The organism is Sulfurimonas sp. hsl 1-7 (genome assembly GCF_030577135.1).
In the GTDB taxonomy this organism is placed as follows: Bacteria; Campylobacterota; Campylobacteria; order Campylobacterales; family Sulfurimonadaceae; genus Sulfurimonas; species Sulfurimonas microaerophilus.
On the sequence record NZ_JAUIRR010000001.1, the window covers coordinates 634,387 to 749,634 of the forward strand.

103 protein-coding genes and 1 pseudogene (1 of these 104 only partly in view) are annotated in these 115,248 nt (G+C 34.8%); 23 read left to right on the top strand and 81 right to left on the bottom strand.

What is annotated here, in order from left to right:
• Nucleotides 1–816, top strand: partial view of a hypothetical protein gene (locus QWY88_RS03070; protein WP_304543936.1) — the 3' portion only. It extends 147 nt beyond the left edge of the window; the window shows 816 of its 963 coding nt (coding positions 148–963); the start codon falls outside the window, past its left edge; the stop codon is at nt 814–816.
• On the opposite strand, the gene QWY88_RS03075 is transcribed toward QWY88_RS03070, so the two are convergent.
• From QWY88_RS03075 to hypF, 4 genes are read right to left on the bottom strand one after another with little or no spacing between them, the layout of a single operon-like run.
• Nucleotides 813–2,495, bottom strand: coding sequence for a nickel-dependent hydrogenase large subunit (locus QWY88_RS03075; protein ID WP_304543938.1), 1,683 nt, complete (start codon nt 2,493–2,495; stop codon nt 813–815). The two genes, QWY88_RS03070 and QWY88_RS03075, sit on opposite strands and share 4 nt — an antisense overlap.
• A complete protein-coding gene (locus QWY88_RS03080; protein ID WP_304543940.1) occupies nt 2,485–4,911 on the bottom strand; it encodes a hydrogenase small subunit in 2,427 nt (808 codons plus the stop codon). The genes QWY88_RS03075 and QWY88_RS03080 overlap by 11 nt, the downstream gene beginning before the upstream one ends.
• Before the next feature lie 37 nt (nt 4,912–4,948).
• Nucleotides 4,949–5,482, bottom strand: a complete 534-nt coding sequence (locus tag QWY88_RS03085) for a hydrogenase maturation protease (protein WP_304543942.1) — start codon at nt 5,480–5,482, stop codon at nt 4,949–4,951.
• A 1-nt stretch (nt 5,483) separates the two neighbouring features.
• Nucleotides 5,484–7,715, bottom strand: a complete 2,232-nt coding sequence (gene hypF, locus QWY88_RS03090; RefSeq protein WP_304543944.1) for a carbamoyltransferase HypF — start codon at nt 7,713–7,715, stop codon at nt 5,484–5,486.
• Between the two features lie 37 nt (nt 7,716–7,752).
• Here hypF and QWY88_RS03095 point away from each other — a divergent pair, with 37 nt between their 5' ends.
• Nucleotides 7,753–8,289 carry an MOSC domain-containing protein gene (locus QWY88_RS03095; RefSeq protein WP_304543946.1) on the top strand — a complete coding sequence of 179 codons (537 nt, stop codon included), beginning with the start codon at nt 7,753–7,755 and terminating at the stop codon, nt 8,287–8,289.
• Nucleotides 8,290–8,310: 21 nt separating this feature from the next.
• On the opposite strand, the gene QWY88_RS03100 is transcribed toward QWY88_RS03095, so the two are convergent.
• From QWY88_RS03100 to QWY88_RS03135, 8 genes are all read right to left on the bottom strand, one after another.
• On the bottom strand, nt 8,311–8,757 hold the full coding sequence (locus QWY88_RS03100) for a hypothetical protein (protein ID WP_304543947.1): 447 nt from the start codon (nt 8,755–8,757) through the stop codon (nt 8,311–8,313).
• 61 nt (nt 8,758–8,818) lie between these two features.
• Nucleotides 8,819–10,477, bottom strand: a complete 1,659-nt coding sequence (locus QWY88_RS03105) for a hypothetical protein (protein ID WP_304543948.1) — start codon at nt 10,475–10,477, stop codon at nt 8,819–8,821.
• Nucleotides 10,478–10,678: 201 nt separating this feature from the next.
• Entirely contained in the window at nt 10,679–11,422 is a 744-nt protein-coding gene (locus QWY88_RS03110) for a TIGR02757 family protein (RefSeq protein WP_304543949.1), read from the bottom strand.
• A complete protein-coding gene (locus QWY88_RS03115; RefSeq protein WP_304543951.1) occupies nt 11,419–12,696 on the bottom strand; it encodes an RNA polymerase factor sigma-54 in 1,278 nt (425 codons plus the stop codon). The genes QWY88_RS03110 and QWY88_RS03115 overlap by 4 nt, the downstream gene beginning before the upstream one ends.
• A gap of 8 nt (nt 12,697–12,704) precedes the next feature.
• A complete protein-coding gene (gene lptB, locus QWY88_RS03120) occupies nt 12,705–13,427 on the bottom strand; it encodes an LPS export ABC transporter ATP-binding protein (protein WP_304543953.1) in 723 nt (240 codons plus the stop codon).
• The gene (gene tsaE, locus QWY88_RS03125) at nt 13,415–13,834 is read right to left on the bottom strand and encodes a tRNA (adenosine(37)-N6)-threonylcarbamoyltransferase complex ATPase subunit type 1 TsaE (protein ID WP_304543955.1); all 420 of its coding nucleotides are present in this window, start codon (nt 13,832–13,834) and stop codon (nt 13,415–13,417) included. Before tsaE ends, lptB begins: the two co-directional genes overlap by 13 nt.
• 11 nt (nt 13,835–13,845) lie before the next feature.
• Nucleotides 13,846–14,832, bottom strand: coding sequence for an anthranilate phosphoribosyltransferase (gene trpD / locus QWY88_RS03130; protein WP_304543957.1), 987 nt, complete (start codon nt 14,830–14,832; stop codon nt 13,846–13,848).
• A 1-nt stretch (nt 14,833) separates the two neighbouring features.
• Entirely contained in the window at nt 14,834–15,079 is a 246-nt protein-coding gene (locus QWY88_RS03135; RefSeq protein WP_304543959.1) for an RNA-binding S4 domain-containing protein, read from the bottom strand.
• Nucleotides 15,080–15,310: 231 nt separating this feature from the next.
• Between QWY88_RS03135 and QWY88_RS03140 the strand changes: the two genes are divergently transcribed.
• From QWY88_RS03140 to QWY88_RS03170, 7 genes are read left to right on the top strand one after another with little or no spacing between them, the layout of a single operon-like run.
• Nucleotides 15,311–15,622 carry an ArsR/SmtB family transcription factor gene (locus QWY88_RS03140; protein WP_193112686.1) on the top strand — a complete coding sequence of 104 codons (312 nt, stop codon included), beginning with the start codon at nt 15,311–15,313 and terminating at the stop codon, nt 15,620–15,622.
• Nucleotides 15,615–16,019 carry an arsenate reductase ArsC gene (locus QWY88_RS03145; RefSeq protein WP_369811205.1) on the top strand — a complete coding sequence of 135 codons (405 nt, stop codon included), beginning with the start codon at nt 15,615–15,617 and terminating at the stop codon, nt 16,017–16,019. The genes QWY88_RS03140 and QWY88_RS03145 overlap by 8 nt, the downstream gene beginning before the upstream one ends.
• The gene (locus tag QWY88_RS03150; protein WP_304543966.1) at nt 16,020–16,964 is read left to right on the top strand and encodes a permease; all 945 of its coding nucleotides are present in this window, start codon (nt 16,020–16,022) and stop codon (nt 16,962–16,964) included.
• A 10-nt stretch (nt 16,965–16,974) separates the two neighbouring features.
• Nucleotides 16,975–17,220, top strand: a complete 246-nt coding sequence (locus QWY88_RS03155; RefSeq protein WP_304543968.1) for a hypothetical protein — start codon at nt 16,975–16,977, stop codon at nt 17,218–17,220.
• Nucleotides 17,217–17,450 carry a thioredoxin family protein gene (locus tag QWY88_RS03160; protein WP_304543970.1) on the top strand — a complete coding sequence of 78 codons (234 nt, stop codon included), beginning with the start codon at nt 17,217–17,219 and terminating at the stop codon, nt 17,448–17,450. Before QWY88_RS03155 ends, QWY88_RS03160 begins: the two co-directional genes overlap by 4 nt.
• A 2-nt stretch (nt 17,451–17,452) precedes the next feature.
• Entirely contained in the window at nt 17,453–18,154 is a 702-nt protein-coding gene (locus QWY88_RS03165; protein WP_304543973.1) for a cytochrome c biogenesis CcdA family protein, read from the top strand.
• Nucleotides 18,155–18,162: 8 nt separating this feature from the next.
• Nucleotides 18,163–18,540 carry a thioredoxin family protein gene (locus QWY88_RS03170; protein WP_304543975.1) on the top strand — a complete coding sequence of 126 codons (378 nt, stop codon included), beginning with the start codon at nt 18,163–18,165 and terminating at the stop codon, nt 18,538–18,540.
• Between the two features lie 14 nt (nt 18,541–18,554).
• Here the strand turns inward: QWY88_RS03170 and QWY88_RS03175 are convergent, their stop codons facing one another.
• Nucleotides 18,555–20,390 carry an EAL domain-containing protein gene (locus QWY88_RS03175; protein ID WP_304543977.1) on the bottom strand — a complete coding sequence of 612 codons (1,836 nt, stop codon included), beginning with the start codon at nt 20,388–20,390 and terminating at the stop codon, nt 18,555–18,557.
• An 82-nt stretch (nt 20,391–20,472) separates the two neighbouring features.
• Between QWY88_RS03175 and QWY88_RS03180 the strand changes: the two genes are divergently transcribed.
• Nucleotides 20,473–21,387, top strand: coding sequence for a methyltransferase domain-containing protein (locus QWY88_RS03180; RefSeq protein WP_304543979.1), 915 nt, complete (start codon nt 20,473–20,475; stop codon nt 21,385–21,387).
• 1 nt (nt 21,388) lies between these two features.
• Entirely contained in the window at nt 21,389–22,492 is a 1,104-nt protein-coding gene (locus QWY88_RS03185) for a metallophosphoesterase (protein ID WP_304543981.1), read from the top strand.
• A gap of 8 nt (nt 22,493–22,500) precedes the next feature.
• On the opposite strand, the gene QWY88_RS03190 is transcribed toward QWY88_RS03185, so the two are convergent.
• The 6 genes from QWY88_RS03190 to QWY88_RS03215 form a co-directional block, all read right to left on the bottom strand.
• A complete protein-coding gene (locus QWY88_RS03190; protein WP_304543983.1) occupies nt 22,501–24,933 on the bottom strand; it encodes an ABC transporter substrate-binding protein in 2,433 nt (810 codons plus the stop codon).
• Nucleotides 24,934–25,002: 69 nt separating this feature from the next.
• On the bottom strand, nt 25,003–28,044 hold the full coding sequence (locus QWY88_RS03195; RefSeq protein ID WP_304543985.1) for an efflux RND transporter permease subunit: 3,042 nt from the start codon (nt 28,042–28,044) through the stop codon (nt 25,003–25,005).
• A 10-nt stretch (nt 28,045–28,054) separates the two neighbouring features.
• A complete protein-coding gene (locus QWY88_RS03200; protein ID WP_304543987.1) occupies nt 28,055–28,762 on the bottom strand; it encodes an efflux RND transporter periplasmic adaptor subunit in 708 nt (235 codons plus the stop codon).
• Entirely contained in the window at nt 28,755–29,993 is a 1,239-nt protein-coding gene (locus QWY88_RS03205) for a TolC family protein (protein WP_304543989.1), read from the bottom strand. Before QWY88_RS03205 ends, QWY88_RS03200 begins: the two co-directional genes overlap by 8 nt.
• Nucleotides 29,994–30,587 (bottom strand): TetR/AcrR family transcriptional regulator, encoded by a 594-nt coding sequence (locus tag QWY88_RS03210; protein WP_304543991.1) that lies wholly within the window; start codon nt 30,585–30,587, stop codon nt 29,994–29,996.
• A 107-nt stretch (nt 30,588–30,694) separates the two neighbouring features.
• Nucleotides 30,695–31,765, bottom strand: a complete 1,071-nt coding sequence (locus tag QWY88_RS03215; protein ID WP_304543993.1) for an ADP-ribosylglycohydrolase family protein — start codon at nt 31,763–31,765, stop codon at nt 30,695–30,697.
• Between the two features lie 158 nt (nt 31,766–31,923).
• On the opposite strand from QWY88_RS03215, the gene QWY88_RS03220 reads away from it, so the two are divergent.
• Complete coding sequence (locus QWY88_RS03220; protein WP_304543995.1) at nt 31,924–32,133, top strand: hypothetical protein; 210 nt, start codon at nt 31,924–31,926, stop codon at nt 32,131–32,133.
• A 12-nt stretch (nt 32,134–32,145) separates the two neighbouring features.
• On the opposite strand, the gene QWY88_RS03225 is transcribed toward QWY88_RS03220, so the two are convergent.
• Both QWY88_RS03225 and QWY88_RS03230 read right to left on the bottom strand, forming a co-directional pair.
• The gene (locus tag QWY88_RS03225; protein ID WP_193112704.1) at nt 32,146–32,340 is read right to left on the bottom strand and encodes a YwbE family protein; all 195 of its coding nucleotides are present in this window, start codon (nt 32,338–32,340) and stop codon (nt 32,146–32,148) included.
• Between the two features lie 2 nt (nt 32,341–32,342).
• Nucleotides 32,343–33,197 (bottom strand): hypothetical protein, encoded by an 855-nt coding sequence (locus QWY88_RS03230; protein ID WP_304543998.1) that lies wholly within the window; start codon nt 33,195–33,197, stop codon nt 32,343–32,345.
• Nucleotides 33,198–33,358: 161 nt separating this feature from the next.
• Between QWY88_RS03230 and QWY88_RS03235 the strand changes: the two genes are divergently transcribed.
• The 3 genes from QWY88_RS03235 to QWY88_RS03245 all read left to right on the top strand — a co-directional run bounded on the left by QWY88_RS03235 (nt 33,359) and on the right by QWY88_RS03245 (nt 36,815).
• Nucleotides 33,359–33,985, top strand: a complete 627-nt coding sequence (locus tag QWY88_RS03235; RefSeq protein ID WP_304544000.1) for an arylesterase — start codon at nt 33,359–33,361, stop codon at nt 33,983–33,985.
• 477 nt (nt 33,986–34,462) lie between these two features.
• On the top strand, nt 34,463–35,308 hold the full coding sequence (locus QWY88_RS03240; protein ID WP_304544002.1) for a hypothetical protein: 846 nt from the start codon (nt 34,463–34,465) through the stop codon (nt 35,306–35,308).
• Between the two features lie 106 nt (nt 35,309–35,414).
• Nucleotides 35,415–36,815, top strand: a complete 1,401-nt coding sequence (locus tag QWY88_RS03245) for an MBL fold metallo-hydrolase RNA specificity domain-containing protein (protein WP_304544004.1) — start codon at nt 35,415–35,417, stop codon at nt 36,813–36,815.
• Here the strand turns inward: QWY88_RS03245 and QWY88_RS03250 are convergent.
• The gene (locus QWY88_RS03250) at nt 36,790–37,311 is read right to left on the bottom strand and encodes a tyrosine-type recombinase/integrase (RefSeq protein ID WP_369811211.1); all 522 of its coding nucleotides are present in this window, start codon (nt 37,309–37,311) and stop codon (nt 36,790–36,792) included. The genes QWY88_RS03245 and QWY88_RS03250 overlap by 26 nt on opposite strands.
• Entirely contained in the window at nt 37,284–37,721 is a 438-nt protein-coding gene (locus tag QWY88_RS03255) for a phage integrase N-terminal SAM-like domain-containing protein (RefSeq protein WP_304544006.1), read from the bottom strand. The genes QWY88_RS03250 and QWY88_RS03255 overlap by 28 nt, the downstream gene beginning before the upstream one ends.
• Before the next feature lie 314 nt (nt 37,722–38,035).
• On the opposite strand from QWY88_RS03255, the gene QWY88_RS03260 reads away from it, so the two are divergent.
• The 3 genes from QWY88_RS03260 to blaOXA all read left to right on the top strand — a co-directional run bounded on the left by QWY88_RS03260 (nt 38,036) and on the right by blaOXA (nt 40,370).
• A complete protein-coding gene (locus QWY88_RS03260; protein WP_304544008.1) occupies nt 38,036–39,058 on the top strand; it encodes a hypothetical protein in 1,023 nt (340 codons plus the stop codon).
• Between the two features lie 104 nt (nt 39,059–39,162).
• Nucleotides 39,163–39,546: a hypothetical protein gene (locus QWY88_RS03265; protein WP_304544010.1), complete on the top strand. Its 384-nt coding sequence runs from the start codon at nt 39,163–39,165 to the stop codon at nt 39,544–39,546.
• Nucleotides 39,547–39,611: 65 nt separating this feature from the next.
• Entirely contained in the window at nt 39,612–40,370 is a 759-nt protein-coding gene (gene blaOXA / locus QWY88_RS03270) for a class D beta-lactamase (RefSeq protein ID WP_304544012.1), read from the top strand.
• 135 nt (nt 40,371–40,505) lie between these two features.
• Here the strand turns inward: blaOXA and QWY88_RS03275 are convergent, their stop codons facing one another.
• Nucleotides 40,506–42,290, bottom strand: coding sequence for a YgiQ family radical SAM protein (locus QWY88_RS03275; RefSeq protein ID WP_304544014.1), 1,785 nt, complete (start codon nt 42,288–42,290; stop codon nt 40,506–40,508).
• Between the two features lie 91 nt (nt 42,291–42,381).
• Entirely contained in the window at nt 42,382–44,160 is a 1,779-nt protein-coding gene (locus tag QWY88_RS03280; RefSeq protein WP_304544016.1) for a cation:proton antiporter domain-containing protein, read from the bottom strand.
• Between the two features lie 133 nt (nt 44,161–44,293).
• Here QWY88_RS03280 and QWY88_RS03285 point away from each other — a divergent pair, with 133 nt between their 5' ends.
• Nucleotides 44,294–45,964, top strand: a complete 1,671-nt coding sequence (locus QWY88_RS03285) for an AMP-binding protein (RefSeq protein ID WP_304544020.1) — start codon at nt 44,294–44,296, stop codon at nt 45,962–45,964.
• Between the two features lie 12 nt (nt 45,965–45,976).
• On the opposite strand, the gene QWY88_RS03290 is transcribed toward QWY88_RS03285, so the two are convergent.
• The 5 genes from QWY88_RS03290 to QWY88_RS03310 are packed head-to-tail and all read right to left on the bottom strand — an operon-like array spanning nt 45,977 to nt 52,984.
• The gene (locus tag QWY88_RS03290; RefSeq protein WP_304544022.1) at nt 45,977–46,906 is read right to left on the bottom strand and encodes a manganese-dependent inorganic pyrophosphatase; all 930 of its coding nucleotides are present in this window, start codon (nt 46,904–46,906) and stop codon (nt 45,977–45,979) included.
• A 27-nt stretch (nt 46,907–46,933) separates the two neighbouring features.
• Nucleotides 46,934–48,358 (bottom strand): ATP-binding response regulator, encoded by a 1,425-nt coding sequence (locus QWY88_RS03295; RefSeq protein WP_304544024.1) that lies wholly within the window; start codon nt 48,356–48,358, stop codon nt 46,934–46,936.
• A gap of 2 nt (nt 48,359–48,360) precedes the next feature.
• Nucleotides 48,361–49,383, bottom strand: a complete 1,023-nt coding sequence (locus QWY88_RS03300) for an HD-GYP domain-containing protein (RefSeq protein ID WP_304544026.1) — start codon at nt 49,381–49,383, stop codon at nt 48,361–48,363.
• Between the two features lie 45 nt (nt 49,384–49,428).
• A complete protein-coding gene (uvrA, locus tag QWY88_RS03305; protein WP_304544028.1) occupies nt 49,429–52,254 on the bottom strand; it encodes an excinuclease ABC subunit UvrA in 2,826 nt (941 codons plus the stop codon).
• Nucleotides 52,247–52,984, bottom strand: a complete 738-nt coding sequence (locus QWY88_RS03310; RefSeq protein WP_304544030.1) for a sulfite exporter TauE/SafE family protein — start codon at nt 52,982–52,984, stop codon at nt 52,247–52,249. Before QWY88_RS03310 ends, uvrA begins: the two co-directional genes overlap by 8 nt.
• A 93-nt stretch (nt 52,985–53,077) precedes the next feature.
• Between QWY88_RS03310 and QWY88_RS03315 the strand changes: the two genes are divergently transcribed.
• The 3 genes from QWY88_RS03315 to QWY88_RS03325 are packed head-to-tail and all read left to right on the top strand — an operon-like array spanning nt 53,078 to nt 54,730.
• A complete protein-coding gene (locus tag QWY88_RS03315) occupies nt 53,078–53,506 on the top strand; it encodes a chemotaxis protein CheX (protein WP_304544033.1) in 429 nt (142 codons plus the stop codon).
• Complete coding sequence (gene fliN / locus QWY88_RS03320) at nt 53,499–53,810, top strand: flagellar motor switch protein FliN (RefSeq protein ID WP_304544035.1); 312 nt, start codon at nt 53,499–53,501, stop codon at nt 53,808–53,810. Before QWY88_RS03315 ends, fliN begins: the two co-directional genes overlap by 8 nt.
• A complete protein-coding gene (locus tag QWY88_RS03325; protein ID WP_304544037.1) occupies nt 53,807–54,730 on the top strand; it encodes a hypothetical protein in 924 nt (307 codons plus the stop codon). The genes fliN and QWY88_RS03325 overlap by 4 nt, the downstream gene beginning before the upstream one ends.
• 1 nt (nt 54,731) lies before the next feature.
• Here QWY88_RS03325 and QWY88_RS03330 read toward each other — a convergent pair whose 3' ends face one another.
• From QWY88_RS03330 to gltB, 13 genes are all read right to left on the bottom strand, one after another.
• Complete coding sequence (locus QWY88_RS03330; RefSeq protein WP_304544039.1) at nt 54,732–56,462, bottom strand: sugar phosphorylase; 1,731 nt, start codon at nt 56,460–56,462, stop codon at nt 54,732–54,734.
• A 9-nt stretch (nt 56,463–56,471) separates the two neighbouring features.
• A complete protein-coding gene (locus QWY88_RS03335; protein ID WP_304544041.1) occupies nt 56,472–57,692 on the bottom strand; it encodes a glycosyl transferase in 1,221 nt (406 codons plus the stop codon).
• Between the two features lie 2 nt (nt 57,693–57,694).
• On the bottom strand, nt 57,695–58,861 hold the full coding sequence (locus QWY88_RS03340) for a glycerate kinase type-2 family protein (RefSeq protein WP_304544043.1): 1,167 nt from the start codon (nt 58,859–58,861) through the stop codon (nt 57,695–57,697).
• Nucleotides 58,851–59,648, bottom strand: coding sequence for an HAD-IIB family hydrolase (locus QWY88_RS03345; protein WP_304544045.1), 798 nt, complete (start codon nt 59,646–59,648; stop codon nt 58,851–58,853). The genes QWY88_RS03340 and QWY88_RS03345 overlap by 11 nt, the downstream gene beginning before the upstream one ends.
• Before the next feature lie 65 nt (nt 59,649–59,713).
• Nucleotides 59,714–60,853, bottom strand: a complete 1,140-nt coding sequence (locus QWY88_RS03350; RefSeq protein ID WP_304544047.1) for a hypothetical protein — start codon at nt 60,851–60,853, stop codon at nt 59,714–59,716.
• The gene (dusB, locus tag QWY88_RS03355; RefSeq protein WP_304544049.1) at nt 60,853–61,806 is read right to left on the bottom strand and encodes a tRNA dihydrouridine synthase DusB; all 954 of its coding nucleotides are present in this window, start codon (nt 61,804–61,806) and stop codon (nt 60,853–60,855) included. Before dusB ends, QWY88_RS03350 begins: the two co-directional genes overlap by 1 nt.
• 6 nt (nt 61,807–61,812) lie before the next feature.
• On the bottom strand, nt 61,813–62,835 hold the full coding sequence (locus QWY88_RS03360; RefSeq protein WP_304544051.1) for a hypothetical protein: 1,023 nt from the start codon (nt 62,833–62,835) through the stop codon (nt 61,813–61,815).
• Nucleotides 62,836–62,846: 11 nt separating this feature from the next.
• Nucleotides 62,847–63,200 (bottom strand): RNA polymerase-binding protein DksA, encoded by a 354-nt coding sequence (dksA, locus tag QWY88_RS03365; protein WP_304544053.1) that lies wholly within the window; start codon nt 63,198–63,200, stop codon nt 62,847–62,849.
• A 13-nt stretch (nt 63,201–63,213) separates the two neighbouring features.
• The gene (locus tag QWY88_RS03370) at nt 63,214–63,672 is read right to left on the bottom strand and encodes a 23S rRNA (pseudouridine(1915)-N(3))-methyltransferase RlmH (protein WP_304544055.1); all 459 of its coding nucleotides are present in this window, start codon (nt 63,670–63,672) and stop codon (nt 63,214–63,216) included.
• The gene (locus tag QWY88_RS03375) at nt 63,669–64,232 is read right to left on the bottom strand and encodes a thiamine phosphate synthase (protein ID WP_304544057.1); all 564 of its coding nucleotides are present in this window, start codon (nt 64,230–64,232) and stop codon (nt 63,669–63,671) included. Before QWY88_RS03375 ends, QWY88_RS03370 begins: the two co-directional genes overlap by 4 nt.
• 1 nt (nt 64,233) lies before the next feature.
• Nucleotides 64,234–65,079: an acetyl-CoA carboxylase, carboxyltransferase subunit beta gene (accD, locus tag QWY88_RS03380; protein ID WP_304544060.1), complete on the bottom strand. Its 846-nt coding sequence runs from the start codon at nt 65,077–65,079 to the stop codon at nt 64,234–64,236.
• 114 nt (nt 65,080–65,193) lie between these two features.
• Nucleotides 65,194–66,579 (bottom strand): glutamate synthase subunit beta, encoded by a 1,386-nt coding sequence (locus tag QWY88_RS03385; RefSeq protein ID WP_304544062.1) that lies wholly within the window; start codon nt 66,577–66,579, stop codon nt 65,194–65,196.
• A 2-nt stretch (nt 66,580–66,581) separates the two neighbouring features.
• Entirely contained in the window at nt 66,582–71,021 is a 4,440-nt protein-coding gene (gene gltB / locus QWY88_RS03390) for a glutamate synthase large subunit (RefSeq protein WP_304544064.1), read from the bottom strand.
• Between the two features lie 182 nt (nt 71,022–71,203).
• Here gltB and recO point away from each other — a divergent pair, with 182 nt between their 5' ends.
• A complete protein-coding gene (gene recO, locus QWY88_RS03395) occupies nt 71,204–71,821 on the top strand; it encodes a recombination protein RecO (protein ID WP_304544066.1) in 618 nt (205 codons plus the stop codon).
• Here the strand turns inward: recO and QWY88_RS03400 are convergent.
• The 38 genes and pseudogenes from QWY88_RS03400 to QWY88_RS03590 form a co-directional block, all read right to left on the bottom strand.
• On the bottom strand, nt 71,816–73,012 hold the full coding sequence (locus QWY88_RS03400; protein ID WP_304544068.1) for a capsule biosynthesis protein: 1,197 nt from the start codon (nt 73,010–73,012) through the stop codon (nt 71,816–71,818). The genes recO and QWY88_RS03400 overlap by 6 nt on opposite strands.
• A 2-nt stretch (nt 73,013–73,014) precedes the next feature.
• Nucleotides 73,015–75,072, bottom strand: a complete 2,058-nt coding sequence (locus QWY88_RS03405; RefSeq protein ID WP_304544070.1) for a capsular polysaccharide biosynthesis protein — start codon at nt 75,070–75,072, stop codon at nt 73,015–73,017.
• Entirely contained in the window at nt 75,073–76,095 is a 1,023-nt protein-coding gene (galE, locus tag QWY88_RS03410) for a UDP-glucose 4-epimerase GalE (RefSeq protein WP_304544073.1), read from the bottom strand. It lies immediately after the preceding gene.
• Between the two features lie 85 nt (nt 76,096–76,180).
• A complete protein-coding gene (locus QWY88_RS03415; protein ID WP_304544075.1) occupies nt 76,181–77,185 on the bottom strand; it encodes a glycosyltransferase family 2 protein in 1,005 nt (334 codons plus the stop codon).
• On the bottom strand, nt 77,151–77,744 hold the full coding sequence (locus tag QWY88_RS03420; RefSeq protein ID WP_304544077.1) for a hypothetical protein: 594 nt from the start codon (nt 77,742–77,744) through the stop codon (nt 77,151–77,153). Before QWY88_RS03420 ends, QWY88_RS03415 begins: the two co-directional genes overlap by 35 nt.
• Nucleotides 77,744–78,727: an NAD-dependent epimerase/dehydratase family protein gene (locus tag QWY88_RS03425; protein ID WP_304544079.1), complete on the bottom strand. Its 984-nt coding sequence runs from the start codon at nt 78,725–78,727 to the stop codon at nt 77,744–77,746. The genes QWY88_RS03420 and QWY88_RS03425 overlap by 1 nt, the downstream gene beginning before the upstream one ends.
• Nucleotide 78,728: 1 nt before the next feature.
• The gene (locus tag QWY88_RS03430) at nt 78,729–81,035 is read right to left on the bottom strand and encodes a glycosyltransferase (RefSeq protein WP_304544081.1); all 2,307 of its coding nucleotides are present in this window, start codon (nt 81,033–81,035) and stop codon (nt 78,729–78,731) included.
• Nucleotide 81,036: 1 nt separating this feature from the next.
• Nucleotides 81,037–82,452: a CgeB family protein gene (locus tag QWY88_RS03435; RefSeq protein WP_304544083.1), complete on the bottom strand. Its 1,416-nt coding sequence runs from the start codon at nt 82,450–82,452 to the stop codon at nt 81,037–81,039.
• Nucleotides 82,445–82,810: a hypothetical protein gene (locus QWY88_RS03440; protein WP_304544085.1), complete on the bottom strand. Its 366-nt coding sequence runs from the start codon at nt 82,808–82,810 to the stop codon at nt 82,445–82,447. The genes QWY88_RS03435 and QWY88_RS03440 overlap by 8 nt, the downstream gene beginning before the upstream one ends.
• Entirely contained in the window at nt 82,807–85,659 is a 2,853-nt protein-coding gene (locus tag QWY88_RS03445) for a glycosyltransferase (protein ID WP_304544087.1), read from the bottom strand. Before QWY88_RS03445 ends, QWY88_RS03440 begins: the two co-directional genes overlap by 4 nt.
• Nucleotides 85,659–86,522 carry a hypothetical protein gene (locus tag QWY88_RS03450; RefSeq protein ID WP_304544089.1) on the bottom strand — a complete coding sequence of 288 codons (864 nt, stop codon included), beginning with the start codon at nt 86,520–86,522 and terminating at the stop codon, nt 85,659–85,661. Before QWY88_RS03450 ends, QWY88_RS03445 begins: the two co-directional genes overlap by 1 nt.
• The gene (locus QWY88_RS03455) at nt 86,523–87,710 is read right to left on the bottom strand and encodes an NAD-dependent epimerase/dehydratase family protein (RefSeq protein WP_304544090.1); all 1,188 of its coding nucleotides are present in this window, start codon (nt 87,708–87,710) and stop codon (nt 86,523–86,525) included.
• Nucleotides 87,711–87,723: 13 nt separating this feature from the next.
• A complete protein-coding gene (locus tag QWY88_RS03460; RefSeq protein ID WP_304544091.1) occupies nt 87,724–88,773 on the bottom strand; it encodes an SDR family NAD(P)-dependent oxidoreductase in 1,050 nt (349 codons plus the stop codon).
• On the bottom strand, nt 88,770–89,420 hold the full coding sequence (locus QWY88_RS03465) for a glycosyltransferase family 2 protein (RefSeq protein WP_304544093.1): 651 nt from the start codon (nt 89,418–89,420) through the stop codon (nt 88,770–88,772). The genes QWY88_RS03460 and QWY88_RS03465 overlap by 4 nt, the downstream gene beginning before the upstream one ends.
• 2 nt (nt 89,421–89,422) lie before the next feature.
• The gene (gene glmS, locus QWY88_RS03470; RefSeq protein WP_304544095.1) at nt 89,423–91,231 is read right to left on the bottom strand and encodes a glutamine--fructose-6-phosphate transaminase (isomerizing); all 1,809 of its coding nucleotides are present in this window, start codon (nt 91,229–91,231) and stop codon (nt 89,423–89,425) included.
• A 208-nt stretch (nt 91,232–91,439) separates the two neighbouring features.
• Entirely contained in the window at nt 91,440–93,053 is a 1,614-nt protein-coding gene (locus tag QWY88_RS03475; protein WP_304544097.1) for a polysaccharide biosynthesis/export family protein, read from the bottom strand.
• Between the two features lie 3 nt (nt 93,054–93,056).
• Nucleotides 93,057–94,322 (bottom strand): KpsE/RkpR family capsule polysaccharide export protein, encoded by a 1,266-nt coding sequence (locus QWY88_RS03480; protein ID WP_304544100.1) that lies wholly within the window; start codon nt 94,320–94,322, stop codon nt 93,057–93,059.
• A gap of 10 nt (nt 94,323–94,332) precedes the next feature.
• Nucleotides 94,333–94,995: an ABC transporter ATP-binding protein gene (locus tag QWY88_RS03485; RefSeq protein WP_304544102.1), complete on the bottom strand. Its 663-nt coding sequence runs from the start codon at nt 94,993–94,995 to the stop codon at nt 94,333–94,335.
• Nucleotides 94,992–95,771, bottom strand: coding sequence for an ABC transporter permease (locus QWY88_RS03490; RefSeq protein ID WP_304544104.1), 780 nt, complete (start codon nt 95,769–95,771; stop codon nt 94,992–94,994). Before QWY88_RS03490 ends, QWY88_RS03485 begins: the two co-directional genes overlap by 4 nt.
• Nucleotides 95,772–95,821: 50 nt before the next feature.
• Nucleotides 95,822–96,373 (bottom strand): class I SAM-dependent methyltransferase, encoded by a 552-nt coding sequence (locus QWY88_RS03495; RefSeq protein WP_304544106.1) that lies wholly within the window; start codon nt 96,371–96,373, stop codon nt 95,822–95,824.
• Nucleotides 96,360–98,633 (bottom strand): bifunctional diguanylate cyclase/phosphodiesterase, encoded by a 2,274-nt coding sequence (locus QWY88_RS03500; RefSeq protein ID WP_304544107.1) that lies wholly within the window; start codon nt 98,631–98,633, stop codon nt 96,360–96,362. Before QWY88_RS03500 ends, QWY88_RS03495 begins: the two co-directional genes overlap by 14 nt.
• A gap of 22 nt (nt 98,634–98,655) precedes the next feature.
• The gene (gene nspC, locus QWY88_RS03505) at nt 98,656–99,798 is read right to left on the bottom strand and encodes a carboxynorspermidine decarboxylase (protein ID WP_304544109.1); all 1,143 of its coding nucleotides are present in this window, start codon (nt 99,796–99,798) and stop codon (nt 98,656–98,658) included.
• 13 nt (nt 99,799–99,811) lie between these two features.
• Nucleotides 99,812–100,657, bottom strand: a complete 846-nt coding sequence (locus QWY88_RS03510) for an HDOD domain-containing protein (protein ID WP_304544111.1) — start codon at nt 100,655–100,657, stop codon at nt 99,812–99,814.
• A gap of 3 nt (nt 100,658–100,660) precedes the next feature.
• Nucleotides 100,661–101,845 (bottom strand): saccharopine dehydrogenase family protein, encoded by a 1,185-nt coding sequence (locus tag QWY88_RS03515; RefSeq protein ID WP_304544113.1) that lies wholly within the window; start codon nt 101,843–101,845, stop codon nt 100,661–100,663.
• 53 nt (nt 101,846–101,898) lie between these two features.
• Nucleotides 101,899–102,270 carry a diacylglycerol kinase gene (locus QWY88_RS03520; RefSeq protein WP_304544115.1) on the bottom strand — a complete coding sequence of 124 codons (372 nt, stop codon included), beginning with the start codon at nt 102,268–102,270 and terminating at the stop codon, nt 101,899–101,901.
• Complete coding sequence (locus QWY88_RS03525; protein ID WP_304544117.1) at nt 102,257–104,101, bottom strand: MFS transporter; 1,845 nt, start codon at nt 104,099–104,101, stop codon at nt 102,257–102,259. Before QWY88_RS03525 ends, QWY88_RS03520 begins: the two co-directional genes overlap by 14 nt.
• Entirely contained in the window at nt 104,101–104,826 is a 726-nt protein-coding gene (locus tag QWY88_RS03530) for a DUF695 domain-containing protein (protein ID WP_304544119.1), read from the bottom strand. The genes QWY88_RS03525 and QWY88_RS03530 overlap by 1 nt, the downstream gene beginning before the upstream one ends.
• The gene (locus tag QWY88_RS03535; protein ID WP_304544120.1) at nt 104,826–105,848 is read right to left on the bottom strand and encodes a glycosyltransferase family 4 protein; all 1,023 of its coding nucleotides are present in this window, start codon (nt 105,846–105,848) and stop codon (nt 104,826–104,828) included. Before QWY88_RS03535 ends, QWY88_RS03530 begins: the two co-directional genes overlap by 1 nt.
• Nucleotides 105,849–105,885: 37 nt before the next feature.
• Nucleotides 105,886–106,713: a glycosyltransferase family 2 protein gene (locus QWY88_RS03540; protein ID WP_304544122.1), complete on the bottom strand. Its 828-nt coding sequence runs from the start codon at nt 106,711–106,713 to the stop codon at nt 105,886–105,888.
• Nucleotide 106,714: 1 nt separating this feature from the next.
• Complete coding sequence (locus tag QWY88_RS03545) at nt 106,715–107,539, bottom strand: glycosyltransferase family 2 protein (RefSeq protein ID WP_304544124.1); 825 nt, start codon at nt 107,537–107,539, stop codon at nt 106,715–106,717.
• Entirely contained in the window at nt 107,532–108,608 is a 1,077-nt protein-coding gene (locus QWY88_RS03550; protein WP_304544126.1) for a glycosyltransferase WbsX family protein, read from the bottom strand. The genes QWY88_RS03545 and QWY88_RS03550 overlap by 8 nt, the downstream gene beginning before the upstream one ends.
• Nucleotides 108,609–109,571: a glycosyltransferase family 2 protein gene (locus tag QWY88_RS03555; protein WP_304544128.1), complete on the bottom strand. Its 963-nt coding sequence runs from the start codon at nt 109,569–109,571 to the stop codon at nt 108,609–108,611.
• Nucleotides 109,550–110,518, bottom strand: coding sequence for a glycosyltransferase (locus QWY88_RS03560; protein WP_304544130.1), 969 nt, complete (start codon nt 110,516–110,518; stop codon nt 109,550–109,552). The genes QWY88_RS03555 and QWY88_RS03560 overlap by 22 nt, the downstream gene beginning before the upstream one ends.
• Nucleotides 110,515–111,807 (bottom strand): flippase, encoded by a 1,293-nt coding sequence (locus QWY88_RS03565; protein ID WP_304544132.1) that lies wholly within the window; start codon nt 111,805–111,807, stop codon nt 110,515–110,517. The genes QWY88_RS03560 and QWY88_RS03565 overlap by 4 nt, the downstream gene beginning before the upstream one ends.
• Nucleotides 111,804–112,568 carry a class I SAM-dependent methyltransferase gene (locus QWY88_RS03570; RefSeq protein WP_304544134.1) on the bottom strand — a complete coding sequence of 255 codons (765 nt, stop codon included), beginning with the start codon at nt 112,566–112,568 and terminating at the stop codon, nt 111,804–111,806. The genes QWY88_RS03565 and QWY88_RS03570 overlap by 4 nt, the downstream gene beginning before the upstream one ends.
• Nucleotides 112,558–113,667, bottom strand: coding sequence for a hypothetical protein (locus QWY88_RS03575; RefSeq protein ID WP_304544138.1), 1,110 nt, complete (start codon nt 113,665–113,667; stop codon nt 112,558–112,560). The genes QWY88_RS03570 and QWY88_RS03575 overlap by 11 nt, the downstream gene beginning before the upstream one ends.
• Nucleotides 113,664–114,737, bottom strand: coding sequence for a DegT/DnrJ/EryC1/StrS family aminotransferase (locus QWY88_RS03580; RefSeq protein WP_304544140.1), 1,074 nt, complete (start codon nt 114,735–114,737; stop codon nt 113,664–113,666). Before QWY88_RS03580 ends, QWY88_RS03575 begins: the two co-directional genes overlap by 4 nt.
• Nucleotides 114,734–115,248: pseudogene (locus QWY88_RS03590) on the bottom strand (GDP-mannose 4,6-dehydratase); the annotation flags it as partial. The pseudogene QWY88_RS03590 and the gene QWY88_RS03580, both read right to left, overlap by 4 nt.

The window sequence follows — 115,248 nt, forward strand, 5'->3', positions numbered from 1 at the left end:
AATGAACTCAACCAACGTATAATTGATTTTGACACTAAATACTTCACTCCATGGAACCAACAATGGGCTACTATTCAAAGAACAAACAATCCCCAAAGCATTTTAACTTCTTTTCAAAATGCTTTGGTCTTTTTTAACGACATGGATGAATTTATACTCAGCATATCAAATACCAATCAGAACAGTGAAGAGATTGAAAGTTTAAAAACAGAAATACTACAACATGTTGAAAGAGATATTTTAGATTTGAAAGCAAATATTTCTTCCGAAATAGAAAGAGGCATCAATAATTTGGTTGGTTTAAAAGCTGAATTAGGATTACAAAAAAACTTTAAAGATAATATTGATACAGAATTAAAAACCTCTATGAAATTTCGCTTTCGTTTTATGTCAGGATTTATGATAACATTATTTTTATTACCAATGCTTGTTTTATCTACATATTATTTTGATATTTTTAAAAATATTAATACAACTGAACTATATGTTTTAAGGATCGGTATAACTATTTCACTAGCATTTTTTTCTTATTTCTTGTATTCTCAATATAAATTATATCAAATAATTTGCTTACGTTACTCACACTTACAAGGTTTTTTAGGTGGTGGAGCAACATTTATTGGACAAATCATTGGATCAGAAAATTCAGAATTAAAACAAGATATTAATAAAAAACTTGCCGAATTATTTATGGAATTAGAACATGTTTTTGGAGTTGCTAAAAAAAGTTCACATCCAGCTGAAATCTCTATTGAAAAAACAGGTGAACTTCTTGATAAGATTGCAAACATAACAAATGCATCTCCAAAAGCTTAAAAAGCTACATTAGTAGTTTTATACTTTGCAAGTTCTTTCCCTTTTGCATCTATAACATGCACCGCACATGCCAAACATGGATCAAAAGAGTGGATAACCCGCAATACTTCTAACGGCTTTTCTCTATCTTCTATCTTTAAACCAATTAAGCCCTCTTCGTATGCACCTCTGAGTCCGTCAAAGTTTTTCGGTGTGGCATTCCAAGTTGTCGGAGCTATTACCGAATAGTTTTGTATCTTTGCATCTTTTATGTTGATAAAGTGAGAAAGCATCCCTCTTGGCACTTCCAAAAATGCCCTTCCCTGCGTTTGTGTCTCTAAAGCTTCAAAACTGTACTTTGTCCATGTATCGGTATCGTAGTATTTTATATTTTGCAGCAACTCTGAAGCAATCTTGAAAATATACTCACATACATAAATGCTCTCTATTGCGCGGGCTGCATTTCTCCCTACAGATGTACAAATATCGATGAGTTCCAAATTGGTCTCTTTTAAGAACTCATCTACAAATGAAGTGATGAGAGGATTCTTTTTAGAATAGCTTATGAGCAGTCGTGCGAGCGGTCCCGTCTCCATCGGCTGTTTATCGTAACGCGGGGCTTTGATCCATGAGTACTTGTCATCATTTTTTGCTGTTTTTAAAGAGCCGTCACTGTTTAGATCGGTATATTTTACTTCCTGCTCGGGCGTACTACCGTCATACCAAGATCGATCAACCTCTTCGGTAATTTTTTCAGGATCAAAATCTTGCACATTCTCAAAATCGTGCTTGTAGATTACACCGTCGCTAAAGAGTTTTCTCTCCCCTTCAAAGCTGTAACCGCCCGATGACATGTAGTTCCCATTAGCTCTTCCGATGCCCGCTTTTATCTCATCACGATACACCATCGCCAAGAGTTTTGCATCCGGAAGGTATGCCCGCTGGATAAACTCCTGTGCCTCTTTCATAATGAAAAGATAGTCATTTACCCTTTGAGGATTCAACATATCTGCTACACTTGTCACTCCGCCAACTACCAGAGTTTGGGGATGGGGAGTTTTTGCACCGAAAATCGCTACCGCTTTACTCACCTTTGTTTGAAACTTGAGCGCTTCGAGATAGTGAGAAATAAGCAGCAGGTTTTGCTCAGGAGAGAGTTTATATGTTTTATGCCCCCAGTAGCCGTTGGCAAATGGGCCGAGCTTTCCACTTTTTACAAAAGTATCCAGTTTTTTCAATGTCTCTTCATAGTGAGAATGGGAGTTTCTAAAAGGGTTTTCATGGTACTTGTGTGCCTCTTTGGATGTCATTTTCGGATCAGCATTTAGGGCACTGGTTACATCCACATAGTCTAAAGAGTGCAGATGATAAAAATGAACCACATGATCCTGAATAAACAGTGCCATAGCCATAAGATCACGAATGATCTCGGCATTTTTAGGAATCTTAAGAGAGTATGCATCTTCAACACACGTTATAGCTCCACGAAAATGGGAGTTTGTACACACGCCGCAAATACGCCCCGCCATCAATCCCGCATCTCTTGGATCGCGACCTTGTAGTATAGTCTCTATTCCTCGAAACAGCTGTCCGCTTGCCCAGGCATCTTGAACGACATTGTTCTCATCCACCTCAACCTCTACACGCAGATGTCCCTCTATTCTCGTGATTGGATCGATAACAATTTTTTTAAGACTCATCTTCTACTTCCTCTTCATACTTTCTCTCATTGGCAAACTTATCAAAAAAACCGGCCTCTACACACCCCATACAACCATGACCCGCTTGAACAGGCCAACTTGTACCACCGTTAAACTTCATAGTCGGGCAGTTTGCATTTGCATAAGGACCTTTACATCCCATCTCAAAAAGGCAGTACCCTTTTTTGGCACCCTCATCGCCCCACTCTTTTACAAACTCACCAAGTTCATAGTGTCCGCGTCTCTCACAGTTGTCATGGATTCTCCCCTCGTAAGCCCACAGAGGTCTGTTGAACGAATCCAATGGCGGTAACTCTTCGAACATCAGGTACGAAAGAAGTGTGCCTACAATATTTGTCGGGTTTGTAGGACAACCCGGTATGTTTATAACATCGTCACGCCCAAGCGCTTGTGCTACACCTACAGCTCCCGTCGGGTTTGGAGCAGCAGCTACCACTCCGCCGTCAAATGCACAACTTCCAACCGCCATAATAAGTGCCGCATCTTTGGCTGTTTTTTGTAAAAGTTCAAGTCCCGTTGTACCCTTTGGACCGATTCTTAAGTACTTTCCATCCATTGCAAGCGGAACAGCCCCCTCTACTATGAGGACATACTCCCCTTTTTGATTTTTAACGATATCTTCTAAAACAGTTTCACTCTGATCACCGCTTGGACTCATTAACAACTCATGATAATCCAGCGACACATAATCAAATATCAGATCTTCTATTGCCGGGTTTTCCGATTTTATAAAAGCTTCCGAGTTCCCACTACAATCTGCCAGCTCCAGCCAAATAATAGGTACGCGGTTGAGTGTTTTGATCCCTCTTTCTACAACCTCTTCAAAATTGGGGTGCAGTTGCATATTTGCAGTTACCATAGAGATCCAACTGTTGACTTTATGCTTTTCGATCTCTATCGACTCTAAAGCATTCTCCAAATTCTCTGCGGAGAGGTTGTTTCTAGGATGCAAAGTGTTGAATTTATCAAGACGTTTTTGTACAGCTTGTATCTCTTTTTCTCTTTGTAGCTCCTCAGGAGTTTTTCTCACCATATTTGGATCGATGAGATCTTGCGAGTCTTTTATGATATCTTGTACCATCACCTTACATTTTCCACATACACGACCCGCCTGGGAAAACGGTGCCAACTCAGAAAATGAAGCGATTCCCGTCTCTTTTACAATATCTACAAGGTCTTGCTGATACACATGTTCACAACTACATACAAGTCTTCCGCGCTCACCTACAAGTCTGTTCTCATAAAGGTAGTTAATATCTACTTTTTGTCCGCTATCCATAAGCGTCTCTAAATACCCTACGTCAACATTTGAGTTTATCCCGATAAAGCGTGTCAGTTTATCCCCGTTGAAAAAGTACTCATCTATTCTGTTGTCTTTTTTCGATGTTATTAAAACCTTTTCATACTCACAAGAAAAAGATGGAGAGCGCACCTCTATAAGATCGAAGTTCCCAACTTTGAGCATATCTACATCGATCTCACGAGTGAACTCTTTTTTCTCCAGGTTTAATATATGAGCAATGGCACAATCAGCCTGAAGTGTACACGCTTTTACATGCCCCGCTATAAAGTTAAACTCTTCCACTTCAGCACATTCACCTATAGCATAGATATTTTCATCTTCGGTTTGCATATAGTTATTTGTAAGAAGCCCTTTATTCGACTTAAGAACATCACGAAACAGTTCTATATTTGGTTTTATTCCCACTCCAAATACAACAAAAGGGTTTTCAATTTTCATCTTCTTGGTTTGCAGGGAAGTTATCTCGGAGTTGACTACCTCTTTATCTATAATCTCATCCTCATACGAGATCGAGACTTTTCCATTTTCTGTGTAAGAGTTTTCTATAGTTTTAATAGCATCGATCGAGAGGTCTTTACTGTAAAGAGCGTTAGAGCGTACAAGGAGTGTAATATGCTTGACCGCATCCATATCACTCAATGTTTCAAGCAGTTCGAGTGCTATCGGTCCGGCACCTACGATCACAACCTCTCTGCCCTGAACACCCTCATGGATCTTTTTACAATCACGGGCACTTCTAAAAACGGTAGCGTTTGAAATGTTTTGTATATCAAAGAGTGTAATAGGTAAAGAGCCTGTAGCGATAATGAGCTTGTCATAACCGTACATTGCATCCTCGGTTAATACACGCTTATGCTCTCTGTCAATAGATGTAATTTTTTGACGCAGTTCCAGTTTTATCTTAGGGTGGAGCGGGATGGCAATATCATCGACTTCATCAGAGTCGTCTACCAAACGGCATAAGTGGATTCTGTCATACGAGGGATACTCTTCATCACTTAAAAGAACTATATCTAAAGAGATATCCTCTTGAATCAGTTTATTTGCAATATAAGCACCTGCAATCCCCGCACCGATAATTACAACTCTCATGACTCACCTCATATAGCATTTCTTTGCTCTTATTGTATCAAGAATTAAAGTAACTCGCTACTATCTCATCCAATTCTATAACATTTTCTCTTTGCTTGGCTTCAATTCCCAACAATTTCATTTGAGATAGCACACTTTGAATATATATTTGCCACTCTTTTCTTAAAACGTCACTCACTCCAACCTCAACACTCATAATGTCATTTGGGACAATACTTATAACTGTTGTCTTAGCTACAGTTCCGGACAAAGAACATACTTGCAACATCTCGGCAATTTCAACTTCGCTCGCTGTCTTTTTGACTATGTCACCCTCTAAGAACTGCTCTGTATTTTTTATGATTATCTCGCCTGCATCTCTGTTTTGCTCCGAAGAGGTATTGACAATGAGGAGTTTATCATACGCTTGTAACAGCTCCATAAGTTTTAGTCCTAAAGTCCCGCCCTCTATTATCTCAAAGGGGATAGAAAAATCGTAGTTCTCTTTTATATAACGCACGGCATAAACGCCTATACCTTCATCTTTAAAAAGAACGTTTCCCGAACCCACCAGTGCTATGTTTTTTCCCATCTTATTTCTCTTTTTTCATATGCAGTGCATAGTAGGCTTGACCAAGAGATATACCACCGTCATTGATCGCAGTTTTACTCTGGAAATAGTAATCTATACCATTCTTTTCAAAAGCTGCAATAGTTTTTTCAAGCAAGGTTTTGTTTTGAAATACACCGCCGCTCAAAATCACAGGCAGTTCGGGATGTTTAAGTGCGAGCTCAACCATTATATTTTTGAGTGTATTTATAAATTTTGAGGCGATCAATGCTTTTTCTTTTTCGTTTAATATCTCTACTATCATCTCTTTAAACTCTATTATCTCATTGTTGATTCTATAGGGATAACTTGCATCACTTTTATGCTCTTGTGCACACTTCTCAACGATCAGCCCGCTTTCCCCCTCATAACTTAGGTTATTTAGGTTACCGCCAAAAGCATACACGGCATCAAACAATCTGCCGATCGAACTGCTCTTTGGAGAGTTTAGCTGTTTTGTGTACATGAGGTGGTAATTATCTATCTCTTCTTTGGAAAAGGAGTTTACTAGCTCATGCTCCATCTCTAAGATCTCCTCTTTAGTAAAAGATTCAAACAACAATGAAAGTGCTACACGTCGAGGTTCTTTTACAGCCTTTTCTCCCCCTAAAAGAGAGAACTGTTGAAGATGATACAATCGTTTATACTCACTTGAACTCACACGTAAAACTTCACCGCCCCATAAAGTGGCATCATCTCCGTAACCAGTACCGTCAAAACAAAATGCTAAAGCCTCATCTTCCAAGTTATACTCTGCCATACACGCCAGTGCATGTGCATAGTGGTGTTGCACTTCCAAAAGCTCTGCATCTTTATGCTCAGCAATGTAGCTTTTTGCCCATTTACTCGTTTCATAGTGTGGATGTTTATCGCATACAATGATGTCGGGTTCAAAATTGTACAGCCGTTTAAAAGTATCAAGTGTGCGTAAGAAATACTCAAAGGCTTCGAGTGAATTTAGGTCGCCTATGTGGGGAGAGAGGATCATATGGTTTTCAAATGCCAAAGTGATGGTACTTTTTTGATGCGCACCGAGAGCGAGTATCTTTTTAGTAGATGTGTGCTTTTGATGAAAACTTTGTGGTGTAAATCCGCGGGCATTTCTTAAAACGATCTGCTTCTCTGCAACACTGCAAACCACACTGTCATCACAGGCATTAACTATCTCTCTATTATGTGAGAGAGTGTGTTCAAGAAACGGAAGCTTTTTATGCAACTCCTCTTCATCGGTAATGATAGGCTCATCACCCAAGTTTGCACTTGTTGCCACTATAGGATGCTCAAGCTTTTCTAAGATCAGCTCATGCAGAGGGGTATAAGGTAAAAACACACCTACTCTGTCAATATTTGGTGCTATGAGAGAGGATAAAAAGCTGTTCTCTTTTTTTCTCACTATAACTATGGGACGCTCTTTTGAGAGGATCAGCTCCTCATCTTTCTCGCTCAAGTAAGCTGCCTTTTTAATTTCTTCAATATCTTTAAACATCACCGCAAAAGGTTTCGTCGGACGGTTTTTATGTTTTCTTAGCTCCTGCACCGCTTGATCGTTTGTGGCATCACACACTATATGAAACCCGCCCAACCCTTTGAGCGCCAAGATTTTGCCATCGTTAATATAACCGGCAAACTCCTCTATGGAAAAGTTCAGTGTAGGTCCACAATCAAAACACGAGCTTGGCTGTGCATGAAAACGGCGATCTGTCGGCTCGCTATACTCTTTTTGACACTCCTCGCACATCTCAAACTCTTGCATTGAGGTGTTTTTTCTATCATAGGGCAGCTCTTTAACTATGCTGTATCTCGGTCCACAGTTTGTACAGTTGATAAAAGGGTATTTGTAACGTCTGTTTGCTGGGTCGTTCATCTCATCTCTGCAATCTTGGCACATTGAGATATCTGGCGAGAGCATTGTAGTGACATCGGTATTATTTGAGCGAAGAATTGAAAACTCTTGCGTGTTTTGGAGTTCAAGTGTTTGTAGCTCGATCCTGTCTATGCGAGCCAATGGCGGGTGTTTCTCTTTTAGCTCTTCTAAAAAACTCTCTATAGAGCTATTTAGCCCTTCAACCTCTATAACTACACCCTCGCCGCTGTTTAATACATATCCTGACAATGAGTGCTTAAGTGAGAGCTGATATACAAACGGGCGAAATCCGACACCTTGTACCACCCCTGCTATATCCAGTCTTAATCGTTTTTGAGAGTTCTTTTTCATTGGTTTGATTATACCTGATATATGCTATACTTCAAAGATGTATAACCATTCGTATCCAGTTTTTATCCACTATATTTTCACCTCTCCAAAACACAACTACTTTACAAGAGAAAAATTTGACGCAGGCGATGCACCTACCATAGAGCATTCAAATATAAAACTTTATAAAGATAAAGGGTTAGAGGGTGACCGCTTTGAGTTTTCGAAATATCCGATCACACTCATCTCTGCCGAAGTGATCGATGAGACCTCTAAAGAATTAGGCTTTGAGGTAGATCCGAAACTGTTCCGTAGAAACATAGTTATTAGTGGCATCCATCTTAATTCTTTGATCGGAAAAAAGTTTTATCTGGGTGATGTGCTTTGCGAAGGTGTGGCTCATTGTGCACCCTGTACCTGGATGAATGCCGTGATCGCAAAAGGTACTTACAAGTTGATGAAAGGGAGAGGCGGTCTGCGTATAAGAGTTTTAAGCGATGGAGTATTGGAACTTGGAAGTACTACGATCACTACCGATGAAGCAATCACGCTTGAGCCCATTACTCCCCTTAGCACTCCAAAAATACCAACTTAAATATTTAAAATAGTATATAGTTTACAACATACTTCTAAGTATGATCGCATAATGCAATACTACGAGGTTTAAAAACAGAACCATTAAAGAGGAACTGCGTGAAAGAAAGTTTTGCAGTTTTGTACGACATTTGCCATTTGTTTTAAAGGCCACAACAAAGTGTATGATAGTAAAGAGTATTACAAATGCAACAAGCATCATCTTATTGAAAAAGACAGTTCCAAGCGGGCTTGTATCACCCTCTAAGAGTGCATATATTAGCCCTTTGTCATCTGCCATCAAGATACCGCTTACAAGCAGGATTACAAGTGATACAATCTCAAAATAGCCGAAAATCGGGCCAATATTTGGATACACCTCTTTTTGTTTCGATTTATCTCGAAGCGATACTCCCAAAACAAACATAAAGATCGAACCGCCGATCCAAGCCATTGCGGCCATTAGGTGAAAGTGTATTAAAAACTCCAAATATTTCCCTTATACAATCTAAAATTGTATTTTAACGGATCTTCTTTGTCAAACTCTTTAATTAGTTGTCGTCTCTAACTTTCTTTTGCAGTTTTTTAATGATATTCAATTGTTGTTGAGATATATAATGATTTAAGTCCTCTTCAATATTCTTCTCATCATCAAAATTTACAATCACTTTAAAACCTGATTTTATAGCTGAGATTTTTTTAACTGTTCCTGCATATTTATTTTCTTTTTGATTAAAAGATGCCCAGATAAGCACAAACTTTCCCTCTTCTAAATCATGTAAATTTTCAGATACCAGGACACAGGTTTCTGAAGATAAAGATTTAATATATGCCTTAAACCTGCCTTTTGATGTCTTTACACTAACTAACAATGGTCGTTCAAGTTTCACACGAATCTTTCTTCGATCGAGTGGAGATTCATCTACATATTGAAAATCATGTATTAGTAGCCTGTCGCCATTTGTTTGAATATCTTTAACAACTGCCTGAATATTATTTCCTTCGTTCATTTTAAGATAGACTTTATCATTTACCTTCATGGAGTACAGTGCCAGTTTACGAATCTTTACTACTAAACTATCTCTATTTATGTGTAAAATCTCTGCATCGGACTTTATTGCAAGTTCAAAATGGTAGTTAGTCAATGAAAGTTTTATATCCTCTTTTTGATGACTTTTCATTACTTCTAAGATCGTTGTCGCTTCTTCTGTTAATAGTTCTTCTTCCGATAAGCATTCTTCTTTTTCAAGACTCTCTCCAACACTGTTTTCCAATACATGAGCGACTCTTTGCTGTCGGAGAGTATGTACAAGTTCATCCACTCTTTGCCATCTAAGAGTATCTGCAAGTTCTTCCACTTCTGGCTGCAAAGGATTATCTACACGTTCTTCTATTCTTTCCAGACTCACTAGATACCTACCATCAGAATACATTTTAATAATGTACATTTTCATCATAATCTCTTTTGCAAGAGTATGATCAAAAATAGAAACTTTACAATTCCCTCTATTATCTAAAAGTATATTATTTAGCCAATCTATATATTGTTGTGATCTAAATAATTCTTCATCAGCATCCACTTGATTTATAAAACTAAAAGGATGGGAAAAGCGTTGTTGGAAACCATCCAAACCACTCATCCCCGTAGCAGCAAAAAAGGTCTGATTCGCCAAATAAATATTTTCTTCTCTAAATTTAAAAATAATATTTGTTTGTGTATCTATAATCTGTTGCACTCTTTCTATATAGTATTCCTCACAATCACCATCTTCACTGTTGTGTTCTAGAGAGAGTGTATATCTTATATCGTAATTCTTTAATACATTTGCAATATTACGATCAAAGATCTCACCGATTTTTTGTTGAAACATATTGTATTCAGAAAGGTCATTTGAGAACTGATTTAATTTATTGAAAACGGCATCACGTAAATAAGAGCATATTAAAAAGATATCTGTCGATTTAATATTTTTCTTAATCATAAGTTCGACAAACTTATCCATTATAGGGCAAGTACCAACTTCTCTTTTCCCTATGAGAATTCTAATATTATACCTGACTATTGGCTTTGCAAACTTCTCGGCAAAACTATTTAAACTAATCTTGTAGCGTAAAAATAGTTCTTTGATAAGAGGCTGAGAAAGCCATTGATAAACAATTTTATTCGACTGAGGTTCAAGCCAGTTTCCAATTTTTTTTAATTCGCTCATCTATAGTCCATCTCATACATTATGAAACTATCTTTCAATATAGTATAAATAATGTGATATATTATTTTAATAAATTATATATCATACTAAATAGAAAATTGTAATATTTATTAAGATTATTTTATTTTTTTATATATGGGGATAATTTTTGTGATAATAATATAATAAAAATCTATACAATATTGTTGAAAAGATATAAATTTAAACTATTTTTTCTTGCCCTAAGCGGTACAATGCGAAGTCGTATTTTAAGGGATCTTCTTTGTCAAACCCTTTAAGTGTCTCTGTCAGCTCAATCGCAGCATGAAGATCATACGTTTTTCTCTTAAGCAGACCCAGTTTACGACTTACGTTAAAAGTATGTGTATCTAGCGGCATAATAAGGTGAGCCTTATCTACCCTGCTCCAAAGCCCAAGGTCTATCTCATCTGAGCGAACCATCCATCTCAGCCACATCATCCAACGCTTTAGTGCTCCGGCACCCTTTGTTTTTGTTGTTACTTTTCCGACTAAAAAAGTGTAGCCTCTTGAGCTGTGTGGGTAGAGCTCATACAGTTTTTCTATGAGCACATTAATCCCCTCTATGACATTAGAGTTCTCTTTATATCCGCTTACAAAAACATCCTCTAAAGTGGTGTGCTCTTCTAAACGTTTGAGTGCTATAAACAAAGCGATCACATCAGCGTTTGTTTGAAATCTGTAGTAGTGTTTTTTTAATCCCTCTTCGATCTCTTCATCGCTCTTTTGCAAAAGTGAGAAATCTAAAGAGTCTAAAAAATTCACGATCTGCTTTACGTTTCCATAGGCAAAAAGGGAACATATCAGTGCTATTACATCGCTATTGTATTTTCGTGCAACTATAATGGGGTCGAGCTTCTCTTCACACACCTCTTCATAAGAGTTACGCAGTGCAACCTCACGATCGAGCAGCTCTTTTACATTCAAGAGAGACCTAATTGGTAGAGTTTCTTTCTCTCACTTGAACCCGCGATATTGAGCTGTTTACGATACTTTGCAATTGTGCGGCGCACCATTTTTACTTTGAACTTCTCTTGGATAAGATCAAGCAGTTTCATATCGCTCAGAGGCTTTTCACGACTCTCCGCTTTTACTAGCCCTATTAAGAACTCTTTGATAGCCGCATTACTTACATCTTCGTCAATTGCCGTAGTAAAAAAGTCTTTCATTGCTAATACACCGCGATCACAGGCGATATACTTGTTTGCAATGGCACGCGAGATCGTTGAGGGGTTATGCCCAAACTCGTCTGCCAAAGTTTTAAGAGTGAGCGGCATAATCTGCCCGCCGATAAAAAAGTCGTACTGATACTCAACGATCATAAGACCCACTTTATAGAGTGTCGCTTTTCTCATCTCAAGGGCATCTACTAAAGATTTCGCTTCTTTTATCTTCTGGCTTATAAAGTCGTGTTCAACTCCGTAAGATGTATCTATGTTGATAGCAGGATAGTAAGCATCGTTTAGCTTCACTTCGATCTGCTGCTCATCGTTAAAGTAGATCATCAGATCGGGAACTACGTGGCTTGAGTCCTCTTGGTACTCAATGTTCGGCGGGTTTTTAAATGTAGAGATAATGTGCATCACCTCTGAGAAATATGGCTGATTTGAATAGCTGTGAATGTTTTGCAGATCGTTTATCATCTCTACTGCCAGCGGATAGGCTTCATTTGAAATCTCGGAGTTGTCAAGCTGAAATAAAAATGACTCTGAGAGATCTTTTGCACCGATCCCCATAGGCTCGATATGGGCAAATCGCAGACGAACTTTTTCAAAAGCATCAAGATCTATGTTATGCTCTTGACAAAACTCATCACTCTCCCCCTCATAGTAACCGTTTTCATCCAGGTTTGCTACTACAAACTGTGCTATTGCTTGAGAGATAGGTGTAGGGAATAAAGGCGCTTCAAGCTGCTCATCCAACACCTCATACAAACTTTTACTCTGAATAGTAAGCGCTTCTATCTGTTCAGTTCTTGAGTTGTTTACACCGCTGCCAGATACGATCTTTTTTGGGATCTTCTTTTCAAAATCCTCCTCATATCCCGACTTTACCTCTACAACAGGGTTTGCACTGACAAAGGGCTCCATAGCCTCACCCAAGTCTGAAAGACTAGAATGAAGTATCGGAAGCCAGTTTCTCAGTGTATTTGAGAGTTTGTGCTTGGTTTCAACACTTTGCGATTGCCTAAGAACTGCCAATGCCGAGCCTACAATTTAAAGTTTTCACCGAGATAGTGCGTTCGAACATCTTCGTTTTGTCCGATCTCCTCACTCGTTCCGCTTGCAAGCAGTTCACCCGATTTAATAACATACGCTCGATCACATACATCTAACGTTTCACGAACATTATGATCAGTAATAAGTACACCGATATCGTAAGAAACAAGTTGATGGATAACTTTTTGAATGTCCATAACCGCGATTGGATCAACCCCCGCAAAAGGTTCATCAAGAAGTAAAAACTTCGGATGATTTACAAGCGCACGAGCAATCTCGACACGACGACGCTCACCACCTGAAAGTGAGATACCTTTACGATAACGAATCGGCTCAATGTTGAACATATCAAGCAGTTCTAAAATACGCGCTTCCTGCGCAGCTTTGTCTTTGATCCCGACCTGTGCAGCGATCATAAGATTGTCCTCTACACTAAGGTCTTTAAAGATCGAAGCCTCTTGAGGCAGGTACCCAATCCCCTTTAAAGCTCTTTGATGCAGCGGTTGACCCGTCAACTCATCCTCATCAAAAAACACTTTTCCGTCACTTGCAGCAACAAGTCCGCAGATCATATAAAACGTAGTTGTTTTTCCAGCTCCGTTTGGTCCAAGAAGTCCGACAACTTCACCGCTTTTTACCTCTAAACTAATCCCTTTAACAATGTTAAGGTCTTTAATGCTTTTTTTTAATTCAACCGCTTTTAGCGTATGCATACAGTATACTCTCTTTTATCATCTGAAATCTTTTCTATCTCGATCGAAACTACGTCAAATCCCGCTGCATCGAGTATCTTCTCTAGCTCGTCATTACCCCACTCTATGAAGTGCAGTCCCGGCTTTTCAAGCTCTTCAAGCATCCCCAGAGCTACAAAATGATCAAGCCCTTTGTTGTAGATGTCGTAATGGTACGTATCATCTCCGTAACATTGTTGGAGCGAGAATGTAGGTGATGTTACATCATCACAAAGTCCTTTGAGTTTCGCTATAGTTTTTACTAAAGTCGTTTTTCCGGCTGCAACGTCACCTTTTAAGATCACGACACCTGCACTAAAACGGTCTAAAAACTCAGACGCGAACCCATCCAATTCCGATAATCCCAGTGTGTATGTTGTCTCTTTCATAGCCTACTCTTTCACAGCTTATTTGATATCTCAACAATCTGTTTTAATTTCTTCTTGGCACGTGCATTTGCAAGTGCTTCTCTACCCATCTCCAAACCATCTTGAATATCACGCGCAAGCCCCTCAACCATCAATGATGCTGCAGTGTTTAAAAGTACAATATCTCTTTGTGCAGTTGTTCCATTATTATTGAAGATATCAAGCATAATCTTTGCATTTTCTTTAGCTTCACCGCCTTTGATAGCCTCCAGAGGTGCTAAAGAGAGTCCATAGTTTTGCGGGTCTATTTCAAACTCTTTTATCATACCATTTTCTAAACGCGTTGCATAGGTAATATCACTAATACCTATCTCATCCATCCCCTCTTTAGAGCTTACAACCAACGCTGAAGTAGCACCGTTCATCTTTAGTGCTTCAGCCATCTTTGTCGTAAAGCTTTTATCGAATACTCCAAGCATATACTTCTTAATATCTGCCGGATTTGTTAACGGTCCTAATACATTAAAGATAGTTTTATGATCGATCGACTTTCTGATCGGCATAATAAACTTCATTGCCGGATGATGGTTTTGAGCAAACATAAAACACCAGCCCGCTTCTTCTAAAAGTCTTGCGTTTTGTTCTATACCTAAAGAGAGATTTACCCCTAAAGCCTCTAGAACATCTGCACTTCCGCTTTTTGAAGTGATTGAGCGGTTTCCGTGTTTTGCAACCATACCGCCGCATGCAGCTGTAAGTATTGAGGTTGTAGAGGAGATATTGAAACTCCCTATCTTGTCTCCGCCCGTTCCAACGATGTCGATCGCCTTATCTCTTGTCTCATCAGATATAGGAAGTTTTACAGCATGCGCTCGCATCACTTCAGTAGCCGCTGCGATCTCATCAACAGGTGTAGTTGCATCAAGAGCGATACTTTCTAAAAATTCTTTCATCTGCACATCATCCATTTGATGCTCAAACAGTTGGGTGAATTTTATTTTTGCTTCTTCATAGGTCATACTAAAGCTCCTCTACGTACTGATGTTGTAATGATTTTGGTGTTGATTTTGTTGTAGGTATTTGTAATACTTTATATTTTTTCGGCTCTTTTAAATAGTTGATTGTAATAATATTTCCAACTTCAACATTTTTACTCGCTTTTACTACGATGTCATTTATAAGCACAACACCGTTTGCTATCATATCTTGAGCGACTGATCGTCTTTTTGTAATATTTACTGCATTTAAAAATTTATCTATTCTCATGTATCTAATTTATCCAGTTCTTCGTCTATAAACTTTTTCAAGCTTTCTTGTGAAGCTCAGACCGTAGGGAGGATTTGCCTTCGCAAGAGAGCTTGAAACAAGTCGCTATTATTTCCTTCTTATTGTAGGGAAAAAAAACTAAAAGTTTCGTAAGAGTTGGAACTTTTTTTGCTATAACAATACATATCAATATATCTTGATATATAAATAGTTTCCTGCTATACTACTTTCATGGAAATATTTTTACAAACAATCGGCTCTATTAATGATGAAACGAGAATTAAAATACTCAGGTTTATCAACGAAAACGGTGAAGTGTGTGTCTGTGACATAGAAAGCTCTTTTAATATGATTCAGTCACGCATCTCAAGACATCTTAAAATTTTAAGAGACGGCGGCTTTTTAAAAGTCAGACGTGAAGGACGCTGGGCATACTACTCTATCCGCTCTCCTATAGATAAATTTAGAGAAAATGTTTTAAACGAGATCGCTTGTCTTGATCTTGAAATCCCTCAATTAAAAAAAGGTTGTGAAATTGAATAAAAAAGTTTTAATACTCTGTACAGGAAACAGTTGCCGCTCAATTATGGCAGAAGCATTGATAAATGCAAAACTCGGTGAGTGCGTAGAAGCGCAAAGTTCGGGTGTAAAAGCAAGTGGTGCGGTCAATCCACATGCTCAAGCTCTACTAGAGTCAAAAGGATACTGGAGAGATGAATACCATTCAAAAGTAATCGAGACGGTTTTAGATACTCCGTTTGATTTAGTCGTAACTGTATGTGATCATGCAAAAGAGACTTGTCCTATGTTTCCAAAAGCCGTGAAGACTATACATGTAGGTTTTGATGACCCTTCGGGTAAAGCGGTAGAAGAGTATGAAAAAACACTCAATTTAATTGAGAAAGAACTTTTACCAGTAGTGAAAGAGGAGCTGTGCTAAATGTGGTATGAGCTCTCAAAAGAATTTATTTACAATGTCGTAGGGCTCGAAGGCAAATTAGCTGATGCTACCCACTTTTTTATCTATGACACGATAAAAATTTGGTTCTTACTTCTGACAATCATTTTTGCAGTTTCGTTTTTGCGTACATGGGTAAATACCGAATATGTACGTGCCCACCTGCAAGGAAAATCTGCACTTTACGGTCATGTGGGTGCTTCACTTTTTGGAATCATAACACCGTTTTGTTCTTGTTCTGCTATACCTTTGTTTTTAGGTTTTATTCAAGCACGTATACCTATCGGGGTAACTTTTAGTTATCTGATCTCAGCACCTATGAATAATGAGATTGCCATCGCTATGCTTTTTGGTATCTTTGGCTGGCAGATTACGTCTATCTATATAGCTTTTGGTTTAACGGTCGCAATACTCGGCGGTTGGCTCATAGGAAGACTTGGAATGGAAAAAGAGGTACTGATGGATGTCAAGCCGATCGAAGGTGAACTTGAAGCTACACTGGTAAAACTCTCTTTTAAAGAGAGAGCTAAAGAAGCGTGGAATTACACATTAGATATTTTCAAAAAAATCTATCTCTATGTAATGCTTGGTGTAGGTGCAGGTGCATGGATCCACGGTTATATCCCGACAGACTTTATAGCTACATACACAGGTGAAGGAAATCCATTTGCAGTTATCGTTGCTGTACTTATGGGGATACCGATGTATTCAAATGCAGCGGGTGTAATGCCATTGGTTGAAGTACTCACAAGCAAAGGGATGCTGCTCGGGACAGCGCTAAGTTTTATGATGGCAGTAACAGCCCTTAGCCTGCCGGAAGCATTGATACTTAAAAAGATCATTTCACTCAAACTTATCGGTATCTTTTTTGCCATTGTAGGAAGTGGGATCATTGCTATCGGGTATCTATTTAATATCATTTTATAAAGGAAAAAGAATGTTTAAAGTAAACAATACACAAAACGGTGTTAAAGCATTTTTAGGCGGATTCAATGCCGAAGATGTTAATGCAAAAGTGCAAGAGTGTAAAGATGGAAACTGCAGTTGTAATTGTGACCCGCAGATGATGGAAAAAATTGAAAATATTGAAGTTTCAAGTGAAGCAAACGGAGCGAGCATTACAATTACGGGTGATGTAAAAGCCGAAGAGTTAGAACCAATGATGAAGGAGTGTTTATTATGAAAATAGAAGTATTAGGAACGGGATGTTCAAAGTGTATCCAATTAGAAGCTGTAGTAAAAGAAGCCGTTGCTAAGAGCGGTAAGTTTGTTCAGATAGAAAAAGTAGATGACATCATGAAAATCATGGAGTATCAGGTAGTAAGTACTCCGGGACTTGTAATAGATGGGAAAGTGGTAAGTACGGGTAAAGTTCTAAGTGTAGATGAAGTTCTCGCTTTAATGGAAGCATAATCTTGCAAGAAGCTGTTTTAGCCCTTCTTGAATCAAATACACTGTTAGCATTTATCGGTGCATTTGGTGCGGGCAGTATCACGGCTATTGCACCCTGCTCTCTTATCTCAGTACCTCTACTAGTAGGTAGTTCGGTAGCTCTCAATAAAGATTTAGAGGGTAAAAAGAAAGTTCTTTATACTTATGCTTTTGCCTCACTGTTTGCCCTCGGTGTTATGATAAGCTTTTCAATTTTAGGTTTTATCGTTGCAAAGTTTGGCGGCTTTTTCTCAATAGCTCCAATATGGGCATATATCTTGGCCGGATTCCTTAGTATATTAATTGGATTATACGCATGGGGTCTCTTTGGGCAAGTGAACAAATCATCAATCATGACACACCTTATAAAATACAGACTTTTTGGCGGTTTTTTAATAGGGATTATCTTTGGTTTAGTGAGTACTCCATGTGCCTCTGCTCCCCTTGTAGCTATTATCAGCGTTGCGGCAAACAGCGGGTATATATATGCTTATGGACTTATATTAACATTTGCATTGGGGCATTCAATGCTCCTTTTAATAGCAGGGGTTTCAGTAGGTTTTACGCAGAGTATTACGTCAAGTAAAGTTGTGTCACACATATCAAATTATATCAACAAAGGTTTTGCCCTTATGCTCATAGGTATAGGTATCTATTTTGCATGGCAGGCCTATTTACAGTTTTAGGAGAAAAAATGAAATTATTTTCAATACTATTATTGCTATTGAGCCTGAATGCTACGGCAGATGAGCAGATGCTCAAAGAGAGTCAATTTAAATATGTCGAAATGAGCATCGGAAAAGGGAAACCCTTCTTTTTAGAAGTTGGTGCAGAGAGCTGTCACAGTTGTGTAATTATGGGAAAGATGCTTTATAAAGTCACGCAAAAACACCCTGAATACAATATCCATTTTATCAATGTACAAAAAGAGAGAGATGCTGCTTATAAGTTAAAAGTTAGAATGATACCTACTCAAATAATTTTTGATAAAAACGGGAAAGAGGTGTATCGCCACATAGGAGTTTTCAGTACAGATGAACTGAATAAGCTGTTTCAGACTTATTCTTTTTAAATGGTTTTGAACTCTTAAAAAAGAGCTTCAAAATCCTCTTGATTTAAAGGTTTGTAGAACAGGTATCCTTGATAGAGATCACAGTCTAACTCTTCAAGGAAATCTTTTTGATATTTCTCTTCCACCCCTTCAGCGACAATAGAGAGGTTCATATTTCTAGAGATCTCTATAATACTTTTTACAAGTAAAGCTTGTTGTTCGTCATCAAGTTTTGAAACAAACGACTTGTCAATTTTCAACTCATCAATCGGCATCTCACGAAGATAACTCAAAGATGAATAACCAGTCCCAAAGTCATCCATTGAGAACTTAATACCGAAGTTTTTGAGTTTATTAATAACATCTACTATCTTTTTAAGATTATCTGATGTACTTGTCTCCGTGATCTCGAAAATAACCTGTGTTTTGAAACTATAGATATTATAGCGGTCAAAAAGTTTTTCCACCATATCTATAAAAGCGTTATCTAGAAACTGTCTCATACTGATATTTATAGAAATCTGTGCTAGTCTTATCCCGCTTCGATCCCATTTTACAAGTGCTTGTAAGGCACGTTCAAGTATATACTCTCCCAGTTCGATGATATACCCAGTATTTTCAGCTATCGGTATGAAAACATCCGGAGATACATCTCCTATCTGTTCGTTATGCCATCTTGCAAGTACTTCACACCCTATTATCTTGCCTTGTGAGTTTACTTGTGGTTGGTACTGCAGTTTTACTTCACTGTTATCAACTGCAAAATGTAAATGTCTTTCAATTTCAAGTTTCTTCTCTATAATTTTACAAAGTTCATCATTAAAAATGATGATTCCGTCGCGCCCGTTATTTTTCGCTTCATACATAGCAATGTCGGCTTCTTTTAGGAACTCGTTTGCTTGAAGTCTTGGATTGTTAATAATACTGATACCGATACTTGCACTGATAAAAAGGTGGTTATTGTCAATGATATACGAGCATTTGATAATATCTAACAACTCTTGCGCAAACTCTTTTGCATCTTCAAGACACTGTTGATTCGTATTGAATCCTCTACTTAAGATACAAAACTCATCCCCACCCAGACGTGCTACGAAATGTTTCCCCTCTCTTGCAAGTCCCGTCATTCTTTTTGAAACTTCTATGAGAAGCTGATCACCTATATCATGTCCAAGAGTATCGTTAATCGTCTTAAAGTGGTCAAGGTCAATGAGTAAAAGATACGTAAAACGGTCTTTATTCTCTTTTACGGAACTCTCTAAAACCTCAATAAAAAATCTTCTATTACCTAACCCTGTTAAATAATCATGATATGCTTGAAACCTGCTTTTTGTAAGGTATTCGTGTGTATTTTTCGCAGCATAAAGCAACACTATGCTCAACACTACCGTAAAAAATGCAAGGATATAACTATATGTAGATGCAACAAGTATAAAATAAAGTGTAATAGGCAGCATCAATGTAATTACCGTCGAGATAACCAACTTCTTTTGCGATGCCAAGATCGTAGCAGCAACAACGGTACAGCCAAGCTGTGTAGCTATTGCCATATAGTGCATATCTATAATAGTGTGCTTGACATAATAAGCGAACATAAAAGTCCAGGCAGAGAAATAAAGAAACATAAAACGGCGTACTTTGCCTAACCATATCTCTTGTTGTTCAATTGTCTCACATTTTTTGTATTGTTCGTACAGTATATATCCGTACAGTGAAACGATAAGAATTGAGAAAAACCACCACAGTTCCACTACCATACCTGTATAGATATATCCTGTAATAAGATAACCCGGAGAAGTTCCAACTAAAAGTGCGATAACAACCAAAATTTGTCGATGCATAAATTTATAAAAACTTATATTTTCATTCATTAATTTTTTCCACAATGTATAACTAATATTTATTCTATCACATTTTTATCAATACACTTTTATATTCAGGAATGTTTTTTGCATGTTACCGTCTATGTTAAGTTTATACTCAAAATCACTTTTAGAAATTATCGAAATATTAAAAGAACAAATAGATACTATTAATGAGCATGATACGATCGCTTTTGAAGTCTATAATCCTGATAAAGAAAGCTCAAGTACAACTATTATTCATTCTTATAAAACATGGGTTGATCTCGCTCAGCTTTTAAAATGTAAGATGTTAACGCCCCAAGCTATAGATGAAGATTACGTTGTAATCCGATATAAAAAACTTTCACGTGACAGTTTTCATGCCGTAGATGCAGATAAAGAGGAAAAGTATGGAGCAGATTCTATCTTTGCACAGATAAATAAAAATGAAGAAACATCGTTTATCTACCACTATGCCCAAGCGCTGAAAAATGTAAAGCTCGATCAAAGAGTAAGAGTTTTAAATCTCGGTGTCAATAACGGTGATGAATTTGAGGTGATAGAGAAACTCTCCTCGAACTTTGAAAATATTGAACTTCTTGGAATTGATTACTGTGCATCTGCTATTGAGGATGCAAAAGAAAAGTTTCAAGGGAAAAACAATGTCAGTTTTATGCAGGCCGACATCAATGAACTGAACTCTTTAGAACTTGGAGAGTTTGACCTTATCATCAGCATAGGGACACTGCAAAGCTCAAACCTCAATCTCAACAAAACGTTTATGTCGATCGTGCAAAATCAGCTCAGCACTGAGGGTGCACTTATCTTGGCGTTTCCAAACTGCCGCTGGATTGACGGGGAGATGATATACGGAGCTATGATGCGCAACTATAACTACTCAGAGATGTCAAATCTTTATAAAGATGTAGTGTTTTGTAAAAAGTATCTCCAACAAAAGAAATTTCGTGTTACCATAACGGGAAAGGATTATATCTTTTTAACAGCTACATCAATTAGGAAGTGATATGAAAAGTTATATGTTTTTCTCTGTCTTATCAATTTTATTTGTATCGCTTCACTCGTTGTTCTACCTGAGAGTGATCAGAAGACTGCTTGTAAGTTCGCAAGTTAAAAAGGCTCTGACATCTCTGCTTGTTCTAAACTTTTTACTCAACCTCTCCTACTTCTTCATACGATACAGTGATCTGCTCCCTTATGAGCTTTTATATCTCTCTTCGACATCAATAGGAGTTACTTTTGTCTTACTTTTGTATCTCATCTTGCATGAAGTGCTCAATATTTTTCACTTCTCACTCAAAAAGGTGCAACGCTCAAAAAGGGAGTTTATTAAAAAAACCGGTGACGGAGCCCTACTCGCTCTTGCAACTTCTTATGTAACTGCGGGGGTATATGAGGGGAGTAAAGAACCTGTTATCAATGTAGTAAAAGCAAATCTTTTTGATTTTTCTATAGTTCAGATCAGTGATCTGCATATCGGAGGACTTATAGATAAAGAGTATGTAAAAGAGAGTGTTATAAAGATAAATACTTTAAACCCTGATCTCGTTATGATCACGGGTGATCTGGTCGATACCGAGATAGAATCTATCGCAGAAATAATCGTAGAGTTAAACAACATCGAATCTAAGTATGGAATCTACATGGTTTTAGGGAATCACGAATATTTTCACAACCCTTATAAGATCATAGATTTCATCAAAACACGAACAAAGGTCAAACTACTCCTAAACGAATCCGTTACAATCGAAGCACTCAAAGTAAATATAGTGGGTGTAAATGATCTTTTTGGATATAGAACAGGTATTTTAGCACCTAACTTTGCCAAAGCATTTAGTCAGGTAGATAAAAACTATCCATCTATCCTGCTCTCACACCAACCAAAATCGTTAGAGCTCCTTGGTTCACATAAACCAAAACTCATACTAAGCGGTCATACCCATGGGGGACAAATCTGGCCTTTTAACCATCTGGTGATGTTGCAGCAGCCATACCTTAAAGGGTTACACACTTTAGATTACGGCGGTAAGATCTATGTAAATTCGGGCATAGGATTTTGGGGTCCCCCTATGCGTCTGGGTTCTCAAGCCGAAATCGCATATATTATTTAGTGTAACTTCTAACTTTCAACACGATCACGTCCGGCTTCTTTTGCTCTGTAAAGAGCTTCATCAGACTCTCTTAATAGTTGTAATAGAGTTTTATCTCCTTGCAGTTCTGCAACCCCAATACTTACTGTAAAAGAGATACTCTCCCCTTTATTGTTTATGTATTGTAAAGCTCTTATCTCTTTTAAAATTTTTTCAGCAAATAAAAGAGCACCTTCATGGGTAGTATTTTGTAAACATATGACAAACTCTTCCCCGCCGATACGACCGAAAATATCACTCTCTCTTAAAAGTGAACCTATTTTATCGGCAAAAAGTTTTAGTACTTCATCCCCCACCTGATGACCGTAAGTATCGTTCACGTCTTTAAAATAATCGATATCAAGAGAGAGTAATTGAAATGGAGAGTTGTTACGTTTGGCTACTTTAAATAACTGCTCTGCTAATTCCATAAAATACCCACGGTTATGTATACCCGTCAACGCATCTGTATGTGCTAACTCTTTTAACCTATTATTCGCTTCATATAATTCCTCTGTTCTTTCATGAACTTTTCGATCAAGTTCAAGGTTTACTCTTCGAATATGTAAAAACTGAATAATACCAACAATGAGAATAGAGATAAAAACATAGATCCAAATAGCATACTTCTTCAATACATCAAAAGGTGTTATTTCAACCTTGTCATAAGGTTGTAAGTGAAGCTTTTTTAAGACCTCATGAACCGATGAATAATCGAGTGGAACTGTCCATCCTCCTATATCTGCCGCAATAGCTTCAGGGGAGTTTTCCGGCATATTGATAAGAGCAGTCATAACCTCTTTTGCAGTATTTTCAGGAACATGCTTTAGTTTTGCAAACGGCCATTCAGGATAGAGCTTTGTTGACGTTGCATAAGGGAAATCCTGATATTGTTGAGTGTTTAAAATTCTTATATTTTCGAGATCAATCTGCTTTTCTTTTGCCAAATGTTCCAAGGTATCACTTCTAACTGTCCCTATTTCTGCTTGAGAGTTTAAAACGGCATAAACTACGGCATCATGGGTATCATAAAACTTTAACTTTATGTCGTCAACATCCATGCCCCTATCGTGTAAAAGTTCATATGCCATAATCCATCCACCAAAAGAGTCTTCATTCACAGCAGCAAACTTTCGTCCCTTCACCATTTCAATATTTTTAACTTTAGACTCTTTACTTGTAAAAATAACACCGCCAAAATAGCTACATGTTTTCTTTTTTAAACACTTGCTTTTCAAAGTAGCTATTCGGGAGATCCCGTATTGGTTCTCGAGTTGTACATAGTTCACACTGTTTACGAGTAAAAAGTCGATACTTTTCTTTTTTAGATGTTCTTCTATCTCGTCAAAAGAGAGCGGATGAATCACAACGTGATACTCTTCTAAACTACGGTTTAGGTAAGTAGCCAAAGGCTCCCATCTCTCTAAAGTTTTAGCACCCCCTCTTTTTGCCAAAATACCTATATTAAGGCGTTTTTTGTTATAACCGCTAGGATCGATGTATGGTGTAAAATCAAATTTTTGTTCTAAAAGACCTGTCACTCTGTACCAGTTAACAATCTTATCGATCTGCTTTAGACTGATTGTTCCAATATCGCCGTTTTTATTAAGTGCGAGTTTTTTTAGAATTTTCCCTTCATAAATAAGACTCTCTATAGATTTGTTTTGTGAGTTGTATTTATCGTGTATAATTTTTGCAGTTTCTTCGATGTGTTCAAAAGCCCATTTCCACCCTTCTATAGACGCTTTATAAAAAGCTTCTGCACGCTCCGGATGGTTTTTTAGTTCATCTTCAGATGTAAAGATTATATCTTCATAAAAATCAAAACCGTAATCTCGCGGATCAAATACTTTGTATGGTATCCCAGCACGTTCTAGAAAAAAAGGCTCATTCGAAAGATAACAGGCCATTGCATCTGTTTTACCGTTTATAAGGTCTTTGATTTTAAAACTGTGCTGTTGAAAATTGATATTGTCATACAATAACCCTTTTGAAAGCAGCATCGCTTTAATTGTAGCACCGTTAGCTACATCGTTGGTTATCATTATGTTTTTATGATTGAGGTCTTTGAGAGTTTTGATTTTAGGATTTGTACTGATGAGTACCGATGGTGAGCGTTGAAAGATAGCACCTAAGAGTACTATAGGACTACCCTCTGCCCGATTGACTAATAAAGAGGAACGACCTATCCCATATTGTGCTTTTTGAGAGACAACCTCTTTTACAACATTAGTCTTAGGTGTCATCTCTTTTATGGTGACATCTAATCCAATTGCCTCATAATATCCTCGCTCTTTAGCGATGTAGTAACCGGCAAATTGAAACTGGTGCAACCACTCTAATTGTAAAGATATCTTTTCTTTTGCTCCAAACAGAGAGCTTGAGAGCAATAGAACTATTATAAATTTTAATAACGTTCTCATATAATGATAATAACATAATAATTCTAAAAGTTATTATCATTAATAAGAAAAATCTTAACTAGACGCCTTCTAGTCGAGATTTTCGTTCTTATAAAACTTTCTCAACCATAAGTCTATCGGGTTGATAAGTCTATAAAGTACTGGCACTACAAAAAGAGTCAGTAACATTGAAGAGATAAGCCCGCCGATAACCGCTATAGACATCGGTGCTTTTGTTTCACTTCCGAGTCCATCTGCAATTGCCAACGGTATCATCGCAAAGATCATTGCAAATGTCGTCATAAGTATCGGACGGAGTCTTTTTTCTCCCGCTTCAATAAGCGCCTCATCTGCACTTTTACCTTTTTGCATAGCAGCATTGGCAAAATCAACAAGAAGTACGGCATTTTTCCCAACCATACCCATAAGCAGCATAAAACCGATCATTACAAAGAGCGAGAACTGTAAGCCGCTAAGGTAAAGTGCCAGCATCACACCGATAATACTCAGCGGCAGAGAAACCATAATGATGATCGGTTGAATTAGCGACTCGTATAATATCGCCAAGATAATATACATAAGTATGATACTCAGCCCTATCGCCGTCGCAAACGCCTGCCCTGTTTTTCCCATCTCTTCGGCAAATCCAGTAAAACGGTATGTTACGCTTTCTGGCATCAACTCATCAATTTTTGCCTGAGTATAACTAATAGCACCCCCTAGATCAAGACCGAAAAGATCGGCATATATACTTACCTGTCTTTGTCTGTCATAATGGTAAATAGTAGCCTGTGATGTTGACTTTTCAATCTCTACAAGCCCGTCTAAGTACACCAATTCTCCATTGTTTGAACGCAGCTGAATCTTTTTAAGATCCTCTATCCTTTTTCTATCTTCGTCATTAAAGCGTAAAGTGATGTTATACTGTTTTGCATTGTCTTCAAAGTATGAGATCTCCATATCACTTGAAAATGCCACCGAAACAGCTTGTGCTATTTGTGAAGCGGTAATCCCTTGACGGTTTGCATTCTCTCTCAAGATTCTCACCGAGTACTCAGGCTTTGGATCATCAAGGTTTGTATCGACATCTTTAAAACCGTCTTTTGCTCGTAAATACTCTACAAGATTCTCTTTTGCCACTCTCAAATCTTCAAACGAATCAGATTTGAGTACAATCTGATACGGTACACTGGCACCTGCTCCTTTAATATTTGGAATAGCTGCAGCAGTGATGAAAAGGTCTTTTGAAAATACCGAAAGCTTCTCTCTGAAATTCTGAATGATCTGCTCTTGGTTGAGTTCTCTTTTTTGCATCTCTACAAGTTTTACATAGATCAATGCTTTGTTAATCTCTTGTGAAGATGTATAGCCCACGTTTAAAGTAGTAAACTCTACATTTTCATTTTCTTCAACCATAGACTCAATCTTTTTGCTTTTTTTGATCATCTCCTCTAAAGAGATTCCCGCATCTGCTTTTATCTTGATCTCAAACTCGCTCTTATCCTCTTTAGGGATAAAATCCATTCCTATGGCAGGGAAAAGACTCAGTGATGCTATAAATATACCTACAACACCGATCAGTGTTAAAAATTTAAATCTTAGTGCACCTTTTAAAAGCACTTCATATACTTTGTCAATCACTCTAAATATCGGCTCAGTAAGATCATAAAATTTACTCTCCCCTTTATGTAAAGCTCTTGCACTTATACTCGGGATAAAGCTCATAGCAATTGTATATGAGATGATGATCGCAAAACCAACCGTCATCGCAAACGATTCAAAGAATTTTCCAACAATACCCGTCATGTTACTCACAGGGATAAATACAGCTAAAAGCATAGCCGAGATCGCTAAAACGGCAAATGCCATCTCTTTAGCACCTTCAAATGCAGCTTCAAATTTACCCATACCCGATTCAAGTTTCTTATATATATTTTCCACGACAACGATAGCATCATCGATGATGATCCCAATCGCCAGAGTAAGTCCAATCAGTGTCATTTTATTGAGCTCATACCCCATGTAGTTCATCAATGCAAACGTACCGAAGATCGATGATGGAATCGCAAGAGCCGAAACAAACGTAATCGTAAAGTTACGTAAAAACAGAAATACGATAATAGCCGCTAAAATAGCTCCGTAGATAAGATCAAACTCAACATCTTCGAGTGAATGGATAATAAACGGAGTTGTATCTTGAAGCATCTTTACTTCAAAACGCTCCCCTGCAAGTTTTTGTAACTCAGGTACTACCTCTTTAACACTTTTTACAACATCCAGAGTATTTGTCCCGGAGATCTTTTGCACCTCTAAAGTAACACCCTGTACACCGCTTAAAGATGCATAACTTTTCGGATCGCTGAGTGTATCTTTTACCTCTGCAATATCTTTAAGTCTTACGTCATCTTTGATGATGATGTTTTTAAGTTCATCTACACTTAAAGCATCCGCTTTTGTTTTTAAAATAAACTCATTAGTGTTTGTAATAACTTTACCCCCACCAATCTTTACATTCTCTTTCTGCACAGCATCATTAAGTTCTAAAACCGTAATACCATACTTGTTAAGCGCTTGAATATTTGGAAAGATCTTGATCTCTCTGTCTCTGTATCCGATGATATTAATAGCACCTACACCCATAATCTTTTGCAATGCAGGTTTTGCTTTCTCATCTGCAAACACCATAAGGTTTTGAATTGTGTCGCTTTTTGCCGTTAAAAAGATATTGATAACACTTGCACCGCCGATATCCAGTTTACTTACAAGCGGTTTTTTCGCATCACGCGGCAGTTCAACTGCTGATACTTTGTCCCTTACATCATTTGCTGCTTCATCAATGTCACGCTCTAAGAAGAACTTTACGGTAACAATACTCACCCCGTCACTACTTTGTGAAGTGATACTGTCAACACCGCCGATTCTTGAGATCGCCTCTTCCACCTTGTCTGTCACCTGAGATTCGATCGTACTTGGTTCAGCCCCTGGATAAGCCGTTTTGATCGTTACCAACGGGAAATCAACATTCGGAAAGAGTGCCGATGGCATAGATTTAAAACTCATATACCCGAAGATAACCAATGTAATTACATACATCAGTGTCGCTATAGGTCTTTTAATCGCTAATTTATACATATTTTTTTACCTATTTACTTTGTGTAATGATTGTACCGTCACCAAAAAGGCCAACCATAAGATCTTTTGCTTTTACCTCAGCCTGCACTTTACGGTTGTTCTTGTTTGCCAGTGGATATATTTTTGAGATAACGCCCGTATATACTGTATCTTCCCCATCTATCTTATACTGAAATTTATTACCCACTTTTACATCTTTGTAATATTTTTGATCAAACTCTAAAACAAGTTTTCTCTCATGCTTGCTTTGGATCTTAAATACGGTTTTTAGCATCATCCCGTTTACCGTATCACCCACTTCTATCTCTTTAAAAAAGATCACCCCGTCAAACGGAGCACGAAGATATGTTTTATCAAATAGTGACTGTGTATAGTCCAGCTTTGCTTTTGCACTCTCATACTTTAAAGCATACGCATCAAACTCAGAGGCATCGATCAGGTTTTTAACCTTTTGCTGTCTTTCATAATCTTTTTGCGCATATTTATAAACAACCTTTGCACTCTCAAGATTTGCTTTTGCATCTCTGTTTTCTAAAGAAGCTAAAACCTCTCCTTTTTTAACAGTGTCTGAGATATCTACGTTGACACGCTCTACTATTCCGCCTGCATCAAATGCCAGTGATGCACTTTTTTGTGCCAAAACATTAAACGTTGCATACACTTCGCCTGCCGATAAACTCATAGCAAGACCAACTAAACCTATAAATATCTTATTCATCTAAAAACTCCTCTAAATTTTTTCCGTTGTAAAAGTAATATAAAGCATAGGCAACCTCTAAGTTGTTTAACGCTTCGTTATATGTAGCTTCAGCTTCCGTATGTGAACTCAGTGCATCGAGATACACCACATTATCTACGATCTTGTGGTTATATTTTTCCGTAATTGTTTTTAGGGCACTTTTTGAAGCTTTTAGTGCACTCGCAGCACTGGCAATGTTTAACTTTGCCGTTTTAATGCGCTCATGTGAAAGCTCAATGTTTATCTCTTGCTCTTTTGTTTTGTACGCTATCTCACTCTCTAAAGCTTTTGCCTGTAAAACCAGTGCCTCTTTTTGCTCAGCTAACGTTCCAAAATCAAACAAACGGATATTTGCACTTAACATCAGCGTGTTTTGATTATCTAAAAGAGGTATAGGCTGTCCATTAAATAATGGTTTATCCTGATACCCGAAAACACTATACGTATCTTCCAACTTTACTTGTGGATAGTAGTAACTGTCTATAGTTTCAGAACCGTTTATAATAGAGCTTTTTTGGTATTTCAGTGCTTCGATACTATCTAGCTGTTCGCTCTCTTGAGTCAACTTTTTAAAACTTGATGCTTCAAAACCGTTTATATCTTTTCCCACTTGCAGTTGCAACTGTTTTTTAAGTGAAAGGATCTCAAACTTTAAAGACTCTATAGCATAGATGTTTTTATCGTATGCCGATTGCAGTCTGTCTACATCATCGCTTGTTGAGAGTCCCGCTTCAAAAAATCTTTGTACTCTTTGTAGTTGAGCATTAACCGCTTTTGCAGCTTCTTCACGTGCAATCAGTGTAGCTTCCAAACTCTTAAGCGTATAAAAATTTTGTACAATCTGCAGGGCTAGACTCTTTTTACTTGCTTCATAGATAGAACTGCTTGAGCTTAACTCATCCTCTTTTTGTTTTTGTGTATAGTATTTTGCCCCGCCGCTATAAAGGTCAAGTGACAACTTTGCATAACCTGAGTATGTAGTCCCGGGTGAAAACGGTTGCGGGTCATCATTTCTCTGATAGTTCGCTCCTAAATCAAGTGTCGGAAAGTAAGCGCTTTTACTACTCTCTAACTCCTGAGATTTTGCATCTTTTTGTAAAGATTTTGATTGCAGCAAGTCGTTGTTTTGTTTTGCATATACGATCAAATCTTTTAAAGATTCGCTATACAAAAACAAAGGAACACTTAGCAATAACAATGTCTTTTTCATCTACTTCACCTCCAATAAGCTAAATACAGAGTCAATAAAGAGGTTAAACTCCTCTTCTAAATCATATATGGTTGTACTCACTACATCAGTAACATACATCCCTTTTCCAACTACAAACAAACCTCGAGACAAGTTGATCGCATCAGGAGACAACTCACCTTTGTCTATACCCTCTTGTATGAGAGATTCAAACCACTCATAATAGGTAGAGATGCTATTACTCTGAAACTCTATCATCTCCTCAGTCGGAGTCATCAAAGAGATCGCTGTAAACTCTTTATACATCTCTCTGAGTTCATAATCCTCTTCACTGTAAAAGAACTCTGAAAACTTTTTAACTTTATCTCTTGTACTCTCTACACTTTCAAGCTTTTTAGTAAGAGCTATACGGTGTTCTTCCATCATAATAGTAATGATCTCAAAAACTATCTCTTCTTTACTTTGAAAATACTCATATATAGTCCCCTTGCCCACTTTCGCAGCTTTTGCAAGGCTTGATACCGTTAATGTATTGATATTGTTTTTTACAACCATATCTTTACATGCAAGGGCAATATCACGCTTTTTTTGCTCTTTATCTACAATTCTAGCCATATATTTTTTCCTATTTAAAAAATGACTGACCGTCAGTCAATTAAAAAGAAGTATAGTTTTTTTTCACTTAAAGGGCTCTGAGGAAAAATATGTAGAGATAAACTACACTAAATTAACAAAGCTAATTTGCTTGATAGTGCTAATACTTCTTCTTTCTCATTCAAACCATCAATAAATTTTTTTGGAATACCGTTTATACCCACTTGAGCACCAACTAATGCACCCGTCAAAATTGATCTTGCTTGGTTTTGACCACCGCCATTTAGAGCATGTAAAATAGCAGATTCAAAATCATTTTGAAATCTAGATGCAAGATAATAACTTGCAGGTACAATATGATATATAGCGCAAGGCATCCCATACACAAGAGATGCTTTCCATGCAGGCTCTATAGTAATATCGGGATCATTTGCAGCTTGTGCTATACAAGAGGGAGTAAGCAAAGCATCCGGAGATGCAAATAGTCCAATATTGGAAGGGTCTTTACTTCCTGTTTTAGGAGGCTGTAGATTATTTGATGTTACAGTATGAAAAGGAAGGTCACCACTTTTTACTAATCTCATTAGTTTAGTAGAGATATCTTTATCAAGCTTTTCTCCTTGTATTAGCTGTGCTAAAATTGCTCCGTAGGCTACTGTAATAGATCCTACTATATCATCGACCTGTGTCAAAAAAGTGTTGTTCGAAATTGATCTTGCAAGCTCTTTTGGCTCAAAAGCATATCGTACAGCTAAAGCTAATGTCCGCTCAATTGCCTCAGTAGTATCTGCTCTACTTCCAACCTCATCCCAAGATAACTTTTGTTCAATCCTTTGTCTGTATATTTCTCTAATAGATTGAGATGTATATCCTCCAGGACCACTAATAGGAGTGCCATCTATTTTAGAAAGAAGATCTTCATCGAGTTTTTTACAAAAGTCTTTTTGATCATATCCACCTTGATCTATGATGGAGCGAATCATTAATTTTAGTATATAGCCTGATTGAGAGAAATTACCTGCTTTTTCATTTTCATGATATCTCCCTTTTTTAGGTTCAGTATAGTAATCTATCCATTCTCCATAATCTTGATGGAGTTGCTCTAGATCATAATACCAATGAGGTCCTAAAGCTAATGCATCACCAATAAATGCTCCTATTATCGCTCCAACTGCTCTCTCTTGAACTGTAATTGACATTCCAACTCCTTGATATTGAGTTCTAACATGACATATTGTAGCAAGTCTACATAAAAACAGTAAAGTATTTCAAATGTGGAAAATAGATGCAAAAATATAGTAAAATTATCTCAATAGATTAAATTTGTATAATTTACAATTTCATAATGGTATAAAAGATGGCAAAGAAAAAACAAAAAAGTGTAGAACTTAAAAATCAGAATATAACTTTCAGTCTTGAAAACAGAGATTTCGAAGTGATCCGCTTTTACCCTGCAAAAATGACATTGGATGTGATGATTTTTGAAGACAATATTAAACAAGGTATACAAGAGTTTCCTTTTGCACACCTTCCTCGCAATATAAAAAAGCTAGTTAATCCAAACTAAGAATAAAAAACTTTATGAATGAATTATTTTAACTCTTCCAATATGTCCACTGGTTAATCTTACTTTGATGCCATGTGGGTGTGTCGCAGAATTTGTAAGGATATCTTTTACAACTCCTTCTGTCAATTTACCACTTCTTTGGTCCTGCTTTAAAACAATACTGACATTACAACCTGATTTTATATCTGCTCTTCTTTTTCCGTCCATTCTTATTTTTCACCATCTTTTTTCGAGGCTTTTATCATGAACGTACGTGGCTTTCTCTTTGGTTGTGCAAATTTATTGTCGGAATTACGATCGTTCTTCTTGCTGTCAAAGTCACGTTTTTTATCAAACGGCTTTCTTTTTTTATGCTCACTCTCAGAACGTTCTTTATTATCATACTTTTTCTTATCGCCAAAAGGTTTTCTGCTGCCTTTCTCATCCGAAGATTTTTTGTCATAGTCGGATTTGTATCTCTTTGCAGATTCGGCACGGCGAGACTGATACTCTGCACGTTCTTCTTCGGTGCGGACCGTTCCGTCTTTATGATGATTACGCTGACGACGCTTGGTGGGATCTGACGATTTGCCAAATTTTTTCTTTTCATAGCGTGGTTTTTGATCACGTTCCGAGTGGTTTTTGAAAGTACGTTCAGTTCGCTTTGGAAACTCTTCTTCAACTGTTTTAACAGGCTCAAACCCCTCTAAATATTTTTGCGGGATAGTCCGACCTAACATTGTTTCGATCTGGTAAAGCAGCTGTGATTCCTCTGCAAGCAGCAATCCAATAGAAAGCTCTTTAGCACATGACAAACGCTTAATGTACTGCAATGGTTTTTCAGGAAGATTAGCATGGATGATGAGATCAAACTGTTGTGCATCTACGTCCATTATTTCATCATCGGTCATGACGGTAATATTTTCAACCTCTTCTAGCGAGAGGTTCTCCTGCTGTGACACTGCAATAAGAATAGACTTATCGGCATAATGTGAAATGAGCTGTGTCAGCATCTCTTGCTTGCGTGAAGGTTCAGAGTGATATAGCCAGTGATTGTTGCGCTTAATGGTAATGGAAGATAACATGGATGTCCTTAAAAAATATCTCTACAAGTGAGATAAACGAATATGGAATTATAGCTGGATTATTAAGAAATAACTGCAGAACAACTAATTCTTATATAATCCATTTTGGGATAAAATTGGTAACAGTCTATTCATACAATTAAAAAGGGTTCTAAAATCACATGAATATTATCCGTCTTCTCTTTTTTCCATTAGTGCTTCTAACAATACTGATGATCTTTGTGAAAAGCGGAGATGATACAGATAAACAACCTTTATCAAAAGAATCGATTATCCTTGCTTTTGGTGACAGCTTGACCGCTGGATATGGAGCATCTAAAGGTAAAGACTACCCTTCACAACTTCAACGTCTTAGTGGCATAAAGGTTATTAACGCCGGTATATCTGGAGAAGTTTCTGCTGATGGTTTAAAGCGGCTTCCAGAGTTGCTTCAACAGTATAAGCCTCAAGTGGTCATACTTTGTCACGGGGGTAATGATCTGTTGCGAAAAAAATCGATGCACCAACTACAAGAGAACCTTCGTCAAATGATAATTCTAATTCAAAACAACGGTGCTGAAGTACTGCTTGTCGCTGTTCCTAATTTTGGTTTATTAGGCTTCTCTCCACTGCCACAATATGAAGTTCTTGCAGATGAGTATGAACTTATGTTTGCCAAAAACGTACTAAGTGATGTTTTAGGGACAAACCAACTAAAAAGTGACAGGATTCACCCTAACGATCAAGGTTATAAAGTGATGGCTGAACGTTTTCATGAAATTTTATTGGATGAAGGCTTACTGAATTAACGCATAAAACTTAAAATAAGACATTTATGAAATAGTTAATTAATATCTGAAGTATAATTCTATTTTAACTATAATCATTAACGAATAATTACTAAGGACGTAAATATAGATACAAATATTAGTAGCTTATTAGATCTTCTTGAAAAAAATAAAGATCTTATAATAGAAAACTATCATAATAAGCAGGATCAATTTTTAATCGATAAATCACTTGTTTTAAAATTATATTCTTTATCGAAAAATAAAAATTTAATTGAATCAACTTTAAAAGAATATCTTGAGCTAAAACAAAGTGATCTTATTTTTTATAAAAAAGGGTTTATTTTTATAAAAATTGTAAAAGAGGAAAAACGAAAGAAGATTACCAAACAAGAAACAGGAACACGAGCCGAACGGTATAACGGAATTAGTGAAGAGGAATTAGAAGAATTTCATAAAGAGTTCTTTTTAGATGAGGAGCGTAAAGACTTCTTTTTAATGATCTCCCAAGAGTTTGTTCAAAATTATTTCCATACTAATAAAATTAATAATATTGACTATGAAAAGAACGTGTTTAAATATATTCAAAACATAGTTTTAGAACATCTGGTAAAGCTTTATGATAATAGTGATGGATTCTTTACAGGTTTCTCAGGTTATCTTTTTAGACAAAACTTTAAGACTGTATTTGAGCATATTGCAGACTTATTACTAGAAGCGGTCAGTTTATCTAACAATTCAATAATTGAGTTTTTAAACTATTATACTTCTGGAATTATTGTTTTAGACGGTATCAAGTACAAGGTTCCATCAATTGAAGTTGAAAATGGTAATACCTTAAAAATAGTTTCCATTTTACCTATTATAAAGGTATATTTTAAAGCAAACCACACTATAGTTGAACTACAAAAAGAGATAGACAAAGTTTCACTTGAGCTTAAAAAGCTTTATATTGGACATAAAAGTCCCGTAGCATTTAATACTAATATTTTAAACTCTATTGAAAATATTAAAGTTAAAATAGGTACAAAAACAAAAAAATTAAAATCACGTTATGACTCCATTGAAAAAATACCTAATACAACCTTACGTTTACAAAAAAACAGGGAAAAAAATAGTTTATTATTAGAAATAAAAAAACTTAACAAAGAAATTGAAATGCTTAATAGTAAGATTGTTCAAGCAAATGTAATCAAAAAATATATAACTTTAAAATCTAAAATGGATTCTCTTGTAAGACATAAAAAAAACCAAGAACAAGTTCTTTCTCAAGTTGATAGTAAATTTACTACTGTAAGAGATGCTCTTGTTAAGGCTCTTATATCTAAGAAAAAAAGAGTTTAAATAACAAATTTCTTCGCTTGTTTAACTAACTTATCAATAGGCTTTTGCAAATTTAAGAATTGAGGGCGTATAATCTATATAGTAAATCATATATAAAGGATCTGCAATGGCAGTGGTAAGATCGTACGGTGCTACAAAAGAGGTGACTGGTTCATGCCATGTTCTTGAGATTGATGATGTAAAAATCATGATAGACTGCGGGATGTTTCAGGGGGAAGAGGAAGAGAAAAACAAAGATTCTTTTTATTTTGAACCTTCCACTATAGACTACATTTTAATTACCCACGCACACCTTGACCATATCGGGCGTATCCCTAAACTTGTAAAAGAGGGATTTACCGGAAAGATCTACGCAACTGCCGCAACTATGGAGTTAGCGGAGATTATCCTTATAGACAGTGCTAAGATCATGAGTGAAGATTTTCAAACACGCTACAGAAAAGCGCAACGTAGAGGTCAAAGCAAAAAGATTGACAAGCCTTTGTATGATCCTATTGACGTTCAAGAAACATTTGAGATGGTCGAATGGGTGAACCCTGAATATGACCAATACTACGATCTGTGTGAAGGGATCAGTTTTGTCTACCGTAATGCCGGGCATATTTTAGGTTCTGCTTTTATAGAGATCTCATACATGGAAGATAACGATTCCCGCTCTATAGTTTTCTCGGGAGATATCGGGAACAACAACGACTTAGTCCTCCCCCACTTGGCAAAGTGCAAAAAAACAGATGCACTTTATGTTGAGACAACCTACGGAGAGAGGGATCATCAGCCCATAGAAGCGACAATACAGGAGTTTAAAGAGACTCTTTTGGCAACTTTAGACAGAGGCGGAAATGTTTTAATCCCCTCTTTTGCCTTAGAACGCACACAGGAACTCTTATGTATATTAAGAGATATGTATGAAAAAGGTGAACTGCCAAAGTGTAAAGTATTTTTAGACTCACCGATGGCTACACGCGCAACTCAGGTCTATAAACAATTTGCCAGAGAATTAATACCAAAGTGTCAGGAAAACATCAAAGAAAACGGCAGTGTTTTTAATTTTGATCTCCTTTCATATACAGAAACGCCTGAAGCATCAAAAAGCATTAATGACGTCAAAAGTCGTGCCATTATAATCGCAGGTGCAGGTATGTGTAACGGTGGTAGGATCGTACACCACTTTAAACACAGGATCTGGGACAAAAACAATGCAATTATTTTTGTAGGCTTCCAGGCAGAAAGGACTCTTGGACGTGAGATAGTTGACGGAGCACAATGGATCAATGTTTTAGGGGAAGACATAATAGTCCAAGCATCCGTTCATACGATCAACGGCTTTTCTGCTCATGCAGATAGAGACGGGATTTTAGAATGGATCGCTGATATCAAGAATCTAAAAAAAGTATTTTTGGTACATGGGGAACTAGAGAGCCAAACAGCCTTTAAAGAGACACTCAAAGAGAAACTAAACCTTGATGCGCATATTGTCTCTTTTAAAGAGGAAATAATCCTTGATTAATAATTTTTGGACTAACAACCTTGGACTTGTTCATCTCTGCAACGACGTGAGTATATATCATCGTCGTTTCAACACTTTTATGCCCAAGCAGCTCTTGTATACTTCTTAAATCTATTCCCGCTTGAAGTAGATGCGTTGCATAAGAGTGTCTAAAAATATGTGAAGTTACCCTTTTGTTTAGATTTGCTTTTTGAGATGCTACTTTTATATTTCTTCCTAATGTTTGTGGATGTATATGATGGCGTCTTTGTTCTTTAGTTCTTGGATCAGTAGATATATTTTTCATAGGAAATAAAAACTGCCATTTTGTTTCAAATTTTGATTTTGGATATTTTCTCTCTAGTGCATATGGTATATAAACACTTCCATAACCATTATCTAAATCTTGTTTATGAAGATTTGTAACTAACTCAATTTGAGAAATAAGCTGTTGCTTTAATTTTAAAGGTAATGGAATTGTCCTGTCTTTTAACGACTTTGAATCCCAAACATATATCTTATCAAACCCAACATTCTAAGTCCACAACCATACATCAAGTGAACAACTAAACTATACTCCATCGGTATATTTTGCAATACACTTTTAACCTCCTCTTTTGTCAAAACAACAGGTATATGCTTTCTTTCCTGTGCTCTTAGTGCCTGAATGTTCCACTGAGACATATCAACACCTAGAACTTCTTTATATAAAAACAACAAAGCACTAAAAGCTTGGTTCTTCGTAGTTGGTGAAACTTTGTCTTTTGTAGCTAACTTAGTTAAAAAGGTCTCTATCTCATACTTTCCCATCTCAACGGGATGCTTTTTATTATGAAAAAATATATAGTGCTTTATCCAATGCACATAAGTTCTTTCAGTTGAATAACTGTAATGTTTAAACCTAATCTTATCCCGAACTAAATCCAATAGCTTTTTTTAACTTTCATTTTTAATCCTTCGCTTAAGTAACATTTTGTAAGTTATGTAAAATATTTGCGAATTAACTTACAAAATGTGATTTAATTTGAATATACAGTATTAAACGAACACTCAAACTTTAATAATTCTATGGAATTTTTCTCTTTTTCATCAAAAATATAACAAATTGACATACATTGAACAAAATTTAGCTTTTTAACACACAAATAATATGTAAGTTATTTATGTGATTTAAAGTTATTTTACATATAATGTGATTGAATAAATAGTTAGCAAGCTAAGATCACGCAGGAAAAGCAGATATGAAAGTAGTAACTGAAGAGCATGGAAAAGTTCACCATGGCGAATCCAAAGCTGGAATTGTGATACATAATTTTTTAAGTCATTTCGATGAGACTTTTAATAAATCTAGCTATGTCTTATTTTCTGACTTCTTCAAAAAGAATGGAGATATATCAAAATGGATGATTTTTAGTGACTACGTACTCAATGATAAGAATAAGCCAAATGATGTAATAACATTTTCCATCCTTCCGTATGTAAGTGATTTTGATAAGCTTGGAGATCAAATAAATACATTATCCTTCAAAGATATAAAAAAATTAAAAAGGGTAAATGCAGAGTTTTTAAAATTTATCAACAAAAGTGAGATTTTGAATATATCGGTAATCTTAGATAAAAATATGGTACTGGATCCGTTTAGTGAGCGCGAGGCTCTAAAAACGTGCTACAAAACGGCTCTCAATCAAGTAGATTGTTGGATAGAAAATGAGGGCCAAAAAGAAAACTATTTACGCTTAAAAAAAGCCTATAACATTATGCTTGATGAGGTTTCAAAGAGTGGGGCAAACTTGAGAAATATAAGGAATATTGAAATAGTCTCAAATTTGGTTGCGTATATAACATTTCAAGTTTGCATTTCGTCAAAGATTGATATTATTGGTTGGTTTTCCGATAGAGACTCTATGCTAAATCACAAGAACGGAAAGTTCTCTATGCCAGTGATCTTTGACTTAGCTTATAATTTATTTCATGTTCTAATGTCATCAAAAGATGAAGATTATTTGGAAAAATTCGTTTTCGGATTGCCTGAACAGACAGGTAATCTATGGTATGACTCATTCAATAGAATACCAGATCTAATTGCTGCAACGCTTGCTGACTATGATTACAAAAATAATCTTTGTGGCCACAACAAGTTTATTCCCGTAATTGAGAATGTAATAACTAATAAAGAAAAGAATCTAATATATAAGATTTTTACTTTAGAAGATGGTTTTCAAGCTGCATACTTGCCTTTTACTCGACAGGAGGCCTCTTGCTAACAAATAATTGGAGAGAAATATTTGACCCTGCGGCTAAAATATTTCTCAACTCAAACGTTATCTCGGACGCTACGCATCCGAGATAACGGGGGCGCGGGCTGAACATGAAATATATAACAATATTTATTTTATTTGCTATTTTGTTAATTGGATGCTCAGAAACTGTACATTTTGAATTTCCTCAAGATGAGGATTTAAATATAAAAATTTATTCTTATGATAAAAATGTAACAGTGAAAGAATGTACAATTAAATCAAAAACAGAAAAGTTTTACCAAATAAGAAACTTCCTAAGTGAGAATAATAGAGAATGGTCTCATGAGTTTGCTTCCATTCTACCATACATTGTTGTGTCAAATTCAAAGTTCTATGTTACCTTTTCGGGACAAAGAATAATAATTCAAAGAAATAAAAGTCAATACTCGCATATAATACATGCAAATTATCATGATTTTTTGAACTGTGATTTTAAAGCTAACAAAAACTAGGAACGTAATAATTTACCCTAATGGGAAAATTATCGCTCACCACAAACGTTATATGAAAGAAAACAATGAACTTTAAAAGAGTAATTTTACTAATTAGCACCATATTAAGTCTAGCAGTTGCTCAAGACAACGATTTAGCAAGTATTTTTGATAAAAGTAAATTAAAAGGTACAATAGTTATATCTGCATTAAATAATGATATAAAATATATATACAATAATCAAAGAGCTGTAAAAGGCTATATTCCTGCTTCAACATTTAAAATAATAAATACACTTATTGCCTTAGAAGAAAAAGTTATAAAAGATGAAAATGAAATTATAAAATGGGATGGAAAAGTTCGCTCATATAGCTCTTGGAACAAAGACCAAACTTTGCAAAGTGCTATTTCAGTTTCATGTATTTGGTGTTATCAAAAATTTGCACAAGAGATAGGCAATGATAAGTATTTAACTTATCTTAAAAATATAAACTATGGTAATCACAAAACAGGTTCCAATGTGACAACATTTTGGTTAGATGGCGATATAAAAATATCAGCTGTAGAGCAAATAGAATTTTTAAAAAAGTTATATAAAAATGAATTACCATTTAAGCAACGATATATTGATATCACCAAAAAAATCTTAACAGTTGAACAAACAGAAAATTATATTATAAAAGCAAAAACTGGATTTTCTGGAAAAATTGGTTGGTATGTTGGCTATGTAGAAACAAAAAATGGAGTTTGGTTTTTTGCATTAAATGCAGACGTAACGAAAGATAAACTTAAATATAGAAAGCAAATTGTAATGGATGCTTTGAAAATGAAAAATATCATATAACTTACAGAGTACAGAAGACACATAACAAGTACGAGGGACCAATAATTTACCTTAGCGGGGAAATTATTGCTCACGACAGTCGTTATCTCGGACGCTATGTATCCATTCCTTATGGGCACTTATATATCTAAAAACTTACGAAGCAAACCCCGATCTAAAATTGTCTTTCTTAACAACGATCTCTTTTTGCTTCTCTTTTCTTTTTGTGTCTTTTTCCACAAAGATCTTCTTACGAGTTACCGGGTCCATTTCCGTGTAGTACATTACGGCTGAGTATGTCCCCGGAGTCGGTGTAAATACCTGTGCTTGTTCAGGGTTCATCTGTAACTCATCTGTCGTAAAACGTTTTAGCTCATGCATATCTTTGTCTGTACAACCAGGGTGTGCTGCAATGAGATAGTACGTTAAGAACTGCTTCTTCCCCTCTTCTGCATTGAGCTTGTCATACATCTTTTTAAAGTCGATCAGCTCCTGCTTACCAGGTTTTCCCATAAGTTCAAGTACACGTTGTTGTGTATGCTCAGGGGCAACTTTCATCTGACCCGAGATGTGGTGTTTTACCATCTCTTTTAGGTAAGAATATCCGTGTTTTTTATCGGCATTGATAAGGTCGTATCTAACACCCGAAGCTACGAACGCTTTTCTTACACCCTCAACCTCTCTTACCTGACGTAAAAGGTTAATGTTTCGGCTGTGGTCTACTTTCATAGAGCTACACAGGTGGTTTGCATCGACACATCTTTGGTGTGCACATGTTCCGAGTTTTAACTTCTTGTTACACTCATAACCGTACATATTTGCCGTTGGACCACCTACGTCTGAGATAATTCCCTTGTAGTCTTTGTACTTGTTAAAGTCTTTCGCTTCACCTAGGATGCTCTCTTCTGAACGTGTTCTAATCGTTCTGCCCTGATGCACACCAATCGCACAGAAGTTACACTCACCCCAACAACCGTGATGAGTCATGATCGAGAACTTGATAGTCTCCAAACATTTTACTTTTCCATCTTTTCTATGGTACGGGTGAAGTTCTCTTGTAAATGGAAGCTTCGAGTTTGCATCCATCTCCTCTTCGTTTAAGTAGTCACACGGAGGGGTTTGGATCAAGTATCTGCCGTCAACCTCTTCACACAGACCGTTTGCAGAGATCGGATCGTTGTTATCGTAAAAGATATCGAACATATCTATGTACTTCTCTTTATTGTCTAAACACTCTTGGTGTGACGGGAGTTGAATGTAATCGTGTACAGGCTCTTTTGAGATATAACAAATTCCGCGTATATCTCTATAGTCACGTCCCTCATCGATCGCACGAGTAAGCTGCTCTAGAGCTATTTCACCCATACCGTAGATCATAACATCCGCTTTTGAATCAAATAAAATAGGCTTTTTTAGTTTATTTTGCCAGTAATCGTAATGCGTAATACGGCGCAGTGACGCTTCGATCCCGCCAAGTACGATAGGTACCGTATTTTTAAAATAGCGTCTAATTAAGTTAGTATATACAAGTGTCGCACGATCAGGACGCTTGTTGTTTACACCGCCGGGTGTATAGTCATCTGAGTTACGGAACTTTTTAGTTGCCGTATAGTTTGAAACCATAGAGTCAACGCTTCCGCCGCTTACTCCCCAGTACAGACGTGGCTCTCCAAGACGTTTAATATCTGCATCGCTTTTAATATCTGGCTGACCAATCATACCAACACGGTAACCCATACGCTCAAGCATACGTCCAACCATCGCTACACCGATAAACGGAGAGTCAATATATGCATCCCCGCTTACCAAGATCACATCACACTGATCCCATCCGCGAGCCTCCATTTCAGCTCTGGTTGTCGGTAAAAAATCTTTCTCTTTAAATGTTACTGTATCTCTGTTTTGATTGTGTTGATTGCGGTTTTTATTACGTCTGCTCAATTTTATGCCCGGATATATAATTTTTTTGTATCATACATTGTAAATGCTTTAATTATTGCATTATTCTTTCGTTAGTTTGAACAAGTCAGCTTTACACTTCTATTTCAATTGTCTGCTTGTTTTGAATACTTTTATTTATCGCATCTTTGAGCTTTTCAAAGAGAGTTTCAACGCTATCTGTTTCACTGAGTTCCGTAACACCAAAATGGTATTTAATATCTCCGTCAAGCGCTTTTACAAACTGCTCTGCTATCTTTTGGGCTAAAAGGTGTGCGCCACCTAACGAGGTATTACTCGCCAAAACTATAAAATGACCCTCTTCCACTTTTCCAAAGTAGTCATTCTGACGAATACCTTTTTGGATGATTTCACCCGCTTTTTGAAGAAAGTATCTCTGTTGTTCCTCAGAAATCGTAGCAAAGTCAAACTTCAATCCTATAACAGAAAGCTCCACTTTATAGCGCTGTACCCTCGCTATCTCACGTGAGAGTACATCCTCAATAAAGATGCGGTTGTAAGCTTGAGAGACAGGATCTTTTTCAAGCACCTCTACTATATCTTTTGAAAGTTCAGAGAGTTGCTGATCTTTTGTCCCATTGGTTGAGGAATCACCCTCATAGAGTTTTGCAAATCTTTTGATATGAAACATCAAAGTAAAGGTATAAAGAAAGGTGCTAATAAGTACATTTCCTACAACAATAGCAGTAAAAAGGTCATAATATACAAACTTTTCCGGCAAAGAGTGCACCATAATAATGGCCAATGCACCTTTCATCCCCGAGAGCGTAAGTGCATACGTCCAGTAAAAAGGGAGTTTTGAACTAACAACCAATGCACTCAAACTCCCAAAACGGATCACGGTTGTGATGAAAAATACAATGAGAATTTCGTAGATATAATGACTCAATAATGACAAATTTATAATATTTGCTATAACGATAAAGACAACTGCATTGGCAAAGATTCCCAGAAACATCGCCTCTTTTTTATATTCTCGAAACTCATGTTTAGTAATAGCAGGGATGTGTTTGAGAAGATCAATAAAGGCATCGTAAGTTTTTACTTTGCTCGTAATTTCAAAAGTTTTAGGGTGGAGCCTATTTTCACGCTCTACCAAAATTTTAAATACTATTACCGAAACTACGATCGATAAGATCCCTGCAATATGAAAATGTTCGGCCAGCAAAAAAGAACTTATGACGATCAGATAGATAACAAGGAACTGATCAAATGGATTGCGCAACATCTTCAGAGCTAAAAAACCGAACAATGCACTTGCGCCACCTATGAAACTTGAAAGCACTAAAACTTTTAAGACTGTATAGTTGATAGAAAGAACATCAACTGAGTTCCCTTGCAAAAGCGGCAAGGCTATAAAATAGTAGAGGATCAAGGCTGTTACGTCATTAAAAAGAGATTCCGATTCCGCATAGATCTTTAAACGCTTCGGCAGAGTAAACCTCGACATAATGGCACTTACGGTAATCGCATCGGTAGCCATTAACATTGCATAGAGTGCAACAAGCATCCCGATTGTAAATCCATATTCAGGGAGCAAATAAGGTGTAACAAAAACGGCAATAGCTATGGAGAAAATAACAGATACCACGGCAAGGTAAAATATCTCTTTTGCATATTTTTTCAGCTCTTTGACCGATATGTTTAAAATATCTGGAAGTAAAATAACAGGAAGCATCAGATAAAGAACCTCGTTAAACTCCTGCTTGCTGACAGAAAAAAGTTGGGGAAAATAGAGTGAAAGGACAAAGGCATAAAAAATGGTTGCTAAAGTTGCAGGAATTTTTGTCATCTCTTCAGTCAAACGGGAAAGCAATATTATCAACAATAAAATCGTAATCAGTAAAAGCATTCTCACCCCACTTGCTTAGTTTTGATACTTAATCATACTACAAACCGTCTAAAAGCTCTTTAAAATCTCATTTATGGTTCCTTGAATATAATTTTTTTGTATAATACTTGAAAAATATGCACAAAGATTAAAAATGAATTATCCTTATGAAAACTTAGAAAATTTTACACTTAAAGCACTGCTAGATCGCTCAAATACACTTTTCGGGCAAAAAGATGTACTCTCGTTTGTAGGAAAACAGCCGTTAAAATATCGCGAACTTGATGAAAAAGTAAAAGCGATGGTAACACTGCTGAGTGAAAGAGGGATCACAAAAGGTGATAAAGTAGCACTTCTTAGTGAAAATATGCCAAACTGGGCTGTTGCCTACCTTGCTATTACATATTTCGGGGCTATTGTAGTTCCTATTTTACCCGACTTTAATCCATCAGATGTTCATCATATCATCAGACACTCCGAAGCCAAAGCTGTTTTTGTATCTCAAAAACATCTCCAGACGATCGAAGATCTCGGAAACTCTGAAATCAAATTTGTTATAGAGCTCGATACACTAAAACTTGTCGATCATCTCACAAACCATTCTTACATGGAGTTGATAAAACAAAAGTTTTCTCCAAAAAAAGAGTTACCTAAACCTGATGAAGACGGTATTGCTGCCATTTTATACACTTCTGGTACGACGGGACACTCTAAAGGGGTAATGCTTACACACAAAAACTTGGTTACAAATGCACTTACTTCATACAAAAACATTGAGATCACACCTGATGATATCTTCTTATCTATCTTGCCTTTGGCTCATACATTTGAATGTACGGTTGGGATGTTAATTCCGATGGTTCACGGTGCAAGCGTAGTTTATGTTGACAAAACACCTACTCCGACAGTGCTCTTAAAAGCTTTTGAAGTAGTTCGCCCGACAATGATACTCTCTGTACCGCTGATCATTGAGAAGATATTTAAAAATAAAATTCTTGCAAAATTCCACCACTCTTTTGCTCTGAAACATATCTATAAAGTTCCGTTTATGCGTAAACAACTGCATAAACTGGCAGGGAAAAAACTGCTAGAGACTTTTGGCGGAAGACTCAGAATGTTTGCAGTAGGAGGAGCACCTCTTGCAGGTTATGTAGAAGAGTTTCTGATAGACTCCGAATTTCCTTACCTTGTAGGTTACGGTCTTACTGAAACTGCACCGCTTCTTGCCGGAACTCGAATGGGGATGGAGCGTAAAATAGGTTCTACAGGTCTTGCGATGCCGGGTGTTGAGCTGAAAATCAAAAATCCCCATCCGTTTGACGGTGAAGGGGAAATAGTTGCCAAATCTCCTAGTGTTATGCTAGGTTATTATAAAGATGAAGAGAAAACAAAAGAGGTGTTTGATGAAGATGGATACTTTCTTACAGGTGATCTCGGCTACATAGATGAAGATGGATATCTCTTTATAAGCGGTAGAAGTAAAAACATGATTCTCGGACCTAGCGGAGAGAACATTTATCCAGAACAGATCGAATCTATTATCAATCAAGACGAAGCGGTTCTAGATGCACTTGTTATGCAGCAGGACGGAAAACTTGTCGCGAGAATTCATCTTGACTATGAGTTAATTGACAAAATGTTTGAAGCAAACCATACACCTGATGATGTTGTTAAACAAAAGATTACAGAGTATTTGGAAAATATGAGAATTAAAGTAAATACTCAGATGGCATCGTTTTCTAAGATTACAAAATTTATTGAGCAGATTGAACCGTTTGTAAAAACGCCTACGAAGAAGATAAAACGCTACCTCTATACAGAGTAGCGTTTTAATATATTATTTAAATTGAGGTTGAACGAAAGGTACTACTTGTTTCTTACGGCTAAGAACACCGTCTAACCAAGCTTTGTTGTTTTCTAGTTTAATGTCAAATGCAGCTTCTATTTTGCTTGCATCATCAGAAACTACGAAAAGTTTAGAACCCTCTTTGATGATATCAGTTAAAAGAATTAAAACAGTGTGAAGACCACCCTCTTCTTTCATCTTTTGCATATCTTCCATAATCTCGTCTTCTCTTGGCTCTAATACAGAGATATCTACCATTTCAAGCTGACCGATACCAACTTTAGTACCGTTCATGTCGAACTCTTTGTAGTCACGTGTATTTAAGTTACGAGCAGATGCACCGTCAACTGCAGATTTAGCAATGAACATATCCATAGCCATTTTTTTGTAGTCTTCAACACCACAAATCTCGCTTAACTCTTTTACAGCTTTTGTATCTACTTTTGTACAAGTCGGTGAACGGAAAATTACAGTGTCGCTTAAAATAGCAAGCATCATCATCCCTGCAATATCTTTTGGTGGTACTACACCGTAAGATTTGTACATCTCGTAGATTACCGTGTTTGAACAACCGATTGGTCTGATCCAAGCTTCTAGTGGAGCATCTGTGATAAGGTCTCCTAGTTTGTGGTGATCAGCGATACCTACGATTGTAGCTTCATCGATATCATCTTGAAAATGTGGCTTATCTGTTGAGTCGATAATAAATACTTTCTCACCTGCAACAGAAGTTTTTAACATAGGAACTTTGTCTGCATAACCGAATGTGTCTAAAATAAACTGTGTTTCCGCAGAAATATCACCTTGACGAGCTGGAATATACTCTTCATCTTCTACTTGGTTTTTTAGGTATGATAGTGAAATTGCACCTACAATAGAGTCACTATCTGGATTTTTGTGTCCAAATGCATATACTGACATAATCTAAGCCTTTAAATTTTTTTCGAATTATACACTATTCTTTAACAAATCCGGAAAATTTAATACTTTTAAAGAGATCTTGAACAACTCACGTTTTGAAAGCGGTTTTTTCAGGTGTCCTACAACTCTTGCGCCATTCTCGCTGACATGAGCATCTTTAACACTTGAATGAGTCAGTGTCACAACAGGTGCATCACTAATCTTTGCTATCACTTTAGAGATTGCATTCTCATCACTTGTAAGCACTTCTATATCTATAAGTATCATCTCATACTTTGAACGTTTAAGCTCCTCTATCGCATCTCTTGGAGTCTCAAAATGAAGCACTCGCACATGACTCTCTAAAAATGACTCAATAATAGTTTGCGCTGCATCAGGGTCACTGTCAATCACCAAAATACTCGCGCCCTCAGGAGATATTTGTGCAAAGTTTATCTCTAGTTCGTGATTCTCATGGTCTGCGCTTGGAAGTACGATCTCAATATCTGTAAGTGACAAGATAAACGTAGCACCTTTGCCGTATTCACTGTAAAACGTAAGGTCTCCATTCATCAAGTTAGCAATTTTTTTATTAAGAGAGAGTCCTAAACCGTCAGCTTCAAACATCTCAAACAGTTTTGGCTGATCCTCTTTTTTTATCCCCGTACCGCTATCTTCAACAATCACTTGAAGATTGATTGTATTGTGAGCGATATTGGCACCGTTAGGTTTTACGTAAATGTTAACATACCCTTTTTTTGTAGCACGGAGACTGTTACTTAGCAGATTATCAACAATCAACTTTACTTTACTTGCATCAAAGATTAACGACTCCGGAAGTGTTTTATCTATATCCAGAGTTAATTGTAACCCTTTTTTCGCAGCAATATTTTTATAGCCGTCTACAATAGTATTAAATAAAAAAGAGAGTTCAACGGCATTTTCATTAATATCGTAACTTCCTGCATCAATCTTTGAAAGTGCCATCATGCTATCGATCAACTCTAAAAGCTGATTACCCGATGTCAAGATATCTTTTGCGTGAGAGTTGAGTTTTTCATTTTGCAGGTCTTTAGACAAAATCGTAGCATATGCGATAATGGTTTTTACCGGAGATTTAAGGTCCTCTTTTACATTTGAGAGAAAATCGTATTTTACTTTTACAGCTTCTTGTGCTACCTGCTTGGCATTTTCAACTTTATATCTTTGTTTGTCAAGCTCATTTTCCAGATGTTCAATCTTTTTAAGTTGTTCAGAGATTAAACTAGTCTCCATCCCCTCATACGATTTTTTAGACGCATACTCTTTTTTTAAATGTGTGTCTTCGTAATGTAAGCTGAATATCTCATTTTTTAAACGCTCTATCTCTTTATCTTTCTTAGAAGCACTATGTAAAAAAGTAAGAACGACTATCACACTAAATACGATAAAAAATACCAGTATTATTACAATAGGAAGATCAATATCTACCAAATTTATTCTCCGTCAATTAACTCTTTAAATACTTCTATATGTTCTGCAAAAAGGTTTACGAGTCTAGGATCAAACTTTTTCCCTTTCTCATCTAAAATGTACTTCGCCGCATCTTCAAAAGACCAAGCCTCTTTATAGATTTTTTTCTCTAAAAGAGCATCAAGTACACTTACTATAGAAACTATTCTTGCATAGATGTGGATCTCATCACCCTTTAATCCTCTAGGGTATCCACTCCCGTCAAAATTTTCATGATGCTCATACGCAATGATTGCAGCAGCATTGATCAGTTTTTTACTTGAATTTTTTAAAACGTTTAAAGCAAGTTTTGGATGTTTTTGCATCACCTCAAACTCGTAAGTAGTAAGTTGATCCGGCTTGTTGACGATAGCATCTTCGATAAAGATCTTACCGATATCGTACAGCGGTGCAGCCAAATAAACCATTTTGATCTGTTCTTCCGTTAGAGTTCCGTCTAAAATAGCAAGCTGTTTAGCAAAATCGGCAACTCTTCTAATGTGCCCTACTGCTTCTATAGTATTTTCTTCTACCATAGCTGAGAGGATGTAGACCATCTCTTTTTGTGCATCTTCGGTTTCCGATAAAAGACGATTTTGTGTACTAGAGAGTTTTAACGATTTTCTATAACGGTGAAATTCCGTATGATGTCTTACTTTAACCTTCAGTTCACTTCTGTGAACCGGAGTTCTTATGTAATCGACACAACCAAGTTCAAACCCTTCGTCGAGATCATCAAAGTCACCCTCTTCAACCATTAAAACTATCGGGATATCTTGTAGTTCCGGAGAACGTCTGATGATTTGACACAACTCCAGACCATCAATTTCCGACATCCTCATAGCTACTAAAATCAGATCAAAATGCTTTGTTTTTAAAACTTCTACAGCATCTTGAGAGTTTAATGCATAAGAGAATCCATATCCATTATCTCTTAGTAGTTCAATGATGTTCTTCGTGTGTTCAATGACGTCATCTACGATTAATATTTCATCTCTGTTACTCATAATTTCTACTCATCTATTTTAGTCTTGTAGAAACCATTATACCATCTACTTGTGTAAAAGCAACTCTTTTTCTAAATATTTACCCGTATATGAACCTGACTTTTCATAATTGGCAGCCAACTCTTCAGGTGTTCCCACATCGATAATCTCACCACCGCCTGAACCACCTTCAGGTCCCATATCTACAATATAGTCGGCATTTTTAACCATATCTAGGTTATGCTCAATTATCAGTACACTATTTCCCAGCTCAACAAACTTATGGAGTACGCCTGTCAGTCTGTCAACATCGGCGAAATGCAGACCCGTTGTCGGTTCATCCAAGATATAAAGTGTTTTTCCCGTATCTTTTCTACTTAACTCTTTAGAGAGCTTAATACGTTGCGCTTCACCGCCTGAGAGTGTAACCGCATTTTGTCCAAGTGTAATGTACCCAAGCCCGACATCTACAAGTGTTTTAAGTTTCTGATGAATTTTTGGAATCGGTTTAAAGAACTCAAATGCTTCATCAACCGCCATATTCAGTACATCAGATATCGTTTTCCCTTTATACAATACTTCTAACGTTTGTTGGTTATATCTCTGTCCCTGACAACTGTCACACTTCACCATGATGTCCGGTAAAAAGTGCATCTCGATTTTGATCTCACCCTCACCCTGACACTTCTCACAACGTCCGCCTTTTACGTTAAAAGAGAATCTTGAAGATGTATAACCTCTGATCTGTGACTCTTTTGTTTGTGCAAACAGGTTTCTGATCTCATCCATTACACCCGTATATGTTGCAGGGTTTGATCTTGGAGTTCTACCGATAGGGCTTTGATCAAGGTAGATCACCTTGTCGACATTCTCAAGCCCATTGATCTCAACACCCGCTACTTTATTTACTTTTCTTGCATGGTTGAGTAATTCTCTTGCAGTCGGTAAAAGTGTTTGAAGAATAAGGGAACTTTTTCCGCTTCCACTTACACCCGTAATACATACAAAGTTGTTAAGCGGTATCTTTACACTTAGATCTTGAATATTGTTCAGAGTTACATTTTTTATCTCAATGAACTTATCTTGTTCTCTACGATAAAAATACTCAATCTTTTTTCTTCCAAAAAGGTAATCAGCTGTTGTCGTTTTTGCTTTTTTCAACTCTTTAAGTGTCCCGCTAAATACGACGTTTCCACCGAATTTTCCTGCACCTTCACCGATATCTACGATAAAGTCGGCATGCTCGATCGTCTCTTTATCGTGTTCAACTACGATCACGCTGTTCCCTTTTTCCTGAAGGTTACGAAGCGTTTTGATAAGTTTTAACGTGTCACGCTCGTGCAGACCGATACTCGGCTCATCAAGTACATACATAACACCTGTAAGACCTGAGCCGATCTGAGAAGCGATACGGATACGCTGTGCCTCACCACCAGAGATCGTACGTGCATCACGCCCGAGTGTAATATAGCCAAGCCCTACATCGTGTAAAAAGAAAAGACGTTCACGAATCTCATTTAAGATCGGTGCTGCAACCATCTCGTTTTGCTTATCCATGTAAGAAAAATTATCCTCTGCCACAAACCACTCATAAGTCTTTGTGATCGGCATATCTAAAAGTTCCGGTATCTTTTTCTCACCGACTCTTACTGCAAGAGATTCAGGTTTAAGTCTGTGTCCGCCACAAACGTCACACACCTTCTCACTCATATAGTCATTAAGCTCTTTCTCATCTTTGAACATATCGTAAGCGATACGGATGATCCCCGGCCAGATACGTTTTACTTTATGTTTCTTCCATAAAAATTCTACCTCACCGATGTTGCCGTGCAAGATAGCTTTTTGCTGGTGTGTTTCGAGTTCAGAATATGGAACGGTGATATCGATCTCATTTGCTTCGCAGAACCCTTTTAAAAATGTAAAGTAGTACCCTTTGTTAAAGCCGTATACGATCTTTACAGCACCCTTTTCAATACTTAAATCTTGATCGATGATCTTCTCTATATCTAAAGTATAACGAAGCCCTAAACCGTCACATTCACTACAAGCACCCTTTGGAGAGTTAAAAGAGAAACTAAGCGGCTCTAACGGGTCAAAACTGATCTTACAATCAAAACAAGCGTTGTGCTCAGAATAGTGGATATGCTCTTTAGATCCTACCTCTTCATGGTTTAAAACATCTATCTCAAGTTCACCGTAACTCTCTTTAAGTGCTTTTTCTACCGATGATGCTATACGCTCTTTGTTTTCCGCTTTGACAACTACACGATCCACAACAACTTTGATCGTATGTTTTTTCGTTTTTGAAAGCTCGATCTCATCATCGAGTCTGACCATTACACCGTCGATCATTGCACGCACATACCCTTTATGTACCAATGATTCGATAAGATCTGCATACGAACCTTTATTTTCACGAACTAAAGGAGCAAGAAGCACAAGTTTTGCACCCTCTGGGAGCTTTGCAACTTCAGCGATGATATCTGAAGCCGACATCTGAGAGATCACTTTGCCACATTTATGACAATGCTGCACCCCTACACGTGCATATAAAAGTCTAAAATAATCATATATTTCAGTGATCGTTCCAACAGTAGAACGGGGATTTTTAGAGGTTGTTTTTTGGTCGATCGCAATCGCAGGCGTAAGCCCCTCTATTTTATCAACATCCGGCTTACCTACTCTATCTAAGAACTGTCTTGCGTATGATGATAACGATTCCATATAACGACGTTGCCCTTCGGCATACAAAGTATCAAAAGCAAGTGTAGATTTACCGCTTCCACTAAGTCCTGTCATAACTATCAGTTCATTTTTCGGAATTGTTAAATCTATATTTTTAAGATTATTCTCTTTTGCACCTGTTATTTTGATAACATCTTTTTTACCCATTTATAAACACTCTCTTTATTAAATAAACCACTACAAATATATAAAATACAACTATCAGTTTTTTTTGCAGCGTTACTTCTATTTTATCTTTAAAATGTATCCCTATATATACACCCAACAGGGATATAACACCTATAATTATGCCTCTTTGAAAATCGACATGTCCTTCAAGCGTATGGGATATCAACCCTGCTATTGAAGAAAATACGACAAAGAACAAACCGGCAGAAATCGCACGTTTTAATTCTACATGCAAGAATCCTACCAAGATAGGTACAAGCATGATACTACCGCCAACTCCGATAGTGATGCTCATCATACCTATGAATATCCCGATAACAAAAAGAATACCTCTTTTTACCTCTTTTGGTTCTGCGGCTTCTTTTACTGGCATAAACAATCTAACAAGTGCAAATGTAGCAAAAAGTAGGAAAAAAACTTCTAAAGTTTTGTTACTAAATGCTGCCGTTATAAAACCGCTAAGTGAAGCCCCTACAAAGCCACCGAGTCCTATGTATGTAATCATAGCGACATCAAGGGTACCTTTTTTATGGTTTATATAGCTTCCAAAGATCGAGCCAAACACCATCTGTACAACAGAGATACCGATCGCTGTTTTTGTATCGATTCCGAGCATTAAAAGCAAAGGAACCAAAATAGTCCCACCGCCAATACCAAAAAAACCGGATAAAAACCCTGTAAGAAGCCCAACTGTCAATAATTCAATCATAAGTGCAATTATAGCGAATTCTAATACGATTTAATTTTCATTTGTGTTTGCATAAAGTATAATCATCCCTATAATAAATAATGGCGGTTAAAAATGTTAAATACTATTGAAGAAGCGGCAATAAATTTTTGTATCCATCAGATTCGTGCAGATCACGGGGTAAAAGATGGTATTACAAAAAAGAGAACACTTATTGCTTATATAGATTTAGATGCTCAAGACGGGAAAAAATACAGAGCATACATCGCATCAGATTCAGGCTTTATGCAAAGAGTTTCAAAACTTTTTCTTGAAGAGGATGAGAGTGATGAAGAGACACTGACAGATATGACATTAGAAACTGCTAACCTTATCATCGGTAGTGCTAAAGTTATAGCTGAAGAAAAAAGTCAAAATCCGTATACGATAAATACACCGTATTTTGAAAAAATCGGGGAGTTTGATCTTGAATATGACGATGCAAAAACTATTCAAGTCGGCGATGATGAAATCACAATAGCACTTAAGGAATTCAATGCCTAAAAAAGATTTTAACCTTAAAGAAGACCTATCATGGATGGACTATTCCGGAATTCTCGATATGGAAGTGGAATTTATAGCCGACCTCGGCGAAACAGATCTTTCACTTAGAGAAGTTCTCAAACTTGAAAAAGGTTCGATCATCGATCTTAAAAAGCCTGCAGGTGAGAGTGTCGAGTCTTATGTAAACGGTCGTATTTTAGGAAAAGGTGAGGTTATGGTATATGAGAAAAACCTTGCTATTCGTATCAATGAAGTATTAGATTCCTCTGCTGTTTTATACTACTTATCTAAAGAGAGATTATGATCAAATATTTACTTCTATTTTTACTCCCTTTTTCACTTTATGCTTCTAAGATACTCAGTTACAATATCTACGAAAGAACTGACCGTGCAGATGTGATGATCACTTTTGATACACCCTACTCCGGAGTTATTAAACAAAGTAGAGGACAGTCAAAAACTATTCTAAAACTTTCAGATGCTTCTATAGAATCTTCAAAGATCAAAAAAGTAAATTCAAAATATCTCAAATCTCTGGCTATTACACCGCTTGCAGACTATACTCAGATCGTTGCTATTACACCGAGTTCTGTGAAACTTGTAGCTTCAAAAACATCTGACGGTTATGGTCTTAGATTACGTTTTACGGAACAAACTGCAGCAAAAACAACGCAGCAAACTACAACATCTTCCTCACCAGATCTTTCAGCATTACCGACAAAACAGGGTGATGATTTATCGATGAGTTACTATGTAGTGATCGCTATCTTAATAGTTGGTATTATTATTCTTTTTTACCTAAAAAACAAGATACAAGCGAAACAAACACCGACACAACAAAAGCAAAACTCTTGGTTATTTAAACAAGATGTAGCAATGCAACAACCGACTGCGGCTCCTGTAAGTGACGAAAATGCTCTTCAAAATAATGAAATTTCTATCCGTTTTCAAAAGAGCTTAGACGCTAATAATAACGTTGTAATGCTTGACTTTCTAAACCAAAGTTATCTCGTTTTACTTGGAAACGGAAATATTTTACTTGATAAATTTGTTGACGATAAACCAACAACACAACAAGAGTTTGAAACTATTTTACAAAACAGACATGCAGAACTTGAGAAGTTTTTAGAAAATCCGACACCTCAATCTACTAATCACTTAGATCTCAATGAACCGCTACAGTCTTATAAAGAAAGAGCGGCAAGTTTAGCTTACGGAGAGTAAGCTAGACCTGTTTTAACCATAACATCCCATACGCTTCAATAGTAAGCATCTTCTCCGTACACGGTTTGTGTGTAATAATCTCTAAAAGATTTGCATCACAGTGATCGGATATATCTATCTCTATTGTACGATCTGAAAAGTTATACACCGTGATAATAGCTTCACTTTTATCTTTAGAAAAATGTTTAATAGCAAAGAGTTCAGGACCTAAATCTAATGTCTCAAATGTCGCATAAGGGTCAAAGGCCTTTTCATTGATACGGATAGAGATCAGCTGTTTATATCTTTTAAAAATACTGTTACGTAAACCATTCTCATCTTCTAGTTCCTCTTTTACATTATCGAAATTTAGCTTCTCTCTGTTGATAGCTCTGTTTCTTCTCGTCTTTTTTGCACCCTCAAAGTAACTTTCAGATCCTACTAATGAGTGAAAATATATCCCTGGAACTCCTGGCATTGTAAGGGTTACTGCTTGAGAGAGCATCATCCTTTTAACACGCAGACTCTGTTCGGAATCTGGATGTGTCAATATGTCTATATAACTGCTGTTTAATTCATAAGGTGCTTTTTCATCTGCATTTCCATTCATCGCTCTGTAGGAAACTAAACCGTTATGTGCCAAACAGGATTCAACTAAAAAGTTTACCTCCTCTTCAGTAAGTATATCACTCACGGCACGTAATCCCACTCCGTCATGACTTGCCGTAAAGTTAAAGAAACACACTTTATCACTCGGCAGTTTCAACTCTTTAGCCCATCGTGTCAGTTTTGTCGTATCCCCTTTTAAGATCGAAAATGCAAGAAGCGGAGGGAGTGCAAAGTTATATACCATTTGTGCCTCATCATCCCCCTCACCGAAATAGGAGATATTTTCATCATGGGGTACATTGGTTTCTGTAATGATTAATACCTCAGGAGCAACAGTATGCACAACCTGTCTCATTAACTGAATCAGTGCATGTGTTTGAGGCAGATGGACACATTTTGTTCCCACCTCTTTCCAGATAAACGCTATAGCATCAAGACGTAAAAGAGATGCACCGTGTTGTACATAAAACAACAACACATCCAAAATTTTTATAAGTACTTTATAGTTGGCATAGTTAAGGTCAACCTGATCGCGACTAAAGGTTGTCCAAATACTTCTCTTTTTCCCCTCATCATCGGTATATTCACTAAGCAGCGGAATCGTTCTAGGTCTTACTACCGCAGAGAGATCGGTTGATGGGTCTAGCTCTATAAAAAAATCGAGGTAATTTGGATGGTTTGCAAGATACTTATTAAACCATTCACTCAAATGACTAATATGATTGATAACTCCGTCAAACATTAATCTGTGGTCCTTACTCAAAGCCTTAATATCTCTCCAAGAACCCATCAGGGGTGATACCCCTTTATAATTAACGATTGAGAAGCCGTCATCGCTTGAGTACGGATAAAACGGCAAAATATGTACAGTATTTATATAATCCTCGACATACTCATCCAAAAACCGTTTTAATGTAGCAAGAGCCGTTTCCTCTTCATGAAATATCTGATTCCCGTATGTAATGAGTATTACATCTTTTTGAGTTAAAGTATACGGTTCTGCTTCAACTACGTTTTTATACTTCTCTATTAGATCAAGGATCTTTTCATACGCTTTTACGGCGTCACTTCCGCCGTAAATCAATACTAATGCATCTTTGATAAGTTGTAATCTATCTTTCGTATCGTGTGATATTTCCGACATCTTATTCTCCTATGATTCAGATTGTACACTCTTGATAAAAGCTTCCGATATTTCCGGGAACACGGAACGTACACTTGTCCATGCAGAAAGTGCCGGAACACCGAAAGGATCTGCTGAGAACTCATCACAAGCTCTTTCCAATGCTTTTTCAAAGTTCTCCACAACATCGATCTCTTTTTTTCGATCGTATGTTACACCGTTTAGTTTTGCCAAGGCATCAAACTTACCAATCGCTTTTCTACTTTCATGAAAGAATGTAGCACGTAATGTTTTTAAAGACTCATCAGAAAAAACGATCCCTTGTTGCGACATAATTCTAAAAATAGTTTGTGCAATATCTATAGCCATTTTTGCTATACCGCCGTCAAGCTCATTCTCTTTGTCTTTACTTTTTAACTCTTGATGCTTATGCTCATAACTCTGCATAATCTCCGTCTGACAAATTCTTCTGACCGATGTATTGTCAAACACCTCACTAAGTGTTGAGACTTCCAGTCCCCATGTAGGCGAGATTCGGATACTGCGTGCTAATGTTCTGATAAACGAGAACTCTCCCGAGAGTGCATAACGGAAACTCCCCATATACTCTAAGTACCTGCAATCTCCGTACGTTAAACGCAAGGCTGTAATAAGCGGTGAATAAAAGAGTCTTGTAGCCCTGCCGTGAAGTTTATTTGTCACTCTTGAATAGTAGCCTTTGTTAAACTCAAAATTTAATGCCGGATGGACAATAGGATAAAACAATTTTGCAGGGATTTCACGGGAATAATTTACAATATCGCAGTCATGTAAAGCAAAAGCATGGGCATTTGGATCTGAGAGAGCGTGACCTATCATTGTCCACACATTTCTCCCCTTCCCTTTTATATCTAGGCTCCCAAAACCGACCTCCGATATATCTTTATACAGTGCTTGTATCTGAGGTCCATCATTCCATAAAATATCTACAGGGATATCAAGAACAGACATAATCTCTTTTACTTTTTCATACTGCTCTTTTGTTGCCGCATCAAGTCCCAGAATAATTTTATAGATATACTTCACACCTTTTAGTTCATTGAGTATGGTTTGCATTGCCGGTGTTTCAAATTCGGAATAGAGTGCCGGTAACAATAACACCATATTACGTCGTTTTGCAAACTTCTCTAATTCATGTTCAATATCTTCTAAACTTCTCTCTGATACATTTTGCAGTGTCGTAATAATCCCGTTTTGAAAAAAATCTGCCATTGCTACCCCTTTTTTGTTTGTTTTAAAATAATTATAAAATCCATCACATTTGTCCCTGTCAAACCTGTAATAAACCCTGCTCCTAGTTTTTGAAAGAACGTGGCACTATCATTAGTTTTAAGATAGTGTTTCGGATCAAGTTCTTGCTTCTTACTTTTTGTTAAAAGAGTGTGTTCAACAAATGCACCGTTGGCATCAGAGTTACCGTCAACTCCATCACTGCCGGCACATAATATTGATATATCTTCCGTTATACATTTACTCATTAACAGCCGTAATGCCAGTTCACTATTACGTCCGCCGATTCCATCACCTTTTACCCGTAAGGTTGTTTCTCCTCCTATTAAAAGACAAAAAGAATCATATCTTTGGTCATATTGCTCAATTTCATTACAGATGTACTTTGCCGCTTTTTTAGAGCTTGTGTCTAAGGTTGTTGTTAAGATTTTTGTTTTTTGTACATAATTTTTTATATAGTTTTGTGCACTTTTTAAAGCTATAGTGTTGTTGCCGATAACATAGTGGGGAAATTTTTTACTTAGCATAGGGGCTGAACCAATCGTCTGAAGGTCATCCCCTATTACATCACTCAAAACCAATACAAACCCTTTGGCCTTACACATCTTAGCCAGCTTGCCACCTTTAATAGCAGAGATAGATTTTCTAACTGTATTGAGCGCTTTAATATCTACCCCGGAAACCAATAAGGCATTAGATATTTTTTCAAACTCATCCAAGGAGAGATTGTTGATCGGTTTTTCGATCATCGCCGAGGCACCGCCGCTTAAAAAGAAAATAAACAGATCATCACTTTTAAGCTTCTTTATCTCTTTGATCATTTGAGTTGCACACTGAAAGCTTTTATTTGATACTTTAGGATGGGATGATTGACATGTTTTTATATAAGAGAGTTTTTTATTTTTTAAAGAGACTGAGAGTCCCCCTTTGATACGACCTCCTAAGATCTTTTCAGATTCCTTGGCCATATCGTACCCCGCTTTTCCGACACTGAATATATAGAGATTTTTAAAAGATTTTAGGGGGATGTTTTGATCTACTATCAGTAGGGAGTTTTCTTTTAGTGCAATACTTTTGCCAATAATCGTTTCTGCCTGTACACTTTTTAATGCTTTGTAAAATATCTTTTGCAAGAGTATTTTAGAAGACATCGCTTAACACCTTTTCGTTAAATCCGGCACTTCCTTGATAAGTGGATTTCTCAATGTTCTTTATGTCGGTAGTGATGTATCTACCGCAATGGTTTTGAATAATAATGGGGTTATCGACATTTTTAAACATCGGTATGTCATTGTAACTATCTCCAAAACCGAAAGTCTCTATATCTTCATCAAAAAGTTTCCGAAATAGCCGGGTTGTTTCTTTAACTGCCACCCCTTTATCCTGACCTTTTGCTATAAGATGGTAAAAACGCCCGCCTTGCGTTACTTTAAGATCGTAACTCTCGGCTAAAACTTCTAGCTCTTGTATTTTAGCAGGGTCTTCAATAACAAAAGGTTCAGTAAAATCTCTCTGTTTGGCCAGAGAAGCATGTTCATAATCAAGCTGTGTTAAAAGCATAATATCGTCGACACTCATCTCACTAAACCCTTTCATACAAAACTCTTTTTTATACTGATTATAAAAGCTCACAACTTCATTATAGCGCTTTCCAAAGAGAATCATTTTGTACCCATCGTACTCTTCTAGATCTTCTAAAGCCAGACCTTGATACCCTTTTGGTATAAACAAAGCTGCACCGTTTTCAGTTATAAATGGTTCTATTATACCGACTTTTTTTTGTAGTTGTATAACTTCGGCTTTTGTTTTACTCGTTGTAAATATAAGGGGAGTTTGTGTTTCTTTGATTTTATTGAGGGCTTGAAGGGACGGTTCGAAAGAGTAATCATCGTGATTTAACAAGGTACCGTCTAAATCTGTAAATATCAGTTTTTTCATAGTTGTAGTGTAATATATTATTATTACATACCGTCCTTTTCATTGTTGAAAAAATAAACAATCGATTATCTTTTTCTTTGAAACCTCTCAAGAAGAAGTTTTTTTATGACATTTAAGTTGGCAACACTTAGTTTATATTCATCATCCATCATCTTATTTATATGGAAAACTTCCGTCACCGTAATACCGTAAGGATCTTTTTTCTCTTTTACAAGTTTACCATCATCATTGAAACTATACAAATAAAGATTTTTTCTTGCAGTTTGAATGTAGTATGTAAGTACAATCTCATCTGAGTGTTTTTTCTCGATTGCAACAACAACTCTTTGATCCTCTTTGTAATCTTTTGGATCTATTCCTATAATCTTTTGCGCACTTTGCGTTGAGATAAATCCAATGTAAAACTTATTGTAAAGGTCATGATATCTCTGAATTTTAGGATTATATAAAAAGCCCATATCTACAATGTGTTTTTTATGACTTCGAAGAGTTTTTGTGATCCAGCTCATCGTATTGTAATATCTAAAAGGATGCAGTTTCAGCGTATGTGCCTCAACCATTTTAGAAGATTTCACTCTATCTTTTGGTTGGAGTTTTTGCTTGTCAAGATCCATGATGTACTCTAGTACTTCCGTAGCTGAAAACTCTTTTGTAAACCAAACTTTACAATAAGAAGGGAACTGTTTGTAACCTGTAGCACCGTGGTTTAAAATGATCAGTGCTTTGATCTCGTAATGTGGAAATATGATTTCTAAAAGAGCTTTTTTCTTCCGTAAACGTTTACGGAGTTTGAGCACATTTTTTACAAGCGTCATCTCTACAAAATAAAGCTCATTGTTTTTCGTAATGAACATTGCATCAAATTCACTAATCTCACGTGATTTTGTTCTGTAAACGATTTGCTCTTTTTCACTGATGGAAAGAGTATTTGCATACGCTTTTTGCTTATTTTGGTGGAATCCTTTTAAAATAAACTTTGTAATATAGTCATTCTCTTGGGCATAGCGAAGAAGCTTTTCGTAGATAAAGTTTTCAAAGACTTCACCTTCAAAAGAGCGGTATGAACTCAGGTATGAAGGATCATCTTGATCAACGCCCTTTTTTATTAGAGAGAGTAAATGCTTTGTATTATACGCATAGTGAAGTAAGTTATCAGCGATATCTTCTTTCTCTAGATTTTTGATCGATTCGCTAATCTCAAGCATCAAGATACCATTTCAGAGTTTTTGAAAAACTCATCGATGACATCTCTAAACTCTTGAATGTCAACTATTGTATTTACTTGGTTTCGAAGCGCTGAAGCACCGCGATATCCTTTTGAGTATGTATGTGTATGTTTTCTAAACATTGCTACACCGTGAGCACCGTAAAACTCTATCATCTTATCGTAATGCTCCATAATGATCTCATGTTTAAGATCAAGTGCTATATCTTCACTTCCTGTACGGAGTTGATGAAAGATCCAAGGAGCCCCGACAGCACCGCGTCCGATCATTACACCGTCAGCCCCTGTGTGCTCTAGCACCCATTTTGCTTTTTCGTAAGAATCGATATCACCGTTTGCTATTACAGGAATGTTAACCGCTTTTTTGATCTCTGCTATTGCATCGTAATCAACCGGAGCTTTAAACTTTCCTGCACGTGTACGACCGTGAACTGCTAAAAAGTCTGCTCCGCTGTCTTCAACGATTTTTGCGATATCCACATGATTTTTCTCTTCAAATCCAAGTCTTATTTTTACCGAAGTCATAGATTTGTTCGAAGTATCTTTGATAGTTTTAATAATATCACCCATTAAAGGCAGGTCTAACAGAAGTGAACTTCCGCTTCCGTGCCCTACTACTTTTGGAACAGGACAACCGCAGTTAAGATCGATTATATCTATCCCCTCTTGCTCATTGAGCACTTCAACTGCCTGGCGTACTATGTTTGTATCGGCACCTGCAATTTGAACAGAGTAAGGATCTTCAAGTGGAGACTTTTCAATCATGTGAAGTGTTTTTTTAGAGCCGTGTGCTAAAGCGTTAGAGCTTAACATCTCACTAACAGTAAGATCAGCTCCAAACTTTTTTACGACACTTCTAAAAGGGAGATCGGTAAATCCGGCTAATGGTGCTAAAACATAAATAGGTTTTTCAAAAGATATTTTTTGTGACATAATTCTCTATATAAACATATCTATATGGAAGTTTTTCCCACACTCTTTAAGTGCACGGTATGCTCTAAAGTTTAAATACTCATCAGCAGAAGTGATATCTAAAATCTCATCGGCAGGGGCAATCATTTCTAGATCGAACAGTGTATAAAGGTAAGCATCCATTGCATCTTCATTCGATTCAATAAGTGTCTCAAACAGTTTCATTCTCTGCTCTGGAATCATACTGCTTTTTGAAAGTGTGCGAGAGATATTGATAAGGCTTTTTTTATCTAACTCTAACATATTCATCAATTCAATAAGTTGTTCGTTTGGAATCTCAATACGGTTTTTATCAGCATTAATACGTGCAAAAATTGTACTTAAAGCCTCTTCACTCATACACTCTTTATATTTTTCAATACCTTCTAAAGAAGCTGTTTGTACATAATCTACATACACCTCTTTACGTAATACTTCCGCATATTTTGCCGGATTATTTAAAACAGCTTCTGCAGTAAGTCCACCGCTTTTATACTTGTTTCTTTTATTTGCAATAACAAGTTCATTCTCAGCTCTAAGACCATAAGGTTTTAGATCAACAACTTCACCTGCTTTAATTTTATTTATAAGTTCTAGGATATTGTCAATTTTTTCATTATTTGTAGAACCTGCAATATCTTTTAAAGGTGCAATAGCAGTATTCTCAAGTAACATTCCAAGAAGTTTATATCTTGGTGTTCTAAATTCGTAATGTCTATTTGCTTTGCCTAAGTAAGCATCTACTGTAGCATCGATAATTTTGTCATAATCTTTTTGATACTTACGATCTTGAAAACTGCGCATAAGTGAATGGAACCACATGTGTGCAGTACTAGCGATGTACAATATAAAAACAGGAATAACAACTAATAATGCGATCGATAAAGCTGGCATTTGCGTACCAAATAGGTTGATTGCAAAAGTTTCTGGCGTTACGTATGCATAAACAAACCAACCAACTAATGCCATCCATATTAACGAGGCTATTGTGTATCTTTTTAAGTACATCATATTAAAATCCTTTATTTTTTAGACTTTTCTGCTATCTCTCTACAATCTATACAATAAACAGCATGAGGTTTTACTTTCAGTCTTTGAAAACCTATCTCATCTTCACACATTTCGCAGATGCCATATCCACCTTTAGATATCTTTCCTAGAGCAACCAGTATCTCATTCAATTCTTTTTGTTGTTGCTCTACTATAGCACTCTCTACCATTGAATTATTATTTACTGAAGCGTGATCACCTTCATCATTTAGTTCTAGAGAACTTAGCCCGTTAAGTTCGTCGTTAACACCATTGATATTTTTTTCAATCTGTTCTTTACGACTCTCTAGTATCTCTTTAAAAAACTCTAATTCACTTGCTTGCACTTACTTGTTTCCCTTATTTGTGATATGGATGATTGCTGAGTATAGAAAACCCTCTATAGATCTGTTCTAGCAAAACAACTTTTGCTATTTTATGACTCATAGTGATTTTACCTAAACTTATAACTGCATCACTTTTTTTCAAAAACTCATCTTCAAAGCCGTAAGCTCCGCCGATGAAAAATTTCACCGACATTTTATCATTTAAAAGCTTACTAAATTCAAAACTGTCGATTAATTTTCCATCAGGATGCAAAGTTACGCTAAATCCACTCCCTAAATGAGGTTCTAAAACCTTTGTATATGCCCTTTGTGAGGCCTCTGGTGAGATAGTGTGTGCTTTTGTTACATCTTTTGTAAAAATTTCGGTATCACTCACTTTTGCAAAGCGTGAAATCATCTTTGTTAGGTCTTTATAAAGGGGATCGTATATAGATTTCTCTTTTTTTGCGATGGAAATAATCTCTACATTCATATGAGCAGACCACTTCCTATCACATGATATGTAACATTTGCAAAGCGATCTTCCTCTTTTACTCCACCGATTGCAGCAACATAATGTTTTGAAAGCCTGGCAATTGCATCTAAATCATCTCCTAAGACATGTGATATATCTTTCTTTGTAGATGTGTCTCTGTATGCACCTAAACCTATGTAGTTTAGGTCCATCTCATTAGCAGCGAGAACCTCTTCATTATTATGAGTAGAGATACCTAAAATTTTATCTTTTCCAATCACATTTCTTAAAATCTTTACAGCTTTTTTTGTATCTGTATCAATCTGTGCAAGATCTTCTTGTCCAACGTGTACACCGTCACAAAACTCTATAAGCTCATAAGCATCGTTTACGATTAGAAAACCGTCATAGATTTTTCTGATGTTGATAAGTTGTTGTTTAATAAGAGATATATCCGCAGATTTGTTTCTGTACTGAATTATTTCAGCATTTTTTGCTTTTGCTAGTTCTATATACTTTTCTACAGAGATGCCGCGAGTATCGAGCATCTCTTGATCGCAAAGTGCATATAAACGCATTTTAATCTTTTTTAAGAAGTGTAAGGAGGTCTGAAAGTGTCTTTTTTAACTCATTTCTATTAACGATCATATCAATAGAACCTTTTTCAAGTAAGAACTCAGCTCTCTGGAAGCCGTCTGGAAGTTCAGAACCGATAGTTTGCTCAATAACCCTTTGCCCTGCGAAACCGATAAGTGCACCCGGCTCAGCGATGATGATATCACCTAATGTTGCAAACGATGCAGATACACCACCCATTGTAGGGTCAGTAAGTACTGAAATATACGGAAGGTTGTGTTGACCAAGTTTTGCTAAAGCCGCAGACGTTTTAGACATTTGTAGAAGTGAGAATGTACTCTCTTGCATTCTAGCTCCACCTGAAGCTGAGAAGATGATAAGACCGTGTTTGTTCTCAATTGCACGATTTACCGCGCGAACAATCTTTTCACCCTCTACAGAACCGAGTGATCCACCCATAAACGAGAAGTCAAAGATAACTACTTCTACACCTACGCCGTTCATCGTACAACTACCGCTTACTACAGAAGACTTTCTACCAGTTTTTGCAAAACCCTCTTCTACACGTTTAGTATACGGTTTTTTGTCAACAAATTTAAGTGGATCTACAGGTTCTAAAGATGCATCGTGTTCAACAAAAGTTCCTTCATCCGCAAGTAAAGCGATACGCTCTTTCACACCTATACGGATATGAAATCCACATTTAGGACATACATAATTTTGATTTTCAACCTCTTTGTAGTACATTAAAGAGTGACAAGATTTACATTTTATCCACTGTGCAGAAGCTTCAACTTTTTCAGGTTCTTTAGTTTGTGATGATCTAGTAAAAAGGTTTAGTAAATTCAAAAAAATATCCTTAATTAATAATAGTGGGGAATTATAGCAAATTTATACTTAATAATTGAAGTTTTTAGAGAAGGTTTATTTAAAAAGTTTATATCTCCGAGGTGGAGATATAACTTATTTTAGTAGAGATTCTACAATACTACGAGCAGCTTCACGACCGTCATATGCAGCAGTTACAACAAGATCAGCTCCACGGAAACAGTCCCCTCCGGCATATACACCAGAAGTAGATGTTTCATGAGTTTCATCATTAATAATGATTCCACCCCAACCGTTTGTCTCGATTCCGTTTTCTGCTAAGAATGACGGAACTACAGGGTCAAATCCTAAAGACATAATAATAACATCAGCGTTAACACGGTACTCGCTACCTTTTACCTCTTCCATTCTTTGACGACCTGATTCATCTTTAGCACCAAGAGTTGTTTTTACAACTTCAACTGCTACGGCATTCCCGTTTTCATTTAGAATAATATCTTTTGGAGATACTAAGAAAGTAAAGTCAACACCCTCTTCCATAGCATTTTTATACTCTTTTTTAGAACCCGGCATGTTGTGCTCATCACGACGGTATAAACATGTAACAGATTTAGCACCTTCACGTTTCGCTGTACGTAAACAGTCCATAGCAGTATCACCACCACCAACAACTACAACATTTAAGTCTTTAAAGTCAAACTTTTTGTCATATTCAGTACTAAAGTTCTTTTTCTGAATATTTGTAAGGTAATCCATAGCTGCATAAACATTAGGAGCTTTCTCACCTGCAATACCTGCTGATTTTGGTTTTGTAGCACCGATACCGATGAACATAGCATCATGCTTGTCTGCAATCTCTTCAAAAGTGATATCTTTTCCTACTTCACAGTTAAGAACTAACTCTAGTCCAGCTTCTTGAAGAAGTTTTACACGACGATCAACTATCTTTTTGTCAAGTTTGAAGTTAGGGATACCGTAAGTTAAAAGACCACCTGCACGGTCAGCTCTTTCATACATAGTTACCGCAATTCCCGAACGTAATAAATAAGTTGCCGCTGAAAGACCAGCTGGACCACTTCCTATTACTGCTACTTTTTTATCTGTCGTAATTCCAGGGAAATCAGGTTTTAATCCAGCTTTAAACCCCTCTTCGTTGATGTACGTTTCAACAGAACCGATTGTGATCGCACCGTGTCCGTCATTTAAAGTACAATCCCCTTCACAAAGTCTGTCGTGTGGACAAACTCTTCCCATAACTTCCGGAAATGGAGATGGCTCATTTGAAAGTTTAAATGCGAATTCAAGATCTTTTTCACTTACAGCTTTTAGCCATTGTGGAATGTAGTTATGAAGCGGACACTTATTTAAACAATAAGGATCCCCACATTGGATACATCTGTCACTTTGTGTAGATGCATCATTCGTAGTGAAAACTTCATAAATCTCTTTAAAATCTTTTGTTCTCTCAACTACTAATCTTTTTGTAGGATCGATTCTTTCTACTGATAAAAATTCTCTCATTATTAATCTCCATTCTCTAAGTTAAGAGGTAATTTCGTTAAGTTTTTAGGTTTTACTAACCAGAAATTTCTCACCTCTACTCTAAAGTTTTCTAGTATCTCTTTTGCTTTTTCACTACCAGTTTCAACAATATAGTCTTTTAGTAAACGTTTTAGGTAATGTCTAGCTTCGTCACCCTCATCAGTATCGATTCTTACTGCTTCAACTAACTCGTGGTTAACATTTTCAATAAAGTGGTGTTCTTCATCATAAACGAATGCAACACCGCCTGTCATACCTGCACCAAAGTTGATACCAGTTTTACCAAGGATAGTAACAACACCGCCTGTCATATATTCACAAGCGTTATCTCCTGTACCTTCAACGATAGCAAGCGCTCCAGAGTTTCTTACTGCAAAACGCTCACCAACGCTTCCAGAGATGTAAAGTTTTCCGCCAGTTGCACCATAAAGACAAGTGTTACCGCCGGCACTGAACTCTTCACCCTCATTTTTAGAAGTGATGATGATTTTACCACCGTGCATACCTTTACCGATATAGTCATTCGCTACACCTTGAAGGTAGATAGAGATACCGTTGTTTAGGAATGCTCCAAGAGCTTGTCCCGCAACACCTGTAAGGTTAAGCTTAATACTGTCTGGTTTTAATCCCTCATCACCGTAGTACTCAGCAATCTCACCAGAGATTAATGTACCGAAACTTCTATGTAAGTTTGTGATCTCAGCATTGATTTTCACCGGATGGTCAGGATACTTAATAGCTTCACGAGCTTGTTGTAAAATACCCTTTTCAAAACTATTGTCATCAAACGGCGGGTTGAAAGGCTGTTGACAAGTATTTACACCATCTTCTTGGTGAAGTACTGCTGAGAAGTCAAATTTTTGAGCAAATTCATCATCTTTAACTTTAAGCAGGTCAACACGTCCGATCATCTCTTCCATAGTTTTAAAACCAAGCTCTGCCATGATTCCTCTTACATCTTCAGCTAGAAGTGTAAAGTAGTTGATAACTTGTTCAACTTTCCCTTTAAAGAACTCTTGACGAAGTTTTTCGTTTTGTGTAGCGATACCTACAGAACATTTATTTACGTGACAAATTCTAAGCATTTTACAACCGATAATTGCAAGAACACCAGTACCAAAGGCATAAGACTCAGCACCAAGAAGTGCAGCTTTAACAACATCTAAACCAGTTTTAAGACCACCGTCAGTTTGTACTTCAACTAAACCACGTAAGTTATTTGCTTTAAGAGCATTATGCGCTTCAGAAAGACCTAATTCCCATGGGTTACCCGCAAACTTGATAGATGTAAGTGGAGCAGCACCTGTACCACCGTCACCACCAGAGATAATAATTTTATCTGCATACGCTTTTGCAACACCCGCTGCAATTGTACCAACACCGATAGTTGAAACAAGTTTTACCGCAATTTTTGCTTTAGGATTTGCTTGTTTCAGATCGAAAATCAGCTGTGCTAAATCTTCGATCGAATAGATATCGTGGTGTGGCGGAGGCGAAATTAGTGTAACACCAGGAACCGTATGACGTAACTTAGCGATAAGACCTGTTACTTTGTGACCCGGTAATTGTCCACCTTCACCAGGTTTTGCACCTTGAGCTACTTTAATTTGGATCTCTTCTGCACTTCTTAGGTACTCAGGAGTAACACCGAAACGTCCAGATGCAACCTGTTTAATTTTAGAAACTCTGTTTGTTCCAAAACGAGCTTTGTCTTCTCCACCCTCACCTGAGTTAGATTGACCGCCGATTGTGTTCATAGCGATCGCTAATGTCTCATGTGCTTCAGGAGAGATAGAACCTAAACTCATTGCAGCTGAAACGAAACGTTTGAAAATAGCTTCTTTTGGCTCAACTTCAGAGATATCGATAGCTTTTCTGTCAGATTTTAGTTCAAAGAAATCACGAATAAATTTCAGGCCACGTTTATTTACAATCGCTTTTAGTTTTTCAAAATCTTCTGTTTTTCCGCTGTCAACAGCTGCATGGATTGCATGAATAACAGACGGACCGAAATCGTGGTGCTCTTGCTCAGTATAGAACTTATAGAAACCACCGATATTAAGTGGGAAAATCTTTTTAAATCCATCATCTTTGAATGCTGATTTATGGAATTTTTCAATTCTTGCATCAATATCTTCATATGTTAAACCAGGAACTGCTACATTTGATGTTTCAAAACAATCTTGTACGATTTCACGAGAAAGTCCCATTACGTCAAATAGTCCAGAGTTTCTGTATGAAGCGATTGTCGCGATACCCATTTTAGACATAATTTTTAAAAGACCACCGTTAAGCGCAGAGTGTGCTGCTTTTAGTGCTTCTGATTGCTCGATGTTACTATTTTTACCACGAGTTAATTGATCTGCAACCGTACTAAAAAGTAAGTTTGGATATACAGCACTTGCACCATACCCAAGAAGTACTGCAGCAGAGTGAGAATCTGTCACCTCTCCAGTAACTGAAACGATAGATACAAGGTGACGAATTTTTGCTTTTAGTAGTGCAAAGTTAACACGTCCAACAGCCATAGCCATAGGGATAACTTTATTATCCGCACTAAAATCTTTATCGTCTAAGATAACGATTCTTGTACCCTCATTTTTAACTGAGTCTATAATAGTCTCAACTAAAGTATCTAAAGCAGCTCTTAACGCACCTTTATATGCAGTTGAGAATGTCTTATTTTTATAAAAGCTTTGGTAGCTTGGAGACTTCTCGTCACCGAAAGATTTTAATACTCTTAATTTCTCAGCCGTAATGATCGGTGAAATAGATTTTAATCTATGTGCATGAGTTGGGATCTCGTTTAAGATATTGTGAATTTCACCAAAACCTGTATTTAAACTCATAACAACTTTTTCACGAATCGGATCGATTGGCGGGTTTGTTACCTGCGCAAATTTTTGTTTAAAGAAATCAGTAAAGTTTCTTTGTTTTGTTGAGAAAGCTGCTAGAGGTGTATCATCACCCATAGAACCAACTGCCTCTTTACCTTCAGTAATCATAGGCTCAATTACTTGCTCAACAACTTCTTGAGTGATGTTAAAGAATTTTTGTCTTCTAATTAGCTCGTCACCCTCTAAAGTATCGATCTCAGCATACTGATCCTCTACATGCTCTTGAAGATAGATCATGTGCTCATTTAACCACTTCATGTATGGGTTAGAAGATTTTAAATAGTTGTCGATATCATCACTTTTTAAAAGTTTCCCATATTTCAGGTCAAGTCCGATCATTTGACCAGATTGAAGACGTCCACGCTCTTTGATATCTTCTTCAGCGATATCTATTACACCGTACTCAGATGCAATTAAAAGGTTGTCATCTTTTGTAACAATATATTTTGAAGGGCGTAAACCGTTTCTATCTAGTGCACAACCGATATATCTACCGTCTGTTACAGAGAATGCTGCCGGACCGTCCCATGCTTCAAATACAGTTGAGTGGTACTCATAAAATGCACGAAGTTCAGGATCCATGTGCGGAGCATTTTGCCATGCTGAAGGGATCACTGCACGAACAGCTTTAAAGAAATCCATACCGTTTACAAGTAAAAACTCTAAGAAGTTATCTGCACTAGCACTATCCGATGCACCTTTTTGTAGGATCGGAAGAAGTCTTTTGATCTCTTCATCACTGAATACTTCAGACTTGATAGATTCAGATTTGATCTCTACGTTAATACGGTTACCCTCTACAGAGTTGATCTCACCATTGTGTGCCACTGCACGGAATGGTTGAGCCAAACGCCACTCTGGAAGTGTATTTGTCGAGAATCTTTGGTGGAAAAGTGAAAATGAAATTTTAAATGCTTCATCTGTTAAATCTTTATAAAACTCTTTAATATGCGTAGGCATAACAAGACCTTTATACGATAAAACACTTGAACTCATAGAAGCGATGTAGAAATTTCTATCATCGATCAGTTGATGTTCAACCTCTTTACGAGAAAGGTATAAAAGTGCATCGAATCTGTTAGTAGCCATAATAGAGTTTGGTACGATAAACAACTGTACAATATTTGGTAAAGACTCGAGAGCTTGTTCACCTAATGCATTTGTGTTTACCGGCACTTCACGACGAAGTACAACTTTTAAATCATTTGCTAAACAAGTTTCTTCAATTACATCTAAATGTTTAATATCTTTTGTAAATACAGATGCTACTGCAAACTGTTTTGGTAACTCAACACCATTTTTTTCCGCTTCTTTTCTAATAAACTCTTCAGGCATAGAAAGTAAAAGTCCACTACCGTCCCCAGTTTTTCCATCAGCAGCAACTGCACCGCGGTGCATCATACGTTCTAATGCTGTGATCGCATCATTTAAAACTTTACGAGATGGTTTGTTTTTGATATTTGCTACAAGACCAAATCCACAGTTATCTTTAAATGATCGTAATAAATCATGATGTTCTACCATTTTCACTCCAAATTTTATAATTTTTATACAAAAAAGTATAAATTTAATCTTTTTTTAAGATAAATTATCTTATTTAGAAGATTCTAGATTTCTAATATTGTATAGTAATATTGATTAAAAAATTATTATAAAAGGAATATTTTCTGTATAATTTTAAAAATTGTATCGTTAGGAAGCAGTAAGTGCAAGGTTTTATTATAAATCTCAATCGTGTTAAAGAGGAAGATTTAATTGTTACTATAATATCTAAATCAAGCTTAGACACCCTTTACAGATTCTATGGATCACGCCACGGTACGATCAACATAGGTTTTAAAATCGACTACGAGATAGAGCCCTCTTCAAAATCGACTATATCAAGACTCAAAGATGTGATCCATATTGGGTACAAATGGATTAATGATCCGAAAAAACTGCAACTATGGCAACAGTTCATCTCACTTTTTCATCAACACCTCAAAGAAGCTGAGGAGTTAAGTGAATTTTATTTTGAGCTTTTAGAAAGAGCTTCGAAGCAATGGGATAAACAAAATCCAAAAAGGATAGCTATAGAACTTTATATGGAACTTTTAGAGTATGAGGGGAGACTCCATCATGATGATATCTGTTTTTTGTGTTCAAATAAAATTGAGAGTGATCCGTCGATTATTAGGGCTTTTCTTCCTACCCATTTTCATTGTAACAAAACCATGACTATCAATCATAAAGCACTCAAAGAACTTTATACAAACAAAAGTTCTCTCTTTTTAAGCGATAAGGAAGTAGATAGATTGTGGCATGTACTCTTGGAGGGTTTATAAAGTTTTATAAAAACTTCCGTTGATCTGAGTCTTTTCGATCAGGTAACATCTAAACTTATTAAACAGCTCTTGATCAACCTCTTTATACTCTTTCCAAAACTTATCTAGCGCTACACCTTTTGAAGTAAGCCCCTCTATATCGTAAAAACTTCTTCCCATACAGATCGTTGGTGTTTGATGATAAAGAGAAGATATCCCGACAGTTGAATTGATCGTGACAGTTGCAATCGCATTTTTGAGTAAGGTTGGCAGATGCAGGTCATATACTACTTTTACACGCTGGGCACACCCTTTTTTCTCTGCATAGTTTTGTATTAGTCTTTTGTAATTCTTTTTACCACGGTCCATAGGGTGATGTTTAAAAACGATATAACTCTCCTTTGGAGCATGTATACAAAAAGACTCTAGCACCTCTAAAATAAACTCCTCGATCGAGTTATAGTCAGAATGGTGTGAGATCTGAAAATCTTCAAAAGTTTGTAGTGCTACAAAATAGTACTGCTTTGAAAGTTTCTTTTGATAAATTTTTTCTTTACCGTATTCTAAAATTTTAAAGAGGTTTTTTCGAAAATAGTTTTTTATTCCATATACAGCTTCAGTCAAACTAGAAAAGTTTCTATGATGTTGATAATGTGGGTATCGAAAAGAAAAAAGATTTGCGACAATATAATAGATAATGGCTTGTATAGCCATTTTTTTATATGTATTCCCAATATGCACTACATTTTTACTATTACAGATCTTTGTTTCATCATACCCTAAAGCATCGTAAAACTGACATTCTCTTGGAAGGGATGAGTTATCGTTAACACCATTTTCTTCCAGAGTAATAAAATCTGGACGAATATATCCCTCTTCAAAAACAAATACTTTTATCCCTAGTTTTTTTGCGATCTCTATAGCTTGTTTTTGATAGATGCGACAATCGCCAAATACAAAGATCATATCGATCCAATAAGATTGAAGATACTCTTTAATGTACTTTTTCCAGTCATGTAATGTCCCTTTATAAGGGCTAAAGTGTCGTGCATCAGCAAAAAACTGATCTCCGGCATTCAGTCCTATGCGAAATGTTGTAGCACCATGAGCTACAAACTTCTTATCAAGGACATTAAAGAAATCACCCATCGGCCCCTGAAATAAAAGTATGTTTTTTCCTGCTACGTCACCGACTATATCAAATATCTGCAAATCTATGCCACCAAAGAGAGTAATTTTTGAGAAATTCTACTCAAATAACTATAAAATTTGAATTTAATTCGTAAGAAAACAGAACTTTCTAACGCATCTTTTTGCTCTTTAAGCTCTTTTATCACATCTTCAGCTTCACATAACTTTTTTGTTTTAGGAGAGATATACCTTGGATAGAGTAAATAAGTAGCGGCTATAAGTTGCTCTAACGTCAAAATTCTTCTTCTTCGCTCACAAGTACGCTCATCTATAGTTAGTCCCCAACCCGCATAAAACGGCATACCGTATGTGTAAACTTTTTTGCCGTATACAAGCCCCTCAAAACCTGTAAGTGATGTAAGGGTATGTACTTCTTCCACAGCTTCAAGTACACTTGCCATTGAAACGTCAATCACTATCTCATCACAATAGTTCAAGGCTTCTTCTTGGGGAATGTTTCCCACCCTATTACCGCTTAAAACATCTGGATGTGGTTTAAAAACTATATATCTCTCAGGATATTTTTTCTTCACCGTTTGTAAAAGTTCCAAGTTTGTCATCCCGTTTGCACCAAATCTAATCGAAGCATCATCTTCCACTTGTCCCGTTACAAGGGCGACAGTTTTATCTTTTGGAAAATTCAACGCTTTTACGGCATCGGAGTTATACTTAGAGATCTTGTTTTTGACAATCTCCTCTTTTAGCGCAGAAGCTCTTTGTAATAGCTCTGTATCATTATCAAAATCATAATTTTGCAGAAGATATTCCAGATCACTCTCCTGCGTGGGGTCAAAGTATATGCCCCTTTTATCTATCACCTGAGAGTATGGCTGTGTCAGATCAGAACCCAGACCGACTGAGCGTATAAATCCATCTTCAACACGATATATTTTCATACCTTTCTCTTCGGCGAACCTCTCGATCTCAGGAAAAGACTTTCTTCCCCAAAAGTATATATGGGCATCTTTATCAAGCCCTTTTTTAAGAGCAAGTTTGAGGTGCGTTGAGAAGATCGGATTTATAAAGTAAAGATTTTTCGGATCGTATTCACTAAAAAATGGTCGAACAAATCCGTGTTTCCATCTTGAAAAACCAAAGAAGTATACTTTTTTATCCATTGTATTCTCTTTTCTAAGAGTTGTTATTGTTTCTATTGTATCAAATATGTCACTTGGTCTATTTGTGTATGGATTATGGTAATGAGTATAGAGTATATAGGCTGCTGCAAATACTTCTTCTACACTAAGTGTTCTTGTACGTCTTTCACATTTTGATTTATCTGTGGTTATCCCCCACCCTGCATAAAACGGCATACCAAAACAGACACATTCACACCCTACTAACAATGCTTCAAAACCCATCTGAGATGTTTTTGTATAAACCTTATCGAAATATTTTAAAAGTGAAATTGGATTAACATTTTCGGTGATGATTCTACAACGTTCATCTATATTACCAGGATCTATGTCAGAGTTTTTTTTACCGCTTAGTACATCAGGATGGAGCTTTATGTAAACTTGCGCATCTGGATTCTCTTCTATAGCTGAGAGGATCATATCTTCTGTCGTAAAAGAATCTAACATCCCATACTCTAATGAAGCATCTCCGGCAGTTTGAGCAATTACTAATACTCTTTTGGTGTCTTGTGTAAAATAATCTTTAGAGATATCTGGAGTGTTGTTATACTTGGAGATATGGTACTGCTTTATAAGGTCTATGGCTTTTCGAGCATCTTTCAACAATAAAAGGTCACTAGAAAAGTCATAGCTGTTTAAAAGATTTTCAAGTCTACTAGGTACTGTAGCATCATAATAAATTCCAACATCATCTTCCACAAGACTAAATGATGGGGAAGCATCTACTCCAAGACCGAGTGATCGGATGAATCCGTCCTCTAAAAGTACATAAAAAGTGGTAGATTTTTTGGCCAGTTCCATAGCTGTAAGCCCCGAGCGCTTTCTACCCCAACCATAGAAAACACCTATTTTAGAAAAGCTGCGTTCTAAAAAAGAGTAGTACTTGATCTCTAAAAAGTTTTTTGTGTTTTTTATGAGCTGGATTGATGTTGAAAACTTAATCATTTATTTCTTATTATATCCAGTAGGATTATTTTTTTGCCAATTCCATGCATCTTGACACATATCTTCTAAGCTATTTTGAGCTTTCCAACCTAGTTTGTTATACGCACAAATTGGGTCTGCATAACATTCTGCTATATCACCGTCTCTTCGTTCGACAATTTGATAAGGTATAATTGTCTTTGAAGCTTTTTCAAAAGCTTTTATCATTTCTAGAACAGAATAACCATTACCTGTTCCTAAGTTGATTGGTATAAAGCCTTGTTCTTGACTATCTTTCAAATATTTCAGGGCGAATACATGTCCCATTGCTAAGTCAACAACATGAATATAATCACGAACACCTGTACCATCTTTTGTATCATAATCATTTCCAAAAACATTCACATTTTTTCTAAGTTTTACTGCAACTTGAGAAATGTAAGGTAAAAGATTGTTAGGTATACCATTTGGATCTTCTCCTATTTCTCCTGATTTATGTGCTCCAATAGGGTTAAAATATCTTAAACTTATTATTTTCCATTCTGGATCAGACTTTGCTAAATCTTCCAATATATATTCAATAACCAACTTACTAGTTCCATACGGATTAGTTGTAGAACGTGGAGAACTTTCAGTTAAAGGGAGTTCTTTAGGCACTCCATATACTGTTGCAGATGATGAAAAAACCAGTTCTTTTACATTGTGGTTTTGCATTAATTTTAAGAGATTTAATGTGCCAGTAACATTATTATCGTAATATTTCAGTGGTTTTTGAACAGATTCTCCAACAGCCTTTAAACCTGCAAAATGAATAACAGCATCAAATTTTTCATTTTGAAAAACTTCTTCTAACTTTTCTATATCAAGTAAGTCGCCTTCTATAAATTCTATTTTTTTACCTGTTAGTTTTTCTACTCTTTTTAATGCTTCTAAGCTACTGTTTGATAAGTTATCATATACAATAATATTATAATTTTCTTGAAGCATTTCAAAACAAGTATGTGAGCCAATATAACCAGCTCCTCCTGTTACTAAAATATTCACTACAATTCTTTCCTTTATTAATATACTTAAATTAGACTATTATTAATTTTTTTATATTTTTAAAAATTATTTTAATGTTAAAAATTTACTTAATAATATCATATTCATATTTACTTTCATTAAAACCTATATAATACTTTTTATAACCATTTACCATTTCAAAAAGCCTATCTTCTAAAATCTGCCAATGTCTTTCTCTTAAAGGATTTCTTCCAAATTCTGGTGTTCCAGTTAGTTCAGAAGTTGTACGAGAGTTTGGTCTATGTGCTGCAAATGTAAGTACTTTTTTAATATTTTCTACTTTTTCCGTTCCGTAAAAGTATTTTATACGTTCAAAATATTCAGTATCTGCACCAAGTAAATCTATATAAAAACAACCTAATTCTTCTAAAACTTTTCTTGTTATCATTAAAGAAACCATAGCAATACGATTTAATGGATAAATATGTTTTGAAAAAAGTTCCCCATTTGGTTTAATTCGAACAAGTTGAGATATGGAAGCCACCTTATCACTTACTTCTAAAACTTTCACTTGTTCTTCAATTCTTTGTGGATGAGCCCAATCATCAGCATCATGAAAAGTAATATATTCACCAGTGGAATATTTTATACCAACATTTCGCGTTATAAAAGGACCACTATTTTTTTTCATAGAAATTATTTTATAATTTGAAAAGTTATTTTCCCTACAAGTATTTTCAAATACTTCTGTCGTATTATCACTACTTGCATCATCTACAAAAATTATTTCAATATTTTTATATGTTTGGTCTATAATAGAACTAAGAGCAGAAGGTAATAATGTCTGTTCATTATGTGCTGTCATGATTATAGAAACAAGTTTTTGCTCTTTTATTTCATTATAACTCATGCCCTTAATACATAAGTTATCTATGTATAAAGGGATAGAGTTTATTTGTTTTGTAATTTCAAAAAGTTTAACTTTATTAAAATAGACATTTAAATTCTCTATCGCTTTTTGGTCATTGTTGTTTCTATAAACATTATAAAGATTAAACAAATCATGAACTTTAGTATTCGACTTTTTCAAAAAACTATTTGCTAAAAAAGATTCCAAGGGGTTTAACATACCATTTTTTACTATCTAAAAAATATTTTTTTGGAGTATTGAAAAGTTTTAAAACTTTTTGTTCTTCTTTAGTGAGTTCTCGTGAAGTTTTTCTTTTCTTTTGTAGCCAATCTACTTTATCATTAAGTTCTTTTACTCTCTTATTTCTTTGTTGTAACTTTTGTTTTGTTTCTTTCAGTTCAGCATTTGAAGCTGCACTTGTATTCAACTTGACACTACCTTGTGGTTGTTTTGCTAACTTTGCTCTTAAAGATTCGATCTCATCAAACTGTTCTTTTGTTTTTCTGATATAGGCTTGATTTAATTCTAAAAGTTCTTTAATATCTTCTAGTAGCTCATCATTTTGCATCTCAAAAAGTAAAGAATTTTCCTTGATCAGCTTTTGTACTAACGGTTCGTATATTTCGACTTTTTTATCATCTGCTAAAGCGTATTTTTCTACAAATTCAAGTTCAAGTGTTAAAACCCCTAAACGTTCCTCAACTTTTGCTTTTTTATCCAATTTGTTTTCTATATTTTCAAGTGTTGCTAAAAATTCAGTCAACTCAGTTTTTTCCATTACTTATCCTTGTTTATAAAGTAATCAATAGTATTATCTATACCTGTAGTCAATGTCATTTGAGGAATCCAGCCTAAGATATTTTTTGCTTTTGTCGTATCTGAATAGTTACGAGCTACATCTCCAAGTCTAGGAGCATCATTTTCGATCTTCATATCTACACCTCTAGACTTTAATTCATCAGCAATCATTTGTGCTACTTCGCCTACTGTAGATTCTCTACCTGTTGCTATTTGAAAAGTTTCTCCACCCACTTCTTTTTCAAGTCCTAGGATTATTGCATTTACTAAATCGTCTATATATATAAAATCACGAGTTTGTGTTCCATCACCATAAATCATACAAGTTTCACCATCTAAAGCTTGTTTAATAAACTTTGCCACAACACTTGCTTTATGTTTTGAACCAGGACCATATACATTTCCAAAGCGTAAACACACTGTATTTATTCCAAATGTTTTTGAGTACGAAGAACAATATCCTTCACCTGCTAATTTACTCGATCCGTAAGGTGAAACAGGATGTGGTGGTAATTCTTCATGTATAGGAGGTTCTACCTCACCTGCTGGCGCACCTGAAGATGCGAAAACAAAACCTTTTATACCGTTTAATCTTGCTGCTTCGAGCATATTGAAAGTACCTATAACATTACATTCCATATCTAGCCTAGGGTCTTCTACAGATGGTCCGACACCAGTATTCGCAGCAAGATGTACTATGCCATCTATGCCTTGACATACTTGTTCCATTAACTTTGCATTACGAATGTCTCCTTCTATAAGAGCTACACCTCTTTGATGTTCCGTAATATTATCTACTGAATATTGTTTAAACTCAGCTACTTCTGCAAGATCTGCCGGTGTACCTGTTACAAAGTTATCTACTACCCGTATAACACTATTTGGTTCTTTTTCTAACAACTTTTTTATAAGTGATGTACCAATAAAGCCACATCCCCCTGTAATTAAAATATTTTTTTTCATATTAAGCTCCAATTAAAGTTTTTATCATATTTTTCGCATGTAATGCTTTTTCTGGGTCAATATCCATTTGTTCTCTAAATAAACGTTCTGGATCATTTTTATATTCAGCCATATCAAAAAACAATTTTTCCCACTGATCGTAAATATTTTCAGGGACAAATCGTTTGGAATCCACTAAACACTCTTCACCTAACTGCGTTCTTAAATCTTCATCTTCTATTAATTTGCCAAGCACCTTTGCCAATCCTGCCACTCGATCTTCAGAATTTGCTAGCAACCCATTAAACATATCACTTATTAGTTCATTTGTTCCTGGACAGTCATCAAATCCTATACTTGGAACACCATGAGCCATTGCTTCTAAAATTACCGTAGGACATCCTTCACTCAAAGAAGCAATAACATGAATACTGGACTTTGCAAAAAAAGAATCTACATTGTCCTGTGGTCCTAAAACTAATACTCTATCAGACAATCCTTCTTTCTCAATACAATCAAATATTTCCCGTACATGCTTCTGATTCATATCTGGTTGTTTCCCTATATCGATAATTTTCCAATTCGGATAAGTATCTGCAATAGTAGCAAAAGCTTTTACTAATGTTATTAAATTTTTATTAGCTTTAAATCCATTTATTGACAAAATAACATTTTCTTTAACAATATTCGTATCCAAAGTATCCATTTTTCGTGAAGGATTAGAAAATGCTCTTACTTGTGGCTTTATAAAATCATTAAATGAATCCCTATAACTTGGCATAACGAGCCTTATTCTTGATGCTCTTGCTCCAATAAGTTCTCGTTCCCATAAAGCCAATGGCTTTTGAACAATTTTCCCATCTAAACGCCAATTATTACTAATCAATCTGTCAGGATTTGTACATTCTTGCATACCAAATGGTACATTTAAGTTATAACATTGTTTATAATAATTTATAAGTTGCCTATTAAAATAAAAACAAAAATATACATCAGGATTTATAAATCGTAATCTATTTTTCATCAAGTTTAATTGTGAATATGCTAATTCCTTTACACCATGTTTTGAACGATAAGCTGGTAATTCTCTAATATTACCTAAATAATGAATTGAGACATTATGCCCTCGTATAGACATTTCATCAGCTAGTTCCATTGCAACTCTTTCAGCACCACCTTTTCCTACTGCTAAACTATTTATTAAAATCACAATATTTAATTTCAATTCTTTTTTTACTACATTAATTTTTTTTATATATGGTAAAATAGATGTTTGAAAAATATTTTCATAACTTCTTTTAAGAACAATTTGATAGTTTGTTTTTTTCTCATTTTCAGCTAATTCCTTATCTTGTAAGTCTATTAAACTATTCTTTAGCCCTTCTCTTGTATCTGAACTATAAAACAAATTATAATTATCTTCTTTTTTTAATTTTAAATGAGCATTAGTATTAGTTGCTATAACCGATAAGTTTGCCAAAAAATATTCAAATACTTTTAAAGATGGAGAATCATTAAATGTTTCTTTTGGAACCCAAGCTATTCCTACATCAAAATTTGATACTTCTAAAGCCAACCTACTATGTTCAACCAAACCTCTAATATTTACGAACTTTTCAGCATCCCTTATTTTAACGATTTTTTTAATTTCATCAAGTAACGGACCTCCTCCATAAATATCTAAAGTATCCTTAGAACGAGTCTCTTGAATATAGTCAATAAATCCATGAACCATAATATCAATTTTTCTTTTAGGATGTACAGCACCAATATAAACATATTTCTTTGATTCCTGAAGAACATTTTTATTATCAATATTATTGAGAAATACATCTGTATCAATACCTAATGGATATTCAAAAATTGGCTTAGTAAAATTAGGTAACCAACTAAGTGCTGAATTTTTATCTAATGTAAATATAGCATCTATATGTATAGATTGTTGTTGTCCTTCAGATAAAATATATTTTTGATGCTGCCCTTCGATTAACAAAGGAGTTTGTATATCTAAAATGATTTTTTTCTGAGGAAAAATCAATCTCAAAACTTTGGCAAATTCAAACCAATTGGGATGATTAAAAATCCAGATTATATCAGGATTAAAAGCTTGAAACTGCTGACTTAAAGACAAAATAGAATCAATATTTACTTTATTAAGCTTTAAATATTGAAAGTTAAATTGTTCTTTCACACAAAGCTGTCCATCTAGAGGACGCTGAGCTACTACTAAGTGAGGATGGCTTTTTGCCACAGCATCAATCAGTTTATATGTACCTAAAGTTCCTTGTGTCCCTAATGGTCTACCTGAAAAAAATAAAAATTTTTCCATCTTATACATTCACTACCTTTTTTAATCTTTGTTGTAAAAGCTCATCAAGTATGATATTTTTATTATCTACATTTTTCATATAACGTATTAGTTCATTATAATACTTATCTAAATATTTCTGTATATTTAAACTGTTTTCACATTCTTTTGGGATATATATAGAATGATCAAAAGGTTTTATTTGTTTCAACTGAAATTCTCCATAATTTTCACTATCAATGATACAACTTTCAATTGAAATAGAATATTCATTAAATAACTCCTGCTTTACTTTTTCAAAAGACTCTAAAGACTCTAAAGTTATCATAAATACTGTAGAAGGCCATTCAACCCAATCGTGTTCAATATTGAGTTTTTGACAAATGGTTTGCATACGATTAGAGAATGTATGTTTACTTATTACTTCCCTCCATGCTTTTTGTGCTGCTCTTTCTCTATAAAGTTCATCTTTTTGATGTCTCATCAACTCTATCAAGAAAAAATTATCAATAACTTCATAATGAGTAAATGTTTTTAAAATATCTTCTTCTACTTTTCCATATATTATGACAGGTAAACGACAAGCTGCTGCTTCCATCACATTCCACACGCTAGCTGTTCTTGATGTTATTCTGTTTGAAAAGTCAATATACAAATTTGCTTTTTTTAATAAAGATAATCTTGATTCAAACGAAATTGTAGAAAGTAAGTTTTCAGATGTAATCTCTAAATCATTTATTTTAGATTTCCATATTTGATTTCTTGAATCAAAAAACTTTACTCCAAATCCCAATAAATCTTTGTAAAGTTCATGGTATTTATCCCATGTTTGTAAAATATCTACTAATCCATCACATACACCAGGAATGCGTTTACTTTCTTTTCCTCCGTACTCATTGATTCTATTATAAATTGAAGGTTGCACAGCAGGTAATAGAGTATAAGCATTTATACCAATCTGTTGAAGCTTGATTGTTTCTCTTGGATCTGCACAAAAAACATGATCAAAATATTTTGCTACAGGACTAAAAAGTTCATGATACTCATGGTCTAGAGTAAACCAATAGACAGTAGGAATATTTTGCTCTTTAGCTACTTGAAGTAATTTATAAAGTTCTGTACTTTCAAAAGTAGGATCTGTAAGTGCCATAGACCAGTCACCTGTCACAGTTTCTAGAGAAGATTCGACCAAAATAAAGTCTAATTTATTATACTTTATAGTGTAATACCAATTCTCTTCAGTTAAAAAGTGCATATCACCTTCATACTCTAACCCACGATATAGTCGTTCATCAGCTATCAAACCAAATTTTAAAGATGAGTTTTTATCTTTTTCTGGTATCAAAAATTTCTCATCACTATACCTATTTACTTCTCTTTGTAAACTAGCCATAGTAGTATGCTGTTTTTTCATAACGTTACTCTCTTTTTCAATCATTTCCTTTCCTTCTAGGGATAAATACACTTATAAATTTCATAATAGGATTTTTTGAATCTGCAAAAAAGATATAAGGATCGTTTAGGAACTTTATACATAAGCGTTGTTTTTTAGATAAATTTTGTTTTTTTACATCTTTTACTTTATGTTTTACTTTTATTTTCTTCGAAACTTTAGTATGAACATCTAAACTTTGCAGTTTTAAATATGACACTTCAAGCTCTAAATTTTCCCTAAACTGAAGTAATTCTTCATCAGACATTTCATGTGAATATTTTATAGTTTGTTCTGATAACATACTATGTTCTTGCAACAGTCGTTGAATATCCTTTTGTATTATTGATGATGTTCGACTCATCTTACAACCTCTTGGTATTTTTTATCAATGCTGCTTGTAATATCAACTATATTACCTATATCACCTCTCCATGTATGATCATGATTACCTATAGTTCTACCTATAGTAAACTGAAAAAAATCACTCTTCATACAACGAACAGTTGGAAAGTTAGCTCTTAAATTTTCTAGCCATGCAGAGTCAGCCGTTCGCAAACTATCTTCAGGGAAAGGACATTGCTTTAAAAGTTCACTTTTCATTCCAAAGGTTGCTCCACTTATACCTGCATCGCTTAATGGTAAACTTTCTGCATTGAAACTTACTAGCTCTTTTGATTTTGATGAATTTTTTCTAAAAAAAACTTCATTTTTTTCTTCTATTTTTATGTATGAACCAAACTTCCCTATTATAGATGCATCATCTATAGTAAGAAATCTAAATACATCGCTAAGATACTCTTCTCCATAGTAATCATCATCATCAAAGCGAAATACATAGTCCCCTTTTGCATGTTCTATCGCTGTATTTAATGCACTTGCAGCTTTCTTGTCGACTGGAAGATAAAGTACTTTTATATTTTTTATCTTTTCTACTTGAACTTTTAACTCTTTAAAATCTTCTTCAGTACTATTAACAACTATAATCAACTCTTTATATTGATATTTTTGTTGTTCAAAATTTTTGAGTATGTTTTCTAAATTTCTAATTCGTTTTGTAGGTGTTACTATAGTCGCAAAGTATTCTTTCTGATCTTCTACTTGAATGTTTAAATGTTTACATATTTCCTTTATTCTATGTTTAAAGGTATCGTTATCCATAATCTCTCGCCATTTAGGAAGCAGCTTAATTTTGAGTTCTAAATCTTCAGTTTTATTAAAAACTTGTTCTTTAAACTTGACATCATCACCCAAAAAGCTCGTAGTTCTACATGCTAAGTTTTCTAATAATTGCCATTCTAGTTCCGTATTAGTAACTTCTTTAACATCATAAAACCATAATTTATCTGTTCGTTTTAATACTTCAGGCAGTAGTCTATAAGAGATTTTTCCATACGATGAAAGGTTATCAGATATACTATTTTGAGTATGTAAATGATTTTTAGTTGGTACTAAAGTTCTCTCAAAAGCAGCAAACTTATGCTCTTTATTATTAACAATGCTAAACTTTAGGTCATTATTTTGTTCTATCTGATTTGCAGACTGCACCAATATATCAAATTTTGGAATGTATTCATTTAAACTATCTAACTCTTTTAAAGGGTTAAATAGTCTTTGTTGAACAGCTGGTAATAATTCAAATGACTTAATCTTTAATGCTTCTAAATAATCTTTATATTTTGGATCAGCATAGCCAATATAATCTGCAATTAAAAACAGTTCTTTAAAATGCTCTTTATACTCTATATCTTGTGTAGACCATACTAAAATAGGTGTGTTTTTTGATTTACATAGCTCTATCAATGCTCGAAGTTCTTCTTTTATGCCATTAACCATTGAATAATGCCATGAACCTAAAATAGATTCAAAGCATGTTTCGATCAATACAAAAGAAAGTTTATTATTAAGGATTTTATCTTTCCACGATTCTTCTGACAAAACAATATAATTAACTTCATTTTTAAGACCATAATAAAGTCTTTCTCCAGTAATGCAACCTACCTTCATATCATAGTTACGATCTCTTGTAGACTGGAATGCTTTACAAGGAAAGTTCCAATGACTTTCGTTTTGTACTTTTTCTTCTTGAGTAACTTTAGTATTTACTTTATTTAATGACAAAGATTTAAATATAGGAAGTAAAACATTTGAAGCTATTGTATCCCAACTTCTTTCTTCTATACGTTTTAAATTTTCTTCTAATTCACGTTCTCCAAAAGCACCATTTAATATTTTATCTATAGCTAATTCAAATGACTTAATACTTTCATCAAATAAAACTGCGTTAAATCCATCAGTAACTTCTCTCACATGACCTTTAGTAGAAGTCAATAAAGGAATTAATCCTGATGCTATGTATTCTAAAGATTTTAATGATGGAGCAGCATCATATATCTCTTTTGGAACCCAACCTAATCCAACATCATACTTTGGTAAGAGTGTAAATAAAGTTTTTTGATCAACTGCATCATGAAGATTTATAATATGCTCTAAACATAAGCTATTGATTTGCTTACTTAATTCTTCTTTAGCTAGTCCACTCCCATACATATCTAAAGAGATTTTCTTTTTAATATCTTCTCTTAAACCTGCCATTAATTCTAGCAATCTATTAAGTTTTCTATTTTTAGAATAAGAACCAATAAAGATCATTCTCAATTTGTTATTATCTAGCTTCAGCTCTTTTTTTGGATGAAAAAGACTTAGATCCAATCCTAACGGATAGAGGGAACTCTCTACATTACAGTTAGGAATCCAACTTTCTATATCTTCAGGACACCTACTTATTACTAAGTCAAGTAAATGTTGATGTGATTTTGATTTTAACTGTACTGAGTTTAAAATTTGTAGTTGATTTTCCTCTCCTGTAATTAAAGGAGATTTTATATCTAAAACTATTTTAGTATTTGGTAATACATTTTTTAGAACTTGTGCAACATCATACCATTTTGCGTAGTTTGCTATACACAATATATCTGGCTGAAAATCCATTGCTAATCGACTTAAATGCTCTAAAAAATCTGAATCATTTATATCTAATTCTTCAATTTTTAAATTTTCTTGTGGTTTATATACAATATCTACTGCACTTGTATTGTATTTTGCAGAAACAACAAGTGTATCTAAAAACTTATTAAAAGCTTCAGTTAACTGATAGGTACCAGGAGTACCCATCATTCCAAATGGTCTAGGAGAAAAATATAGTAATTTCATTATTCTGTTATCACATCAAAAAAAATTTCAGAAACATTTCGCCCCTTAAAAAATTTTTTAACATAATTAAAAACTATTTGATAAAAAGATTCTTTGTCTTTAGAACCATTACCTTCTGTCAAGATCTTTTTAATGTATAATGCAAATGTTTCATAAACTTTTGGCTCAAAATAATATGCACCTTTTTCACTCAAATATTCTTTTTTAATATTTAATAAAGGAATAACATGCACTTTTTTAGAAATTTTTTTGTCAATTAACTTTTTAAAGGTTTCACTAGATCTAACTCTTTCCATACTATTTCTGATCTTAAAACCAGAATGTGGATAGTTGATAAGAAAAATTTCCATCTTATTATTGATAGATTTTAATATAGTAATAATTTCTTCCAGATTCTCAATACTTTCATTCGCACTTAATAATCCTTTATCCTTACAATTAACCTTATCGGGTTCCATATGTTTATTCTTTCCATCTGGCAATGATTGCATAAAGTTAATTATATAAGGGATACTACTTTTTCCTTCATTTATAAACGAATAGCCTTTACGACTTAAATCATAATTTAAATCAATAACTATAACATCAGCTATTTGTATATTTTCTTTTAACGCTTCTAAATATTCAAGGGATTGAAATTTAATTCTGGGAAGATTTCTGTCCACATCAACTTGTTGAAACTTGATTGCACTTTCTAAAGAATCTTTTGTTAAAAAATTTTGAGTCTTATCTTCCAATAAGGCTCGTATAATATCTGTTCTTAAATGCATACCATGATAAATTTTTTTATATTGACCCATATTTTCTAAAGCGTTTACTGTTATTTCAGATAAACAACTACCTAATATGACAATATTTTTCATTTACCACTTAACCCCACGGAAAATTACATCGTTACGAATGTTATCTTTATACTCAGCTACAACTTTAAACATCTCTTCCATAACTTCATCTGTAAGATAGTGTGGCTCTACACCAATGTTTATTAAACCTTGATATGTAGGATTGTAGTAATGTTCTTCAGCTTCTTTTCTTGGATTTTCAATGTTTTTAATTTCAACATTGTAACCTAGTTTATCACCTACACGTTTTGTGATGTCAGCTAACTCATTTACACTAAATGTTTCCATAACTTGGTTAAATATACGAAGTTCACCCTTCTCTGCCGGAGATTTTTCTGACATATGTACACATTGTAATGTATCTTTAATATTTAGGTAACCTCTTGTTTGTCCACCTTTACCATAGACAGTTAAAGGGTAACCATTGATAGCTTGTGTAATAAAACGGTTTACAATAGTTCCAAATACTTCATCGTAGTTAAAGATCGGACGAAGTCTTGGATCAATTTTACTCTCTTCTGTTTCTATTCCGTATACCGGTCCTTGCATAAGGTCTGTAATACGAAGATTCCACATACGAACACCAAACCAGTAAAGGTCAGTATCCATAACTTTTGTAGTATGGTAAAGTGAACCTGCAGCTCTTGGATATAAGAACTTTTGTTTTCTACCATTATGTTCTACTTCTAACCAACCCTCTTCGATGTCTATATTTGGTGTACCATACTCACCCATTGTACCAAGTTTAATGATGTGTGTATCCGGTGCTAGATCACGTACTGCAAAAAGTAAGTTACTAGAAACTAGTAAGTTATTTGTAATAGTAAAGTTTGATTTTTTATAGTCCATCATAGAGTATGGAGCAGAAGGCATTTCAGCATAATGCACTACAGTTTCAGGAACACCAGTAAAATCATAGTTAATTGCCCAGTCATATTTCACGCGACCTTCAAAAAAACCACGAGTAAATTCAGCATCAGTTAGATCACCTATTGCAACTTTGATCTCATTTCCTGTTTTTTCATGCCAGATTTTTGCTCTTTCTACTAACGATGGAATTGGGTACAACATACCTACATCTATCTCAGTACAAGCATTTCTACGCAGATAGTTATCTACAACCGTTACTTCATAACCTCTGTTTGAAAAGTACATAGCCGTTGGCCAACCTAAATAACCGTCTCCGCCTAAAATTAAAACATGTGCCATTTTTTCTCCTTTTTTATAGCTCAAGATTTTCGATAACTTTGTGTTCTGTAAGATACGCTTTGATCTCTTCTACATTCATATATGTTTCATTTGCACTTACGTATGGATTTGTTACTACTTTGTTTGTAATATTTTCATAACTATCATAATCAACTTCTTCATACATAGGTGGTATAGAAGGTTTTACTGTAAACATATTGTCAAGTTCATATGCTCTTACTGTCTCTTCATCTGTCATAAGCTCTTCATAAAGCTTCTCACCTGGTTTACTTCCAATGTATTCTATCTCAATATCTTCCGCTTTTCTACCAAACATAGGTGCTACGAGTTCGATCATTGCCTGAGCTAAATCGACTATACGCATAACTGGCATTTTAGTTACAAAAACTTCACCACCCTTTGCCAATAATGAAGCTTCTAAAACTAAACTACACGCTTCTTCTATAGTCATAATAAAACGTGTCATTCTTTCATCTGTAATCGTAATATTTTTACCTGCTTGAATCTGCTTATAAAAAATTGGTGCTACAGAACCTTTAGAACCTATAACATTACCGAAACGCGTACTTGTGAATATAATATCTCTTGAAGATTTAATATTTAGTGCTGATGTGATCATTCTTTCACCGAGAAGCTTTGTAGTACCCATAACATTTGTAGGATTAACTGCTTTATCACTACTTGTGTAGATCACTCTGCTAACTTTCTCTGATTCTAATGCAGCTTGAATCACATTTGAAGTACCGTCTGCATTTGTTTTTACAGCATCCAATGGACTCACTTCACTAATAATTACATGTTTCATTGCAGCAGTATGAAGAATAATATCAACATCTTTACAAAGATACTTTAAGCGGTCAAGGTCACGTATATCACAGAAAAAACCATTGTATCTTGATTCTTTACGATACTCTTCATTTAAAAAGAACAACGAAGCTTCATTATTGTCGATCGCTTTAATCTCTTTTACATCTAATTCTAATAATTGCTTTATAAGCCCTTTACCGATAGTACCAGCTGCACCGGTAATAAGCACCTTTTTATTTTTATACAAATTTATCATTCATCTAGCCCTTTTATATGTGTTTTAAAGAAAAATTTCCATATGGAAAAAAATTGAAAGAAATGATCCCATGCGATCTTTCTAGGTTTACTAATTTTAGGAAGTTCAACATCTACTTCACAAATTCTCATATTTAAATAGTCACACTCTTGCAAAAGAGTTCCACAAGTACATCCTCCATAAAATTGTAATTTTTTTGCATATTCTGTTTTGATTGCTCGAAAACCGGTACCTGAATCTTTCACCTTACTACCAGTTAACATACGAGCCAACCAAAGTAAAAATATTTCAGATTCTCTCGCAATTTCAGGCCGTTTGCCAAAAACTATATCACATTTATTATCTAAAATTGGTTGTATTAGTTTTGTAACATCTTCAGGTCTATGTTCACCATCACCATCCATAGTTACTACAATGTCATTCCTTGCAAATGCAATACCTGCTTTAATAGAATGCAAATAACCCTTATTAACTTCATTCGTAAGTATTTGTAAATTTGGAAACTTCTTTTTATCTATATAACTTTCTACTTTTATGCTACTTGCATCATCTATAACAATGACTTCGTTAAATCCTTGTAACTCATCTAAAACTTTTTCAAGTCTTCCTTTTTCGTTATACACAGGAATTATAATAGAGACGTTCATATTTACTCCACTGTCACAGATTTTGCCAAGTTTCTCGGCATATCTACATCATTTTCCAGTTTTATTGCTATCTCCATAGCAAGTAACTGCGTAGCTGTCATCATTTCATAAAACTCTAACATGTAATGATTACACTTTGGTATCACTATGAAATCATCTGCTTTTTCATACATATATGAACTTACACAACAGATTGTCGAATCTCGTGCGCCTAACTCTTCCATATTGCTCTTTGTTTTCTCAAAAAGCATGTTTTCACTTAAAAGTGCTACAGTAAAAAGTTCTGGATCCGCCAAGGCTATAGGACCATGTTTCATCTCCCCTGCAGGATACCCTTCAGCATGTAGGTAGCTAATTTCTTTTAATTTCAATGCTCCTTCTAATGCTAACGGGTAAAATACATCTCTACCTATAAAGAAAAAACCATGCCCATGCAAGTAACGCTTTGCAAGACGTTTTGTTTTTTCATGCACACTATCTTTCACTACGGTTACATTTGGTACTTCTCTAAGAGTATGAAGCTCTTTTTGTAACTCTTTTGTATCTAAACTCTTTTTAAATTGTGCAATATATAAACTCAGCATCCATAACACTGCCACTTGTGTAGCAAATGCTTTTGTACTTGCTACACCTTTTTCTATTCCGGCACGAGTAAGTATACTTGCATCGCTTAAGCGTACAATGCTTGAGTTATCTACATTACACACTGCAAGTGTTTTGAGTCCTGCCGCTTTTGCCATCTTAAGAGCTTCAAGTGTATCGGCAGTTTCTCCACTTTGGGAGATCACTAAAAAGAGTGTATCTTTTGTCAGTAAAGGTTCTTTATAACGAAATTCACTTGCAATCTCAACACTTACCTTTACTTTTGCAAGTCTCTCAAACAAGTAACTAGATGTCAAAGCTGCATGGTAACTAGTTCCACATGCACATAACTTGATTTCATTTATACCGTCAAATAAATTTTCATCTAATTCATCAAATTCAATCTTTTCATCGACTACACGTCCACGAAGAGTATCGGCAAGAACATCTGCTTGTTCATATATCTCTTTTTCCATAAAAAATCTATACCCCTCTTTTTGGGCAGAGAGTTTGTCGGATGGAAGTTTTACATTTTGAAAAGCGATCTCTTTTTCTGTAGCTGATTCTATGTGTACTTCATTCTTGTTTACATAACCGAACTCTCCATCCTCAAAAAAATGGACATTATTACATTGCCCTAGCAATGCTGCATCAGAAGATGCAAAAAACTTTTCATCATCTTTTATTCCAAGTATAAGTGGTGAACCTTTTTTGGCAAAGTAGATCGTTTCAGTTTCAGAGCTTGTAACAAGTAAAATAGCATAAGCCCCCTCTATCTCAGATAAAGCACGTTTAAACGCTTCATAATTAGTATGATTTTTTTGATGTTTTTCAAACAAGTGTACAAACACTTCAGTATCTGTTTGACTTATAAATGAAAAACCATCTAGTTGAAGCATTTGTTTAAGTTCTTGGTAGTTTTCTATGATCCCGTTATGAACAATATATGTATCACTTCCATAATGCGGATGAGCGTTTTCTTCTGTCGGTTTTCCGTGTGTAGCCCAACGAGTGTGTCCGATCCCTATACTAAAGTTATCTAATGAGAGTTCAATTGTTTTTTCTTTTAAATTTTCAAGCTTTCCAACTGCTTTAAATATATGTCTATCTTCATTATTTAGTATAGCAATACCGGCAGAATCATACCCACGGTATTCTAATTCTGCTAAACCGTTTAACAAGATACCTTTTGTATCTTTACATCCAAGATGTCCAACTATTCCACACACTCTGCTTGATTTCCTAATATTTATGTAATTATCAAATTTTACTACACTTTGGTTACATTTACATAACATACAAAAGTGTTTTTTTAGTGTTTTTTTATTGGTTCAAAAAAACACTAAACTCCTATTTAATGTAGATAAAAACTGAAAGTTATTACGACATATTACATTAAAAACTATTATAATTGCCTTATGTCGTTAAAAATTGTTATCAATATCTAAGTACTATAGCTGCACCAACTGCTATCTGGTAAACAATCTGTGTTATATCCTTGACAACCTGTAGGTATTTACTATCTACTTTACCCATTACAAGTATAGCATCACCTGGTTTTACACTATAGTTATCACCAAATGAGCTAGAAGGATCATAGCTTACAACCAGACCGTTTTTCTTAATGATAAGAACATTGTCCGTATTTGCTCTAAAACTGTAGCCACCACATGAATTGATGTAATCTTCAAAACTCATCCCGTCTACATAGCTTTGTGCACCAGGTAACATAACTTCACCCTGAACTATAACCATATGGCTTTTTTTCGGAATGTAAATTTCATCGCCGTCTTCTAATGTTATAAGAGAGAGATTTGTATCTTTATTGATTACCACTTTCCCTTTTAGTTCTACCTGTTTTGCACGCTCTATAAAGTTCATAACAAGTTGTGCTTCTTGCGCTCTTATGGTAGCTTCTTCTGAACTCATAGAACCTGTTGTAAGTGTTTTTGCTTCTAGATCATTCAGCTGTGCATCGAGTAATTTCTTTTGCTCCTCGGCTATGCTTTTTCTATAAAGCTGGAACGAGTCCATATCTGAAAGCATTGAGGGCTTAATCTTTTCAAATACTTCACCAAGAGTTGAACCTTTTGGCACCACTATGTTATGCAGACTTAGATGTTCTCCACTAATTTTAACTGCTATGCTTTTTGCATTATGATCTGGTAAAAACTCTACCACTTCACCGCTATGGAGTTCAAAATGCTCGTTTCCTTTAATACTATGAATACTTACAGTTTGTTCATTCTCTTGATTCCATTTAGTGACCGTAAAGTTTGTAGCTGTTGGATTTGGCAGTACAGCCTTTAAGAGCTTACCAAGCTCAATACTTTTACCCTTCATCTCAAATCTATAAGGGCGTTTTACATCACCGTTAATCTCTACATAGTTTTTAACACTCTCAACATTGATCACATCTCCCATTTGAAACTGAAAAACATCAAGCTTACCACTGAGTAAGAAGTTATAAAGATCAACACTTTTAATAGCTTTGTTATCTCTTAGTACCGTAATGTTTCTGTAACTTCCAAACTCGTTTTCTATTCCCCTAGCTTTGTCCAAAAACTGAATGATAGAGTCAGATGAAAGTCCTTCATAAAGTCCCGGCTTATTTACGGCACCTGTCACAAATACACTCACAGGCTGATAGTTTCCAAGATCAGCATAGACATAAACATTTGTTTTAAAAACACTTTTGATCTTACTTTGAAGTGTACGAGAGAGCTCTTCATTTTTCAAGCCTACAAGTTGTATGGTCCCAACTTTCGGTAAAAAGATATTCCCTTGTGAATCTACAGGTATACTGGCATTAAAATCAAAAGCACCCCAAAGTCTGATGTTTACTACATCACCGATATTTATAAGATAGTTTGGGTTATAACGGTGTTGTTTATTTTGAGAAAATGAACCGTTAAAAAGTCTGTTACCAAATACTTTTTTACTCTCTTGCATCATACTGACATTGCTATCTACATCTTTTGGAGCTACATCAAGCTCTACTGCCGTTAAACTTGTTAAAAGGATTAAAATTGTTACTATTATTTTTTTCATTTTCTACTCTTTATGATCTTTAATTATTTGACTTAACATTGAAAAGATACCATACATCAACAATGTTATGATAAGTATCGTTATAAATACTTTAGGTTTGTTTGGATATGTATAGCCATCCGGAAGATTTGGTTTACTAAGTACACTAAGCGTTTTATCATTTTTTACAACATCGATTTTTGTTGTTTCAAGCTGAATTAGGGCATTTTTATACACCTCAGTGTCAAACTCTAGTTGCATTTTTAATTTCTCATACGCTATAAGTACTTTGTTTAATGGATTGTCTTCATTGCCTGTTAAACTTTTCTTAGTTTTTGCAATCGTTTGCTTGATTTGTCTGATCTCATTTTTTAAGTTCACAAGTTCAAAGTTATCTTCATTCAAATAACTCTTTTTTGTAGCGTACTCGATCTGTTTCTGTGTCAAACTTACTTCAAGTTCAGCTATGATCCCGCTTGATGATGTTGCTTCGGCTGTCGGATCAAGTAAAAGGTGTTTATTTTGGTATGCTTCTAGTTGTGCAGAAGAGTTTTCCATCTTCTCTCTTGCTTTTGCAAATTCACCTTCAATAAATTTCAACTGTTTTTTCGCTTTTTTTCTGTTAAATTCGTTGATCTGATAGTCTACATTTTGTACTAAAAACTCTAAAATCTCTTGTGCTTTTTTAGGATCGACATGAGCAAATGCCACACTTAAGATCCCTGAGACTTCATCATAGTAAACTACAAGATGTTTGTTGTAAAAATCTAAAACTTTCTCTTGTGTTGCATCTTCAGGAAGTCTTTCTACAAAGTCTATAGCATCACTTTTGTAGTGTTGTGTCAAATGAAACTTTTGGTCTACTAAAGTATAAACATCGAGTGACTTTAAGTACTCCTCTACAATCTTAGAATCTTGCAGTTGTGAAGAGCTTCCCATACCAAGAAGTGAAAGTCCTAATGTTGAAGAAGTTGGATTTTGATTCATATCGCGTACTACAAGTGCAGTTTTTGATTCATAAAGTTCAGACTTTAAGAACACTACATAAAAACTACTCACTAAAAAAACAAGAATAAAAGCAAAACGTAATTTCAACTTCATATATCTTTCATTGAGGATACTTTTTGTAATATAATCTGTATCAATTTGTTTATAGTCTTTATTAAGTCGCTCTAAAGTTCCTAATAAACCGTGACGCCTGATCCGAGCAAAGTTCTTTCGGATAGTTCTGTGTTCTTCCTCTTTTTTTGTTTTTTCAAACCAAAATAATTGTATAAGTTTTTTTATCATTAAAATCTCTTTATTTGTTTATCTTATTGTATGTATTTATTGCATCATTAATGTCATCACAGTAGTGTATCTTCCCTTGATGCACAACTATTCCGGCATCACAAATCTCTTTGAGAACCGGCATAGAGTGACTTACTAGTAAAACATTACAATTTTCTATCTTTTTTCTTAATGCTTTTTTTGACTTCTCTTGAAAGTTTTTATCCCCAACTGAAAGTGTTTCATCTATGATTAGATAATCAAAATCAAAAACCAAACTCAGCCCAAAACTAAGACGTGATTTCATACCGCTCGAATATGTTTTAATCGGCATATCGAAATAATCTCCGATCTCGGCAAACGCTCTTACCGACTCGACAGCTTCTTCAATCTCATACTCACTCTTTCCATAGATGCGACATACAAATTTTACATTTTGACGCCCCGTCATAGAACCTTGAAAACCACCTGCAAGTCCCATAGGCCATGAAAAACTATTTTGCGAGCTAATCACTCCTGAATTTGGGAAATCTATACCACCAAGCATTCTAAGAAGGGTTGACTTTCCTGCACCGTTACGCCCCAAAATCCCTACATTTTTCCCAGAAGGGATCGTGATCGAGACATTGTTAAGGATATATTTTTTTTCATGTTTTGTCTGAAAATATTTTGTAGCATTTCGAAGTTCAATCATGAAGAGAGAATCCTTTTCTCACTTTTTGTGTAAAAGAACAAACCTATAAATAGTGGTAAAAGAGTCCAGTAGATCATATACTCATAGTCAACATACTGAGTATCGAGTGCGTGAAAATAAAAACCGTGAATCATCTCTATAAAATGAACAAGTGGATTGTAAAGGATGATCTCTCTAAGCACTGGAGGAAGAGAGTCTACCGTGTACATAAGTGCTGAGACAAAAAGAAGAGGTGTCATAATAATATTCATTATTTTTCCAAAGGTCTCGTAAAAGTATGCAAATACAGCAGACATAAGCCCAAGTCCAAAACCAAAAACACAGAGCCATACAACTGCAAACATTACCATATTAAAATCTTTTATGGCAATATCAAATTCAAAATAAACTCCAATTGCTAAAAAAACAAGTGTAGCCACACTACTTACTAAAATTTCTAAAATAACACGAGTTACAATAGTATCAAAAGGTTTCACCTGTCTATAGGCAAAAAGAGCTTGGTTAGCTGAAAAAGCACTCATAGATTTACTAACAATATTTTTCCATAAAAAAAATGCTAAAAAACTTGTTGCTAAAAATACTGGGAAATCAATACCAGGCATTGAGTTATCAGAAATAGCAGATTTTAAACCGGCAAAGATTAAAACCATTAACATAGCATCGAAAATTGCCCAAAAATATCCCATCTTTTTAGTTCCAAAGCGAGTTTGTACCTCTCTTAAAAAAAGGGCAATAACAACCGACTTGAAAATAGCAAATGATGTTCTCTTTGTCATAGATACCTTAGTTGTTTAAATTAATAAAGTATTATTATAGTAAAAAAAGCTTAAGGCTTTCTAGCTACCAAAGAAGCGACTCTCGTGTTTTCACCACGTAAATTAATGTCATCACGCTCTTCATAATAGATAATATCTAAACCTATAAAAGCATGTAAAAGTTCATTTTTTCTCAGTAAAAATTCTGGATTTGAAGGGCTTTGAAAATCTCCGTGAGCTATGATAAAAGTCTCGTATATTAGTACTCCCTCAGGTTTGAGTGCATCTTTAATCTGTGGATGTAAACGTCTGCTTAGGAAGTTAATATTGACGATCAGATCGTAGTTTTCTAACTCAAGATTGTAAGTATCTAAATCGGTTTCAATTTTCTTGATCTTTTCATCTTCTTTGATCTGAGAAAGTGCATAGTCACTTATGTCTACCGCATCTACTTCAAATCCTTGCTCGTGCATAAAATGAGTATTACGCCCTATTCCGCAAGCTATATCTAAAGCTTTTCCAACATTCGCCTCTTTCATATACTTTTCTAAAAGAGGTTCTACACTGTGACGCATAGGTTTTTCAACATGTCGTTTATTCCATCGCTCTTTATCTTCGATCATAAAAGTCCTTTATATATCTAATCAACTGATCTTTTTTTAACGGTTTTGAGAAATGATACCCTTGAAAAATATCACATCCGTGTTCTTTAAGTACTTCCACTTGTGCTGCTGTCTCAGTTCCCTCACATACGATCTTAAACGAGAAGTTTTTCCCGATAGAGAATATGGTCTTTATCAAGGAGTTCTCAGTATTTTTCAGAACACCATCTACAAACTGTTTATCGATCTTAATTTCAGAGATCGGAAGCTTATTTAAGATCGAGAGTGAAGAGTACCCCGTACCAAAGTCATCAAGAGAGATCTCGATCCCGTTTTCTCTTACTTTATTTAAGAGTGGAATTACATAGTTAAACTCTTCAATAGCCAAACTTTCGGTAATTTCAAGAGTAACATAGGTTTTATCTATCCCTATCTCAGAAATCGCATCTAAAAGTACCTCTAAAAACCCTGCTTCCATAAACTGTATAACAGATATATTTAACGAGATATGAAACTTATGTCCCGTCTCTTCCCAAATCTCTTTTATATCACGTAAAGATCTATTTATGACCCATTCACCGATCTTTAAGATCATTCCGTTATCTTCGGCAACAGATATAAACTTGTCAGGCGGTACAAAGCCCAGCTTTTTGTTTTCCCATCTTATTAGAGCTTCTACGCCGTATATCTGCATATCTGAAGATATTTGCGGTTGATACATCATGTAAAATTCATCATTATCCAAAGCGTGTCTGAGCTGGTGTTCTATATCTGAATTTTCCATAGATTTTTGATACATCTCTTGGTTAAAGTACTTGTAGGAATTACGCACTTTTTTTGCTTCATGCATAGCTATGTCGGCCATACTGAAAAGCTCGTCCAAGTTCACAGAATCGTATGGATATTTAGAGATCCCCATACTCACTCCAAGTCTAAATTCTAGTTCATCGATTGCACAAGGTGTTGATATCAGTTCTATCAGCTCGTTATGATCAAGCTTAGAAAAACTTAGGACGATAAACTCATCTCCGCCGTGACGGATGATAATATCTTCTTCATTAAAGAACTTATTTAACTTCCCTGAGAGCCCGACTAGTACTTTATCTCCTATATGGTGGCCAAAGCGATCATTGATATTTTTAAAATTGTCTATATCTAAAAATATTACTTCAAACTCTTTATCTTTTAAACCTTCAATTACAGCAGTATCATTCCCTATATAATCCCTATTGTAGTGACCTGTTAAAGTGTCATGGTTCACTTTATAGATCAACTCTGCCTCTTTTTCCTTCTCTTTTCTTGCAATTGTTCTAAAGAAAAGAACAAAACTTATAATAATAAAGAAGTAAATAGTAAAAATTGATAATAAATTGTCAAATACTACCGTGTTTACAAACGCTTGTTTTTGGGACACTACGACCCAGATCTTGTATTTTTGATTATAAGAGATCGATAGAAATATACTTTTGTGGTTTGGCAGTTTTGTAGATGTATAATAGATCTTTCCATCTTTAATCTCTTCAATGCTTGAGATATGAAACTCTTTTTGTAAATTCTCCATAAGTACAGCATAAGTGGTTTTCTTTAGGGGATTTTCATACATCTTCTTATAGTCAGAGTCGTGTTTATTGCTAAAATACATTCTATAATACTGATTGTTTTTATCTAAATCATGTACTAAAAGTATTGTTCTTTCATCATCTAAAGAGATACCGTTAAAAATATTGTTTTGCTTATTGTTTACAAGACCGGCGATCATAACTCCTAAAATATTTCCTTCATGATCACGTACAGCTTTTCTTACAGGGATTACCCAAGAGTTTAAAGGTGGGAAAAAATATGTACGCCCGACCACCATTCGATCGCTCTTTAAAGCTTTTTCAAATGTAGTTCTCACTGCATCGTTTGTTAAAATATTTGGTGTCTTTTTTATGTCGATATTTGCACTTGTTACTAAAAGGTTCCCTTTTGTATCTGTGAGTCCAAAGCCAATAACATATTTGGAATTTTCTAAAGCTTTTTGAAGAAGTTCTCTTGAATTCTCTTTATTTTTTAAGAGTTCAAAAGATAAAAGTTCTTGAGCCAATGTATCTAACAACACCTCATTTTGACTCAGTGTTGTATCTAAACTGTTATATAGAATTTTATTGTACGAAGATGTAAGAGTTTTATTTGTTTCTAAAATTGCGTTATATCTAAGATAAGCGATATATAGAAAGACTATTGAGATAAATGAAAATAGTATAAAGAACAATGACCATATATTTTTAATTTTTTTCATAATATCTTACTTTGTCACTATTTTATGACAATCGCCCTTTATAATCATCGTATCCGAACTGTTTAATAACTTCTATCGTACCATCTTTTCTTTTAATTGCCAATGATGGCAAAGCTATTCCGTTGAAAGTTGTATTTTTCACAAAAGTATAGTGTATTTGATCTTCAAAAATTATTTTATCACCAATCTTTAACGGTTCATCAAAAGAGTAATCCCCCATAATATCACCTGCAAGACAAGTATTTCCACCCATTCTATATGTGTAAGGCTTTTCACCCGCTTCACCGCTGCCTCTCACATCTGCACGATAAGGCATCGCTAAAGTGTCCGGCATATGAGCCTCGGCTGACGTATCTAAAATAGCTACATCCATACCGTTGTGAAATGTATCTAAGACTGTTGAAACAAGATATCCAGTTTGCCAACCGACAGCTTCACCTGGTTCTAGATAAACATCAATATTGTTATATTTTTTCTTAAATTCTTTGATTAACCAAACAAGTTTCTCAACATCATAATCTTTTCTAGTAATATGATGTCCTCCTCCAAAGTTTACATACTTTAAATTTTTAAAATATTTTCCAAACTTTTCCTCAAAAGAGAGTAAAACCTCTTCAAGTGCATCAGCATCTTGCTCACATAAGGCATGGAAATTCAGCCCATCAAGGTGTTCAAGTATACTCTCATCAAAGTTTGCAAGTGTTGTTCCAAGGCGTGAATAAAGACCGCAAGGGTTATAAATATCCACCGGAGAGGATGAAACTTCAGGGTTAAGACGTAAAGAAATTTCTATATTCGGATTTATCTCTTTGACTTTTAAAACAAATCTCTTCAATTGATTTGGAGAATTAAATACTATGTGATCAGAGATTTTTGCGATCTCTTCAATATCTTCCTCTTTAAAGGCGGGTGAGTATGTATGTACTTCTGCTTTTTCGTTGTGTCTGCAAAACTCTTCACGAGCTAATTTAGCTTCGTGTAAACCGCTTGCCGTGCACCCTTGTAAATATTTTGCAACAAGGTCAAAAGTAGACCACATAGCAAAACCTTTAAGTGCTAAAATAATTTTTGCACCGCTTTCTTCTTGTACATACTCAAGTAGTTTTAGATTTTTCTCTAATAATTCTTCTTCACATACATATGCCGGTGTAGGTATATCTCTCAACTTAGATCCCTTTCTAGTTTTCAATATTCAAATTTAGATATTTTGCCTGTAATCTATAAGCCGTATGCTCAAAATATTTATGATCATAACCCATCTCTTCAACAAGTTTTACACTTTTTGAAATAGAGTCTTCGGTTAAAACCTCTTTGACATTAATGGCTGTGCGGACTATGTTAAGGGCCTTAATAAATTCACAAATTTTTTTATCGTCTTGAGAGCACTCTTGCTCATTAAGCCCTTCTAAAATCTTAATATATAGTTCATCCAGATTCCAATGCTCAAACAGCTTTGCCGAGATGTAGTAACTTGTTACTCCCAAAAGTTCCCGTTCATACTCATCTGAATTTTCACACTCATTAAAACCTTGGCGAAATTCACTTGTATACTCACTCTCTATAACTTCATGCGCTAAGATGAGTTTTCCGCCCTCCATAATAAGTGCTAATGATGATAAAAAGCCTGCTTCTTGAACATCAATTTGGGAAAACCATTGTAACATTAATGCACTTTGCAGGTGGCACAATTCATTAAACTGTTCATTCGTAAGATTGTAAACACTCATATCGGCTTTTACATTGTTTAACAAAGCGTAGTGGATCACTAAAACTATAATCTTTCTTGCCCCCAGCAGAGTAATTGCCAGAGTAATAGATGAAATCTTAGTTTTAAATCCGTAATACGGAGAGTTGATCATCTTTAAAATATTTGCCGTTAACATAGCATCTGACTCTATCGCCTTAGACAGCTTTACAATATCGATATCTCCAGTTTTACCGCTGTAGATATCTTGTATCTCTTCAGCTATCGAAGAAAGTGAAGGGAGAGTCTCAATCCTTTGTGCTATGTCGGCAAAAGTCATAACTTACACTTCCAGCTCTTTAACTTTCCAAGGAAGTCCTTGTTTGTTCATCTCTTCCATAAATGGATCCGGATCAAGCTGTTCCATATTAAACACACCTGTACCGCTCCAAATCTCTTCTAACATCAGTTTTGCACCAATCATTGCAGGAACTCCGGTTGTATATGAAACTCCCTGAGAAAGTACCTCTTTATAGCACTCTTCATGATCTTTTACTTGGTAGATGTAGATTTTTTTCTTCACACCGTCTTTAATACCTTCAGCAACAATACCGATGTTTGTTTTCCCTTTAGTTCTAGGACCAAGAGATGCTGGATCAGGAAGCAATGTTTTTAAGAACTCGATCGGAATAATTTTTTGCCCTTGGTGCTCAACAGGCTCAATCCCTAGCATACCAACATTTTGAAGCACTTCCATATGTTTTAGATAACTTTGTCCAAATGTCATAAAGAAACGGATACGTTTTAAACCTTTAATATTTTGTACAAGCGATTCCATCTCTTCATGGTAAAGAAGATAAGAGTCTTTCGGCCCTACTTCAGGATAATCCCAAACTTGCATAATCTCCATAGGCTCAGTTTCTATCCACTCACCGTTTTCCCAGTAGCGCCCTTTTGCACTTACTTCACGAAGATTAATCTCAGGGTTGAAGTTTGTTGCAAACGGATACCCGTGATCACCGGCATTACAATCTAAAATGTCAATGTAATGGATCTCGTCAAAGTAATGCTTTTGCGCATATGCACAAAATACATTTGTAGCACCAGGATCGAAGCCACTTCCAAGAAGTCCCATAATACCAGCTTCTTTAAATTTCTCGTCTCTTGCCCACTGCTCTTTGTACTCAAACTTAGCTTCATCAGGATGTTCATAGTTTGCAGTATCTAAATACGGTGTATTTGTAGCAATACATGCATCCATAATAGTTAAATCTTGATACGGTAATGCCACGTTAATAACAATATCAGCACCAATTTGTTTTATAAATTCAATAAGTTCTTCAGTATTATCAGCATCAATACTTGCTGTCTCAATAGTTACATTTTTAATTTCCGAAGCGATCTCATCACACTTAGATTTTGTACGGCTTGCAAGGATGATTTTTCCAAATACATCAGCATTCATTGCACATTTATGCGCAACAACTCTTCCTACTCCACCGGCACCAATAATCAATGTTGTATTCATTGCAGTGTTCTCCTATATTTTGTACTGATATTTTAGCACACGAAATATTAAGTTTAGACCATCTTAAATGCGATCAGCAGGACAAAAATCCAAATCATGCCCGTCACAATCAAACTAAGTAAAACAAGTGTAGCCCCTACATCTTTTGCTTTTTTTGCCATGATGTGATAATCAAGAGTCACAAGGTCTACAACTCTCTCAACCGCAGAGTTTGCCACTTCCGAAGCTACCGGTATAAATAAAGAGATAAACAAAATAGCCGAATAGGAAAAATCTATAGGCAATACCCATGCTATGATCCCCATACTAAAGAGCATTAAAAGCTGCCACTTAAATGATGTTTCATGCTTTACAATGTCTACAAACCCCTCAAGTGCATATTTACCATTTCTAAAAAGATTATGTTTCGGTTTATTTAATTCCATGTTCTTCCTTCATCTGTTTTATTTTTTCCTCTACTTCATTTGCTTTTATATTTTTAGAAAGAGGTGCTCCAAAAATTACTTTTACTGTACGTCTTGAAAAAAAGCCATTGTGTTGATTCGGTTTTTTATTTTTTGCAAATTTGCTGCCAAACATCCCATCTATGAAAAAAGGAACGACATAACCGTCATAGCCACCATCTATCAATTCAAACCCTTTTTGAAAGTTTGTTATATCGGTATTTCTTGCTATGGCACCTTCGGGGAAAATAGCTACGACTCTTTTAGCTTTTAACCTGCGGGAAGCTTCTTTAAATGCATCTTTAAATGCTCGAGAAGAAAGTGGTATAACCTCCCCTTTTTTGAGTAGCGGTTGTAACCACTTGATCGAATAGATATCTTTATCCATCATGTAGTTTATTTTTCGTCTAAACGGAAATTGCAATATTGCCCAGTCCAACCAGCTTACATGGTTTCCAAGCAATAAGATCGCCTTGTTATCAGAGAGGTTTTCTAGACCTTCATACACCACTTTATAACGCAAAGATATAAACGCCCCTACTACACTCCAAAAAATTTCAGCAAAATAGTTTTTAAACAATTTATAGATGAGATAAATTCCAACAAAGCCCATCATATAAAATAGTACTTCGGCATTCATTCCAAAATAAGCAAAAAAAGTTGTTATCACTAAAAATGAGAACATAAAGATATTTTGTACAAAGTTGCTTGCCGCTAATATCATTCCTAAATGTACATTTGAAGCAAGATACTGAATACGGGCATTTAAAGGGACAAGTAAAAATGCCGAAAAAACACCAAAAGAGGTAAACATAATAGCTATAATCCACATAGAGTGTACAAACGGAACTAAAAATACTATTGCCGTTAAAAAGATTGCACCGATACCTGTGATACCTAAATTGATATGATTTTTTGAAAGTTTTGCCGCAATGATCGAACCCGCTACTATCCCGATCCCTGCTAAGGCCATAACACCTTGAACAAATACGGTATTTGTAATCCCTATCTCTGTTTTTGCATACTCACCAAATATGGCCAACACAACTTGAGAGATAGACCAAAAGAAGCTGAGTGCTAAAATAGCATCGAGTATCTCTTGTTTTCTACTAATCGCTTTAAGGTTTTTATGAAGATATACACCTTTGATGTATCTTTTAAGAACAAATGTCCTCTTGCTTGATTGAGCCTGGGTATTTGGCATTTTTAATGTCAGCACCCATTCTACAGTCATCCCAAGTACCAAAAGCCATCCTAAAGGGGCAATCGCTTGAAGTATCTCCTCTTTTGTAGTTAAACTCTCTGAGTATAAGCTCTCAAAAAAGATCGAGTAGATAATGATCCCACCCAAAATAGCAACAGTTGTTGTGGCTTGAACGGCAGCATTTCCACTACTTATCAACTTCTCTCCAACCAACTCTTTTATGTACCCGTACTTTGCAGGGGAGTATATGGCACTTTGAAGGGCAAGTAAGAACGTTAAAGCAAATGCGAAGAAAAACCACCCTTTATAATATGTAAAGGTGATGAGCAGAGTTAATACAAGCCCAAAAAGAGCCGAATGTTGCATCACTTTACTTTTTGCAAATCGATCAGCTAAAAAACCGGCAGGAGAAAAAACTAAAATAAAAGGGAATAGGATCAATGCATTGACGATTGCAGTTAACATGATTTGCGTTGAACCGTCATACATTTTAAAGATAGTATTTTGAATAATTATCTTATGCCCTAAATCGGTAAAAGCGTTGAGAAAAACTACAATAATGTAGTTAATCATCCCCGTTACGGCAAATATTTTCTCTTTTTTATTCATCAATCGTTTATAGCGTCATCTATAAGAGTAGTACTCCACCCTTCGTAATGCCCATGATCTTTTTGTAAACTTTCATAAACAGCTTCTACCGCTTTGTCTACTACTTCAGGTAAAAGCTCGTGTGTTTTAACAAGTGCGATACCGTTGTCAAAATCTTCTGAATCTATATCATCTTTGTATTCAAAGCCCTCTAACGATAAATTTTTAACATAACGCTCTTTTTGCGTTGGCGTATCAAAGTAAACATAATGTTCTACCGGACGTGCAATACTTAGGTCATCATCCTCATCTATCAACATCTCTAAAACTTCTCTACTTTGCATGTGGTGTGATTCAAGTTCTGTCGGATAAAGATTATGTGTATAAAAATCCCATTTACCGTCTCTTACAACATTTGCTTCGTAAGGATATTCAAGTGAACTAAGAATTGGTGAAACTTTATTATTTAAAGATTTAGAATCTTTAGAATAAAAGTAAAGCTCCGTCCACCCGTCAACTACCCTGCTTCCTACATATTTTGCCGCATCATCATGCTCTATACTCATAATGATAGATGCTTTAGTATCTAAAAATTCTTCATATTTCTCTTGTGCTTTATCTTCTAAATCAAACTTGATAAATACACTAAAAAGCCATGAATACTTTTGAGAGTATGCATAAGCATTTAAGTTCACTTCCGTCGCTATTTTTTGCCCATCTTCTTGTTTATAGTAATGTTGTGTCATTATTTCTTCAATTCACCTTTATTTTTTAAAATTGTTGTAAAAAGCATATATGCCATTATAGTTAAAATTACAAAACTAATGATCATGGCTACTGGGAATAAACCAAGTGGATAACTTTCTATATGTCTTGCTACTACATACCCTAAAAAGCAAAATATAGCCTGTGACATCATTAAAAAGAATGTAGTCTGTTTAGCAGATCCAAAAAAATCATTTAAGATATGATGAATATGTGTATTATCAGCTTTAAAAGGGGATCCTTGATATTTTATTCTTCGGATCATTACAATTAACGTATCTATCACAGGTACTGCTAAAAAGTACAAAATTGCAACCGGATGAATATAATGAGAACTTAAAAGTGCCAAAACAGCCAAAATAAAACCTATTGTTAAACTTCCACTATCTCCCATAAAAATTTTTGCCGGATTCCAATTAAAGAATAAAAATGCACTCAAAGCACCGAGTAATCCAGTTGACAAAGTCAAAATTACTATATCATCAAATTCATTCCCAATATGTGCAAATGCCAACAATATAATCAAACTAACTCCTCCGGCTAAACCATCAAGTCCATCTATTAAATTAAGTGCATTTGTGAAACCTATAATAGCAAAAGCAGTAAAAGGAATTGCGAAAAAACCTAAAGTTAAATTAAACCCTAAATACTCACCTAATGATGTTAAGTAAACACCATCTAACGACAACACAAGTGATGCTATAAATATAACAAGTAATTTGAATTTAGGATTTGCACTAAAAATATCATCATAAAAGCCTAAAAGAAAAACCATGAAAATTGAAAACAATAGATAAACGTTTTTTCCATCAAAAAAGTTCATATATACAAAAAAAATCAACAAAGACACAAATATTCCTAAACCACCACTTCTTGGAATAGTTTTAGTATGTAAACTTCTCTCGTTTGGAATATCATTTAAACGTACTATACCTTTTAATTTTATAAGTGCATAAATAACAATGAAAGCTATAAAGAATGTAATTAAAAAATTTTCTATCATGTGAAGAATTATATCTAAAATATTATTTTATAGTTAATCATGACTGTTTAAGGAATTCCATAATCTTTTCATTAAAATTTTTTCTTTCTTTGTCAAAAAACCAACCCCATTTATTAAAGTAATATATTGCTGATTTAATATGGGACAATAAAAGTTTCTTATTGACATACGATTCTTTTGCATACTCATGAACTATTTCCACTTTCGGATAAAAAATTGTTTTATAATTCTTATGTATTCTTCTATTTAAGTCGGTATCTTCTAAATACATAAAAATATTCTCATCAAAAAGACCTACTTTTTCTAAAATTGAAGTTCTTAAAAACATAAAACAACCACTTAGATTTGGTATATTCATTATTTTATTATAGCCGCTCTCTCGTAATTCATACTTACGATTTCTATTATCTTTCCAAGCTTTGAATGGTATAAACCGACGTAAAACCAAATCTTTAGGTGTTGGTAATAACTTAGCTAAATATTGAATTGTTCCATTAGGATATTTTACTTGCGGCATAGTATTACCGACATCTTGATGTGTTTGCATATACTCAAACAGTTCTTCTAAAATCCCTGTAGAAAAATATATATCTGGATTTAAAACTAAATGAAAAGGTACTTCATCATCTATACTTTTTCGCATAGCTATATTATGTGCTGAACCATACCCCAAATTTGAATTATTAAAAATATATTCTATTCTCTCATCTAAATTTTTTAACACTTTTAGATCATCATTTGATGAGTTGTCTACTAAATACAATTTTACATTTAAAGTAGTAGCTAAAAAACTCTCGATCGTTTTTTTGAGTTGTTCTATTTTATTATGATAAAGGACTATTGAAGCATTAACTTGATACAACATTCTACTTTTTATATATTCGTAAAAAAATTACTTTTATTTTACATATGCAAAAACTATAAAAACTCATTTTTTCATTTAACATGTTCTTAATTTTTATATAATCATTAAAAATCTTCTTAGAAAATAAAATTTTTAAAAAACGTATAAAAGAAGGTTTTTGATATCCAACTAAATTTGTACTATGCTGTCTATATAGTATTGTTGTATCTTCTAAAAAAATATTTTTACCATATTTTGCTACATTTAATGCTATCCACCAATCATGCATAAGTGCTTGTTGTGGGATAGGTATTGATATTTCTAATGCTTTTTTATTTATCATCATTGCACAGCCAGTTATAACATTTTGACATTTTAACAATTTAAAAAAGCTGGCAATTTTAGGGTTTAATTTTTGAGACTCTACCATTGATTCACTAATAATATTTAATTTTTCATCTACAACAATTAAATCAGAGAAAACGATTAAAGGTATATCTTTTCCATACTTTTTTTCAGTATCTTTCATTGAAGATAAAAACATCTGAACTCTATTTTCCAGCCAAATATCATCTTGGTCGCAGAACATAATATATGGTGATGATGCTTTTTGTAATAAATAAGAAAAATTTTGACAAGCACCACCCTTTCTAATATTATCATCAAAAACAACTAATTTATCAGAATGTTCTAATGCATATTTTTTAATAATTTTTATCGTATTATCTGTAGAACCATCATCATGAATTAGAATTTTAAAATCTTGATATGTTTGTTTTAAAATTGAATCAAGTTGTGCTGAAAGGTATTTTTCTCCATTATAAGTTGCTAAAAGAATATCAATCATTTTTTTTATAAAATCCCACTACATCTTTAATCGTCTCTAAAATTTTAAATTTATATTTTTTATCAGGTTCTAAATATGTACCTTCAGCCCATTCATTCCACGCATTAAAAAAAATAAACTCACTATTTTGTTGTTTTGCTTTATTAATTTGGTGTTTAAAATAGTATCTAAACTTTTCCAAAGTCATATTTCTAAAAAACAATCCTCGATAAACTTTTCTAGCTGTATTATCCCAATCAAAAAAAGCTCCCAAATAAACTTTTTTCTTCACTGACCTATTACTTCTATTCAAAATAGTTTTCCAAACATGGTCATAACTTTTAGAAGCCAATCCCTTATTAATAAAAATTTTTAATAGTTTATCATATATTCTATAGCTCAAAGACATTCCATTCCCACTAATTGTATACATTGGCTCAAACTCAACTAAAGCTTCTGAATTATCTACATAACTTTTTTTTTGAAAAGAATTCAGTGTCTCTATTAAATAAATTCCATTAAAACTATTTTCTATAGCCAATTCATTCCAATACGAAATCATTTCATTAACATTAGGAATGTTTTCTGTCCTATATATTAAGAACATGGGTTTATTATCCAATTTAATATAACGTTCATCTTGAAAAAAAGGTAATAAATATTGAAAATGAAGTTTCCAATCTTCTTCTGTGCCATAGTCTTGAGCCATTAGTACATTTGTATTTTGTCCATCCCAAGTTCGTGCCCAAGGTTCATTAGCCCATGAAAAGCAGAAAGGAATAGTTACTTCTTTATCTTTCAACATGTTTTCTAAAGGCTTTTCTAAAAGTAATTTTCCGTTAAACCAATAATGATAATAGCAAAATCCATATATTCCATGTTCTTGAGCAATTTTTGATTGCCATTTCATAACAGCTAAATCTAAAAGATCATAATAGTTGTCATTTAAAGGCTTTCTTGGCTGATACTGTCCCTTCACTAACTGTGTTGCTTTTTTAACATTGGTCCAATCAGTAAAACCTTTTCCCCACCATTCATTGTTTTCAGGTATCTCATGAAACTGTGGTAAGTAAAATGCTAGTATTTTCATCTACTTAGTGTCCCTTTCAAATAAAGCAATGAGCCTATTTCCTATAAATAACTTCAGTATTTTTAATAATTTTTTACTTGATGTATCCCGTGGAAATAAATATTTGTAATATTTAAACGTATATTTAAATGCATTTAAATTAATAAAACTATTATAACGATTTGAATACATTAAAATGTTATCAATTACTGCTCTAATACTATTTTGATCTAACTTTAAAAGATTTGATTGATGTAAAATGACAATACATTGACTCAAAAAATTCAAATAATACTCTTTTCTTACTACAGAATTCAATCTTTTTTTCTCTTTAGTATTTGCACCTATAACATTATTTTCATGAAGTCTATACATTATCAAAGGTTTGTCTATATATTTTATACCACCATTATTAATACCTACCATTGCTATCCACATATCGTGATATTTGAACTCTTTAGGAAAAGGTATAATTTTTGATACAAACTCTTTTGTAATCATACAAGTGCATCCTGTTATGTCATTTTCACCAAAAATACACTTTATCATCTCAGTATTAGTATTTTTTTTATAAAATTTTGTCCATGAATCACTTATTGTACGATCCCTATTATCTATTAAAAAAGCATCACTATGGATTACACTATTTTTATCAATTTCTTCAACTAAAACCTCTAACTTTTGAGGTAACCAAATATCATCTTGATCTGATAAGGCTATATAATCACCATTACACAAACTTATAGCTTTTTCAAAATTTTTTACATAACCTAAATTATATTCATTGAGATAATATATCAAATTATATTTTTTACTATACTCTTCTAAAATATTAATAGTATTATCATCAGAACAGTCATCACATACAATAACCTCTATATTTTGATATGTTTGATTATAAATACTGTCCAATTGTTTTCTTAAATATTTTTCACCATTATAAGTTGCAATAGCAACTGAAACTAATCTTGAAGTATATGACATTTGGTTCTCAACAATAAATGGTAAAATACACTTTTTAAGAAAGCATAGTTCTTTGGAACATAGCTAAAAGAATACAAAGTTGCTAAGACTCCATGTTTTATAGAAGACCAATATCTAATATTCTTAGTTAGAATCAGCATACTTAAATGTATATAAGCCAAGTGTTTATATTTTGGATACTTCTTATCAATTGAATATAGGATATATGGAATATGTATATCATCTACAAATTTTTGATAGTCTACTCCATGTGAAATCCCTTGCTCATGTTGTCTATAACAGGAAAGCACTTGAGAGTTATATTTAACTTTTCCAAAAATGCTAATGAATGAAAATAAAAATTTATCACCAGAATAAAATTTATGACTTAATGGATATTTTTCCAAATAAGAAGTTCTAAACATAAATGTAGCAGTTTGAAAAGGTGGCTCAGATAAAAAATCAGCACTTCTCAATACTTCTTTAATATTTCTTCGATAAAACATTCTTTTTATTTTTCCATTTTCATCAATTATTGAACATTGATGTGCAATTCCAGCATAATCTATATTTTTTTCCAAAAATTTAATTTGTAGTGCTAATTTTTGAGAACTTGTCCAATAATCATCACCTTCACATAATGCTATGTATTTTCCTTTTGCCTTTGTAAAAGTTACTGGCATTGGTCTAATACCCTTTTGATACCCATTTTCTTTTTCATAAATTGGTTTAATTATATTAGGATAATTTTTTTCATATTCTCTAATAATATGAGCTGTTTTATCAGTAGAGGCATCATCTCTAACAATAATTTCAAAAACAAAATTAGTTTCCTGCATTAAAAAACTATCAAGAGCTTCAGCAATATAATTTTGGTGATTATAAGTAGTACAGCATATACTCACTATAGGATTATAAGGATCACCCTCCCAATTTTTCATTATTTCTTTTTCTGTCTTCTTTATCATAAAAGTTTTCCTATTATGTTGTATAAGTATACAGGATTTATAGACTTAATCATTTCCAAAGTACTTTTTCTCATTGGTTTCCATAAAAAAGAAAAAAGCCATGTACTTAAAGCTTGTGTACATAATGTTGCCAAAGCTGCTCCAGCTACTCCATATTTTGGTATTAATATGAAATTCATAAATATATTTAATACAACTGCCATAACATTATTATACAATCTATATTTTTGTAAATTCTCACTTATTAACCATATACCTCTTGCAACTGCCTGAGAAATGAATATACCACTCCAAATATTATAAATAAGTGCTTCATATGCCCCTAGATATACTTGTCCAAATAGAAATAGAATGATGTCTTCTCCAAATATTATTGTCACTATTCCAACAAATACTCCTAACCAAAACATAAAAGAGTATAACAATACTAATCTTTCATGATAAAGCTGATTATTTTCTTCTCTTAAGCTAACAAAATAAGGCATCATTGTACTAATCATAATATTTGGAATCAACAGCCATACTTCAGATAATCTTACTGCTACACTATAAATACCTACTTTCTCCGTATCTAACATATTCCCAATCATAACTTGATCAATTTTTGTATAAATAGATATTAGAAAAAAACTTAATGCCAACGGCCAAGAAAACTTTAGAAGTTCAATAGCTTTCTTAGTACTAAAGCGCCATTTATTTATAGCATAGCCTGTTTTTTTATAAATAAAGATTAAAAACAAACCAGATAAAAATAGATCAAATACATTTGCTACAGCAAAATAAAGTACACTGTATTCATTTAGTATAAAATATATTTTGAGTAAACTACTAAGTATAAACGCTGTATTCCTGGCAATTACTACATATTTTGAAAGTACCTTTGACTGGTAAAAAAAATCTATAACATCAATAGATTGTAAAATGAATCCAACACTAATAATAAATATCACGATTTTAGTAATACTATCCGTTTCCAAAAAATAAAGTGAAAGATAAATTAAAAAAAGAGTAATTATAGAACCTATAAATTTAAGTCCAAAAGCAGTACCCATCATATAGTTTGTAAGCTTAGGTTTTTTTACTATTTCTCTTATTATGATTTGGTCAAGACCTAATTTAACAAAAAACATATATAATGCAGTATAAGCTAATGAATAGTTTAATATACCAAAATCATTTGGGCCTAAATACCTAGCAACCCAAATACCTACTAGAAGTCCACCAAATATCCTAACTATATTGTCAAAAAAAAGCCATGAGATATTTTTTAAAATTTTTTGTTTTATCATTTATTCAAATTTTTCTTTTTAATAATAAAAATAGGCCTATTTAGAAACTCACCTAAACTATCATCTCTTTCAATATTCCTTTCATTTACATCTTCAAATTTAATAATGTTTCCAATCTTCTGCGCTACACCTATTTTTACAACTTGAAATTTTTCATTTAAATTAGAAATAATAAACTCAATCAACTCTTTTTTTGTTCCACTTTCAAAGAGAGGTAATAAAATATTACCTTTCCAATTAAAACCTAATTGAAAAACTACAGTGTCTGCCTGTAGTAATACATTATTTAAATATTCTATTATTTGTGCTAACGCTTTCTGTTTTGAAAGTGAATCATCACCAAAATCATCTCCAATATGATGTAATACATTGAGTAATAAAACAATATCATATTTATCATCTTGCTTAAAATCATAGTATTCGTTATGTATAAGTATCTGAGCATCTCTATTTAATATTTTTGATGCAAGTTTTACAAACTCTGCATGTTCTTTATTACCCTCATAATAAGTTACATTTTTCGCTTCATTAGCTAATAATTCAAAACTAAAATATCCTGTATTACCACCTATATCAAGTACGTTTTTATCTTTAATTTTTACATTGCTTAAAATATAATCCAACCTTATTTTTTCATTTCTTGAGTTTATCTTTACCTCATTACTATTCAAAAATGGTTCTAGTTCACTTGCTAATACCTGATAATTTGAATGTTTACTTCTACTAGTATACATTTGTTTTAATTTCTTTTCAATGTTCATATTCTTTTCCATATAATTCTATTGTATCTCTTCGATTAAAAACTTCACACTGTAGTAAAGAATCTATGTTTTTATAAAATTGTTCTCTAGTATAGTTATAAAACATTAACGCTTCTCTATTTTCAATATTTTTACTTATACCATCATCCCAAAAATAACATGTTTTCCCTTTTTGAGCTTGAATAGAAGTTTTTACATCAAAGCCATAATCATTTAACAAAAATTCAAAAAAGTTATAATTTGCATCAACAAAAAGTTGTGATGGCCCCCAAAACCTTGGATTAGCCTCGATCATTTTATAATTATCATCTTGTACTTTTAGTTCTATCATAACTAAACCATTGAAGTTTTCTTGCAAAAACATCATTTCAAATTTGTTTGATACTTTATGATTATGAAAGTTAGATAACTTAGCATAAATCATAGATTTTCCAGCTTCTTGCTGTATAAAATTTTCTTGAGAAAGTTTATATACATGTCCTTTTTTATCGAAATAGTATAACAAGTATATACAACGACCTTCGACATATTCTTGAAAATAAAAATCCTTTAGTGAATATTTTAACTTAAATGCTTGTAATTCTTCAACCGTTCTAATAATCATTGGAGCATAAGTATTGCCATTAATCAAATATGTTTTAGGTTTTGCTACAAAAGGTAACTTTATATTGTCAAACTTTTCATATTCTTCCGGTACCTTAATTCCATATTTTTTACACATCAACGAAAAACTATATTTATTTGAAATTTTTTCATACTGGATTTTAGGAACGAGTGGTATAAAGCAGTTTAAGTACTTAAAATCGTTTATATTATCTAAAATAAATCTATTAAGTGCTTCTGTTGATGGAGCTATCATACATTTATCAAAGGCACTCTTTTTTTTAATTTCTTTTATTGAACTTAATAAATCATTCAAATCTAAGTGTATTTTTTGTCTAATAGAAAATACTTGTTTTTTATATTGTGTTTTAAATATGTCATCATCTTTAGACTTTGCAATTATTACATAAGGTAATTTTTGTTCTTCAAGTGTTCTAATAAAAGCAACTACAGCTCTGAGATTAAAACCTGAAAAAATCACAATCCCCTTTTTCATAAAACCTCTTTAATAATTTGTATTATTCTAAATTGAGTTTCATTTTCGAGCTCCGGATATATAGGTAAACAAAGTATCCTTTTTGAAATATCTCTCGATATCTTACATATTTGTTTAGGTTCTATATAATCTAAAGTATCAAGCGATTGATAAAAATATCTCCGAGGGAATATCTCCTTTTTATTTAAAGCTGTCTGCACCTTCAAAAGTTGTTTTTCATTTTCAAACATTACTGGAAAATAGCTATAGTTTTTAGTTGAATTTTCATTTTGTTTTTGAAATTCCACAAAACTATCTAATTCTTTTTGATAAATTTCATATACTTCTTTTCTTTTTTGATTAATTGATTCTAACTCATCAAGCATACATAACCCCATAGCTGCTTCAAACTCATTCATTTTTGCATTAGTTCCAAGATGTGGTATTGACTCAGGATTCTCAATACCAAAATTTATGAGATATCTTGCTTTTTCCACTAAATCATCATCGTTAATAACTAACGCTCCTCCTTCTATTGTATGAAATAATTTTGTAGCGTGAAAACTTAAAGTTGATATATTTCCATAATTCAAAATACTTTGACCTTTGAATCTAACATCAAAAGCATGTGCAGCATCATAAATAACTTTTAAATTATGTTCTTTTGCGATTTGTTCAATTACTTCTACTTCACAACCATTTCCAAATATATGTACCGGTACTATTGCTGATGTATTTGGAGTAATAAGCTTTTCAATATTTTTTGGATCTATATTTAAAGTATGAGAATCAATATCTGTAAATATTGGTAATATTCCATTAGTCACTAGGGAACTCGTTGTTGCTACAAAACTAAATGGTGTAGTTATAGCAAACCCCTTAATATCTAAAGTTCTATAAGCTATCTCTAATGCTAAAGTACCATTAGCCACAAGGACTATATTCTTCACTCCTAAATATTCTGCAAGTCTTTTTTCTAGTTCACGTACCATAGGACCATTATTTGTAATCCAACCATTAGCATAAATTTCATCAACATACTGTTTATATCTCTCTTTATTTGGTAAATATGTTTTAGTAACGTTTATCATTTCTTTGTGCCATATTTTTTAAGATACCAATCAACAGTTAAAACTATACCAGTATCAAAGTTCTCATCAGCTTTCCAGCCAAGAGTATTTTCTAGTTTTGTAGCATCAATTGCATAACGTCTGTCATGTCCAGCTCTATCGTCTACGAAAGTTATAAGTTCTTTATAACTTTTANAGTATTTTCTAGTTTTGTAGCATCAATTGCATAACGTCTGTCATGTCCAGCTCTATCGTCTACGAAAGTTATAAGTTCTTTATAACTTTTACCGTTTTCTTGTGGAACTTTCTCATCTAAAATCGAGCAGATACGATCAACTATCTGTAGGTTTGTTCTCTCGTTTCTTCCGCCAATATTATAAACATTCGCTTCTAAACCAGTATGATACACTAAGTCTATCCCTTTACAGTGATCAAGTACATATAACCAGTCACGAATGTTTTTACCGTCACCATAGATAGGTATGCTTTCTCCTGCCAATGCTTTACGGATGATAGTTGGAATCAGCTTTTC

Excerpts from the sequence above, each read along its gene's own strand:
- QWY88_RS03075 (WP_304543938.1), bottom strand. The coding sequence starts at position 2,495 with ATGAGTCTTAAAAAAATTGTTATCGATCCAATCACGAGAATAGAGGGA.
- QWY88_RS03080 (WP_304543940.1), bottom strand. The coding sequence starts at position 4,911 with ATGAGAGTTGTAATTATCGGTGCGGGGATTGCAGGTGCTTATATTGCA.
- QWY88_RS03085 (WP_304543942.1), bottom strand. The coding sequence starts at position 5,482 with ATGGGAAAAAACATAGCACTGGTGGGTTCGGGAAACGTTCTTTTTAAA.
- hypF (WP_304543944.1), bottom strand. The coding sequence starts at position 7,715 with ATGAAAAAGAACTCTCAAAAACGATTAAGACTGGATATAGCAGGGGTG.
- QWY88_RS03095 (WP_304543946.1), top strand. The coding sequence starts at position 7,753 with ATGTATAACCATTCGTATCCAGTTTTTATCCACTATATTTTCACCTCT.
- QWY88_RS03105 (WP_304543948.1), bottom strand. The coding sequence starts at position 10,477 with ATGAGCGAATTAAAAAAAATTGGAAACTGGCTTGAACCTCAGTCGAAT.
- lptB (WP_304543953.1), bottom strand. The coding sequence starts at position 13,427 with ATGCATACGCTAAAAGCGGTTGAATTAAAAAAAAGCATTAAAGACCTT.
- tsaE (WP_304543955.1), bottom strand. The coding sequence starts at position 13,834 with ATGAAAGAGACAACATACACACTGGGATTATCGGAATTGGATGGGTTC.
- trpD (WP_304543957.1), bottom strand. The coding sequence starts at position 14,832 with ATGACCTATGAAGAAGCAAAAATAAAATTCACCCAACTGTTTGAGCAT.
- QWY88_RS03135 (WP_304543959.1), bottom strand. The coding sequence starts at position 15,079 with ATGAGAATAGATAAATTTTTAAATGCAGTAAATATTACAAAAAGACGA.
- QWY88_RS03140 (WP_193112686.1), top strand. The coding sequence starts at position 15,311 with ATGGAAATATTTTTACAAACAATCGGCTCTATTAATGATGAAACGAGA.
- QWY88_RS03150 (WP_304543966.1), top strand. The coding sequence starts at position 16,020 with ATGTGGTATGAGCTCTCAAAAGAATTTATTTACAATGTCGTAGGGCTC.
- QWY88_RS03155 (WP_304543968.1), top strand. The coding sequence starts at position 16,975 with ATGTTTAAAGTAAACAATACACAAAACGGTGTTAAAGCATTTTTAGGC.
- QWY88_RS03160 (WP_304543970.1), top strand. The coding sequence starts at position 17,217 with ATGAAAATAGAAGTATTAGGAACGGGATGTTCAAAGTGTATCCAATTA.
- QWY88_RS03170 (WP_304543975.1), top strand. The coding sequence starts at position 18,163 with ATGAAATTATTTTCAATACTATTATTGCTATTGAGCCTGAATGCTACG.
- QWY88_RS03175 (WP_304543977.1), bottom strand. The coding sequence starts at position 20,390 with ATGAATGAAAATATAAGTTTTTATAAATTTATGCATCGACAAATTTTG.
- QWY88_RS03180 (WP_304543979.1), top strand. The coding sequence starts at position 20,473 with ATGTTACCGTCTATGTTAAGTTTATACTCAAAATCACTTTTAGAAATT.
- QWY88_RS03185 (WP_304543981.1), top strand. The coding sequence starts at position 21,389 with ATGAAAAGTTATATGTTTTTCTCTGTCTTATCAATTTTATTTGTATCG.
- QWY88_RS03190 (WP_304543983.1), bottom strand. The coding sequence starts at position 24,933 with ATGAGAACGTTATTAAAATTTATAATAGTTCTATTGCTCTCAAGCTCT.
- QWY88_RS03195 (WP_304543985.1), bottom strand. The coding sequence starts at position 28,044 with ATGTATAAATTAGCGATTAAAAGACCTATAGCGACACTGATGTATGTA.
- QWY88_RS03200 (WP_304543987.1), bottom strand. The coding sequence starts at position 28,762 with ATGAATAAGATATTTATAGGTTTAGTTGGTCTTGCTATGAGTTTATCG.
- QWY88_RS03205 (WP_304543989.1), bottom strand. The coding sequence starts at position 29,993 with ATGAAAAAGACATTGTTATTGCTAAGTGTTCCTTTGTTTTTGTATAGC.
- QWY88_RS03210 (WP_304543991.1), bottom strand. The coding sequence starts at position 30,587 with ATGGCTAGAATTGTAGATAAAGAGCAAAAAAAGCGTGATATTGCCCTT.
- QWY88_RS03215 (WP_304543993.1), bottom strand. The coding sequence starts at position 31,765 with ATGTCAATTACAGTTCAAGAGAGAGCAGTTGGAGCGATAATAGGAGCA.
- QWY88_RS03220 (WP_304543995.1), top strand. The coding sequence starts at position 31,924 with ATGGCAAAGAAAAAACAAAAAAGTGTAGAACTTAAAAATCAGAATATA.
- QWY88_RS03225 (WP_193112704.1), bottom strand. The coding sequence starts at position 32,340 with ATGGACGGAAAAAGAAGAGCAGATATAAAATCAGGTTGTAATGTCAGT.
- QWY88_RS03230 (WP_304543998.1), bottom strand. The coding sequence starts at position 33,197 with ATGTTATCTTCCATTACCATTAAGCGCAACAATCACTGGCTATATCAC.
- QWY88_RS03235 (WP_304544000.1), top strand. The coding sequence starts at position 33,359 with ATGAATATTATCCGTCTTCTCTTTTTTCCATTAGTGCTTCTAACAATA.
- QWY88_RS03240 (WP_304544002.1), top strand. The coding sequence starts at position 34,463 with ATGATCTCCCAAGAGTTTGTTCAAAATTATTTCCATACTAATAAAATT.
- QWY88_RS03245 (WP_304544004.1), top strand. The coding sequence starts at position 35,415 with ATGGCAGTGGTAAGATCGTACGGTGCTACAAAAGAGGTGACTGGTTCA.
- QWY88_RS03260 (WP_304544008.1), top strand. The coding sequence starts at position 38,036 with ATGAAAGTAGTAACTGAAGAGCATGGAAAAGTTCACCATGGCGAATCC.
- QWY88_RS03265 (WP_304544010.1), top strand. The coding sequence starts at position 39,163 with ATGAAATATATAACAATATTTATTTTATTTGCTATTTTGTTAATTGGA.
- blaOXA (WP_304544012.1), top strand. The coding sequence starts at position 39,612 with ATGAACTTTAAAAGAGTAATTTTACTAATTAGCACCATATTAAGTCTA.
- QWY88_RS03280 (WP_304544016.1), bottom strand. The coding sequence starts at position 44,160 with ATGCTTTTACTGATTACGATTTTATTGTTGATAATATTGCTTTCCCGT.
- QWY88_RS03285 (WP_304544020.1), top strand. The coding sequence starts at position 44,294 with ATGAATTATCCTTATGAAAACTTAGAAAATTTTACACTTAAAGCACTG.
- QWY88_RS03290 (WP_304544022.1), bottom strand. The coding sequence starts at position 46,906 with ATGTCAGTATATGCATTTGGACACAAAAATCCAGATAGTGACTCTATT.
- QWY88_RS03300 (WP_304544026.1), bottom strand. The coding sequence starts at position 49,383 with ATGAGTAACAGAGATGAAATATTAATCGTAGATGACGTCATTGAACAC.
- uvrA (WP_304544028.1), bottom strand. The coding sequence starts at position 52,254 with ATGGGTAAAAAAGATGTTATCAAAATAACAGGTGCAAAAGAGAATAAT.
- QWY88_RS03310 (WP_304544030.1), bottom strand. The coding sequence starts at position 52,984 with ATGATTGAATTATTGACAGTTGGGCTTCTTACAGGGTTTTTATCCGGT.
- QWY88_RS03315 (WP_304544033.1), top strand. The coding sequence starts at position 53,078 with ATGTTAAATACTATTGAAGAAGCGGCAATAAATTTTTGTATCCATCAG.
- fliN (WP_304544035.1), top strand. The coding sequence starts at position 53,499 with ATGCCTAAAAAAGATTTTAACCTTAAAGAAGACCTATCATGGATGGAC.
- QWY88_RS03325 (WP_304544037.1), top strand. The coding sequence starts at position 53,807 with ATGATCAAATATTTACTTCTATTTTTACTCCCTTTTTCACTTTATGCT.
- QWY88_RS03330 (WP_304544039.1), bottom strand. The coding sequence starts at position 56,462 with ATGTCGGAAATATCACACGATACGAAAGATAGATTACAACTTATCAAA.
- QWY88_RS03335 (WP_304544041.1), bottom strand. The coding sequence starts at position 57,692 with ATGGCAGATTTTTTTCAAAACGGGATTATTACGACACTGCAAAATGTA.
- QWY88_RS03340 (WP_304544043.1), bottom strand. The coding sequence starts at position 58,861 with ATGTCTTCTAAAATACTCTTGCAAAAGATATTTTACAAAGCATTAAAA.
- QWY88_RS03345 (WP_304544045.1), bottom strand. The coding sequence starts at position 59,648 with ATGAAAAAACTGATATTTACAGATTTAGACGGTACCTTGTTAAATCAC.
- QWY88_RS03350 (WP_304544047.1), bottom strand. The coding sequence starts at position 60,853 with ATGCTTGAGATTAGCGAATCGATCAAAAATCTAGAGAAAGAAGATATC.
- dusB (WP_304544049.1), bottom strand. The coding sequence starts at position 61,806 with ATGTCACAAAAAATATCTTTTGAAAAACCTATTTATGTTTTAGCACCA.
- QWY88_RS03360 (WP_304544051.1), bottom strand. The coding sequence starts at position 62,835 with ATGATGTACTTAAAAAGATACACAATAGCCTCGTTAATATGGATGGCA.
- QWY88_RS03370 (WP_304544055.1), bottom strand. The coding sequence starts at position 63,672 with ATGAATGTAGAGATTATTTCCATCGCAAAAAAAGAGAAATCTATATAC.
- QWY88_RS03375 (WP_304544057.1), bottom strand. The coding sequence starts at position 64,232 with ATGCGTTTATATGCACTTTGCGATCAAGAGATGCTCGATACTCGCGGC.
- QWY88_RS03385 (WP_304544062.1), bottom strand. The coding sequence starts at position 66,579 with ATGAGAGAATTTTTATCAGTAGAAAGAATCGATCCTACAAAAAGATTA.
- gltB (WP_304544064.1), bottom strand. The coding sequence starts at position 71,021 with ATGGTAGAACATCATGATTTATTACGATCATTTAAAGATAACTGTGGA.
- QWY88_RS03405 (WP_304544070.1), bottom strand. The coding sequence starts at position 75,072 with ATGATTAAGTTTTCAACATCAATCCAGCTCATAAAAAACACAAAAAAC.
- QWY88_RS03415 (WP_304544075.1), bottom strand. The coding sequence starts at position 77,185 with ATGTTAAACCCCTTGGAATCTTTTTTAGCAAATAGTTTTTTGAAAAAG.
- QWY88_RS03420 (WP_304544077.1), bottom strand. The coding sequence starts at position 77,744 with ATGGAAAAAACTGAGTTGACTGAATTTTTAGCAACACTTGAAAATATA.
- QWY88_RS03425 (WP_304544079.1), bottom strand. The coding sequence starts at position 78,727 with ATGAAAAAAAATATTTTAATTACAGGGGGATGTGGCTTTATTGGTACA.
- QWY88_RS03430 (WP_304544081.1), bottom strand. The coding sequence starts at position 81,035 with ATGGAAAAATTTTTATTTTTTTCAGGTAGACCATTAGGGACACAAGGA.
- QWY88_RS03435 (WP_304544083.1), bottom strand. The coding sequence starts at position 82,452 with ATGATTGAAAAAGAGAGTAACGTTATGAAAAAACAGCATACTACTATG.
- QWY88_RS03440 (WP_304544085.1), bottom strand. The coding sequence starts at position 82,810 with ATGAGTCGAACATCATCAATAATACAAAAGGATATTCAACGACTGTTG.
- QWY88_RS03445 (WP_304544087.1), bottom strand. The coding sequence starts at position 85,659 with ATGAAATTACTATATTTTTCTCCTAGACCATTTGGAATGATGGGTACT.
- QWY88_RS03450 (WP_304544089.1), bottom strand. The coding sequence starts at position 86,522 with ATGAAAAATATTGTCATATTAGGTAGTTGTTTATCTGAAATAACAGTA.
- QWY88_RS03455 (WP_304544090.1), bottom strand. The coding sequence starts at position 87,710 with ATGGCACATGTTTTAATTTTAGGCGGAGACGGTTATTTAGGTTGGCCA.
- QWY88_RS03460 (WP_304544091.1), bottom strand. The coding sequence starts at position 88,773 with ATGATAAATTTGTATAAAAATAAAAAGGTGCTTATTACCGGTGCAGCT.
- QWY88_RS03465 (WP_304544093.1), bottom strand. The coding sequence starts at position 89,420 with ATGAACGTCTCTATTATAATTCCTGTGTATAACGAAAAAGGAAGACTT.
- QWY88_RS03475 (WP_304544097.1), bottom strand. The coding sequence starts at position 93,053 with ATGAAAAAAATAATAGTAACAATTTTAATCCTTTTAACAAGTTTAACG.
- QWY88_RS03480 (WP_304544100.1), bottom strand. The coding sequence starts at position 94,322 with ATGATAAAAAAACTTATACAATTATTTTGGTTTGAAAAAACAAAAAAA.
- QWY88_RS03485 (WP_304544102.1), bottom strand. The coding sequence starts at position 94,995 with ATGATTGAACTTCGAAATGCTACAAAATATTTTCAGACAAAACATGAA.
- QWY88_RS03490 (WP_304544104.1), bottom strand. The coding sequence starts at position 95,771 with ATGACAAAGAGAACATCATTTGCTATTTTCAAGTCGGTTGTTATTGCC.
- QWY88_RS03495 (WP_304544106.1), bottom strand. The coding sequence starts at position 96,373 with ATGATCGAAGATAAAGAGCGATGGAATAAACGACATGTTGAAAAACCT.
- QWY88_RS03500 (WP_304544107.1), bottom strand. The coding sequence starts at position 98,633 with ATGAAAAAAATTAAAAATATATGGTCATTGTTCTTTATACTATTTTCA.
- QWY88_RS03510 (WP_304544111.1), bottom strand. The coding sequence starts at position 100,657 with ATGACTTTTGCCGACATAGCACAAAGGATTGAGACTCTCCCTTCACTT.
- QWY88_RS03515 (WP_304544113.1), bottom strand. The coding sequence starts at position 101,845 with ATGAATACAACATTGATTATTGGTGCCGGTGGAGTAGGAAGAGTTGTT.
- QWY88_RS03520 (WP_304544115.1), bottom strand. The coding sequence starts at position 102,270 with ATGGAATTAAATAAACCGAAACATAATCTTTTTAGAAATGGTAAATAT.
- QWY88_RS03525 (WP_304544117.1), bottom strand. The coding sequence starts at position 104,101 with ATGAATAAAAAAGAGAAAATATTTGCCGTAACGGGGATGATTAACTAC.
- QWY88_RS03530 (WP_304544119.1), bottom strand. The coding sequence starts at position 104,826 with ATGACACAACATTACTATAAACAAGAAGATGGGCAAAAAATAGCGACG.
- QWY88_RS03535 (WP_304544120.1), bottom strand. The coding sequence starts at position 105,848 with ATGATAGAAAATTTTTTAATTACATTCTTTATAGCTTTCATTGTTATT.
- QWY88_RS03540 (WP_304544122.1), bottom strand. The coding sequence starts at position 106,713 with ATGTTGTATCAAGTTAATGCTTCAATAGTCCTTTATCATAATAAAATA.
- QWY88_RS03545 (WP_304544124.1), bottom strand. The coding sequence starts at position 107,539 with ATGATTGATATTCTTTTAGCAACTTATAATGGAGAAAAATACCTTTCA.
- QWY88_RS03550 (WP_304544126.1), bottom strand. The coding sequence starts at position 108,608 with ATGAAAATACTAGCATTTTACTTACCACAGTTTCATGAGATACCTGAA.
- QWY88_RS03555 (WP_304544128.1), bottom strand. The coding sequence starts at position 109,571 with ATGTCATATACTTCAAGATTAGTTTCAGTTGCTATTGCAACTTATAAT.
- QWY88_RS03560 (WP_304544130.1), bottom strand. The coding sequence starts at position 110,518 with ATGATAAAGAAGACAGAAAAAGAAATAATGAAAAATTGGGAGGGTGAT.
- QWY88_RS03565 (WP_304544132.1), bottom strand. The coding sequence starts at position 111,807 with ATGATAAAACAAAAAATTTTAAAAAATATCTCATGGCTTTTTTTTGAC.
- QWY88_RS03570 (WP_304544134.1), bottom strand. The coding sequence starts at position 112,568 with ATGAACATTGAAAAGAAATTAAAACAAATGTATACTAGTAGAAGTAAA.
- QWY88_RS03575 (WP_304544138.1), bottom strand. The coding sequence starts at position 113,667 with ATGAAAAAGGGGATTGTGATTTTTTCAGGTTTTAATCTCAGAGCTGTA.
- QWY88_RS03580 (WP_304544140.1), bottom strand. The coding sequence starts at position 114,737 with ATGATAAACGTTACTAAAACATATTTACCAAATAAAGAGAGATATAAA.